The following is a 112,088-nucleotide window of genomic DNA, read 5'->3' as shown; positions in this document are numbered from 1 at the left end:
TCCGACGGCTTCCTCACCACCGCCCCGAAGACCACCACCGGCACGTCCACAGGACAGACGGTGCGCCTCAAGCTGTCGGCGACCGGCACGGGCGCGGGCGCGGTGCTCGTCGTCGGCGTGCAGGGCAACACCATCCCGAAGGCGTCGACGCTGCCGTGGGAGTGGCAGGGCACCGCGACGATCGGCGACCGGATGTCGCTGCTCGTCACCGGCACCGGCCCGGTGACCTGCACCATCGTCGTCAACGAGCAGGAGTTCACCCAGTCCGGGACGAACACCGTCGACTGCACGATCACCCGGGTCGCCGCGCCGTGACGGCGGTCGGCGCGCGCGGGGGCGCCGTGCCCGACACCGTCGGTACGATGCAAGCCGTGCCGACCGCCCCCGACCTCGCCGACTCCGGAGCCGCGACGGCACCGTCGTCCCTGCTCGACCGCACCCGCGACGTGTGGCTGCCGGTCGTCCTCTACCTCGCGATCCGCGGCATCGGCCTCGCGGTGCTCGCCCGGTTCGCGCAGCTCCGCAACCAGAACCTCGCCGATCTCCTGACGGCCTGGGACGGCAAGTGGATGATCGGCCTGGCCACCTACGGCTACAACGACATGCCGTGGCGGTTCGTGGACGCGCGGGGCGAGCACACCGCGGACACCGCCTACGCCTTCTTCCCCGGCTTCCCCATGCTGGTGCGGGCCGTGGCGCAGCTGCCCGGCTTCGACGCCTACCGCGCCGCCCTCACCGTCAACGTGATCCTGGGCTGCGTGGCCGCCGTCGCGGCCTACCGGCTGGGCCGGCTGTGCGTCGAGCACATGCCGAAGGTGCCCGTCCACCTCGCCGACCGGGCAGGACTCCTCACCACGGTGCTGTTCGCCGCGGCCCCGATGTCCATCGTGCTCACGATGGCGTACACGGAGGCGCTGTACTGCGCGCTGGCCGGCTGGGCCCTGGTGGGCGTGATGGAGCGCAAGTGGATCCTCGCCGGGATCTGCACGGCCCTGGCCGGCTTCTGCCGCCCCACGTCGGTGGTCCTGATCGGGGTGGTGGCGCTCGCGGCGCTCCTCGCGGTCCTCTCGTCCGGCGGTGCCGAACGCGTCAAGGCGGCGATCTGCGTGCTGCTCACGCCGCTGGGCTGGCTGACGTACCTGCTGGTCGTGGCGCACCACACCGGCAGCCTGACCGGCTGGTTCCGGATCCAGACGGAGGGCTGGGGCACCACCTTCGACCTGGGCGTGCAGACGTGGCAGTTCGTCAACTACACGCTGATCAACGGCTCGGACATCGCGGACCTGTCGGTCGTCGCGCTGCTCGCGGCGTCGATCGTGCTGATCGTGCTCGCGGTCCGCTCGAAGATGCCGTGGCCGATCACCCTGTACGGCGCCCTCGTCGTGATCTCGCTGCTCGGCTCGGGCGGCCTCATGATGTCGCGCCCGCGCCTGCTGCTGCCCGCCTTCGTGCTGCTGATCCCGATCGCCATCGCCCTGGCGAAGGCCTCGAAGCCGGCGCAGGTGTGGACCTGCGTCGGCGTCATCACCGTCACCTGCTGGTACGGCGCGCACATGGTGAGCGTGTACCCGCACGCCATGTAGGACGACGGGGCGGACGGCGCACCGTCGAACGCGACGGGGCCGGCCTCACGGCCGGGCGTACACCGCGGGCCGGCAGGGCCGAGCCCTGCCGGCGGCGGTGGAGGAAGAGGTCAGGCGCGCAGGCTGAGCGGACGGATGTCCGACCACGCCGACTCGATGTACTCGAGGCACTCCGCCCGGGAACGGCCGCCCTCGCCGAAGGCGACGGTCCAGCCGCGCGGGGCGTCGCGGAACGTGGGCCACAGCGAATGCTGGCCCTCGTCGTTCACCAGCACGAGGAACTCGCCGGACTCGTTGTCGAAGGGGTTGTTCATATTCGTTTCTCCTTGTTGGAGGGATGGTGGGTCGGTCGGTCTGTGGGCCGTCAGTGCTTCATGTACGCACGGGCGGCGAGGGGCACGATGATCACGATCATCGCGAGGGAGACGAGGGCCGAGTACGCGGTCGCGTGCTGCGCGGCCCAGTTGATGGGCTCGTCGACGACGGGCTTCGGGCTCAGGGGATTTCCGAAGGCCTCGCGCAGCGAGCGCGCCATCGAGGTCACGGGGTTCCAGGAGGCGATCGTGCGGAGCGGGCCCGGCAGGTCGCCGGAGGCGATGAACGCCGACGAGATGAAGGCCATCGGGAACATGACGATCATGCACAGCGCCTGCGCGGACTCCGGCGTCGAGACGGACAGGCCGATGAGGGCGCCCAGCCAGGACATCGCGAAACCGAAGAGGAACAGCACGGCCAGGGACACCACCGCGTCGACCCAGCTGCCCCGCATGCGCCAGCCGACCGCGAGGCCGACCAGCAGCATCACGGCCACGCTGATCACGTTGACCACGAGGTCGGACGTGGTGCGCCCCACCATGACCGCGAGGCGCGACATGGGCAGCGAGCTGAACCTGTCGATGATGCCGTTCTTCATGTCCGAGGCCACGCCGATCGCGGTGGGGCCCGAGCTGAACGCGACCGTCTGCACCAGGATGCCGGCGAGCAGGAACTCGCGGTACCGGTCGCCGCCCACCTCGCCGCCGAGCGCGGAGCCGAAGACGTAGCTGAACAGCAGCACGAACATGATCGGCTGCACCGTCGCGCCCAGCAGCAGCTGCGGGATCCGGACCAGCGTCGTCAGGTTGCGGCGGGTCATCACCGCGCAGTCGCTGAGGAATCCGCCCAGCGACGGCTCCCGCTCCCGCGGGAAGATGATCGCGGTCATGCGTTGTTCTCCTCGGTCTTGTTCGCGTCCTCGCCGGTGAGGGCGAAGAAGACGTCGTCCAGGGTGGCCTCGCGCAGCATCGCCGATTCGACGTAGACGCCGGCCTCCCGCAGGTCGTTGAGCACGGCGACGAGCTTGTGCTGGCCGTCGGCCACGCGGATCGCGCTGAGCCCGGAGGCCTCTCGGATCGCGGTGCCGTCGATGGCGTGCCGGGCCAGGATCGGCCAGGCGGTCACGCGGTCGCGCTCGCGCAGGCCGATCTGGATCAGGTCCGCCGCGGCGGCCGACTTCAGCTCCGGCACCGTGCCGGACCGGATGATCCGGCCCTGGTCGATGATCGTGACCAGGTCGGCCAGGATCTCGGCCTCGTCCAGGTACTGCGTGGTGAGCAGCACCGAGATGCCGTCCTCCTTGCTGAGCCGGGCGATCACGTCCCACACGTCCTTGCGGCTGCGCGGGTCGAGGCCGGTGGTCGGCTCGTCGAGCACCACCAGGCGCGGCCGGGCGATGATCGCCCCGGCCAGGTCGAGGCGCCGGCGCATGCCGCCCGAGTACGTGCCCGAGGCGCGATCGGCCGCGGCGGTGAGCCGGAACTGCTTGAGCAGCTCGTTCGCCCGGGCTTTCGCCGAGATCTTGTCGAAACCGTAGAGGCGGGCGAACATCTCGAGGTTCTCGCGACCGGTCAGGTTCTCGTCGACCGCCGAGTACTGACCCGAGAGGCCGATGATCGACCGGGCGCGGCGCGGATCGGCGAGGGCGTCGACACCGTCGATGGTCACGGAGCCCTCGGATGGCTTCATGAGCGTCGAGATGATCTTCACCGTGGTCGTCTTGCCGGCGCCGTTCGGGCCGAGCAGCGCGTGCACGCTGCCGGGCGCGATGTCGAGGTCGACGCCGTTGAGCGCGTACACCGCCTTCTTGCCGCGGCCGTACTTGCGGGCCAGGCCCCGGACGCTGACCAGCGGCTTCGTGTCGTCGAGGGTCTTGCTCTTCGACGTGACCACCGCGGTGTAGTTGCCGGTGAGGAAGACGTTCATGGTGCGGGCGACCTCGTCGATCGCCGGCGACGAGCCGAGCTGGTTGTGCGTCGCCTCGATGTCGTGCACCTGCACCAGGCCGGTCACGTACGGCCGCCACAGCTGCGGCACGAGGCCGCCCGTGGTCTGCTCCGTCGCGCGGAAGACCAGCATGTTGCCGTCGTACTCGCGGGGGCGGTGCGAGTAGCCCAGCGTCGTGTTGTGCCGGTAGTTCGCCAGCAACCGCTCCATCTGGCCGCGCGAGAGCTCGCGCGCCGGGCCGCCGGCCGACGCCAGCAGGTCCAGGGCGGCGTCGGTGCTCAGCTCCGCGTCGTCGTCCACGTCGAGGCCCACGAACTCGCGCAGCAGCGCCGCGATCGACATCTCTTCGCGCGGGCCGCGGTAGTCGCCCAGCGGGTAGGCGTCCATGAGGGCCAGGTTGACCTTCTCACCCAGTTCCCGCAGTTCGACGGCCATCTCGTGCGCGATGAGGCCGCCGAGGGACCAGCCGAGCAGGCTGTACGGCCCGTGCGGCCGGCTCGCGCGGATGTTGCGGACGTAGGTGCGCGCGAGCTCCCGGATCGAGTCGGCGGGCGGCATCGGGTACGAGATGCCGGGCGCCTGCAGGCCGATGATCGGGATGCTCGGGTCGAGCTCGCCCGACAGCCCGAGGTAGTTCCACGCGAGCCCGACGGCCGGGTGCACGCAGTACAGCGGCTCGACGCCCGGCGTGCCCGCGCGCAGCGGCAGGATCGGGTCGGTGATGGCGGTATCGGAATCCGCAGCCACGCCGGTGATCACGGCGGTGGTGGAGACCGGCGCCGGGGCGCCGGCGATCCGGGCCGCGATCGTGCCGACCTTGGCGTCCTCGAAGAACCAGCGGATGCTGGCGTCCTCGGCGTTGAACCGCTCGCGCAGCCGGTCGACGGCGATCGCGGCCTGCAGCGAGGTGCCGCCGACGGCGAAGAAGTCGTCGTCCATGCCGAGGGAGGCGACGCCGAGGACGTCGGAGAGGATCTCCGCGACGGCGCCCTCGAGGCTGGCCGCCGAGACCGCGCGCTGCTTGGCCGACGCGGGCCGCCCGACGGCCGCGAGCGGCGAGACCGGGGCCTCGTCGGCCTTCCCGCCGGACGCCGGGGCGCCGACGGGCGGCAGGGCCTTGACGTCGGTCTTCCCGTGCGCAGTGACCGGCACGCTGTCGATCTCCTGGAAGACCGCCGGGACCATGTGCCGCGGCAGGCGATCCCCGACCCACGATCGGAGGTCGCCCACGGTGACGGCACGCTCGGTCACGTAGTACGCGACCAGGCGGGCCGCGGCCTGCGCCTCGAGCGAGCCGTCGCCGCGGTCGACGACCACGACGGCCTGCCGCACGTCCGGGTGGCTCTCGATGGCCGTGGCCACCTCGCCCGGCTCCACTCGGAAGCCGCGGACCTTGAGCTGATCGTCGCTGCGGCCGACGAACTCGAGCACCGGCTCCCCGGAGTCGGAGGCGCGCCAACGCACCAGATCGCCCGTGCGGTACATGCGCTTGTAGCCCTGCGCGTCGTTGTACGGGTTCGCGACGAACCGCGACGCGGTGAGCTCCGGTCGGTCCAGGTAGCCGAGCGCCACACCGGGTCCCGCGACGTAGAGCTCGCCGACGGTGCCGGGCGCCACCAGGTTGAGGCGCTCGTCGCAGATCATCAGCTGGGCGTCGGTGACGGCGCTGCCGATGCCCACGTTGTCGGGGTCGACGGCGCCCATGGTCGCGGCGATCGTCACCTCGGTCGGGCCGTAGGCGTTGATCAGGATGCGGCCGTTGGACCAGCGGCGCGCCAGCTCGGTCTGCAGCACGTCGCCGCCCACGCTGAGCGCCTCGAGCAGCGGCAGGTCACGATCGGGGATCGTGGCGAGCGCCGCCGGGGTGATGAAGGCGTGGGTGACCTCGTTCTCCGCCAGGAAGTCGCCGAGCGGCGAACCGCCGTACAGCGTGACCGGCGCGATCACGAGCTCGGCGCGCGACCAGGTCGCGAGCAGCAGCTCGAGGATCGAGGCGTCGAAGCTGGGCGAGGCGAAGTGCAGCACCCGGGCGCCGGCGCCGACGGCGTGCTGGCGGACCAGGGTGTCGGCCATGGCGGCGAGGCCGCGGTGCGGCACGACGACGCCCTTGGGCCTGCCCGTGGAGCCGGAGGTGTAGATGACGTACGCGGGATCGTCGACGCCCACCGGCGCGACCTCGGCCGGCGGGTGCTGGACCCGCGAGGAGGCGAGATCCACCGTGACCCAGTCGACGGTCTTCGGCAGACCGTCCAGGACGTCGCGGACCGTCAGGCCCACAGCGGGTTTCGCGTCATCGAGGATGTAGCCGATCCGCTCCGTCGGATAGTTCGGGTCGACGGGCAGGTACACGGCGCCGAGGCGGGCGACGGCCCAGAACGCGACGACCGAGGCGGCGGACCGCGGGATCGACACCGCCACCCGGGTCGCGGTGCCCACGCCGAGCCCGGCGAGCCGGTTGGCGAGCGCCGAGACGGCGGAGTCCAGCTCCGAGTAGGTGTAGTGGAGCTCGCCGTCGCGCAGAGCGGGGGCACCCGGGCGCTGCCGCACGGCCCGCGCCAGGATCTCCGCCATCGTGTGCGGCTCGATCGTGGTGGAGGCGCGCTGGAACAGCTCCTGCTCCTCCGGCAGCAGCACCGGGAGGTCGGCCACCGGGGTGTCCGGCGACGCGACGCCGGCGGTCACCAGCCGGGCGAGGCGGCCGACGATGCCCTCGGCCGTCCCCGGCCGGTAGAGGTCGGTGCGGTAGCGCAGGTTGAACCGGAGTCCCTCCTCGACCTCCCGCACCTCGAAGGTGGCGTCGAAGGTCGTGGTGGCCGCGGCGAGGGGCAGCGGCTCCAGCTCGAACATGCCGCCGCCGTCGGAGGTGATGACGCTGAGCGGGTCGCCCAGGTTCTGGTGGCTCAGCACCACCTGGAAGACGGGGTGGCGGTCGCGGCTGCGCGGGGGCTGCAGCGCCTCGATGACCCGCTCGAACGGCGCGGTCGCGTGGACCAGGTCGTCGAGGTCGCCGCTGCGGATCCGGTCGACGAGGGCGTTGAAGCTCTCGGTGCCGGTCACGGTGGTGCGCAGCGCCACGGTGTTGACGAACATGCCGACCACGTCTCGCAGGCGGCGGTCGGTGCGGCCGATCACCGGCGTGCCCACGACCACGTCGTCGGCGCCGTTGACGCGGTGCAGCAGGGCCGCGAGGCCCGCGTGCAGCACCATGAACATGGAGACGCCGCGCTTGCCGGCGAAGTCCGCCAGGGCGTCCCGCTCGGCCTTCGGCAGCACGATGGCGACCTCGCCGGCGTCGGTCGAGCCGATCGTCGGGCGCGGGCCGTCGGCCGGGAAGGAGCTCTCCTCCGGCACGCCCGCGAGGCGCTCCGCGAAGTAGTCCACCGCGCCGGCGTCCTTCTCCGCCTGGCCACGCTGCCACACCGCGTAATCCGCGTACTGCAGCGGCAGCTCGGTCCATTGCGGCTCGGCGCCGGTGCTGCGGGCCAGGTACGCGGCCATGAGGTCGCGGGTCAGGGGCACCACGGAGGCGCCGTCGGCCGCGATGTGGTGCACCGCGATCGCGAGGATCGAGCCCTTGCCGGTGGGCGCCGTCATGACGCGCAGCGGCACGTCGCGGTTGAGCGCGAAGGGCCGCGCCACGAACTCGGCGATCGCCGACTCCTGGCCCGCGACGTTGGAGGTTGCGGTGCCGAACTCGGCGGCGAAGTCGCGGACCTCGGGCGCATCGGCGGGCAGGATCTCCTGGTACGGGCCCTCCGCGGAGGACGGGTACCGGGTGCGCAGGCTCTCGTGCCGCGCGAGCAGGTCGCGCAGGGCGGCGTCGAGGACGGCCTTGTCGACGGGGCGGCTCGCGAGGAAGGCCGCGCCGATGTTGTAGGTCGGGCCCGGATCGATCTTGTTCTGCAGCCACATCCGCTCCTGCGCGGACGACAGCGGCATGCGGTCGCCGCGCTGGACGCGCCGCAGACCCTGGTCCTCGAGCGCGGACTCGTTGGAGATCCGGTCGGGATCGCCGGTGAGGGCGGTCGCGATCGCGGCGGGGGTGCGCAGGTCGAAGACGGTCCGCGCTTCGATCCCGTTGCCCAGCAGGCCCACCAGCTCGTTCGCGGACAGCGAGTTGCCGCCGAGATCGAAGAAGTCGTCCTCAACGCCGATGGCATCGCTGCCGAGCACCTTGCGGAAGGCCTCGACGACGCGGCTCTCACCCGGGGTGGTGGGCTTGGCCGCGGCGTTGCCGGTGCCCCCGAAGTAGGGCTCCGGGAGGGCGGCGTTGTCGAGCTTGCCCGTGCTGCCCATCGGCACCGAGGCGATGATCATCACCGCGGCGGGAACCATGAAGCCGGGCAGGCGGGTCCGGACGTGGGCGCGGACCGCCGACGGGTCCACGTCGCCCTTGACGTACGCGACGAGAGCCGGCGCGCCGTCGGGGCCGGGGCGCACCTGGGTGGAGACGAAGTCGACGCCGGGCATCGTGTCGATGGTCGCGTCGATCTCGCCGAGCTCGATGCGGATGCCGCGGATCTTGACCTGGAAGTCGTTGCGGCCCACGAAGTCGACGATCAGCTGACCGCCGTCGCTGCGGGTCCAGCGCACCACGTCGCCGGTGCGGTACATGCGGGCGCCGGGCTCGCCGTACGGGTTCGCGACGAACCGGGACGCGGTGAGCTGCGGGCGACGGTGGTACCCGCGGGCCAACTGCGGACCGGCCACGTAGAGCTCACCGGGCATGCCGACGGGCACGGGGCGCAGCTCGTCGTCGAGCACCATGAGGCCCTGGCCGCGGACGGGCGGGCCGATCGGCACGCGGCCGTCGCCGGAGAGCGCGTCGGAGATCGCGGTCATGATGGTGGTCTCGGTGGGGCCGTAGCCGTTGTGCAGGCGGCGGCCGACGCTCCACTTCTTCGCCAGGCCGGGACCCAGCGCCTCGCCGCCGGCGAGGACGTGCGTCCACGACGGCACCGCGTCCTGGTTGACGGTGGCGAGCGTGGACGGCGTCAGGAAGCCGTGCGTCACGCCGTGATCGGCCACGATCTTCTCCAGCTCGCGTCCACCGGTGGTGCCCGGGGGCACCACGACGAGCGGCGCGCCCACGCGGATCGCCATGAGGTGCTCGAGCACCGTCGCATCGAAGGCGGTGGAGGCGAAGGCCAGCACCCGGGTGTCGGCACCGGTCTGCAGGCGCACGTGCAGCTCCTCGGCGAAGTTGCCGAGGCCGCGGTGGGTGACCACGGTGCCCTTGGGCTGGCCGGTGGAGCCGGAGGTGTAGATGACGTACGCCGCGTCGTCCAGGTTCGGGACGATCTGCGGGTCGTACCCGTCGCCGTCCAGGTTGTCCATCGCGACCCAGTTGACGCCCTCCACACCGAATCCGGAGGCGGTCACGCCCACGCGGGCACGCACGTCGTTCGCGATGTAGTCGCGGCGGTCCTGCGGATACTTCGGGTCCACGGGGGCGACCGCGGCGCCGGCCAGGGTGATGCCCCAGAAGGCGGTGATGGACTCCGCCGAGCGCGGCAGGTCGGTGAGCACGGCCTCGCCCGGCCGCGAGCCCGCGGCGAGGACGGCCGCGGCCACCTTGCGGGCGTCGGCGTAGAGCTCGCGGTAGGTGAGCGTGCGCGGCCCGTCGACCACGGCGGGACGGTTCGCGTAGGTGCGGGCGGCCTCGCGCATGAGCTGGCCGAGCGGGGTGTGGAAGTCGGCCTCCACGCCGCGCACCGGGGTCAGCTCGGCGAGCCGGTCCGCCGACATGATCGGGAGCTCGCCGATCGTGGTCTGCGGGTTCGGGCCCACCGCGGTGAGCACGGCGACGAGCGCGTCGAGGATCGACTCGGCCTGCTCGGCGCGGTACAGCTCCGAGGCGTAGCGCAGTTCGATGGTGCCGTCGGCGCCGAGGGTGAACTCGAGGTCGAAGCGGGCGATCGGCACGTCGACGGGGACGACCTCGACGTCGACGCCGGCCATCGGGAAGTGCTGGGTGTCGAAGGGCCGCTGGTTGAGCATCACCTGGAAGATCGGGTGCCGGCCGGCGGCGCGCGGCGGATCGACGAGCTCGAGCACCGACTCGAAGGGCAGGTCCGAGTGGTCCAGCGCGTCGAGGTCGCCGTGGCTGACGGCGGCCAGGTGCTGCGCGAAGGTGCGGTCGTTCGTGGTCCGGGTGCGCAGGGGGATCGAGTTCACGAACATGCCGACGAGGCCGTCGAGCTCGGCCTCACCGCGTCCGGCCACGGCGGTACCGACCACCAGGTCGCTCTGCCCGGACAGGCGCGAGATCGCCGCCGCCAGGGCCGCGTGCACCACGATGAACGGCGTGGTGGTGTGGGCCCGGGCGAGGCCGGCCACACCGGCCCACACCTCGGGCGCGACGCGGGTGTCGATCGAGCGGGCCGCGGAGACGACGCCGCCGGAGCGCGGCACCGCGGCGGGCGGCACCGACTCGGCCGGCGGGTCCGCCAGCACGTCGGACCAGAACCGGTCGAGCGCCTGGCGCGGCGCCCCGGTGAGGCGGTGCTTGTAGGAACGGGCGTGCTCGGTGTACGTGCGCGGCAGCGGCGGGAACTTCGGCGCCTTGCCGCTGGTCCGCGAGGCGTAGGCGGTGGCGAGATCGCCGGCCAGCGGCATCATCGACCAGCCGTCGGCGGCGATGTGGTGGATCACCAGCACGAGCACCTGGTGCCGGCCGTCGATGCGGTAGAGCCGCGCGCGGATCGGCACGTCGGCGGCCAGGTCGAAGGGCTCGCCGGCGTAGTCCGACGCGGCCGTCATCAGCTCGTCGAGCGCCACGGAGCGCTCGGTGAAGGGCACGAGGTTCGGGCCGGCGGGCAGCACCTGGACCTCGGGCTCGCCGGCGGTGGGGCCGTTGCGGTACACGGTGCGCAGCGGGGTGTGGCGCGCCACGACGTCGCCCAGGGCGACGCGCATGGCCGAGACGTCCACGTCGCCGCGCAGGTGCAGCGCGACCGGGATGTGGTACGAGCCATCGGGACTCACGCGGTTGCGGACCCACATCTGGTGCTGCGCGGGGAGCAGCTCGGCCGCCTCCTCGGGGTCCGACGGTGCCGCGAACTCGGGCTCCGGCTCGACGGTGGCGGCGGCCGCGCTCTCCGCTGCGGCGGCGATCGCCGCGGCGGGCACGGGGGCGCCGCCGATGGCGGCGGCGAGTCCCTCGACCGTGGGGTTGGCGAAGACCGTCGCCACGCTGACGCGGGTGCCGGTGGCGGAGCCGAGGCGCGCCGCGATGCGGGTGGCGGAGAGGGAGTTGCCGCCCAGGTCGAAGAGCGTGGTGGCGACGTTGAGGTCGATGCCCACACCCGGGATCACCTCGGCGAAGGCCGCCGCGACGAGCTTCTCGGCGTCCGTCTGCGGTCCGCGGCCGGCGAACGCGTCCACGGCGGCGCGCTCGGGCTGCGGCAGCTGCTTGTGGTCGACCTTGCCGTTGACGGTGAGCGGGAACTCACCGAGGGCGATGATGTGCGCCGGGACCATGTAGGCCGGCAGCTCCGCGGAGATGCTCGCGGTGATCGCGTCCACGTCGGCGGTGCCGGTGACGTAGGTGACCAGCTCCGCGGTGGCGGTGTCGTCGCCGTGGACGACGGTGACGGCGCGCTCGGCGCCCGGTACCCGCATGACGGCGGCGTCGATCTCGCCGAGCTCGATGCGGAAGCCGCGCAGCTTCACCTGCGAGTCGACTCGGCCGAGGAACTCGAGCTCACCGTCGGAGTCCCACCGGACGAGGTCGCCGGAGCGGTACATGCGCGCACCGTCGGCCTCGAAGGGGTTGGCCACGAACCGCTCCGCGGTCAGGAGCGGGTTGCCGTGGTAGCCCCGGGCGATGCCCGGACCGGAGATGTACAGCTCGCCGGGGATGCCCGCGGGCGCCGGGCGGAGGTACGGGTCGAGGACGTACAGCCGGGTGCCCGGGATGGGGCCGCCCAGGCGGACGGGCTCGTCGCCCTGGAGCGCGCCCAGGGTGACGGCGATGGTGGTTTCGGTCGGTCCGTAGACGTTGACCAGGGTGCGCCCCTTGGCGGCCCACTTCCCGACGAGGGCCTGCGGCACGGTGTCGCCGCCCACGCCGAGCGAGGACAGCGCGGGCAGCTTCGCCGGGTCGAGCGTGGCGACGGCTGCGGGGGTGATGAAGCCGCCGTTCACCTCGCCCTGCGCGAGAACGTCTTCCAGCTCCTCGCCGCCGTAGACGTCCGGCGGCACCACGACGAGCGCCGAGGCGCTCTCGACGGCCATGAGCAGCTCGAGGACCGAGGCGTCGAAGCCGGGAGAGACGAAGTGCATCACGCGCGAGCCGTCGGCGAGGCCGTGCGAGCGGACCAGCTCGGCGGCGAGGCTCGACAGGCCGGCGTGGGTCACGCTGACGCCCTTCGGCCGCCCCGTGGAGCCGGAGGTGAAGATCAGGTAGGCGGGGTTCGCGAGGTCGATCGCGGGCCAATCGGCCTCGCTGGCACCGGCGTTCGCTCCCGGTCCCCACACGCGTGCGAGGTCCGCGGGCGTGAGGGTGGCGACGGGGGCAGCGGCGGAGGCGATGTGCTCGGCGCGCTCGGCGGGCAGCTTGGGGTCGATCGGCACGAAGGCGGCGCCGGTCTTGGCGACGTCCCAGACGGCGATCACGGACTCGAGCGAGCGCGGGATGCGCAGCGCCACGCGCTCTTCGGGGGCGGCGCCGACGGTCATCAGGTAGCGCGCGAGGCGGTCGCTGTACTGGCCCAACTCGCCGTAGGTGATGCTGCGGTCACCGTCGACCACGGCGATCCGGTCGGGGTGCGCGGCGGCGGAGCGGCGTAGCAGCGCGGGCATCGGGACGGACGGCCCGGCGGCAGCGGGTGCGCCCGCGGCGGCGCCGGCGAAGCGGGTCCACTCGGCGGCCTCGGCATCGGTGACGACGTCGAACGCGGAGAGGGGCGTCCCGCCCGGCGCGGCGGCGAAGCGCTCGAGGTACTCCATGAAGCGCTCGAAGTGCGCGTCCAGGTCCGCCACGGTGTAGGCGGCCGGGTTGGCCTCCATGTCGATCCGCAGGGCGCCCTGCTCGGACTCGTAGACGGTGACGGCCACGTCCTCGGCCGGGCCGGAGGTGAGCAGGTTCAGGGTGCCGGCGGCCTCGCCCAGCGTGATCGCCGAGGAGAACATCATGATGTTGATCGTGTCGCCGAACGTGGAGCCGACCACGCCCTCGCGCAGCGTGGGCGCCTCCATCCGGGCCGCGGGGTAGAGCTGGTGCCGCAGGCCGTTGCGCAGGTCCAGGCCGGTGCCGTCGATGATGTCGGAGACGGTGGCGCCGACGCCCGCGCGGACCGGCACGGGCAGCACGTTGGCCGTCATGCCGGTCGAGCCCCGGAGCGCGGCGGTGGTGCGCGCGGCCACGGGCACCGAGACCGAGATCTCCTCGCGGCCCGAGACGGCGGCCACGTAGGCGCCGAAGGCGGCGATCACCAGGCCGGTGCGGTTGGTGCCCAGCCGCTCCGCCGCGGCCTCGAGGCGGGCGCCCGCCTCGGCGCTGGGAACGCCGTTGCGGCGTCGGTTCAGGCTCGACGGTGCCGCGACGACGCGGCTCAGGCCCGCCGCCTCGGGCAGGGTCGTGACGACGCCCGCCCAGTACTCCGCGTCGCCGTCCGCGCGCGCGGAGGCGAAGTACTTCTCCTCCGCGGTGACGAAGCCCTCGGGGGCGAGCGGGGCGGGCTTGAGGGGCGGGACCTCGGCGCCGGTGGCGCGGGCGGTGTACAGCTCGGCGACGCGGCGCTGGAGGATCGAGGCGCCGTAGCCGTCGATGACCGCGTGGTGCGCGCGGGCGTACCAGAGCCAGCGGCCCTCGGAGACGCTGATCAGGCGGTTGATGATCAGCTCGTCGGTCGCGAGGTCGATGGGGCGCGAGTACTCGGCGCGCATCCACGCGACGGCGGCGTCGATCCGCTGATCCTCGGGCAGGTCCGCCAGGCCGAGATCGATGACCTGCGCGGCGCTGTCGATGCTGCGATCGATCCACTGCACCGGGGCGCCGGACTCGTCGACCTCGATGCGGACGTACGGGGAGAGGAACTCGTCGCTGGCCTCGCGGGTCGCGGCCCGCATGGTCTCGACGTCGAACGGACCGCTGATGTCGACGTACTGCGCGACCGTGTAGGCGACGTCCGGAGACATCTGCTGGCCGAGCCACATTCCGTACTGGGCTCCGGTCAGGGAGTGCACCGCGTGGTCCACCAAGCTCTCCTCTACATCACGAGCGCAACGCAGAACGGTTGCAATCGCAGAATTGTAGGGACGCTGTGCTTGAAATTGCAACATCTTCAACCAGGATTCCCGTGAGCGAAGGTCACAGAAACACCGCAGGTGGCGATGGTCGTGCTCAACAAGATTCACCGACAGGCCGCCATCCAGCGGATTTGCGACCCGCAAGGCCGGGTTGCTCAGCTTCGACTTTGCTATATCGAATTCTGAGGGACACTTCTTCATCGGGACTTCATGGAAACGTGTTCTAGATCACAGCGAAATGCCCGATTCTCGGACGGGGTTTCCTGACACCGTTCCCGGACCGTCCCCCACGGCGGGTACCCGAGCCGCACGACGGTGCGCTACATTCGAGACGTGCAGTGGCGCGCTCTTCTCCTCGGTTGCCGCGGCGGGGTCTGATCCAGACCGGCTCCCCGTCGCGGGTTGAGCCGTGCAGTCGCGGCAGCGCCGGTCGAGTCCTCCCGGCCCCTCGCGGCCGAACCGTCCCTGCCCTTCGCAGGGGTGAACCCGAGAAAGTAACCTCGACCCATGAGTCCTGCAGCCGATTCCTACACCTCCGGCGTTTCGAAGATCACCGCTCCCGCCGGCCCCCGCAACCCGGGCCAGCCCGCGTGGAACCAGCAGCGCGGAAGCGCCATGCCCGCCCACCGCTACCGCTCCTTCGGCGACGAGGTCGAGCACGTCGAGCTCCCCGATCGCACCTGGCCCGACAAGGTCGCCACCACCGCCCCGCTGTGGTGCGCCGTGGACCTGCGCGACGGCAACCAGGCCCTCATCGATCCCATGAGCCCGGCCCGTAAGCGCCGCATGTTCGACCTGCTCGTCCGCATGGGCTACAAGGAGATCGAGGTCGGCTTCCCGTCCGCCAGCCAGACCGATTTCGACTTCGTCCGCGAGATCATCGAGGACGGCGCCATCCCGGACGACGTCACGATCCAGGTGCTGGTGCAGTGCCGTGACGAGCTGATCGAGCGCACCTTCGAGGCGTGCCAGGGTGCGAAGAACGTGATCGTGCACTTCTACAACTCGACCTCGGTGCTGCAGCGCCGCGTGGTCTTCCGCGCCGACAAGGCCGCGATCAAGAAGATCGCCACCGACGCCGCACACAAGGTGCTCGAGGAGGAGAAGAAGTACCCGGACACCGCCTGGCGCTACGAGTACTCCCCCGAGTCCTACACGGGCACCGAGCTCTCCTTCGCGAAGGAGGTGTGCGACGCGGTCACCGAGATCATCGCGCCCACGCCCGAGAAGCCGATCATCCTGAACCTGCCCGCCACCGTCGAGATGGCCACGCCGAACGTCTACGCCGACTCGATCGAGTGGATGAGCCGCAACCTGGCCCGTCGCGAGAGCGTCATCCTGTCGCTGCACCCGCACAACGACCGCGGTGAGGGCGTGGCCGCCGCCGAGCTGGGCTACCTGGCGGGCGCGGACCGGATCGAGGGCTGCCTGTTCGGCAACGGCGAGCGCACCGGCAACGTCTGCCTGGTCACGCTGGGCCTGAACCTGTACAGCCGCGGCATCGACCCGCAGATCACGTTCTCGGACATCGACGAGATCCGGCGCACCGTCGAGTACTGCAACCAGCTGCCGGTACCCGAGCGGCACCCCTACGGCGGCGACCTGGTGTACACCGCGTTCTCCGGCAGCCACCAGGACGCGATCAACAAGGGCCTCGATCAGATGAAGATCGACGCCGACGACGCCGACAAGGACGTCGACGACATCCTGTGGCAGGTGCCCTACCTGCCGATCGACCCCAAGGACGTGGGCCGCAACTACGAGGCCGTGATCCGCGTCAACAGCCAGTCGGGCAAGGGCGGCGTCGCGTACATCATGAAGGCCGACCACGGCCTGCAGCTGCCGCGGCGCCTGCAGATCGAGTTCAGCCAGTCGGTGCAGAAGATCACCGACGGCGAGGGCGGCGAGGTCACGCCCAAGGAGATGTGGGACGTCTTCGCCGGCGAGTACATCGATCCGATCCTGCCGCTGGAGCGCATGCGCCAGAAGGTGACCGCCTCCGAGGTCGACGGCGGCGTCGACCGCATCGACGCCGTGGTCAAGGTCGACGGCAAGGAGCAGGAGATCTCGGGCGAGGGCAACGGCCCGCTCGCGGCCTTCGTCGACGCGATCGGCACCGTCGGCTTCGAGGTCCGGGTCCTGGATTACAGCGAGCACGCGCTCTCCGCGGGCGACGACGCGCAGGCCGCCGCCTACGTCGAGGCGATCGTCCGCGTCGGCGACGAGGACCGCACCGTCTGGGGCGTGGGCATCGCGCCGTCGATCACCACCGCATCGCTGCGCGCCGTCGTCTCCGCGGTCAACCGCGCGAACGGCAGCCGCCGCACCGCACAGGAGGCCAGCGGCGAGGCCTCGACGCGGACCTGGGCGCCGTAACCTCCCGGTGCGGACCGTCCGCAAACGCCTGATCATCACGGCGGCCGTGCTCCTGTGCACGGCCGCCGTGCTGTACGGCCTACTGCAGGTGAGCAAGTCGCGTTCGTTCCAGTTCTTCGGCGACCTCGTCGACCGCGTGGACACCACGGAGCCCGTCGTGGCGCTGACCTTCGACGACGCGCCGACGAACGCCACCGCGGAGGTGCTCGAGACGCTCGGACGCTATGACGTGAAGGGAACGTTCTACGCGCTGGGGTCCGAGCTCGAGCGCCACCCGGACCTCGGACGCCGCATCGTGGCGGAGGGCCACGAGCTGGGCAACCACACTTTCAGTCACCGGCGGATGGTGGGGACCAACGAGACGCCCGGCTTCGTGCGGGCCGAACTCGACCGCACGGACGCGGCGATCCGGGCCACCGGGTACGACGGTCCGATCACGTTCCGCCCTCCGTACGGCAAGAAGCTGTTCGTCCTCCCGTGGGAGCTGTCCCGGCGCGGCGTAACGACGGTCACCTGGGACGTGGAGCCCGATACCCTCCATGCCGGGGACGCCGACGGCATCGAGCGCTACACCGTCGAGCGGACACGGCCCGGCTCGATCGTGCTGCTGCACCCCTTCTGCGCGGACGAATGCCGAGCCGACCGCGAGGCACTGCCCCGGATCATCGAGCGACTGCGCGCGGACGGCTTCCGCTTCGTCACCGTCCGCGAACTGCTCGCCCTGCGCTGATCACCGGGTTCGCGCGCGGGTGCGGACCGCCAGGGCCGCGGCGGCGATGACGGCCAGGCCGCCGAGCACCGTCGACCAGCCGATCGGCTCGCCGAGCAGGAGCGCCGCCCAGGCGATCCCGAAGACGGGCTGTACCAGCTGGACCTGGCTCACGGTGGCCATCGGGCCGATCGCGAGCCCGCGGTACCAGGCGAAGAAGCCGAGGAACATGCTGACCAGGCCGAGGTACGCGAAGGACCACCACGCGGCTGCCGTGCCGCTCACGCCGTCGCGGGCGCCGAAGGCGGTGAGCGCCAGCATGACCGGCGCGGCCACGACGAGGGCCCACGAGATCGTCTGCCACGCACCGAGTTCGCGGGCGAGCAGGCCGCCCTCCGCGTAGCCGATCGCGGCCGCGATCACCGCGCCGAACAGCAGCAGGTCGGACAGGCGCAGCGTGCCGATCCCGCCTCCCTGCACCACGGCGAAGGCAACGGCACACGCCGCCCCCACGGCCGCCGCCAGCCAGAAGGCCGACGGCGGCCGCTCCCCCGTACGCCACACGGCTGCGACCGCGGTCGCAGCCGGTAGCACGGCGATGACGACGGCGCCGTGCGACGCCGACGAGGTCGTGAGAGCGAACGAGGTGAGCACCGGGAAGCCGATCACCACGCCGAGCGCGACGACCCCCACGCGGACCCACTGCCGTCCGCGCGGGAGCGACTGCCGCGTCACGAGCAGCGCGATCGCGGCCAGCAACGCGGCGATCACGGCGCGGCCGGCGCCGACGAACAGGGGCGGGAGGCCACCGTCGGACACCGCGACGCGGGTGAACGGCACCGTGAAGGAGAAGGCCAGCACCCCGAGCAGGCCCCACAGCAGCCCGGACCGTGCCGGGCCCGACGGCGGTATCACTGCCGCGCGCTCGAGAGTAGCGCTATCATGGTCTTTCATGTCCAACGATAGCAGTGCCGTGCGGCTGACGACAGCGCTGCGGGCCTGGATCGCGGCCGCCCCGCCCGGGGCCAAGCTGCCGTCGACCCGCGCACTGGTCGCCGAGCACGGAATCAGCCCCGTCACCGTCCAGCAGGCGCTGCGCTCCCTCGCGGCCTCGGGAGCCATCGAAACACGTCCCGGCATAGGCACGTTCGCGCGGGTGGAGCGCGCCGCCCGCCCCGTCGACGTCGGCTGGCAGACGGCGGCGCTCGGCGCCGCGGGCCGCCGAACCCCCGCTGCGCCCACGGCCCTGCAACCCTCGGACGGCGACGCCATCGGCCTGCACTCGGGCTATCCCGCACGCGAACTGCTACCCGAGCGGCTCGTGCGCCCAGCCCTTGCCCGCGCCTCGCGGAGCGAGGCGCTGCTGGGGCGTCCGCCGGTCGCCGGGCTCCCCGAACTGCGATCCTGGTTCGCCGCGGAGCTCGCCGCGCTCACGCCCGCCGGAGTCGGCCCCGTCGGTGCGCGCGACGTGGTGGTGACCCCGGGGAGCCAGGGCGCGCTGCTCACCGCGTTCCGCGCCCTCGTGGGCGCGGGCCGCCCCCTCGTCATGGAATCGCCGACCTACTGGGGCGCGATCCTGGCGGCGGAGCAGGCCGGCATCGACGTCGTGCCGGTACCGAGCGGACCGTCGGGCCCGGATCCCGACGTCGTGCGGCGCGTCCTCGCCGAGACCGGGGCGCGGGCCTTCTACGCGCAGCCGCGATTCGCGAGCCCGACGGGGGCCGTCTGGGACTCCGAGCGGGCCACCGCGATCCTCGACGCCGTCCGCGACGCCGGCGCCTTCCTCATCGAGGACGACTACGCGCGGGACTTCGGGATCGATGTCGAGCCGGTCCCGATCGCGACCCGGGACGATGCCGGTCACGTGGTCTACATCCGCTCGCTGAGCAAGAGCGTGGCCCCCGCGGTGCGGGTCGCCGCCGTCATCGCGCGCGGTCCGGCGCGGGACCGGATCCTCGCCGACACGCAGGCGGACGCGATGTACGTGAGCGGAGTGCTGCAGGCCGTCGCGCTCGACGTGGTGACCGCTCCGGCCTGGCGCACCCACCTGCGCCGGCTCGGCCGCCAGCTGGGTGAGCGGCGCGATCTGCTCCTGCGCTCGCTGCACGAACACGCGCCCGCGGTGGCCGTGGACGCGGTCCCGCGCGGCGGCCTCGCCCTGTGGGCGCGGCTGCCCGGCGACGTGGATCTCGGCGCGGTGGTCGACCGCTGCCGACGGGGCGGCCTCGTCGTCGGGCCCGGCGACGAGTGGTTCCCCGCTGAACCGACGGGCAATCACCTGCGCCTCGCCTACGCCGGGCCGCAGCCGGAACGATTCCCGGAGGCGGCGCGGATCCTTCAGGCCGCGATCACACGGTAGGCGTGAAGGCCTCGAACCACACCCGCTCGCGTGGGACGCCGGCGCCCTCGAGTTGCGCGGCCGCGCCGGTCATGAACGGCAGCGGGCCGCAGAGGTAGGCATGGGCGTCGGGCGGGATGGGGAGGCCACTCAGATCGATCCGGCCGCGGGACTCCGCTTCGCCCAATGGGTACCCGTCGGGCAGCGCGTCGTACCAGGTGTGCAGCGCGGCGCCCGGAATGCGGCCGACGAGCTCGTTCAGCTCGGTCCGGTGCGCGTGGGTCGCCCGGGTGCGATCGGCATGTGCCACGATCACCCGGCGCGCGCCGCCCTCCTCCGCGAGGTGGTGGAGCATGCCGAGGACCGGGGTGATCCCGATGCCCGCCGAGGCGAGCACCAGCGGGGTGGCGGGGTCGCTGTCGAGCACGATGTCGCCGAAGGGCGGCGAGACCTGCAGGCGTGCCCCTTCGAACGCGTATTCGTGGAGGTACGACGAGACCGCGCCGTCGCGCCGCACGCCGATCCGCCACCGGCCTTCGCCCGCGCCGGACAGGCTGTACTGCCGGATCTGGCGCGCGCCGTCGGGCAGCCGGGTAGCGACCGAGATGTACTGCCCGGGAAGGAAGTCCGGCAGCGCATCGCCGGACGGGTCGGCGAGCACGAAGGCGACGGTGTGCGGGGTCTCCTGGCGACGCTCGTCCACCACCACCGTGCGCCACACCGTCTCGGGGCTCACCCCGGCCGCACCGTAGAGCCCCTTCTCGAGGGTGATCAGCTCGTCGGCGAGCTGCCAGTAGAGCGCGCTCCACGCCTCCGCCACCGCGGGCGTGACGGCGTCCCCGAGCACCTGCGCGATCGCCGCGAACAGGTGCTCGTGGACGACCGGGTACTGCGCCGGGGACACTCCCAGCGAGGCGTGCTTGTTCGCGACCCGCTCGAGCATCGACCGCGCGGAGAGCTCCTCGTCGACGACGGCGGTGGCGTACATCGCGATCGACGCGGCCAGCGAGCGTTGCTGGGCACCCACCGCCTGGTTGCCGCGGTTGAACAGGTCGCGCTCCAGGTCGGGGTGCGCCTCGAACAGGCGGCGGTAGAAGATCGGCGTGATCTCGTCGATCGCGGCGCCCACGGCGGGCAGGGAGTCGCGGACGACGGCGATCTGGGCTTCGGTGAGCATGGGCATCGATCCTCGGGCAGCAGGAGTGTTCTACTACGACGTTATGTAGTAGTTCCTTGTCGCCGCCAGGGACGGATGTCCCGAGGATCCGGGACGTCTACCGCTTGAGGCCGTGCCTGCGGGCGACGATGCTGGAGACCACCTCGACCGGGACCAGACGCTTGAGCAGGAAGACGAGGGGCGCGTTGCTGCCCACCGCGTAGAACTCGCGCGGCTTGTCGGACTCGATCGCCTTCACGATCACCTCCGCGACCTGCGCCGGCGTGATGCCCGCCCGCTCGTTGGCGTCGAGGTTCTCGATCATGGTGTCGAAGTCGGCGCGGTACACGGAGTCGTCGGCGACGTACTTGGTGCGCCGCTCGCCGATCCCCGTGGCGATGGAGCCCGGCTCCACGGTCGAGACCCGCACGCCGAAAGGCGAGAGCTCCTGCCGTGCCGCCGAGGCGAAGCCCTTGAGCGCGGCCTTGGCCGCGACGTAGGACCCGCGGTAGGCGAGCGGGAAGCTGGCGAGCATCGAGCCCACCATGATCACGCGGCCGTATCCGCGCTCGCGCATCGCGGGCAGCAGCCGCTGGGTGAGCTGCACGGCGCCGAAGACGTTCGTCTGGAAGAGCCGGTCGACCGCGTCCGCGGGGAGCTCCTCGAGCGGCCCGGACTGGCTCTCGCCCGCATTGTTCACGACGATGTCGACGGTGCCCGCGGCCGCGGCACACGCGGCCACCGAGTCGCGGTCGGCGAGGTCGAGAGCCAGGTACTCGACGCCGGGGATCCGCTTGTCGGCGGGAATCGCCTCCGGGTTGCGGCTGGTGCCGAGGACCCGGTAGCCCTTCTGCGCCAGCAGCTTCGCCGTCTCGTAGCCGATGCCGGAGGTGGCTCCGGTCACCAGTGCCGTACGTCCGCTCATGCCCGTGTACCTCCGGTTCGATCGCTCGTCGCGAGGGCCGCGGCGCGGCCCGCCGTCATGCCCGAGAAGATGCATCCGCCGAGGAATGTACCCTCCAGCGCGTTGTAGCCGTGCACACCGCCGCCGCCGAACCCGGCGACCTCACCGGCGGCGTACAGGCCGGGGACGGGCGCACCGTCGGACCCGAGGACGCGCGCGGAGAGGTCGGTCTCGAGCCCGCCGAGGGTCTTGCGGGACAGGATGTTCAGGCGGACGGCGATGATCGGCCCGTGCGCCGGGTCGAGGATCCGGTGCGGCTTGGCGACGCGCACCACCTTGTCGCCCAGGTAGTTCCGGGCGTTGTGCATCGCCTGGAGCTGGGCGTCCTTGCTGAAGGCGTTGGCCGTCTCGCGGTCGCGCGCCTCGATCTGGGTGCGCAGGTGCTCGATGTCGACGTGCCCGCCGCGGCCGATCCGGTTCATGCCCGCGACCAACTCCTCGAGGGTGTTCGCGACGATGAAGTCCTCGCCGTGCTGCTTGAAGGCCTCGACGGGGCCGGGGGCGCCCTTCGACTTCACCCGCCCCAGTGCGAGTTTGATGTCCTTCTCGGTGATGTCCGGGTTCTGCTCGGAGCCGGAGAGGGCGAACTCCTTCTCGATGATCGTCTGGGTGAGCACGAACCACGAGTAGTCGTAGCCGGTCCCGAGGATCGCCTTCATCGTCGAGTTGGTGTCGAAGCCGGGGAAGTCCGGGGCCCCGAAGCGGTTGCCGTTCGCGTCGAACCACAACGACGACGGTCCGGGGATGATGCGGATCGCGTGGTCGGGCCAGATCGGGTCCCAGTTGTGGATGCCCTCGGTGTAGGCCCACACGCGGTCCCGGTTGACGATGTTCCCGCCCGCCGCCTCGGAGATCGCGAGCATGCGGCCGTCGACGTGCGCGGGCACGCCGGCGATCATGTGCTGCGGGAACGGGCCGAGTCGCTCGGTGGGCCAGTACTTCTCCATGAGCTCGAAGTTGTGGCCGATCCCGCCGGAGGTCACGAGCACCGTCGGTGCGCGGAACTCGAACGCGCCGACGGTCTCCCGCCCGCTCGCGACGCCGCGGTCCAGGTCGGTCGGCTCGAGCACCGCGCCGCGGACGCCGACGACGGCACCATCGTCGGCGGTGAGGAGCTCGTCGACGCGGTGCCGGAAGGCGAAGCGCACCAGGCCCTGCGCCTCCGCGCGCTCGACGGGCTCGCGGAAGACGCGGACCACCTCGGGGCCCGTGCCCCACGTGAGGTGGAAGCGGGGGACCGAGTTGCCGTGGCCGTCGGCGGCGCCGCCGCCCCGCTCGGCCCAGCCGACGACGGGCGTGAAGCCGAGGCCGAGGCGTCGGAGGTAGTCGCGCTTGCGGTGCGTCGCGAACTCGACGTAGGCGCGGGCCCACTGCCGGGGCCAACGATCCTCGTCCTCGCGGTCGAAGCCCGCCGAACCCGTCCAGTCCTGCCACGCCAACTCGAAGGAGTCCTTGATGCCGAGGCGCCGCTGCTCGGGCGAATCCACCAGGAACAGGCCGCCCAGGCTCCAGAACGCCTGGCCGCCCAGGTTGTTGCGGTTCTCCTGGTCGAGCACCAGCACGCGGCGCCCGGCCCGGCTCAGCTCGTACGCGGCCACCAGGCCCGCAAGTCCGGCGCCGACGACGATCGCATCCGGCTCGAACCCTGCGACCTGCGATCGTTCCTCGCTCACGCCGCCTCCTCGTCCATAAATAGACTGATTGTTCTAGTTATCGCTATCCTTGCACGGAGCATCGGCGCGGTCAACGGATTCGAGGTGGAACATGGCGAAGGGCGAGCGCACGCGCGCGCGGACCGTCGAGAGGTTCCTCGACGCCGGGCTGGAGGTGTTCGCGGAGCGCGGGTTCCACGCCGCTTCGATGGACGAGATCTGCGCCCGCGCGGAGCTCTCCCGCGGCGCCTTCTACTCGAACTTCTCCGGCAAGGAAGCGTTGTTCTACGCCCTGTTCGACCGGCACGCCGAGGATCAGGTCGGCCGGATCACCGCAGTGATCGACGGAGCCGACTCGCTGGACGGAGCCATTTCCGGCGCCGCGCGCGCGGCCGCGCCCGACGAGCCCGACGAACGCCGTTGGGCCCTGCTCTCGACGGAGTTCACCATCTACGCGGCGCGCGACCCCGAGGCCGCGCGCCGGCTCACCGTCCGCGACGCCGTTCTCCGCGAGCGCCTGTCCGCCGCACTCGCCCGCTTCGTCGGGCCGGACGACGCCACGACGCTCGCCCGGTACGCGATCGCGCTCTACGAGGGCGTCCAGCTCACCCACCTCGTCGACCGCGACTCCTCCGCCGCCCGCGACCTGCTCCTACGGTTCCTGCCGGCCGGTCTGCACGCCGTCGAGAGCTGACGGCGCGACCGCCGCGGACGCGGAAACGTCAGCGGTCCCGCAGGACTCCCATCCACGCGGCGGCGATGGCGATCGCCGCGCGCTCAGGATCGAACTGCTCGCGCCGGAGGTGCCTCCGGAGCAGGTAGTACATCGGCGCGTGCATCACGGCGGCCCGCATCGCCGTGTCCTCCGCGTCGACGCCGATGCCGGCCGCGCCGAGCGCCTCCGCGAGGTTCGCACTACCGGGCAGGTCGTCCGGGAACAGGCGCCCGAACAGCTCCGGGTCGGCGTCCGCCGCCTCGTAGACGGGACGCATGTCGTCCTCGATCTCCGGCCACCGTCGGATCGACTCCCGCACCCATCCCTCGAGCGCCGCACGATCGGGCGGATCGATCAGGGGCCCCAGGTCGAGATACCTCCCCAGGAGCCGGTGCCCCGACCGCGCGACCAACTCCGGTAGCACATCCGCCTTCGTCCGGAAGTGCAGGTAGAACGTGGCCCGACTGGCGCCGGCCTCGGCGCTGATCGCGTTCACCGTCGCCCCCGCGTAACCGTCCCGGGCGAAGACACGGACCGCGGCCTCGATCAGCAGCGCCCGCGTGGTCTCGCGCTGCACGTCGCGCAGGTTGGACCGCGGCACTCCGGAGGATTCGGCTTCGGTCACGGTCCGTGACTCTACCGAGGTGATACCGCCCGCTTTCGAACGACGGTTGTGGCGCAGGACACATTCCTGCTACCTTCGATTTCGCTAGACACTGTGTCTAGTGACACGACTCGACGTCACCGAAGGCGTCCCGTCAGAGAGAGGACGACGATGTCTCACCCCTACGACCGCGAGGTCGCCCCGGTCATCCCCTATCTGCCCCGGGTGGACGTCGCCGACGTCGACGGGACCCGCGCCGGCCTCGCCGCCGCCGCGTCGGCCGCACCGTCGTTCGAGCCCGGCCCGGGCGTCCGCATCGAGGCGCGCACGGCCCCCGGGCTCGACGGTGCGCCGCCCGTCGACGTCTACGTCGTCACCCCCACGGCGCCGGCCGACGGTCCGCGCCCGGCCCTGGTGTGGCTGCACGGCGGCGGCTTCGTCATCGGCGACGCCGCCGAATCGCTGCCGTTCCTGTGCCGGGCGGCGCAGGAGGCGGGCACCGTCGGCGTCTCGGTGCAGTACCGGCTCGCCCCCGAGACCGCCTTCCCCGGCGCCTTCGACGACGCCCGCGCGGCGCTCGCCTGGGTCGCCACCGAAGCGGGCGAGCTCGGCGTCGACGCCGGCCGGATCGCCGTCGGCGGCCAGAGCGCGGGCGGTGCGCTCGCCGCCGGCCTCGCCCTGCACGACCGCGACACCGGTGCCCGGCGGGTCGCGTTCCAACTGCTCGACATCCCCGTCATCGACGACCGGATCGACACGGAGTCGATGCGCGACTACCCCGATGCCCTGCTGTGGCACCGGCGCAACGCGGAGCTGAGCTGGGCGGGCTACCTCGCCGGCGCCCCCGCCACGCCGTACGCCGCCCCCGGCCGCGCGACCGACCTGCGCGGCCTGCCCCCGGCGTTCATCACCGTGAACCAGTTCGATCCGCTGCGCGACGAGGGCCTCGAGTACGCCCGCCGGCTCGCCCACGCCGACGTCCCCACCGAGGTGCACATGTACGCCGGGACGTTCCACGGCTCGTCGGGGGTGGCCGTGTCCGCCGCCGTCTCGCAGCGCCAGAACTCCGACCTCTGCGCGGCACTCGCCCGCGCCGTCACCGCCATCGCCGAGGAGGCACACGCATGAACCGGGACGTCGACGTCGTCGTCATCGGGGCCGGGTTCGCCGGCCTCTACACCCTGCACGCCCTGCGGGAACAGGGTTTCACCGTCGCCACGTTCGAGGCCGGCACCAGCGTCGGCGGAACGTGGTTCTGGAACCGCTACCCCGGCGCCCGCTGCGACGTCGAGAGCCTCGACTACCAGTACTCGTTCAGCGAGGAGCTCGCCACCGAGTGGACCTGGACCGAGCGCTACGCGACCCAGCCGGAGATCCTCGCGTACGCGGAGTGGGTCGCCGACCGCCTGGACCTGCGGCGGCACATCACCTTCGAGACCAGGGTCGACGGTGCGCGGTTCGACGAGGAGTCGTCCACCTGGCGGGTCTCCACGTCCGACGGTGCCGTCACCACCGCCCGGTTCGTGGTGACCGCCGCCGGGTCGATCTCGGCGACCAGCGTCCCGCCGTTCGCGGGCGCGGAGTCCTTCCGGGGCGAGACCTACCACCCCGGCCGCTGGCCGGCGGAGGGCGTCGACTTCACGGGCAAGCGCGTTGCGGTCATCGGTGTCGGATCGTCCGGCGTGCAGCTGATTCCGCACCTGGCCGACGCGGCCGGGCACCTCACGGTCTTCCAGCGCACCCCGGCGTACACGGTCCCCGCGCGCAACCGCGCGCTGTGCGCCGACGAGATCACCCTCGCGAAGAAGAATCACGCGGTGCTCGCGGAGCAGAAGCGCCGGACCTTCTCCGGCATCAATCTCCCGATGGCCGGCGACGCCATCCTCGCGACGCCGGAGCCCAAGCGCACCACCGTCCTCGAGCAGGCGTGGAAGCTGGGCGGGAACCTGTTCCTCACCGCCTTCTCCGACGTCCAGCTGGACCTGGACGCGAACGAGCTGATGGCCGCGTTCGTCCGCGACAAGATCGCCGCCGTGGTCGACGATCCCGCGACCGCGCGCGCCCTGACGCCGACCGATTATCCGATCGGCGGCAAACGGATCGTGACCGATACCGACTTCTACGCCACGTTCAACCGCCCGAACACCGACGTCGTGAGCCTCCGCGAGGACCCGATCGTCGAGATCGTCCCGACCGGTGTGCGTACCGAGTCCGGCCTCCACGAGGTGGACGTGATCGTCTACGCCACCGGCTACGACAACCTGACCGGCGCCCTGACCCGGATCGACTTCCGGGGCCGGGACGGCGTCTCACTCAAGGACTCCTGGGCCGACGGCGCCCACACCTACCTCGGCCTGGCGACGTCCGGGTTCCCGAACCTGTTCACCATCACGGGGCCGCAGAGCCCGTCGGTCCTGGTCAACATGTTCGCCGCGATCGAGCAGCACGTCGAGTGGATCGTGCGCTGCCTGACCGACCTGCGCGAATCCAGTGTCGTCGAGATCGAGGCACTGCCCGAATCCGAGCGACAGTGGGGCGAGCAGGTCGAGGCCGCGATGGCGATGACGCTCTACAGCAAGACCAATTCCTGGTACCGCGGTGCCAATATCGCGGGCAAGGCACAGCAAGCACTCATGTACTCCGGCGGACTGGTCGACTACCGCGACCGGTGCGATGACGTGGCGGCCGACGGCTACCGCGGCTTCGTCCTCACCGACGCAGAGGCTCTCACGGAAGAGGAAGTGGCGTGACGGATCGTCTGGCCGGGAAGGTCGCCCTGATCACGGGCGGCGCAATGGGAATGGGTGCGGCTCACGTCCGCGCGTTCGTCGCGGAGGGCGCGAAGGTGGTCGTCGCGGACATCGCCGACGACACGGGTCGCGCGCTCGTCGCGGAGCTCGGAGACGCCGCGTCGTACGTCCACCTGGACGTCACCGATGCCGCCGGCTGGGAGGCCGCGGTGAACCACACCGTCGAGACCTACGGCCTGTTGAACGTCCTCGTGAACAATGCGGGCATCTACAGCATCGGCCCGCTCGAGGACTACAGGCCGGAGCAGTGGAACCGGACGATCGCGATCAACCTGACCGGGCCGTACCTGGGCATGCGGGCGGCCCTGGCCGCGCTGACCTTCGCGGCGCCCGCGTCGGTGATCAACGTGTCCTCCACGGCCGGAATCCAGGGCTACACGGGCTATCACGCCTACAGCGCCTCGAAGTGGGGCCTGCGCGGCCTCACCAGATCGACGGCGATCGAGTTGGCGGAGCGCGGGATCCGGGTCAACTCCGTGCACCCCGGCGCGATCAAGACGCCGCTCATCACGTCCATCATGGAGGTGAGCGACGAGGACACCACGGGCAACACGCTGCACCGCTTCGCCCAGCCCGAGGAGGTGTCGGGGCTCATCGTGTACCTCGCCTCCGACGAGGCGTCGTTCGTCAACGGCGGCGAGTACGTTATCGACGGCGGCCACAGCGCCGGCCGCGAGATCTGACCGCCCCTGACACGCCGTCGCCGGATCACGATCCGGCGGCGGCGCCGTCCTGTCACTCCGCGATCGGCCGTTCCCGTGCGCCGCAGCTGCGCGCGCGCTCGCAGTGGCTCCGCGATCAGTCGACATCCACGCCGAACGAGGTGGCCAAGTCGGCGAGACCCCACTCGTAACCCTGGCCGACAGACCTCAACCGCCACACGTCGTTGCGGAGATACACCTCGACCAGACGCAAAGATCGTTCCGTGGTGGCGGCGTCGAGAGTGCCTCTCATGACGGTCGCGCCGTCATCGCCCGAAGAGACTTCGACCTCAATGGCTCCTACGTCACCGAAGTGGACGTCGTCGCCGTCGACGACGGCGGCGATCACGACCCGCCGCGCCTGGTCGGGTAGTTCGGACAGGCACACGGCGACACCGTGATCGCTGGCACTGTTCACCTGGAGCCGCACACCCGGCGTAATCGGCTGGTTGAAGAAGACCATGTCCTCGTCGCCCGAGACCAGCTCCTCGTCGTCGAGGACGAACGCGACGACGTCGACTGCGTACCCAGTGGTCTCCGCCCAGGTGACTCGGAACGTCCACTCCGCCCCTCGATCTCCCACCGGCAGATCCACCACTTGTCCGCGGGAGAGCTCCCTTGGGACGACGAAATCGCCCACTGCGTGCGTATCGGGCACGGCTGCCATCTCAGGCGCAGTTGTCGTCGCTTCTCCTCGAACCAGTTCCGGTCCGTGAATCGGCAAACCGAGGACTACGATCTTCGCGAAGCGCGGGTCCCGATCGCCGTTGTCGAGAACGATCACGTCACTCACCGATCTCGACAGATTGACTGCGACAGAGCCTCCCCGCTCCGCCACGCGGGACCGGATGTCTCCGGCCGTGCGGTGATCGCCGCCCAGGACGAGGATCCGTCGGCCGGCGAGCGGCCCGGGCCCCGCTGCGGGCTTTCTCTCCTGCGTCCTTGCCGGCGTCGCTTCCCGCAGAGCCGGGCTCGACTTGGGAATGCCGGGCACGATGTTGGCGAGGAGCCTGAGGAAGTCCGCTTCGCGGACGATCGGCGTGCCGTGCGCAACGGCAGCCCTCACCTTCCGCGAATCACCATCGTGCCGGTGGGCGACGAGCAGGCTCGTGTGCCGACTCACTGAACCGACCATGTCCAGGCCCGCACGGTCGCCGGCCGCGGTCAGTTCGAGCCGAGACGATGCCGTTTCGCCCGTGATCGCTACCTTCATCCCCTGAACCAGGACGGTCTCCAGACGTCCCGGGTTCCGGAATGCACAGGGCGGCTTTGGCCCCAGTCGAGACGGCTCGAAAGGCGCTGCGCCGCTCGGCTTCGTCGCGGGTGCGCTCGGAACCACAGGGGGCTTCACCCCGAGCAGCGATGCATCCGCGAGGAGGCGAAGCAGGACTCCAGCGAGCACACGCGAGTCCTCAAGAGCGTCATGCGCGCGCCGCTGAGGCACGCCGTAGTGCACGGCCAGAGTGCCCAGACGACAGTCGACGGTCGGTGGGGCCACCCGACGAGCGAGGGCCAGGGTGCACATCCGGTCGACCACAGGCATCTCTCCACCGCAGCGTCGGAACTCAGCATCGAGGAACGCCATGTCGAACGCCGCGTTGTGCGCGACGACCGTGCGTTGCCGAATCATGCCGGCCACGCGGGGAAGAACTTCGGAGAATGCGGGCGCGCCGGCGAGCACCTGTCTCGTCAAACCATGGACGTGCACTGGTCCCGGATCGCAACCGGGGTCGATGAGGGTGTGGAACTCGGATTCGATCCGTCCGCTGGAATCGAGGAGGACGACCGCTATCGACAACACTCTGTGCCGCTCAGGCGGGAGGCCCGTCGTCTCGACGTCCACCAGGGCCAGGGACGCCAGATCCAGATCATGATTCAAGAGCGCGGGTTCAAGCACCCAAGATCAGTATCACGTCGGCCGGACAATTCCTGCGCTTCCAACGGTCCGATCGCCGCCCGCGACGATCCCGCACAGCAGAAGCGGGATCAGCAGCACCAGCAGGGTGATCAGCGGGAGGGTCCAGTCCCCGCGCACGCCGTGCAGGACGCCCATGAGCATCGGACCCCAGGCGGCGAAGAGGTAGCCCACGGTCTGCGACATCGCCGAGAGCGAGACCGCCTCGGACGTGGTGGCGGCGCGCAGGTTCATCATCGTGACCGCGAGCGAGATCATCGCGCCCAGGCCGAAGCCGACGAAGATGTTCGCGATCCACGCGCCGAGGCCGTTCCCGAAGGCGAGGACGCCGAGGACGCCGATCCCCTGCAGCGCGACTGCCGCGACCGCGACGATCCGCTGCTCGCGGCGCCGCGCCGCCCACTGCGGGAAGGTCAGCGCGGTCACCACGCTGAGCAGGCCGCCGATCGCGAGCATCGCGCCGCCGGCCTCCGCGGACATCCCGCGGTCGCGGTAGATCGTGGGGATCCACCCGATAAGGGCGTAGGCCTGCAGCGACTGCAGTCCCATGAACCCGGTGACCGCCCACGCGACCTGGCTGCGCAGCACCGTCCGGGCCGCGCCGCGGGCGTCGGCACCGTCGTCCTCGGGGACGGTCCGGCGGAACCTGAGGTACCGCACCGTGACCACGACCAGCAGCGTGGCGGCGACCAGCGACGGGATCGCCCAGAGGGCGAGCGAGCCGCGCCAGCTGCCGCCGAGGGCCGTCGCACCGGGAACCGTCAGCGCCGAGGCGAAGCCGGTGGAGAGGCAGACCATCGAGGTGAACAGGCCCGTCATCAGTCCGATGCGGTGGGGGAAGAAGATCCGCACGAGGACGGGCCCGAGCACGTTCCCCAACGCGATGCCGGCGCCCGCGAGCATCGTGCCGCCGAGCAGGACGGCCCAGCTCGGCGCGATCCGGAGGGCGCTGCCGATCGCGATCATGGTGACGGCCACCGTCGCCACCACGACCGCGGTGTAGCGGCGGGCCAGGCGCGGTGCGGCGGCCGAGAACAGGCCGAGGCAGATCACGGGGCCGGTGGTGAGCAGCGCGACCTCGGCGCCGCTGAGGCCGTAGGCGTCGCGAATCTCGTCGAGCACCGCGGACGAGCTGCCGAAGATCAGGCGCAGGCAGATGCCCATCGTGATCAGGGCGGCCGCGCAGGTCAGGACGCCGACGGCCCGGAGCGGGGCGGGGACGGGGTCGTGCGGGTGCGACGTCATCCCCGGAATCATGGGATGACTTTGACGTCCGCGTCAACTCACCGCCGCGACCTCCTCGTCGAGCGCGCGGAGCACAGCGGCCACCGCGGGCCGCCGCTCGGCGCCGGGCCGGGTCGCCACCTCGAGGATGCGGGCGGCGAGGACACCGACGATCTCCAGGCTGCGCACGCCGGGATGCGTCACGGCGTGGCGCGCGACCAGCGCTACGCCGAGACCGGCCGCGACCATCGCCTGGATCGTGTGGAAGTCGTTGATCCGCTGCACCACCCGTGGCTGCACTCCGGTGATGGTCGCGAGGGAACGGAGCACGTCGTCGACGGGGAAGCCGTCGCGCACACTGATCCAGTCCAGATCCGCGAGCTGCGCCGCGTCGACCCGGCCGGCCTCGGCGAGCGGGTGGTCGACCGGCACCACCAGGTCGATCGGCTCGCGCATGAGGACGCGGGAGGCGATTCGGGGTCCGCCGAGCGGCGCGGCCCGCTCGTCGCGGTGCGCGACCACCACGTCCGCGTCGGCGAGCATCGCCGGCAGCTCCGTGCCGGGCAGGTCGGCGTCCGCGGCGGCCACCTGGATGCCCGCGGCGGCGGTGCGGCGCAGCACGCCGGGCAGGAGGAGTTCGGCCGCCGACGGGAAGAGCGTCAGCCGGACCACGCCGATCGGCGTCGAGCGGTAGCGGTCCATCTCCGCGCGCGCCCGGTCCAGTTCGCCCAGAACGGATTCCGCGCGGACCACGAGTGCCAGCCCGGCGTCGGTGAGGCGCACGCGGCGACCGTGGGGCTCGAGCAGGTCGACGCCCGCCTCGCGCGCGAGCACCTTGAGTTGCTGGGACACCGCCGAAGGCGTCATATCCATCGCCCGGGCCGTCGCCGCGACCGTGCCGCGATCGGCGAGCTCACGCAGGATCCGCAAGCGATGCACGTCCATGCGCACCGAGAGTACGCGGGGCTCAGCGCAGGGCGTACCCGCCGTCGACGTACAGCGTCGAGCCCGTCGTGTAGGTGTTCGTGAACAGGTGGACCACCGCGGCGGCGATCTCCTCCTCGGTCCCCGGCCTCCCGAGCACGGCCTCGCGCTCGATGTGCGCGAAGGCCGCGTCGCGCACCTCCGGCGGCCTGCCCGCCCAGAGATTCCCGTCGACGGTGCCCGGCGCGATCGCGGTGACGCGCACGGGTGCCAGCTCGACGGCCAGGCCGCGCGCGAGGCCCTCGATCGCGGCGTTCGCGGCGACGTACGGCGCCGCCGGACCCGCGGGACGCACGCTGGCCGCACCCGAAGTGAGCACCACCGCGGCGTCGGCGGTGAGCTTCGGCAGCGCCGCCTTGACCACGCGGTACTGGCCCCAGAACTTCGATTCGAAGGGACTGCGCGCGTCCTCGACGGAAAGGTCCCGGAACGACCCGACGGTGTAGGTGGCCGCCGTGGTGAACAGCGCGTCGACCGCATCGATCCCGGCGAAGAAGGCCCCCACCGACTCCGGGTCGGCGGTGTCGACCGTCCTCGCGGTCGCGGCGGGACCGAGCTCGGCGACGGCACCGTCGAGCCGCTCCTGCGAGCGTCCCCCCAGCACGACCCGGGCCCCCTCCGCGACGACGAGACGGGCGACGGCCAGGCCGATTCCGCTGCCTCCCCCGATGAGGACGACGGTGCGGTCACGCAGAGCGAAGGTCATGCCGCGAAGCTAGCGACCCCACCCCGCGCGGGGCAGTGCTGCGCGCCGCGTGATTCCAGATCCGTGTAGCGCCGCTACATGGACACTCAAGAAGTATTCGATTGTTCTTCCTGTCCGGGGCCGGGACAGTGGAGTTCATGAGCCCCCGTCACCGCCTCGTCGCCCTCACCGTCGTCGTGCTGTGGGGCCTCAACTTCCTCGCCATCCGCTACAGCCTCGACTACTTCCCGCCGCTGTTCCTCGGCGCGCTGCGGTTCCTCGTGCTGGCCCTCCCCGTGCTGCTCTTCGTGCGGCCGCCGAAGGGCCCCGTGAAGTGGCTGCTGCTGTACGGCATCGGCTCGGGCACCTTCCAGTTCGGCCTGCTGTTCACCGCGATGCACATCGGCATGCCCACCGGCCTCGCCTCGCTGGTGCTGCAGTCGTCCGCCCCCTTCACCGTGCTGCTCGGTGCCGTGCTGCTGCACGAGAAGCTGACCGTCCGACAGATCGCGGGCATCGGGATCGCCGTCGTCGGCATGGGCCTGATCATCGCCGACCGCGCGGACGCCGCAGCCGGGGTCGGGGTGCTCGGCGTGATCCTCACCCTCCTCGGCGGGCTCAGCTGGGCGTTCGGCAACATCGGACAGCGGCTGGCGGCACCGTCGGAGCCCTTCCGCTTCACGCTCTGGATGTCGGTCATCCCGCCCCTGCCGATGCTGGCGCTCAGCGCCGCGGTCGAGGGCCCCACCACCGGCTGGAAGGCACTGGCGCACAGCCTCGACGGTGTCGACGGTCGCCTCGCGCTGCTGGGCGTCGCCTACATCGCGATCCTGAGCACCGTCGTCGGGTACGGGCTGTGGGGCGCGCTGATGGCCCGCTACCCCGCCTCGACGGTCGCGCCCGCGACGCTCCTCGTCCCCGTCGTCGGCATCGCGGCGAGCGCGGTGGTGCTCGGCGAGCACCCCACCGCTCTCGCGCTGGCGGGCGCCGGGATCGTCATCGCCGGCTGCCTGCTGGGGATGCTGCGCAGGCCCGCGCCACTACCGCTCGGCGATGAGGGCGATGGTGCCGGCGGCCAGCTCGACGTCGCCGTCGCCGATGACCTCGGCGAGCGCGGCTCGCAGGGCGACCCGGCGGTCGTCCGGCAGGGTTGAGTGGCCCGAGTAGGTGAAGACGAGGTCCAGCCACCGGTCCTTCTCCTGCGTCTCGGTCCACGAGTCCTCGCGCTCGGTGACGGTGAAGCCCGCGGCCTCGAACCGGCCGCGCAGCTCCGCCATCGCGAACATCTGGTCGTGGGCCGTGCCCGCGCCCGCCGCCTCGACGTTGACGTAGTCCTCGCTCGCTGCCCGCAGGTCGTCGTTCGACGGTGCCGTCGGCCGCAGCTTGTTCCACAGAAGGACGACGCGGCCGCCCGGGTTGAGCAGGCCTGCTAGCCGCGGGACCGCGGTCTCGGCGTCGACCCAGTGCCAGGACTGGCCGAAGGTCACCAGGTCGAAGGTGCGGCCCCGCGCGTCCCACTCCTCGAAGGTCGCGACCTCGGCGGGGACGCCCGACTCGCGCGCGACCGCTGCCATGGCACCGTCGGGCTCGACGGCGAGGACGTCCAGCCCGCGGTCCCGCAGCTGCCGGGCGAGGATCCCGGTCCCGGCGCCGACGTCGAGGGCGGTGCCACCGGTCGCGATCGCGTCCAGCGTGACGTCGCTGTAGCGCGGGCGGAGCCGGTCGTAGTCGTCGGCGATCGCCCCGAAGGAGAGGGCGCGGCGCCGATCTTCGTGCAGTTCAGCCATGAATCCAGCTTGCCCTATCCTGGAGCGCATGCCCGGACTCCCCCTCCGCGCCCGCGCGGCGCTGCTCGCCGCCCGATCCGCAGCCTGGGCGTCGCAGCGCGCCGGGCGCGGCAAGGGCTCGATGATCGGCGGCCTCGTCGCACTCAAGATCGAACCGAACCTCATGTCCCGGCTCGCCGCCGGCAAGCGCACCGTCGTCGTGACCGGCACCAACGGCAAGTCGACGACGACCCGGATGACCGCCGCCGCGCTCGGCACGCTGGGCCGCGAGGTCGCCACGCAGGCCGACGGGGCCAACATGGACGCCGGCATCGTCGCCACGCTCACCGCGCACCAGCGCGCGCCGCTCGCGGCCCTCGAGGTCGACGAGCTGCATGTGCCGCACGTCCTCGACGCCACCGCCGCCGAGGCGCTGGTCCTGCTGAACCTGTCCCGCGACCAGCTCGACCGGGTCGGCGAGATCAACGCCATCGAGCGCCGGCTGCGCGCGGGCGTCGACGCGCACCCCGAACTGACCGTGATCGCGAACTGCGACGACGTGCTCGTGACGTCGGTCGCGTACGACGCGAAGAACGTCGTCTGGGTCGCGGCCGGCGCCGGCTGGACCAGCGACTCCACCTCGTGCCCCCGCTCGGGCGAGCCCATCGTCCGCGACGGCGCGCACTGGTACTCGACGGGGACCGACTTCTCCCGTCCCGAGCCCGACTGGTGGGTGGACGACACCTCCATCCACGGGCCGGACGGCTTCGTCGCGCCGCTCACCCTGAGCCTGCCGGGCCGCGCCAACCGCGGCAACGCCGCGCAGGCCGTCGCCGCCGCGGTCGCCATGGGCGCCGACCCGCAGGCCGCGGTCGAGGCCGTCGGCACCGTCGGCGAGGTCGCCGGACGGTACGCGACGGTGACCGTCGGCGAGCACACCGTGCGGATGCTGCTCGCGAAGAACCCGGCCGGCTGGCAGGAGGCCATGTCGATGATCGACGGCACCGCCGAGGGCCTGGTCATCGCGGTGAACGGGCAGGTGCCCGACGGCGAAGACCTCTCCTGGCTGTGGGACGTGCAGTTCGAGCGGTTCGAGAACGGCAAGGTCGTCGCCTCGGGCGAGCGCGGCGCCGATCTCGCGGTACGGCTGACCTACGCCGGCGCCGAGCACTCGCTCGTCGCCGACCCGCTGGCGGCGATCGCCTCGTGCCCGCCCGGGCGCGTGGAGGTGCTCGCGAACTACACCGCGTTCCGCGACCTGAACACGGCTCTCGAAGGGCGGCGCGCGTGATCGACTTCTCCGGATCCGAGTCCCGGATCACCGAATCCACGCTAGTCATCGGCCTGGTGCTGCCCGACGTGATGGGCACCTACGGCGACGGCGGCAACGCCCTGGTCCTGCGCCAGCGCGCGCGACTGCGGGGCATCGACGCCGAGGTCCTGCCGATCACGCTCGCCGATCCCGTCCCCGCGACCTGCGATATCTACACCCTGGGCGGCGCCGAGGACTACGCGCAGCGGCTCGCCACGCGGCATCTCACGCAGTACCCGGGCATGCAGGAGGCCGCAGCGAAGGGCGCGCCGGTGCTGGCGATCTGCGCGGCGATCCAGGTGCTCGGCCACTGGTACGAGACGTCCGAGGGCGAACGCGTCGACGGCATCTCGCTGTTCGACCTCACCACCACGCCGCAGGCGGAGCGCTCGATCGGCGAGATCGAGGGTGTGCCGCTGATCGACGGGCTCACCCAGCCGCTCACCGGTTTCGAGAACCACCGTGGCGGTTCGGCTCTCGGCCCGGACGCCGCGCCGCTGCAGCGCGTGGTGCGGGGTACCGGGAACGGCGCGGGTGCCGCGGTCGACGGGGTGGTCCAGGGCAGCGTGCTCGGCACCTACATGCACGGCCCCGCGCTGGCCCGGAACCCGGAGCTGGCCGACCACCTGCTGTCCCGCGCGACCGGGCGTTCGCTCGAGCCGCTGGACCTGCCCGACGTGGACCTGCTGCGGCGCGAGCGCCTGCGGAAGTAGGACCGCCGGGGCCGTCCGGGGTTCACGCGCGGTCGGCCCGGGCCTGCGGGGCAGGGGGTCTCTCCGCGCGAAGCCATGCGTGCGACGCATGGCTGCGTTTGCCCAGTTCAGCGTGTGTTTCTGGGACGCCGTCCATGCGTACGACGCATGCCTGCGTCACCGCCGCGCCGGATCCAGGTGGTGCCCACGTCGCCGACGAAACATGTCGGTGCGGCGTCCTACCCTGTCTCATCATCGAGAGTTCGGGGGGACATCGTGAGTAGAACCAGCAAGCAGCGGCGCGACGCGCGGAAGAAGCGGAATCGCGGAGCTGAGAACGGCGCAGCATGAGTAGCACAACGGGTGCTACCGTTGGGCACATGGAGCAGATCGGGGTCCGTGAGCTGCGGCAACATGCGTCGAAATACCTCGCCCGCGTGGAGGCGGGCGAGGAGATCGAGGTGACCAATCACGGCAGGCTCGTCGCCCGGCTGGTCCCGGTCAGCGAGAAGGAACGTCAGTTCCGCGAATTGGTCGCGGCCGGAAAGATCAAGCCCGCCAAGCACCCGTTCGACCTCGAGAAGCTCGTCGCGATGCGGAGGCCGCTACGGCCCGGCGAGAAGTCGCTGACTCAGATCCTCCTGGAGATGCGGGAAGAATGATCTACATGGACACCTCCGCACTGACCAAGCTCATCATCGCGGAGCACGAATCGGACGCGCTCACCATGTGGGTCGCCGAACAAGCCGAAGCGCACGAGTCGTTGACCACCAGTGACGTCGGCCGCATCGAGCTGATGCGCACGGCAGCGCGCCTCGATGACGACGAGATCTTCGACCACGCCCGATACGTCGCGAACTGGATCAACGGCGCTTTAGTGACTGAGGAGATCGTTGCCGGAGCCGAGCGCATCGGACCACCGACTCTGCGATCGCTCGACGCGATTCACCTGGCGTCGGCCGTGAGCATTCGCGAGATGGTCAGTGCGTTCGTCAGCTACGACAAAAGACTTCTGGACGCCGCGCGAGCGGAGGGGCTCACCGTCGTCTCGCCCGGCGCGGAGTAGTCACCAGAGCCCCAGAACTGCCTGTTCGGTCGCGAGCAGGCGCATCTTGGTCTCCACGCCGCCGCCCGCGGAGAAGCCGCCGGTGCGGCCGTTCGCCGCGGTGACGCGATGGCACGGAACGACGGGCGGGTACGGGTTCTCGCCCAGGGCTCGGCCTACCGCGCGGGCCGAGCCGGGAAGGCCGATCTCCGTGGCGATCTCGCCGTAGGTGCGAGTCGAGCCGGGCGGGATCCGTCGTGCGACGTCGTAGACGGCGCGCTGGAAATCGGTGAGCCCCCGCATGTCCAGGGGGACCCAGGCCAGATCGTCGTCGAGGTTCGTGCCGGAGACCAGGTCGACGACGGCCGCGATCACCCGCGCGACGGACTCCGGCGGTTCGGACGGCTCCGCGCCGTCGCCGAGATACTCCGCAGTGATCTCGTCGGATTCCTCCGGCAACCGGACGGCGGTGACGGCATCGTCGGCGCCCCAGGCGATCCCGCACCGGCCGACGGCGGTGTCGAAGAGGGCGTACCCGGCGGCCACGTCAGCCCACCTCCCGCGCGAGCAGATCGAGGTTGGCCTCCATGTAGTCGTGCCAGAGGCCGAGGCGGAAGTCGATGATCTGCGCCTCCCGCTCCGGGTGCTGCGCGATGTACTCGCTCAGCGGCGAGGCGCCGGTCCCGGCGCGCGCCCACTGCCGCACCAGCGCGCCGCCCTCGGCGGGTTCGACCTCGAATCCCCAGGTGGCCAACGGATCACCGGCCGGGCCCACGCGCCAGACCCAGCGCCGGCCGTCCTCGACCTCGGCGACCTCGGGCTCGGTGAACCACTCGCCGATCTCCGGATCGGCGTTGTAGCCACGGAACCGCGCACCCACTGCGACGCCGACGGCACCGTCGAGCCATTCGGCGCGCTGCAGCTCCCCCTCCGCCCGCGTGGGCAGCGTGATGTCCGTGACGAGGCGCCACGCCTCCTCCGGCGAGCAGGGCAGCTTCCGGGAGACCTCGATGATCGGGTGGTCGCGCAGGCGCATGCCTCGATCCTATTCCGCGGCCCGCGCGGCGGCCTCGACCTTGGCGCGGTACGCGACCCAGTCGGCACCGTCGGGAAGATTGGTGTTGCCGGGCTGGAGGCCGGCGGCGCCGTCGATCATCTCGCGGACGACGTCGGCCTGACCGGCATGCCGGTCGAGGTCGAAGAACGTGTGCATCGCGAGCCGGTGCAACGTGACCGACCGGCCGCGCTCGCCCCACCACGGCACGGTGCCGGTGGCGCTGAGGGGGAGCTCGGCGAGGGTCGCGGTGGCGTGGGCGCGGGACCGCGTGAACAGGTCGACGATCGCCTCCGTCGGCTCGTCGGCGCGCACCCACAGGTCATCGTCCGCGACGTACTCGGGCGACTCCGGATCGGGGAGGTGGGGATGCGCGAAGGGACGGCCGAAGCAGCCGCCGAGGTAGCCGGAGTCCACCATCGCGCAGTGCTTGACCAGCCCGAGGAGGTTGGTGCCCGTGGGCGTGAGGGGGCGCCGCAGGTCGTAGTCGCCGAGTCCGTCGAGCTTCCAGAGCAGCGCGTCCCGCGCCTGATCCAGGTAGCGCTGGATATCGGCCTTGAGGGCCGCCTCGCTCGATTGGACGTCCATGCTTCGACGGTGCCACAGGGCACCGACAGGTTTCTACGCCCCGACCACCCGGGGTTCGACGACGACGCAGCGATCACGCGTCCCGTCGACCGCGAACCAGCCGCGCTCGAACTCCTGCCAGCGCACGAGCTCGGCGCGCGACTCCTCGCCGTCGCGCGCGACGGCCCGTTCGAGTCGCTGCTCCGCGGTGCCGCCGTCCAGCCAGAGGCCCAGCGAGAGGCGGTCGGCGAAGGAGCGGCGCGCGCTGGAGACGCCCTCGATCACGACGAGGGACGCCCGTGGCACGCGCAGCTCCTCCCCCGGTGTCGGCACGCCGTCGCGCCAGACCATGGGGCGGTAGAAGGCGTCCCGGCCGCGGACCAGGGGTTCGATCACCTCGTCGACGAGTTGCGGCCACCACGACACCGGGTCGTCCCAGGTGGCGTAGTGGTCCGTGCGGATCAGGGCGACCCGGGCACCGTCGGCCCGGAGATCGCCCACGAGGCGTTGCGCGTACGTCGACTTGCCGGCCCCGGAGGGACCGTCGATCGCGACGATGCCCTCGGCGCCGCCCAGCCGGGCCAGCAGTTCGGAGGCCTCCATGCCTCACCCGCCCGCGGGCGGGAACTCCTCGAGCACGCGCGGCGGCTCGGACAGGGCACGGCGGCCGCTCATGGCACGGCCGAGGGTCAGCTCGTCGGCGAACTCGAGCTCGGCGCCCATCGGCAGGCCCGCGGCGGGGCGCGTGACGGTGAGGCCCGGGAAGTCCTTGAGCATCCGCACGAGGAAGGCCGCGGTGGCCTCCCCCTCGGTGTTCGGATCGGTCGCGATGATCACCTCGTCGACGTCGACCCCATCGACCGATGTGCCGAGGCGGACGAGCAGCTCGCGGATCCGCAGCTTGTCCGGACCGATCGACTTGATCGGGTTCAGCGCGCCGCCGAGCACGTGATAGAGCCCGCGGTACTCGCGGGTCCGCTCCACGGCCTGGACGTCCTTGGCCTCCTCGACCACGCAGATCTTGGACGCGTCGCGGCGCGGGTCCGAGCAGATCCGGCACCGGGTCTCGGCCGAGACGTTGCCGCACACCTCGCAGTAGCGCACGTCGTTGCGCACGCGGGTGAGTGCGTTCGTGAGCCGGTCGATGTCGGTGGGCTGCACCCCCAAGAGGTGGAACGCGATGCGCTGGGCGCCGCGCGGTCCCACCCCCGGGAGCTTGGCCAACTCGTCGATCAGCTCCTGAACGGGTCCTTCGTACACGTGCCGACCGTCAGAAGGGCAGGCCGCCGGCCAGCGGCCCCATCTTCTGCTGCGCGACGGCGGCGGTGTTCTCCGCCAGGTTCGAGAGCGCTCCCAGGACCAGGTCCTGCAGGGTCTCGACGTCCTCCGGGTCGACCACCTTGGGGTCGATGGTCACGGACTGCACCTGGCCGTCGCCGGTGCCGGTGACCTTCACGAGGCCGCCGCCGGCCTGTCCCTCGACGGTGGTGACCGCGAGTTCCTGCTGGGCCGCCATGAGCTGCTGCTGCATCGCGCCGACCTGGGCCATCAGGTCTTCCATCGAGCCTCCGGGCTGCATGCTTGTCTCCCTAACGCCGGTCACGTGACCCGCTATGTCCGATTCGTGTTACATGTGTTACCACTGTGCCGGTTGGGGCGGTACAGTGCGATCCGTGACGAACCGCCGTTCCGCCCTCCTGGCCGCGACCGTGCTCCCCGCACTGGTCCTCTCCGGCTGCACCCTCGGTGACGCCGGACAGCAGCGGAACGCGGCCGCACCCACCAGCCTATCGCCCGACGGCCCCGCCCTCGTGAACAACGCGGCGCCGCTCGCCGCCGGCGCGCTGAGTGGGAAGAAGATCTTCGTCGACCCGGGACACAACGGCGCGAACGACGCCTCGATCAACAAGCAGGTCCCGACGGGGCGCGGCGGCACCAAGCCGTGCCAGACCACCGGAACGACCAGCGTGAACGGGGTGCCCGAGCACCGGTTCAACTACGCGGTGGCGTACAAGCTCTACCAGGCGCTCACCGCCGCCGGCGCGCAGGTGATGCTCTCCCGCACCGACGACACGTCCGTCGCGTCGTGCATCGACGCCCGCGCCGCGGCGGCGAACTCCTGGGGCGCCGACGCCGCCGTGAGCATCCACGCCGACGGTTCCACCCCCGGTAACCGAGGGTTTCACGTGAATCTCTCCTCGCCGCCGCTCAACCCCGTGCAGGAGACGGCGAGTCCCGCGTACGCGGCGAAGATGCGCGACGCGCTGGTCGCCGGCGGTTTCACCCCGGCGGCGTACATCGGCTCGGGCGGGCTCTACCCGCGCTCCGACCTCGCCGGGCTCAACCTCGCGACGGTGCCGTCGGTGCTGGTCGAGGCGGGCAACCTCCGCGACGCGACCGAGGCGAAGGTGCTCGAATCCGCCGACGGCCAGCAGCGGCTCGCCGACGCCATCGCCGCCGGGCTCGCCGCCTACCTGGGCACTCCTGCGAAGCGCTAGTCGTGAATCCGGCCGAATTCGGGGCTACGAAGCCTCATCCGGCTCGCTGATGCGCTGAGCCGCCGAATTCACGACCGCTAGGTCACGTTGACTCGTGTATTCGCGCTCGGTGCCGTCCACCGGATCGGCGAAGGCGAGCGTGCGCGCCAGCAGGCGCAGCGGGTCGGAGAAGTCGCCGTCCACGAACTCCCGCGGCTCCGGGTACAGCGGATCCCCCAGGATCGGCACCCCCAGGCCGGACATGTGCAGGCGGAGCTGGTGCGTCTTGCCCGTCTCCGGGCGCAGCCGGTACCGCCCGACGGTGCCGCCCCGCCCGTCCGGCACGTCGGCCTCCAGCGCGACGTGCGAACGCGCGTTCACCGGGCCGTCCACCTCGTAGGCCCGCATGATGCCGGGCGTCTTCTCGATCCGGGACTCCACGACCGTCGGCAGCGAAAGGCCGGCGCGTAGCGGCGCGAGGGCCGCGTACTCCTTGCGGGCCCGCCCGGTCGCGAACAGCTGCTGATAGGCGCCGCGCACCGCCGGGTCGCGGGTGAACAGCAGCACGCCGGCGGTGAGCCGATCCAGCCGGTGCGCGGGCGAGAGCAGCGGCTCGTCGAGCTCCCGGCGCAGGCGCACCAGGGCGCTCTGCACGACCCGCGCGCCGCGCGGCATCGTCGCCAGGAAGTGCGGCTTGTCCACGACGACGATCCGCTCGTCCTCGTACAGGATCGGCATCGGGAAGGGCACGTCGATCTCGTCCGGCAGCTCGCGGTACATCCACACCGCCTGCCGGGCGGCCACGATCGTCGCCGGGGCGAGCGGCGCACCGTCGGAGGACAGGACGCGTCCCGCCGCGCTCTCCCGCGCGACGTACTCCGCGGTGCCCGGGAAGCGGGCCTCGAGGACCTCGCCGAGCGTGCGCCCGGCCTCCTCCTCGGCGATGACGAGCCGCGTCGGGTCGACCCCGTCGCGCAGCGGCAGGGGCGCGACGGGGGTGCCCCGGTGCCGCCGCGGCCGTCTAGCCGTTGGACTCGACCTGCACCTTGAGGTTGGTGAGCAGCTCGTCGTAGATGCGCCCGAGGCCCTTGGGGGCGAAGGTCTTCTCGAAGAAGCCGCCGATGCCGCCCGCGCCCTGCCAGGTGGTGGTGATGGTGACGGTGGTGGCGTCGCCCGCGCTGTCGGCGGCGACCGCCCGGTAGGTGGTGACCATCGAGCTGTTCGCGTCGGTCTCGGTCACGGTGACGCCGTCCACGGCGACGGTGGCGCGCACGTTGCGCGAGCGCTTCTCGGTGGCCTGCAGCACCCACTCGGCGACAGTGCCGGAGCCCTGGCCGCCCTCGACGACGCGGTACTCGCGGTAGTTCGGGGGCAGGATCTCCGCGCGGCGGGTGTAGTCGGAGATGGCCGCCAGGACCTTCTCGGGCGCGGCGGCGATGGTGATGGACTTTGTGGCGGTTACCTGGGCCAACGTACTTCGATCCTCTGAGTATCGGTGCCCCCGAGCAGGTCGGAGGCGTGGATGTCGGCACCGCCGACGGGTTCGATGCCAGCCTAACCAATCGGTAACGACCCGCGCGCGTCGCGCCCGAGAGGTATAGCGTCGATGATTGTGAGTGCTCGCAACGCAACGCCGGCGCGAACCCCGACGACGGTCCCGATCGCAGGCGAAGCCGCCTACCAGGAGGGCCTCGCACGGCTCCGCGACAGCTATCGCGCCATCCCGCCGAACGCCCGGGTCCGCCTGGCCAAGAAGACCTCCAACCTGTTCCGGGCCCGCGCGGCCACGGACGCCCCCGGGCTCGACGTCTCCGGCCTCGCCTCGGTCATCTCCATCGACCCCGAGGCCCGGACCGCCGACGTGGGCGGCATGTGCACGTACGAGGACCTCGTCGCGGCGACGCTGCCCTTCGGCCTCGCCCCCACCGTCGTCCCGCAGTTGAAGACGATCACGCTCGGCGGTGCGGTGAGCGGCATGGGCATCGAGTCGAGCTCGTTCCGGGCGGGACTGCCGCACGAGGCGGTGCTGTCGATGGACATCCTCACCGGCAGCGGCGAGGTGATCACCGCGACGCCGGACGGGCCGGACGCGGAACTCTTCTTCGGCTTCCCGAATTCGTACGGCACGCTGGGATATTCGACGCGGCTCACGGTCACCCTGGAGCCCGTCGCGCGGTACGTGGAGCTGCGGCACGTGCGCTTCCACACGCTGGACGCCCTGCAGGAGGCGATGGCGGACATCGTCGACGCGCGGGAGTACGACGGCGAGCCCGTCGACTACCTCGACGGGGTGGTCTTCTCCGCGACGGAGTCGTACCTGGTCCTCGGCCGCAAGACCGACGAGCCCGGCCCGCTCAGCGACTACACGGGCCGGGAGATCTACTACCGTTCGATCCAGCACGCCGACGGGGTGAAGCGCGACCGGCTCACCACGCACGACTACCTGTGGCGCTGGGACACCGACTGGTTCTGGTGCTCCCGCGCCTTCGGAGCGCAGAATCCGAAGATCCGGCGCGCGTGGCCGAAGCACCTGCTGCGCAGCAGCTTCTACTGGAAGCTGGTGGCACTGGACCGCAAGTGGGACATCGGCGACCGGCTCGCCGCACGCAAGGGCGAGCCGCCCGGCGAGCGGGTGGTACAGGACATCGAGGTGCACATCGACGAGATCGTCGACTTCCTCGAATGGTTCTTGGACGAGATCCCCATCGAGCCGATATGGCTGTGCCCGTTGCGATTGCGGGAGCCGCTGCCGCCCGGCGCGGATCCGGACCGGCCGTGGCCGCTGTACCCGTTGGAACCCCGCGAGACCTACGTGAACGTCGGTTTCTGGTCCGCGGTCCCGAAGCAACCCGGCCAGATCGAGGGCCGGGCGAACCGCCTGATCGAGGAGAAGGTGTCGGAGTTGGGTGGACACAAGTCCCTCTACTCCGAGGCCTTCTACGAGCGCGCCGAGTTCGACGAGCTCTACGGCGGAATCCACTTGGAGAAGTGCAAGTCCCGCTACGACCCGGAGGATCGTCTGCTGGGGCTGTACGACAAGACAGTCAGGAGGCAGTGAATTGACGCGATCCACTGAGCATCTCCCCAAGCTCAGCCTCGCCGAGATCATCGAGAAGGTGGCGGGCGGGAAACTCGCCATCCGGGTGAAGGCCTACGACGGCTCGTCGGCCGGCCCGGACGACGCGGCCTACGGCCTCGACCTGCTCACCCCGCGTGGAACCACCTATCTCGCAACCGCACCCGGCGACATGGGCCTCGCCCGCGCCTACATCGCGGGCGACCTGGAACTGACCGGCGCGCCCCCCGGCGACCCGTACGAGGCACTGCGTGCGCTCTCGGACGACCTGAAGTTCGCCAAGCCGGGGCCGCGGCTGATCGCACAGATCGCACGCTCGGTGGGCGCGGAGCACATGATCCCCATCGCGCCGCCGCCGCAGGAGGCGATCCCGCGCTGGCGGCGGATCGCGGAGGGTCTGCGGCACAGCAAGTCCCGCGACGCCGACGCGATCCACCACCACTACGACGTCTCCAACCGGTTCTACGAGCTGGTGCTCGGACCGTCGATGACCTACACCTGCGCGTGCTACCCGGATGCCGAGGCGACGCTGGAGGAGGCGCAGGAGAACAAGTACCGCCTCGTCTTCGAGAAGCTGCGCCTCAAGCCCGGCGACCGGCTGCTGGACGTCGGCTGCGGCTGGGGCGGCATGGTGCGCTACGCGGCCCGGCGCGGCGTGCACGCCATCGGCGCGACGCTGTCCAAGGAGCAGGCGGAGTGGGCGCAGGCCGCGATCGAGGCCGAGGGCCTCGGCGAGTTCGCCGAGGTGCGCTACAGCGACTACCGCGACGTGCCCGAGGGCGACTTCGACGCGATCAGCTCCATCGGTCTCACCGAGCACATCGGCGTGCACAACTACCCGGCGTACTTCACGTCGCTGCGGGAGAAGCTGAAGACCGGTGGGCTGCTGCTGAACCACACGATCACGCGGCACGACAACAAGCTGTCGGGCAAGGGCGGCCAGTTCATCGACCGCTACGTCTTCCCTGACGGTGAGCTCACCGGTTCCGGCCGGGTGATCGCCGCGATCCAGGACATCGGCGGGATGGAGGTGCGGCACGAGGAGAACCTCCGCGAGCACTACGCCCTCACCCTCGCCGCGTGGTGCCGCAACCTCGTCGAGAACTGGGACGAGGCCGTCGCCGAGGTGGGCCTGGGTACCGCGCGCGTCTGGGGCCTGTACATGGCCGGCTCACGGCTGGGCTTCGAGCGCAACGTCGTCCAGCTGCACCAGGTACTGGCGGTGAAGCTGGACGCCAAGGGCGGTGCCGGCGATCTGCCGCTACGTCCCTGGTGGGACGCGTAGGTCTTCAGCCCCGGAAGTACTTCACCACGAGCACTCCGCGCTCCGGGTACAGGAAAGCCCGCACGGTGCCGGGCTCGACGGCCACGTAGGCGTCGAGCCCGGTGCTCGTGACCCCGGCACCCGGATCTCCCAGTGCCTCGGAGACGTCGGGCCGCCCGCCAGCGGGCGTATCGCCAGCCGCCGCGCGCAGTCCTCGCACCACGCCGGGGTCGTCCACGACGACCACGGCGTCGAGCCACGTAGCGTTCGGCCCGGGCACGCGCTCGTCCCCGCGGATCCCACCGACCCAACGGGCTGTGAACCGGTCGCCGATGTTCTTGACCCGCTTCTGAATCGGCGCGATATCCGTCCGGACCGTCGGTTCCGGCGCGGGGCTCGACGGAGCACATCCTGCCAACGCGGTCGCGGCCAATGCGGCCGCAAGTAGTCTCCGCGACCTCGCCATCAAATGGGACGGGCGCCGAGTTCGTTCTTGAGGAGCTCGAGGGCGATCTCGTCCGGGTCACGGCGCGGGGCGGCTGTGCCGCCCGAGGCGGCGTCCTCCCGGTGCGCCGCGTCGATCATCTCCTCCTCGGAGATCTCCTCGACCGGTGCCGGCTCGGGGTCCGGCTCGGGCGGAAGCGGGATGTCGTCGTGGTGCGACGGTGCGCGGTTCTCCCGGCCCGCCGGCCGTGAGTCCGGTCGTTGATCGCCCGCGCGGCTGCGCCGCTCGAAGGTGGGCGGCGCCTTACGCGGCTCGCCGGACGGACGCTGCTGCTGTGCCGGCGCCGCCGCGGCCGCACCCTGCGGGCGGGCGCTACCGTCGCCGACCTCGACGTTCCACTGCGTGCCGAAGACCTCGCGGACGGCGTCGCGCAGGTTGCCGACGTGCTGCTGATCGCTGAACCTGCTCAGCAGCGCGGGGATCGGCAGCGCGAGATGCAGGACGTCGCCGGCGAGGCCGAGCACCTGGACGTTCGGCATCAGCGCGAACGTCACCGTGCTGCGGTCCTTGACCGCCCGCAGCACCTTGGGCCACGCCGTGCGGACCTCGTCCACGGACGGGCCCGACGGCGCCTGCGCCTCAGCGGCGGCCGGCACGGGCTCCGGCGCCGCGGCGGGCTCGGGCTCCGGGGCCGGCGGCGTGAGCTCGTCGGCACGCGGCGGCGCGGGCTCGGCCGGAGCGACCTGCGGCTCGGGCTCCGCGGGACGCGGCGGTACAACGGGTTCCGGGTCCGGCTCGGGCCGGTGCAGCACGGGCTCGGATTCGACGGGCTTCGCGGGCTCGGCCGCAGCGGCGGGCTCCGGCTCGGCCGCGACAGCCGGCGGCGTGGGCTCCGCGGGCGGGGTGACGGCGACCGGCGCGGGCGGTGCCGCCGGAGCGGGTGCGGACGCAGCGGCCGGGGCCGATTCGGCCGGGGCCTCCGGCTGCCGCTGGCTGGGCCGGACGAAGCGGGACGGCGGACCGTCGGACGGCGGAGTGCTGCCGGCGGCGGGGCTCGGCGGGCCCGGTGCCGCGGCGGGCGCCGCAAAGGCGGGCGCGGCACCGTCGGCGGGAGCGCCCGCGGGGCGGCGCTCCAACGCCTCGATGCGCTGCAGCAGGGCGGCCTGCGAGTCGTCCGCGGCGGGGAGCAGCATGCGGGCGCACATGACCTCGAGCAGCAGGCGCGGCGACGTGGCGCCGCGCATCTCGGCGAGCGAGGCGTGCGTGACCTCGGCGCAGCGCGTGAGGGTGGCGAGGCCCAGCTTCGCCGCTTCCTCGCGCATGGTCTCGAGCACGTCCTCCGGCACGTCGATGAGGCCGCGGTCGGCGGCGTCGGGGACGGTGTGCAGGAGGATCAGGTCGCGGAGGCGCTCCAGCAGGTCGGTGGCGAAGCGGCGGGGATCGTGCCCGGCCTCCATCACCTTCTCGACGGCGCCGAAGAGGGCCGCGCCGTCGGCGGCGGCGAGCGCGTCGACGGCGGCGTCGATGAGCGCGGTGTCGGTGACGCCGAGCAGGCCGAGGGCGCGCTGGTAGGTGACGCCCTCCGGCCCGGCGCCGGCGAGCAACTGGTCCATGATCGACAGCGAGTCACGCGGCGAGCCGCCGCCGGCCCGGATGACCAGCGGATACACCTGCGGCTCGACCGTGACGTGCTCGGCGCCGGTGATCTTCTCCAGCAGCGGCCGCATCACATTGGGCGCGAGCAGCCGGAACGGGTAGTGGTGCGTACGGGAGCGGATGGTGGTGAGCACCTTCTCCGGCTCCGTGGTGGCGAAGATGAAGATGAGATGCTCCGGCGGCTCCTCCACGATCTTCAGCAGCGCGTTGAAGCCCTGCGGCGTGACCATGTGCGCCTCGTCGACGATGAAGACGCGATAGCGCGACTCCGCCGGGGCGTAGAAGGCGCGGTCGCGCAGCTCGCGCGCATCGTCCACGCCGCCGTGGCTGGCGGCGTCCATCTCGGTCACGTCGAGGTTGCCGGGCCCGCCGGGCGCGAGCGCGACGCACGAGTTGCAGACTCCGCAAGGCGTGCTGGTGGGGCCCTGCTCGCAGTTCAGCGAGCGGGCCAGGATGCGGGCCGACGAGGTCTTGCCGCAGCCGCGGGGGCCGGAGAACAGGTAGGCGTGGTTCACCCGGCCGGAATCGAGCGCGGTGCTCAGTGGCTCGGTGACGTGCTCCTGCCCCACGACCTCGGCGAACGTCGCTGGACGGTACTTGCGGTAGAGAGCCACGGTGCCAGGTTACCGGCAGGGTCCGACAGCGGCGCAGCTCGCTCCAGCACCGTCCGCGCGTCCGCCGGGCCGTGCCGTCAAGGTCGCTCGTCGGCCTGGGGCGGGACTGAGGGGAACCGACCCGACGGGGGCGGCGGATCCGCGGGGAACTGCCCGGTGTGGTGCGGCGGGACCGCGGGGACCTGCCCCGTCGGATACGGGGGCGGGGGCGCGAACTGCCCCGGTCCCGGGCCCGGGACCGGCGGCTGCGGCGGGCGGGCGCCGCCGAGGCGGTCGGCGAAGGACATCGCGAGCAGCATGCAGAGCGAGACGAACAGGACCAGGACGTACGCCGGGTGCACCTGCACCGCGACCAGCCCCAACAGCATGAGCACACCCCAGATGCAGCAGCTGGCGACGCGGGCCGGGAGCGACCCGCGCGCGACGAAGACGGAGAGGCCGATGAGCGGCACGAACAGGAGCGCGACCTGGATCAGCGTGGGCGCCAGCAGGATGAACATCATCCCACCGAAGCCGAGGTCGTCCTCGTAGTCGTCCCCCATCGACGAGTACGACGACATCCACCAGATCACGAGCCCCACCAGGGTGAGCGCGGCGATCATCGCCTGGATCAGCGCGAGCGCGCGATAGATGCGCGGAATCGGTACGGCGTTCGGATACATGCGGGCCCTCCCCCTCGACGTTTGCGTCTGCACCCACGGTAGCGGGCGGACCGTCGGCGGAGAAGGGCGAAAGCCGCGTGCGGCGACCCGAAAGGAATCCGGGCCGCCGCACAGTCGGTGGTGCTACTTCTTGTCGCGGTCCAGGCCCAGGACATCCGTGATGTAGAAGAACGGGTCAGTCTGGTCCGTCAGCCCCACGACGTTGGCGGCGCCGGGGCCGTACGCGGCGATGCGGACCTGGCCGCCGGTGTGCTGCTCCTCGCCCGGCTCGAGCGAGGTGCCGTAGTTGACGGTGAGCAGGCCGCCGTCCTTCGTGTTCAGCGTGCGGGTCAGGCCGGGCGTGACGGTGCCCGCCTCGATGATCTGGCTGGTGTGCGCGTGATCGCCGGTGACGATGACGAGGGTGTCCTTGTCCTGCTTGGCGAACTCGAGCGCCGCGGTGACCGCCTCGGAGAGCTGGACCGTCTCGCCGATCTGGCCGCAGGGGTCGGCGTCGTGGTTGGCCTTGTCGACGGATCCGGACTCCACCTGAAGGAAGAAGCCCTTGTCGCCCTTGAGCAGGTCGATGGCCTTCTTCGTCATCGACGCGAGCTTCGGGGTGGCGCCGAAGGCGGGGTTGGGCGCGCAGGTGACGGCGGGCTCCCGGCCGCCGTCCTTGGTGGCGGTGGCCTTGTCCCACAGGCGCGGGAGGTTGCCGTCGGCGAAGACGCCGAGCACCGGCTTGTCCTGGTTCGCGGTGCTGATCGCGTCGAGCTCGGAGCCCGACCGCACGATCTGGTAGCCGCGCTCCTTGGCCTGCGCCTCGAGCGTCTTGTCCCGGTACTCGCCGCCGGTCGCGGTCTCCTGGAAGGTCTTCCAGCCGCCGCCGAGGGTGACGTCGGCACGGGCCGCGATCAGCTGCTCCGTGATCGACCCGAGGCCGCCGTTCTCCAGCGCGTCCGAGCTGCACTTCTCCTTGGTGGCGACGGGGCCGTAGCACTTGCGCTGGGCCACGTGCGCGACCTGCACGGCGGGGGTGGCGTCCTGCAGCTCGGTGGTGGTGACGTTGCCGGTCTTGCGGCCGTTGGCCCGGGCGATCTCGAGGATCGAACGCTGCGGCTTGCCGTTCACGTCGACGCCGACCGCGCCGTTGTAGGTCTTGGTGCCGGTGGACCACGCGGTGCCGGACGCGGCGGAATCGGTGGTGTAGTCGGGCTTCTTCGTCGTCTTGTCCAGCGCGTACGTGGTGTAGTCGCCCGACAGCGGCAGCTCGTCGATGCCGGGGATCTTCCCGCCCGCGCCCCACTGGTAGTCCCGGGCGAGGGTCAGCTCCTGGTTGGCGGTGCCGTCGCCGATCACGAGGATCACGTTCTTGGCCTTGGAGCGCTGGATGGACTCGGCGATGGCCTGCGTCTGGTCGCCGGCGAGGCGCTTGGCGCCGCCGTGCGTGGTGATGTCGCCCGCGGCCTCGCGGTTGATCTCCACCTTCGACGCGGTGTCGCCGGACGTGCCGGGGCCACCGTCGTTGCTCCCGCACGCGCCGACCACGCCGAGAACCGCCACCGCGCTGACGGCGAGCGCCGTCCGGGCCTTGCCCCTACCGAGATTCGTCATTGCTGCAGCGAAACATGCGCATGTGAACATAACTCCATGCGCGGGTGAACTTCCCGTGATCGCGGCTAACGAACCCGCTCGGCGCGCCCGATCATCGCCTGCGCGAGCGCCGAGCCGAACAGCAGGCCGAGGGCGAGGGCGCAGATCACGGCCGCCACGTCCACGACGGTACGCGCGCCCTGTTCGGGATCGATCCCCACCGACGTGACGGACAGCAACCCGAGGCTGCCCGGCACCAGCACCCAGAACGCCGGCAGGAAGACCACCAGACGCGGCAACTGCGGCCGCACGTACGCGACCAGCGAGGCGCCGAGGCTGCCCGCGATCGCCCCGAGGAAGCCGCCGAGCACGGCGCCGGAGACGTGCTGCCCCGCGAGCTGCGCCCCGAACGCGGCCGCCACCACGAGGCCGATCGCCGGGAACAGCCGCATCGACGCGCCCTCGTTGAGGCACACGCCCACGCAGATCAGCGCGAGCCCGACGGGCGGGCCCCACCAGCCGAGCTGGTTCACCCGCTCGTTGACCATCAGCTCCGGCCCGACGCCCAGCGCGGTCGTCGCGGCGAGGATGCCCAGCGAGAACATCAGCAGCTGGACGGTCCCGAAGGTGAGGCGGGCGCTGCCCGCGACCATCGCGCCGGCCGCGAGCTCCGACATCCCCGTCACCATGAGCGCGCCCGGAAGCAGAACCGCGAGCGGCGCGAGGAGGGTGCGCAGCGGACCGTCGAGCCAGCCCGCCTGCGCGGCCGCGAAGACCCCCGCACCCACCGTGAAGGCAGCGATCGTGGGCAACAGCGTCGCGGCCAGCCGCACCCGGCCGGCCAGCTTGACCAACAGCATCACGACGACACCGCCGATCGCCGCGGCCGCGATGTTGGGCCAGCCGGGCTGCAGCAGCATCGCGATGCCGACGGCGATCACCGGCCACGAGACGTCCTGCACCCACTGGGGGTAGTGGTGCGGCAGCGAGCGCAGGGTCCCGAGTCGCGCGAAGGCCTCGTCGACGGAGAGCGTCCGGGCGACGAGGCCCCGGCGCACGTCGGCGACCACGGCCGACTGGTCGAGCCGCATCGGCCCGTCGACGGACTCGAAGGTCGCGGCGGCGCCCGGCTCGAGGCCCAGCGTGAGCCCGGTGGGGGTGGCGCCGATCTGCGCAAGCGGGTGCCCCATCGCGGTGGCGACACTCTTGAGCTCGTCCTCGACCTCGTGCACGGGCTGGCCGCCCGCGATCATCGCGGCGCCGAGGTAGGCGAGCAGGCGGCGGTCGTCCTCGACCCGGTCAGGCTGCACGGGCGGCCGGCTCCGCGCTCGCCGGCACGGACCCGTCCGTGCTCCGCAGGTACCAGGCCGAACCGATCAGGGTCGCGACGAAGATCCACACGTAGACCCCGCCCGCGAGGGCCTTGAGCACGGGGTTGTCCATCGGCCGCAGGAAGATGCCGATCGCGTAGGTGTCGTGGACGTCGTCGACCCCCGTCGGCTGCAGCGTCGGGAAGTAGGTGACCCAGATGAAGGTCGCGGCGACGAGACCGGCGGCGGCGACCAGCGCGAGCACCCGCCGGCGCGGGTCGTCGGTGAGCATCGCGAGGGCGAGGAGGAGTACCAGCAGCGGCACGATCCACACCCAGTGGTGGCCCCACGAGAAGGGCGAGACCGCGCACGCCGTGAGCCCGACGACGGTGACTGCGAGCAGCACCACCCCACGCCGGTACGCCCAGGCCGCGACCGCGAGGCCCGCGAGGGCAGCGGGCACGGCGACCGCCAGCCAGACGACCGTCGACGGCTTCTCCGCGTTGGTGAGGTAGGCGATGAGACCGTTGATGGACTGGTTGCCCACCTGGTTCGGCTCGCCCACGCGGTTCGCGTCGAGGAACGTGCCCGACCAGTACTGCCACGACTGCTGCGGGATCACGATGAAACCGATCACGACGGTGCCGGCCAGCGTGGCCAGGGCCGTGCGGGCCTCGCGCCACTGCCGGGTGACGACGAGGTAGGCGAGGAAGAACAGCGGCGTGAGCTTGATGCCGGCGGCGATGCCGATGCTGAAGCCCTTGAACCGCGCGCCCGGGGGCCGGCCGAGGTCCCACAGCAGGAGCAGCATGAGGAAGATGTTGATCTGGCCGAACCAGAGGGTCGTGCGGACGGGCTCGAGCACCGTCGCTACCAGCGTCAGGCAGATCGCCGCGAACCACACCCGCCCGTCGCGGACGAAGCCGACGAGCCGGAGCGCGATGAGGATGCAGGCGAGCAGCGCGAGCATCACCGCGATGGACCACACCCACCGCAGCACGTCGGTCGACATCCAGCTCAGCGGCACGAACAGGACGCCGGCGAACGGGGTGTAGGTGAAGGGCAGGATCTCGTTGAGCAGCGGACCGTCGTACAGCCCGTCGCCCCCGTGCGCGACGATCTCGCCGCCCTTGCGGTAGACCTCGGCGTCGATCTGGTTGTGGAACAGCCCGTACATCGGCGTGGAGAACGGGATCCGCACGAACTGCTGCCACACGGCCACGCCCGCGGCGACCGCGAAGAGGGCCAGCACCCACCACTGCCGGGGGAACCGCCGGCTGTTCTCGTCCGCCACCGGCGCGATCCTCCTGCTCAGGCGCGGCCCCTATTCGGGCTGCGACATCAGCTTTTCAGCAGAAGCCAAGAGTACACAGGTCGCCACGCCGTCCATTGCGGTCTCAAGCTCCGCGATGGACGGGAAGGTCGGCGCGAGCCGGATGTTGCGGTCGTGCGGGTCCTCGCCGTGCGGGAAGGTGGCGCCGGCGGCGGTCAGGGCGATGCCCGCCTCCTTCGCCAGCGCGATGGTCCGCTTCGCCGTCCCGTCGAGCACGTCGAGGCTGATGAAGTAGCCGCCCGTCGGCTCGCTCCAGGACGCGACCTTCGCCGCCCCGAGCCGGTCCTCGAGAATCTCCAGGACGCGCGCGAACTTGGGCGCGATGAGGTCGCGGTGCTTGCGCATGTGCGCCCGCACGCCCTCGGCGTCGCCGAAGAAGCGGGCGTGCCGCAGCTGGTTGACCTTGTCCGGGCCGATCGAGGTCAGGCCCGTGTACTTGCCGTACCAGGCCAGGTTCTCGGCGGAGGCGCCGAAGAAGCTGACGCCGGCGCCCGCGAAGGTGATCTTCGAGGTGCTGGCCAGCACGTACGGCCGGTTCGGGTGGCCGGCCTCGGCGGCCAGGCCCAGGATGTCGGGGTCCGACGGTGCGTCGCCCACCAGGGCGTGCACGGCGTAGGCGTTGTCCCAGAAGATCCGGAAATCGGGTGCGGCGGTCGGCATCGACGCCAGCTCGCGGGTGACCTCCTCGGAGAACACCGAGCCCGTCGGGTTGGAGAACTTCGGCACGGCCCAGATGCCCTTGATCGCGGGATCGTTCGCGACGAGCTCCTTGACGACCGCCATGTCGGGGCCGTCGGGGTTGAGCGGCACCACGATCATCTCGATGCCGAACTCGGCGGTGATCGCGAAGTGCCGGTCGTAGCCGGGCGCGGGGCAGAGGAACTTCACCGTCTCCTCGGCGCCCCAGGGACGCTCGCCGTCGACGGTGCCGTGGATCCACGCCAGGGTGATCAGGCGGTGCATGATCTCCAGGCTGGAGTTGTTCTGCGCGTAGAGGTTCGCGGCCGGAATACCCAGCAACTCGCCGAAGATCGCGCGCAGTTCGGGCAGGCCGGCGAGGCCGCCGTAGTTGCGGGTGTCGGTGCCGTCGGCGGCTCGGTAGTCGCCCTCGCCGGGCAGCGCCAGCAGCGCGTTCGACAGGTCCAGCTGGTCGGGGGCGGGCTTGCCGCGGGTGAGGTCCAGCTTCAGCCCCTGCGCCTTCAGCGTCTCGAACAGCCCCGTCAGCTTCGCGTGGACGTCGGCGAGTTCGGACTGACTCAGGGACACGTACGTGGACATCGGATGCGCCTCCGGCGGTCTTCGGGCCCGGACATAAAAGGGGACTCCGCGCACCCGCCAGAGCCCGTTGACCCTTGCTGCGTTCCCGCCCTGGGGGAGTTCACAGGATGGACGCCGCGCGGAGTCCGTGGACCACTATACGGGTCCGGGCTGGTTTGGGTCGACGGGGGCCTTCGTCTACAGTGGTCCACGGAGGATTCGCCTAGTGGCCTATGGCGCTCGCCTGGAACGCGGGTTGGGTTAATAGCCCTCAGGGGTTCAAATCCCCTATCCTCCGCAGATCAGGGGCGGTTTCCGAGCAATCGGAGGCCGCCCCTGAGTCATTCCCACCCCGATCGACCGGCGAAAACCACCGCTCTTACCTGCTGCCCCTGGTCATCGCCGGGACCACGGCTGCCACCGGCGGTCTGGGCGGGCATCGAGGAGCGCGGCGGCCGCACGTCGTTCGTCGGTCATCGCCACATAGGTCGTGCCGTCCTCGGACGCTCCCCTGGCAGGGTCTTCGATCCTGTATCCGACCGTGCACCTCTCGCCCGGCACGTCCCAGTCCGTGTCCGACTCGATCGCCTCGTTGAACCGTCCCGCTGCGACCGCGAGCACCAGGTGCTCGATGTCCTCAGCGCAGGTCTCCCACGTCTCATCGCACGCATCGCACGAACACACGGGGAAGTCGACGTGGTGAGCGAGCCCCGAATCCACCTCGACCGACGGATAGTCGGTGAGACGGAACCGCAGGGACGCCCGACCCTCGCCGGAGGGTGTCAGCCTCACTGCTCTGATCGTCGAGCAGTTCCATCCGGTGTCATCGAAATCGAAGGGCGTGCTCGTGACCTCGTACGTGCTCACCAGATGGTCGATGAGCGCTTCAGCGACGAGCAGCAGGGGCTCGAACCTGTCCAGGTTGCTCGTGCGGGTATAGCTGTCGTCGGGCGGGGACTCGACACCCCAGCGATTCCCGTAGTCGATCACCGCGCCCGACTCGTCGCGGTACACCTGCTCAGGCACCGACGGTCTCACGTAGCCGTTCACACTCGTAACCCTATGGCGCGACAGTGCGCCGTCGCGATGAGATTTCCTTCGGAGCAGCGACTTCGCAGAACGAGACCGCCTAGCTGTATCGCACTGCCGCCGGCGGGAGAGTGAGCACGCTCAGACCCTCGACCGTCTCGACCCCATGCCTCAGCGAAATCGTCACGCGCTCGTCCGCGGCTTGAATCAGATCCGCGTCGATCCACAGCTCGGTCGGCAAGTCCGAGGCGGGGGTGTCGGGATACAGATCGCGTGCGGTCAGAACGGGCACCTTCTCGCTGATCCGATGCGTCCGACCGTCCGCGTCCGTCACCTCCACCTCGACCCAGCCTGGGTATCCATCCCAGTGCCACCGCACAATGCTGACGCGCGTCGCCGAGATGCCTACGGTCGGAGAATCTGCTGGAACCACATCACCGCTGGCAACGGACACATATGCGAACCACGGGAACTCATCAGGGGTCACCGGGAACCGCTCGCCGCGCTCGATGCGCGCACCCTCCTCCCGCGCGTGAGGGCAGATCACATCGAGGACCGACTCTGCCACCTTCCGCGCATCCGCCTCCGTGACATCGGCAGCCAGGTGGCGCACTCGTCGATCGTTCAGGGGCTCGTTCGGATGCTCGACTTTCCACTGCTCGGCGAGGGCTTCATGCGAAGGTTAATCGGCGGCGGCGTCCACAAACTCGAACCGAGGTGCCGATTCACCCGAAGCGGCGGTTACCGCTTCGATCACACGGGTCTCATCACCCGGTCGGATAAGCACATCGAACAGAACACGGCTCTCGCTCATGACAGCGAACCTATCGAGACCGCGGGCGCGAACGCATCGGGATTTCCACCCACTTCGACCCGTCGTGGACGTCGCGATGATGCCCATCGCCACGGACGAGTTGGCCACTGGTTCGGTACTGCGATCAGCCGTCGAGGGCGAGGGCCGTATCGGCCAGCTTGGGGATCAGGGTGTTGCGGTAACCGCGCTCGGCGGCGTTGCGGGCGAACAACTGCTGTCGATCGTCGACGTCGAAGCCCGACATCGTCAGGACCACACGGGTGCCCTTCCCCTCCGGAACCAGCCGCCAGTCCACGATCCAGCGCGCGGGCCGGGCGGCGCGGAGGTCGGTGTAGCTGTGCGTGAAGCGCTCGCCGGCGAGGGCGGCGGTCACCTCGCAGGACACCTCCCCGCGCGGATCCGACGGAATCTCGAGAATGAACGTCGTGCCCTGCTCGGGCCGGAGCCCGACGGAGCGCACCAGCCACTGCTCCACGACCTCGGGCTCGGTGAGCGCCCGCCACACCACCGCGGGCGCGCACGGCACGAAGCGGTCCAGCTCCACGATCGCCGGGTCGCGCTCCATCTCGAACACGCGATCAGTACAGCACGGTCCTGTCCTGCGCCCGGGCGCTTCGGTGCTGCTGCCAGACTGGGGCGGACGAGGGGGATGCGATGACCGACGACCGATTCCGCAGCAACGAGGGCGCCCGCGCGGTGCGCGACGAGTACGACCGGCTGCTGTCGGCGTACCTGCCGGACGTGGAGCGCACCGTCGTCGACGGGACGCACGTCCTCAGCGCCGGGCCCGACGGTGCGCCGGCCGTCGTGCTCCTGCACGGCTCGGGCGGCACGTCGCTGAACTGGGCGACGGAGATCCCGCTGCTGGCGCATTCCCACCGCGTGCACGCCCTCGACCTCCCCGGCGAGCCGGGCGGCACCGTCGTCGAGCGGCTGCCGCTGGAGCCCGGGGCGCACGCCGCGTGGCTCGCGGGCGTGACCGACGCCCTGGGCGCTCCGTACGCCGCGGTGATCGGCGAGTCCCTGGGTGGCTGGGTGGCGCTGGACTACGCCACGGAGCACCCGTCGCGCGTGCGGTCGCTGGGCCTGCTGGTGCCGGGCGGGCTCGGGCCGCGCCGGACGGCTCCGCTCCTGGTCGCGGGCCTGCTGAGCCTGCTGGGCGCGCCCGGCCGGCGGGCCGCGATGCGCTACTTCACGGGCTGGACGCCGTCGGACGAGGTGGGCCTTGAGCGCGACCTCGCCGCCTTCAGCGACCTCACGTTCCGGGCCTTCCGGCCGCGCACCGACGGCCTGCCCGTCTTCGCCGACGAGGCCCTGGCGCGGATCACCGCGCCGGTCACCGCCGCGTTCGGCGGCCGGGACAAGATGCTCGACGGTCCGCGGGCCGCCGCGCACGCGCGGACGGTCTTCGGCGATGACGCGGTCTCCCTGCTACCTGGCGCGGGCCATCTACTCCCCGACCGGGCGCAGCGCGTGCTGACGGCCGCCGACCGGTAGCCGCCTGCGGGCGATTGAGTTCGCAAGCACAACGAGACGAGTCGTGCGAAACTGAGCGCAACCTGAACACGAGAGGTCGCCCCGTCATGCGCGATACCGCCCGCAAGCTCGGATACGCCCTGGTCGCAGTACTCGGTGCGATCGCCCTCACCTTCGTCTCCGCGGTCGCCTGGGCGGCCACGACGGTGCTCGTCGTCCCCGGGACGGGGACGAAGGACCCGTCGAAGGTGACGGGTTACCAGGAGAACGTCATCGGCTACTACGTGCAACCGACCGGCGCGTGCGGGGCGACCGCCTGCGTCGCGAAGCCGGTGCCCTACATCGCCGAGTTCTGGCCGATCCCGCTCGAGGGCTGGGGCGGGCTCGAGGGAGCGAAGTGGGACGACTCGGTCGCGAGCGGCGTGACGAGCCTGAACGAGCAGTACGCCGCCGCCGACAAGGACTCCCCGATCGTGATCTTCGGGTACTCCCAGGGCGGCACCGTGGTCACGGCGGTGAAGAAGCAGCTGGCCGAGAACGGCGGCATCCCCGACAACGTCTCCTTCGTGGTCATCGGCAACGCGAGCCGCCCCAACGGCGGCCTGTTCACCCGGCCGTCCTTCCTCGGGCACATCCCGATCCTCGACGTCACCTTCGGAACCGGCACCCCCACGAACACCGGCACCCCGACCCGTCCGATCAACACCACCGACGTGGGCTTCCAATACGACGGCGTCACCGACTTCCCCAAGTACCCGGCGAACCTTCTGGCGACCGCGAACGCGCTCGCCGGGTTCTGGTACGTGCACGGGAAGATGCTGGCTCCCAAGGGCTCCGACGCCCCGTCCGCCACGCCGATCGGCTACACCCCGGACGAGGTCCGCGCGGCCGTCGAGGCGGCCACCGCGAACTGCACCGCCGGAAACCACTGCCAGGTCAGCGGCGACACCCGCTACGTGACGCTGCCGGCGAAGATCCTGCCGCTCATGCTGCCGCTGCTGGATCTGGGTAAGGCCACGGGCACCACCGGACTGGTGACACCCTTCGTCGATCTGGTCTCACCGGTGGCCCGTGTGCTGATCGAGACCGGTTACGACCGTCGCGATTACGGCGCCGCGAGCCCCTTCGGGCTGTTCCCGGTGATCGATCCGCTGCGCCTCGGCGTGGACCTGATCGGCGCCGCCGTGCAGGGCATCGGCCAGGCCACGACCGGTACCGGCGACGCCTCGAAGTTCCTGGCGCCGAAGCCCACAGCCCCCGCAGCGACCGACGCCGCGGACACGGCCGCGTCGAAGACCACGGAGACCTCCGCGCCGCAGACGACGCAGGAGCAGTCGCCGGTGCTGCAGCTCGTGAAGGCCGCGGAGCCGAAGACCACGGAGCCGCAGTCCGATCCGTCCCCGACGACCGCTCCGACCGGCACCGTCGCGCCGACCGGCACCGTCGGGACGAGCGCGCCGAGCACGACGGCCGAGCAGACCACCGAGCCGGCTGCGAGCGCGACAGAGAAGACCGCGGCGCCGACGGCGACCGAGCCGAAGACCGAGACCGCCGAGCCCGCCGCGGACGAGCCGACGGTGGCGGCGTCCGCAGCCTGAGCGACTACTCGCCCAAGAAGAAGGCGGCGGTCCGCTCGCCCTGCGCGAGAGCCTGATCCGCGGGCACGCCGGCGGCGATCGTCGCCTCGGCCCACGCCTTCGCCGACGCCGCGACGAGGTTCTTGGCAGCGGGCGTCGCGAAGAACGCCTCGGCGTCCTCCGGGCGGTCCTGCCCGGTGGTGAGGAGTGCGTTCAGGCCCAGGAACGCGAGGTCCCAGCCGACGCCGGTGGCGCCGGGGCCGAACTGCTCGTAGAAGTCCCGCACGTTCTCGCCCGAGTGGGTGAGCGTCAGGCGCGCGCCGTCACCGTCGGGCTCGACGACGACCTCGACCTGCGAGACGCCGCCCATGATCTCCCACGAGACGAGGTAACGGTGCGGGGCATCACATTCGAGGACGGTGCCGGCGGCGTTGCCCTCCACCTGGAAGCGGCCGCCCAGGGCGAGCTCGCCGTGGACGGGCGCGAACCAGCGCGGCAGGCGCTCGGCGCTGGTCACCGCGTCCCAGAGGTCGGCGACGTCGGTGGGATAGGTCTGGCTGAGCGAGCCGGAGACGTAGACGTCCCGCTCGCCGCTGTCGCGCACCTCAGCGCGCCGGTTGACCGCTGCGGGCTGGGCCGCGGCGAGATCATCGATGTCGTAGGTCATGATTCGTCCTTCTCGGTAGCCGTTCGGCGCGCCTTCTTGCCGCGCGAGATCTCGGTCCCCAGGGCCCACAGCTTGGGCTCCCAGAAGTGCCGGAACGGGACCAGCCAGTCGTCGACCTCCCGCAGGGGTTCGGGCTGCACCGCGTACAGGCGGCGCGTCCCCTCCGGCCGGACGGTGACGAATCCCGCTTCCCGCAACACCTTCAGGTGCTGCGAGACCGCGGGCTGGCTGATGCCGAAACGTGCACGCACGTCGTCGCTCAGCTCGCCCGCCGAGAGCTCGCCCTGAGCGAGGAGCTCGATCAGGTGGCGGCGGACGGGATCACCGAGGACGTCGAAGGCGTGCACGAGATCGAGTATTTCATTTTGGACTTATATAAGTCAAGAATGAAATACCCGGAATCCGGGAAAGGGCTGGTCGCGCTACCCGACGGTGACCGTGATCGTGCGCTCGACGGTGGGCTCGTTCAGCTTGGTGGTGTCGACCTTGAGCACCTCGAGGCTGTCCTGCAGACCGTTGGCGAGGATCTTCGCCTTGAGCTGGAACGGCGTCTTCGGGCCCGCGATCCCGGCCAGGCCGAAGTCGCTGTCGTTGGCGATGAACAGCGTCTTGCCTCCGTCGGGCGAGGCGAGGCCCTCCACCTTGTCGTGGCCGAAGAACTTCCCGGCGGGGTTGAGCTTGTCGACCAGCCCGCTGAGGTCGAGGGCCACCGACTTGCGGACCGGGGTGATGCCCGCGCCCTTGAGCGCGGCCTCCGCCTCCGCGGTGCCGGTCACGCCGGCGATGGTCTCGGGGTTCTGCTCGCCGAGCACGGTCGCGCCGTCGAGACTGATCCGGTAGATCGTCTTGTTCGCCTTGGGCGAGGTCTTCCCGTCGCGCTCGTCGACGAGGAACTCCGTGTTCGAGATCGCGGTGATCTCGGAGACGGCCTTCTTGGTGTCCTTCGGGTTGTCCAGGAGGTAGGCGTACTGCTGGACGGCCTTGGTGGCGAGGTCGATCGCGACGATCCGCGTGACGGGCACCTCCTTGGCGTTGCCGCTCAGGCCGGGAACGTTCAAGGCGGACTGCATGATTCCCACGAGCCGCTTGCCGTCGGGGGTCACCGTCAGGCCCTCCATGCCCTGGTTGGGCGTGCGGCTGCGGAGGACCTCGGGCAGGCCCTTGCCGGGCAGGAGGCGCTCGAGCTCCTGGCCGTTGGCGTCGAAGTGGACGAGGAAGGGGCCGTACTCGTCCGAGACCCAGAACGAGCCGTCGGGCAGGGCGACGAGGCCCTCGGAGTCGATGCCGTGGTCGGTGGGCGGGAGCTCGGCGCCGTCGAGGTCGAGCATCTTCTCACCCGTGGGCGCGGCGGTGTCGTTACGTCCGTTGAGCGGTCGGCCGTCGCGGCCCTTGAGGGTGATGACGCTCTGCAGGACCGCGGCGCCGTCCTCGAGCTTGAACCGGCCGATCTGCGGGGTGAAGTCCGGCGTCGCGGCGATCTTCTCGTCCTTGCCCGGGCCGTCGACGTTGGGCCCGCGGTCGGTGAGGCCGTAGAACTCGCCGGGCGCGCCCGGGACCGGCGTCCACGACGAGCCGTAGCCGCTGCCGTCGATGGAGACGCCGCCGACGGTGGCGAGCGGCGGGATGTCCGACGAGTACAGCGCGACCGCCGGCGAGACGACGGCCTTCAGCTGCACCGAGCCGGTGAAGCCCGTCTTGGGCTTGAAGACGAGGGCGCCGCCCTTCGCCGCCTCGACGGTGCCGTCAGCCGTCGGCTTGACGTCCACGACCGCGCCGCCCTGCGCGAGGCCGGCGAGCTGCGCGGCGGTGATCGTCAGCGGCGAGTTCGTACCCGTCTTGAGGTCGAGCTTCGCGGCGTCGTCACCCCCACCCGAGGAGCAGGCGGCGAGCGAGCCGCCCGCAAGGACGGCGACGAGGGCAACGGCGAGGCGGCGGTTCGAGCGCATGCCCTGTGCTTACCAGACCCATATGAACCGTGCGTGGATCGCGCCGTCTGGGCGGGACCCGCCACGCATCAGTCGTCCGCAGCCACGATCAGGTGGAGCACTCGCGACCCGCGGTCGATGACGACGAACTCGTGGTAGCCGCTGCAGCCGACGATGCCGCCGAAATCATGGAAGGCCTCGTCCCCGGGCGGCCGGAGCTCGAACACGTCGCCCCCGGCGAACAGCGAGAGGACCTCGTCCCGCAGGGTGTCGCGGGTCTCGTCAGTGGGACCGGTGTAGCCGTCGCTCCACTCCTGGTCCACCGCCCAGGACGTCACTGTGTCCACTGCGTCATCGGCCGCGACTCGCGTGAACATGGACGGCGCGAGGCGGTCGAGCCACCAATTGGCATGGCGCGAGGCGCCGGGATAGTCCATGCGTGCCGGGTCGAAGGGCGAGCAGTAGTCGTCGCGATAGGCGGACGTCGCCATCAGGGCGGCCAACAGCTCGGCGTCGGTGGCGGCAGCCGTGATCACGAACGTCTTGAGGTCGACCCACATGTAGGTACCCCGGTCCATGTGGACGAGGGAGAAGTCTCGAAGAGTCAGCACCGACGGTTACAGCCTGTTGCCCTCGGCGTCCCAGTGCTCGGCGACCTTCTTGCTGGGCTGCACGCGCGGGGGCTCGCCGGGCATCTTGGGGTAGTCGGGCGGGTAGTTCAGCTCGACGGGGTGCTGCTCCCAGAGGTCCAGCAGGGGCGTGAGGTCGTGCGCGACCTCGTCCATGTCGGCCCACGGGTTGCCGTCGGCGAGGCGCTCGGGCACGGAGAACAGGTTGAGCTCGTGCGGGTCCTGCAGCTCGGCCAGCTGATCCCACGTGAGCGGGGTGGAGACGGTGGCGCCCTGCACGGCGCGCAGCGACCACGCGGAGGCGATGGTGCGGTCGCGGCTGTTCTGGTTGTAGTCCACGAAGATCCGCTCCCCCCGCTCCTCCTTCCACCACGCGGTGGTGACGCCGCTGTCGCGCTTCTCCAGCTCGCGGCCGAAGGCGATCGCGGCGTGGCGCACGTCCACGAAGTCCCAGCGCGGCGCGATGCGGATGAAGACGTGCACGCCGCGGTTGCCGGAGGTCTTGCAGTACGCCCGCAGGCCGAGGTCGTCGGCGAGCTCGCGGGCGACGCCCGCGACCCGCACGGCGTCGCGGAAGTCGGTGCCGGGCTGGGGATCGAGGTCGATCCGCAGCTCGTCGGGGTGGTCGACGTCGGCGCTGCGCACCGGCCACGGATGGAAGGTGATGGTGCCCATCTGCGCGCACCACACCGGGATCGCGATCTCGGAGGGGCACAGCTCGTCGGCAGGGCGGCCGGACGGGAAGGCGATCCGCACCGTCTGCGCGTACTCGGGGGCACCCTTCATCATCCGCTTCTGATAGAAGCCGTCGGCGTCCTTGTCCTGCGGGCCCTGCGCGAGCCGGCCGCCGGGGTGGACACCGCCGGGCCACCGCTCGAGCGCGGTGGGGCGGTCGCCGATGGCCGCGAGCAGCGGCTCGCCGACGGCCGCGAAGTACTGCGCCACCTGGAGTTTGGAGACCTCGGGGGTGAGGTCGGTGGCGGGGTAGATGATCCGATCCGGACTCGACACCCGGACGGGGCGGTCACCGTCGGGCCCGGGGACGATCACCTCGGCTGCCGGGGCCTTGGCCATCATTCACCCTCCTGCAGGACGTCGTCGAGGTCGTAGTTGACGGGGACCTCGAGCTGGTCGTAGCCGCAGCTCGACGGTTCGCGGTCGGGGCGCCAGCGCTTGAACTTGGCGGTGTGCCGCAGGCGCATGCCCTCCATCTGGTCGTAGTCGAACTCGACCACCAGCTCGGGGCGCACGGGCACCCACTCCCCCGTCTTCTCCGGGGTGGCCCAGCGGTTGGGCTCGCCCTGGACGGAGTCGGCGGTGCGCATGGGCTCGAGGAGCTGCAGGTACTCCTCCCGCTTGGCGGCGGTGAAGGCGCCGATGCCGCCGATCGGCAGCAGCTGCCCGCCCTGGTAGAGGCCCAGCAGCACCGAGCCGACGGCGTTCGGCTGCGACTTGTGCGGGCGGTAGCCGATGACCACGGCCTCGCCCGTGCGGGCGTGCTTGACCTTGATCATCTCGCGCTTGCCGGGCAGGTAGTGGCCGTCGATCCGCTTGGAGATCACCCCGTCGAGGCCCGCGCCCTCGAACCGCTCGAACCAGTCGGCGGCGGCTTCGGCGTCGGTGGTGACGCGGCTGATCTTGCAGGTCCCGGTGCCGGCGTACGCGGAGACGAGCACCTGGCGGCGGGCGCTGAAGGGCTTGCCGGTGAGGTCGACGTCGGCCATCGCGATCGCGTCGAAGCCGATGAAGATCGCCGGGGTCTCCTCCGAGAGCTTCGTGATGCGCGACTCGGCGGGGTGGATCCGCGCGGAGAGCGACTCCCAGTCGAGCCGCTTGCGGCCCTCGCGGTGCACGGCGACGGCGATCTCCCCGTCGAGCACGCAGCGCTCGGGGAGCTCCTCCCGTGCGGCGGCGACGACCTCGGGGAAGTAGCGGCCGAGGTCCTTGCCGCTGCGCGAGCCGATGAACACCTCGTCGCCGTCGCGGAAGATCAGGGCGCGGAAGCCGTCCCACTTGGGCTCGTGGGAGTAGCCCTCGCCGGGCACCGCCTTCGCGGCCTTGGCGAGCATCGGATCGAGCGGCGGGTTCACGGGGAGGTCCACGCCTCGATCCTAGGCGCGAGCACCGACGAAACGCCCGAAAGCGGGACCCCGCACCCGCGGGGTCCCGCTGCGAGGATCCGTCAGCCCATGCTCTTCTGGCCGTCGATGGCCTCGCGGATGATGTCGGCGTGACCCGAGTGGTGCGCGGTCTCGGCGGCGACGTGCAGGAACACGCGGCGCACGGTCCAGAACACCCCGGCGGGCTGCCAGGGCGCCTCGGGCAGCTCGTACGAGGCGTCGAGGTCGAGGGTGCGCACCAGCTCGTCGGTGCGGGCGGCCGCGGCGTCGAAATCGGCGAGGATGCCCGCGAGGGTCTCGCCCTCGGCGATCCGGAACTTGTCCGCCCACTGCGCGAGCACCTCGGGGCTGGGGTTCTCCCAGTCGACGTCCGCATAAGCGTTGTCGGGCTTGGCCTCCGCGAAATCGGCCCAGCTCTTCTCCACCTCTGCGCAATGCTTGATCAGTCCGCCCACGGTCAGCTCGCTGACGGTGCTGCGGGTGTTGGCCTGCTCGTCGGTGAGGCCCTCCGCCGTGTGGCGGAGGAACTGCCGGCGATCGGCGAGAAGGCTGAGGATGTCGGCGCGTTCGCCGGTGGCGGTCTGCTGTGTCTCGGTCATGAGATAAGACTATTGAGCCAAGTGCCAGTTTCTGTCCTCAATTGAAGGAATTCTGAAAGACATGGCGAACACGAGCTCCCGAACCCTGCGGCTGCTGTCCCTCCTGCAGACCCACCGCTACTGGCCGGGCTCCGAGCTGGCGGACCGGCTCGAGGTGTCGGTGCGCACCCTGCGGCGCGACATCGAGCGCCTGCGCGACCTCGGCTACCCCGTCTCCGCGTCCCGCGGCGTCGACGGTGGCTACCAGCTCGCCGCCGGCGCCGCGCTGCCGCCGCTGGTCCTCGACGACGAGGAGGCGGTGGCGATCGCCGTCGGGCTGCAGACCGCCGCGCAGGGCGGGATCGCCGGCATCGCCGAGACCTCGGTGCGCGCGCTGGGCAAGGTGGCCGCGGTGATGCCGCCGCGGCTGCGCAAACGCGTCGAGGCGCTGGGCGCCGTGACCCAGCCCGCCGTCCTCACCGGCGGGCCCGCCGTCGATCCGCGGATCCTCACCGGGCTCGCGGAAGCGTGCCGCGCGGAGGAGCGGATCGAGTTCGGCTACACCGCCGCCGACGGTGCGCGCACCGACCGTCTCGCCGAGCCGATGCGGCTCGTGCCGCTCGGGCGCCGCTGGTACCTCGTGGCCTACGACCTGTACCGCCACGACTGGCGCAGCTTCCGGCTCGACCGGATCAGCGGACCGTCGAGCACGGGCGTCCGCTTCCGGCCGCGCGAGCTCCCCGCCGAGGACGCCGCCGCCTACGTCCGCGCGTCCGTCGGCCAACGCACGCCCGCGCACCGGATCGAATTCCACGTGGCCGCGCCCGTCGAGCACGTGCGGCCGCTCATCGGCCGGTACGCGCGCCTCGAGGAGGTGCCCGACGGCACCGTCGTGCGGATGGAGGCCGACACGCTGGACTGGCCCGCGATGGCGATCGCCGTGCTCGACGCGGAGGTCACCGTCGTCGAGCCGGCGGAACTGACGGCGCACCTCGCGCGCTGGGCCGGGAACCTCGCGCGCGTGCGCTCGTAAGCTGGGGCGGTGACAGCTGGACGGTACGCGCCGAGCCCGTCGGGCGACCTGCACGTGGGCAACCTGCGCACGGCCCTGCTCGCCTGGCTCTTCGCCCGCTCGACGGGGCGGGACTTCCTGATGCGCGTCGAGGACCTGGACTCCGGGCGCACGGCAGACGGTGCCGAGGCGCGCCAGCTCGCCGACCTCGCCGCGCTGGGCCTGGACTGGGACGGCGACGTGGTGCGCCAGTCGTCGCGGACGGAGCTCTACGCGGCCGCGCTGGAGCGGCTCGACGTCTACGAGTGCTACTGCACCCGCCGGGAGATCCTCGCCGCCCCGTCGGCGCCGCACGCCCCGGAAGGCGCGTACCCGGGCACGTGCCGCGATCTCACCGAGGCCGAGCGGGACGTGCGGCGGCGGGAGCGGCCCGCGGCGGTGCGCCTGCGCGCGACCGTCGACCGGTTCACGGTGACCGACGTGCTGCACGGCGAGTTCACCGGCGCCGTCGACGATGTCGTGCTCCGCCGGGGCGAAGGGACGTACGCCTACAACCTCGCCGTCGTGGTCGACGACGCCGCGCAGGGCATCGACCAGGTGGTGCGCGGCGATGATCTGCTCTCCTCCGCGCCGCGGCAGGCCTACCTGACGAGCCTGCTGGGCGGTACGCCGCCGACTTACGCCCACGTGCCGATGGTGCTGGGGCCCACCGGCGTCCGGCTCGCCAAGCGCGACGGTGTCGTCACCCTCGCCGAGCGCGGCGGGCCGTCGGTCGTGCTGCCGGAGCTCGCTGCGAGCCTGGGGCTGCAGGGCCGCACGCCGCAGGAGATGCTCGACGGCTTCGACCCCGCGCGGCTACCGCGCGAGCCCTGGACGCTACCGCTCTGACGCGTGCCGCCCCGCGGGTGCCTGCCCCAGGCGGGGCCGCTCGCAGATCCGCGAGCCGTGCGCGCCGGGGACGCCGGCGCCGTGCCGAACGAGGTTGCCCGCCGCGACGCCGGAGGCGAACTCCCGCAGCCATCCCGGGGATCGGTTCGTCGTCGTCGGGGCCGCCCGGGTGCCGCCGAAGACCTTCCTCATCTGCTGAATCCTCATGTCCGAAACGCTATCCGGGGTGCGCCGCGCCGCCCAGGTCTGCGGTGCCGGAATTCCTCAAGATCCGGCCACGGGCCGGGCGGAGCTGCGGCCCACCTCGCTGCCGCGGAAGCGCTCGCGGTAGGCCGTCGGCGCGAGTCCGGTCTGCCGCTTGAAGTGGTAGCGCAGCGTCTCCTCGGCGTCGAAGCCCGCCCGGCCGGTGATCACGGTGACGGAATCGTTGGTGGTCTCCAGCAGCCGCATGGCCCGGTAGACCCGTTGCCTCATCAGCCATTCCAGCGGAGCGATGCCGGTGTACTGCCGGAACCGGCGGTGCAGGGTGCGGCGGGAGACGCCCGCGCGGGCCGCCATGTCGTCGAGGCCCTTGACGCCGCCGATGCCGTGCGCGAGGCCCTGGAGGAAGTCGGCGAAGCGCTTGTCCATGTCGGGCCGCAGGGTGTCGATGTTCACGAACTGCGACTGGTCGCCGTCGCGGTGCGGCGCGACCACCAGGCGGCGGGCGACCTCGTTCGCGGTGGCGGCGCCGTGGTCGGTGCGGATGAGGTGCAGGCACAGGTCGAGCCCCGCCGCGGAGCCCGCGCCGGTGAGCACCGGGCCGTCCTGGATGTACAGCTCCGACGGCGTGACGTGCACCCGCGGGAAGCGGTACTGCAGCAGCCCCGCGTGCCGCCAGTGCGTCGTGGCCCGCCGGCCGTCGAGCAGGCCCGCCGCGGCGAGCGCGAAGGCGCCGGTGCAGATGGAGACGATCCGCGCGCCGTTCGCCGCCGCCGCGCGCAGCGGCTCGTGCCACTCCGGGTTCGAATCGGTCCGCGGGTCCGAGACCGCCGTGATGATGACGGTGTCGGCGCCCGCGATCTCGTCGAGGCCGTACGCCGGCCGCAGCACGGCGCCGCCGAGCGTCCGTACCCCGTCGGCCGGGCCGCAGCCGCGCACGTCGTACCCGAGCGACGGGAGGTCGTTCCACTCGAAGCTCAGCGCCTCGAGCACGGTGCCGTACTCGAGCATCGTCATCCCGTCGCAGACGGGCAGCGCCACCACGTGGGACATGTCCGAATCCTACGGGGCGGCGGGCCCCCGCGGCCTAGTCGGACTTGGCGAGGTGCTGCTGGGTGCCCTTGTAGTAGCGACCCAGGAACTCCTCCTTGAAGTCCCAGTACGTGCCGTCGAGCATCGACTGCCGGATCTTCGCGACCAGGGAGACGATGAACTGCTCGTTGTGGATGGTGGCCAGCGTGGCCGCGAGGCCCTCCTTCGCCTTGAACAGGTGATGGATGTACGCGCGGGTGTACTGCGAGGTGTAGTTCTGCGTCTCCGGGTCCAGCGGGCGGAAGTCCGTCTTGAACCGCGAATTGGTCACGTTGTAGCGGCCGTCGAGCGAGTAGATCGCGCCGTTGCGGGCCACCCGCGACGGCGAGACGCAGTCGAAGGTGTCGATGCCCTGCTCGACCGCGGCGAAGATGTCGTCCGGCTCGGAGATGCCCAGCAGGTGCTTCGGCCGGTCCTCCTCGAGCTCCTGGTTCACCCAGCGCACGATGGTCGACAGGTTCGCCTTCTCCAGCGCGCCGCCGATGCCGTAGCCGCCGAAGCCGAGTCCGCCGGAGAGCCGGTCCTCCTCGCTCAGCGCGCGCAGGTCACGGGCCGCCTTGCGGCGCAGGTCCTCGTACTGCGCGCCCTGCACGACGCCCCACAACGAGATCGCGTCCCGCCGCTGCGCGGTGAGCCAGTTGTGCTCGGAGAGGCAGCGCCGCGCCCATAGGCGGGTGCGCTCCAGCGACTCCACCTGGTACGCGCGGCTGTTGTGCAGGGTGGTCAGCTCGTCGAAGGCGAAGATGACGTCGGCGCCCAGCTGATGCTGGATCTGCATCGACACCTCGGGCGTGAACCGGTGCTCGGTGCCGTCGAGGTGACTCAGGAAGGTCACGCCGTCGTCGTCGACGCGGGAGAGCCGGTCCTTGCCCTCGGCGATCGCGTCGTCACCCTGCAGCTCCTCGCCGCCGGTCATGTCGATGACCTTCTTGAACCCGGAGCCGAGCGACATCACCTGGAAGCCACCGGAATCGGTGAAGGTGGGGCCGTCCCAGTTCATGAACGCACCGAGGCCGCCGGCCTGCTCCACGATCTCCGGGCCGGGCTGCAGGTACAGGTGGTAGGCGTTCGCCAGCACCGCCTGCGCGCCCAGCTCCGAGACCGCCTCGGGCAGCACCGTCTTCACCGTGGCCTTGGTGCCGACGGGGATGAAGGCGGGGGTGAGCATCTCGCCGTGCGGCGTGAGCAGCCGGCCGGCGCGGCCGAGCGGACCGTCGGGGCCCTCGAGGCGCCCCTCGATCTCGAACCGCGTGGGGTCGCTGATGTGCTCGCTCTGCAGCCGCGTGCGGCTCGTCATCGAGCGGTAGTCGGAGCGCAGCGCGCTGAGCTCCGCCGCGATCGCCTTGTTCTGCTCGCGCAGCTGGGCGATCTCGTCGCGGGTGCGATCGCGCGCGACGATCGGGCCGGTCGCGGTCTGGTCCGGGCGCGGGACGCCGGGCCGTGCGACCGGGTACTCGCCGGTGTCCGGCGCGACCGTATCCGGTGCCGCGGTGGCCACCTGTTCCGTGTCGGCGTACACGGGCGCCTGCTCCGTGACGTGCTCGTCGTCCTTGCCGAGGGGCACCAGCGGCACGGGCACCGTCGGTGCGGCCGTGGGGAGCTCGGCGCCGTTGGCCGTGCCGTTGGCGTGGCCGTTCACGCCGGCCTGCGCGACCCGCGCCTTGCCGCGGGCGTGCACGTCGGTCGCGCCGGCGGCGACGAGCTGCTCGGTCGGGACCGGGATCTCGGCCGTGGTCTGCGCGGGGATCGCGGCGGTGTCGGCGTTCGCGTCGCCGCGGCCGAGCTGGGCGACGAGCGCCTCGCCCTCGATATCGACGTTGGGCAGGATCTTGTCGAGCCACTTCGGCAGCCACCAGGCCCACTTGCCGAGGAGCATCATCACCGACGGGATGATCACCAGGCGCACCACGAAGGCGTCCAGCAGCACGGCGGCGGCGAGGCCGAAGCCGATCTCCTTGATGAAGACCTGCTCGTTGAGGATGAACGAGGCGAAGACCGAGATCATGATGATCGCCGCGGCGGTCACCACGCGGGCGCCGTACTGCACGCCCGTCACCACGGACTGCGTGGCGTCGCCGGTGTGCACGAACTCCTCGCGCATCCGGGAGACGAGGAAGACCTGGTAGTCCATCGCGAGGCCGAAGACGATGCCGATCATGAAGATCGGCAGGAACGAGACCAGCGGCTGCGTGTTGTCGATGAGGCCGAGGGCACCGTCGGTGAAGATCGCGGAGGTCACGCCGAACGTCGCGACCACGGACAGCAGGAAGCCCAGCGCGGCCGTGAGCGGCACGAGGATCGAGCGGAAGGCGACGAGCAGCAGCAGGAACGCCAGCCCGACGACGATCGCCAGGTACTTGGGCAGCGCGTTCTTGTTGAGCTCCTCCGAGATGTCCATCTCGATGGCGGTGCTGCCCGCGACGCCGAGGTCCACGCCGAGCCGCGCCTTCGTACCGGCGTCGCCGTTGACCATGGTGCGGAGCTTGGTCACCAGGGTCTTGGTGTCGTCGTCGTTGGGGCCGGACTTGGGCGTCACGATGATCGTCGCGGCCTTGTTGTCCGCCGCGAGCTGCGCGATCTGCGCGTTCGCGATGAGCGGCGCGATGTTGGGGTTGCTGTTCAGCTGGTCGACGATCTGCTTGTAGGCGCCGAGCCGCTGGTTGGGCTGGGCCCCGGCACCGTCGACGGCGACGAGGAGGGTGCCGTTGGCGCCCTTGCCCCAGGCGTCGGAGATGAGGTCGTAGGCCTGGCGCTCCGACGTGCTCTTCTCGCTCATGCCCGAGCCGGGCAGGGCGGTCTTCATGTCCTTCATCGGGATGGCGAGGATGCCGAGGACGGCGACGCCCGCGACGAGGGTGACGACGGGGACCTTCTTGACCAGGTTGGCCCAGCGCAGGCCGTTGGCGACGCGGCCCTCGCCCTGGTCGGTGTCCTGCGGGTGCAGGCCCTTGACGCGGCCGGCGAAGACCTTGGAGCCGAACAGGCCGAGCAGGGCCGGGAGCAGGGTCAGCGCGACGATGACGGCGATGAACACGCCCCACGCGGCGGCGACGCCCATCTGGCCGAGGAAGTCCATGCCGATGAAGGCGAGCGCGGCGAGGGCGATGATCACCGTCAGGCCGGCGAAGATCACGGCCGTGCCGGCGGTGCCCACCGCGATGCCCGCGGCCTCCGCCCGCTGCTCCTTGGTGGTGGCGCCGAGGCGCCGCAGTTCGTGCCGGTATCGGGACACGATGAAGAGCGCGTAGTCGATGGTGACGGCCAGGCCGATCATCGACGTCAGGACCGTCGGGAAGGTGCCGAGCTCGACGAAGTGGGAGGCGATCATGACGCCGCCGATGGCCACCGGCACCGCGATGATCGCGTTGAGCAGCGGCAGGCCCCACGCGACGAGCGAGGCGAAGGTGATGATCAGGACGATCGCGGCGACGATCATGCCGATGATCTCGCTGGTCATGCCCATGTCCTCGGCGCCGCGGGCGGCGGAACCGTCGGCCTCGACCTGCAGCGTGCCGTTCGAGGCGGCCTCGCCGGCCTCGCGGGCCTTCTTGATGTCCTCGGAGAGGGTGTCCGGCAGCTCCGTGACCTTGCCGATGAAGTTGACGGTGATCTTGGCGGTCTTGCCGTCGGGGCTCACCGACGAGGTGGCCGCCGCGTCGGCGTCCTTCTGCGCCTGCGTCTTGGTCGACGCGATGTCCTTGCCCTGCGCCGTCATCGTCTCGAGCTTCGAGCGCTGGTCCGGGGTGAGGGCGTTCGTGTCCAACTTGCCCGTCGGGTTGTGCAGCAGCTCGGGGTCCTGCACCACGGAGACCTTCCGGCCGTCCTCGTCCTTGGTGAGGTTCTTGATGTCGGCGATGGTGCGGTCGATGCCCGCCGCGGCCGCCGGATCGGTGAGCTTGCCGTCCTTGGTGTGGAAGACGATGGTCGCCGAGGCGGTGGTGAACGGGTCGCCGCCGTTGTCGCCGAAGTTCGCGGAGACGATGTCCGTCGCCTTCGCCGAGGGCAGGCCCGGCAACGAGAAGTTGTCGACCGTGGGCTTGCTGAGCAGCGCGCCGCCCGCAAGCATGCCGACGAAGATCAGCAGCCAGGCCGCGATGACTTTGAAACGATTGAGGTAGGCGAACCTCCCCAGCCGGTACAGGAACAGTGCCATGCGAGTCACTCCGAGTCGTCGAGGCGCGACGGGCTGCGCGATGCGGGTCGTGTTCGAGTGTACCGATCGTTGCCGCCCGCAATAATGTCGCTGACCGGCACTTTTGTGAGGCTCATCACCGAAACGCGGGTAGCGTGCAGGGCATGACCGCATTTCAGCACTTCGCAACGCCTGTCACAGCCGTCGCAACTGCAACAGTGTGCGGCCTGCTCCTCGCGGGCTGCGGCAGTTCGTCCGACCCCGCACCCGCGCCGTCGGGCGCACCGTCGGCCACGGCGACGGTGGCCGAGACCCGCGCCGAGATGTGCGGGCAGACCCGCGGCCCCGACGGGGCCCTGTACGTCCACGCGCTCGGCACCGTGAAGGTGGACTGCGCCGAGGCGATGCGCGTCGCGAACGCCTTCGGCCCGCAGATCGCGATGGCGAAGCCCGTCACCGTGGACGGCTGGAACTGCACCTTCCCGCAGACCCCCGGGATGCTCGCGCGCTGCGACAGCGGCGACAAGGCGATCGGCTTCTTCAGCTCCCACTGACGGCCGCGAGCGCGGCGGCCTCGTCCTCGGGCAGGTCGATCGCGAAGGTCGCGGCGAGGATCGCCCGACGGTCCGCCGCCGCGTACGGCACGGACTCCTTGAACCCGTCGGGGCGGGTGGTGATCACCGCGTCGCGCGTGAGCACGTGCCGCTCGCCGGGCCGGTTGACCACCGCCATGAGCCGCCCGCGGAAGGGCGAGTGCGGCGAGGTCGCGACGTAGAAGTTGGTCATCCGCAGGTCCGACCACGTGCGGTCGGTGAGCGCGAACCGGTACTGCGGCCGCCACTGGGCCGAGCTCGGGTCGAGGAAGTCGAGCTGCCACTCCTCGCCGAAGCCGACGGTCGACGCAGTGAGCCGGTAGCGCCAGCCGTCGGCGTCCTGATCGAGGCCGCTCTCCAGCCGCAGCGGCGCGAGCGGGACGGCACCGAAGCCGACCTCGGCGAGGTGCGGCGCACCGTCAACCTCGACGAGCAGGAGGGCGTGCGTGCTCGCCGACGGGCGGCCGTCGACCAGCACGCGGCCCGACGCGGCGCCGAACCGGAAGCCCGTCCGCTGCAGGACCGCGGCCAGGAGCGGGACGTGGCCCGTGCAGCCGTAACCGCGGCGGCCGTCGATCATGCGGCGCTGCAGCGCGCCGACGGTGAGGTCGCCCGGGATGCCTCGGACGGCGTCGAAGTTCTCCCACGGCAAGGTGGTCGCGTGCGCCCGGACCAGCGCGGACAGGCCGTCGAGGTCGGGCGCGGGCGGGGCGCTGAGACCGATGCGCTCCAGGTACCGCGGCAGGTCGAGAGCGGGCGCGCCCCAGGCACCGTCGTCGTTCATCGTTTCCCCCTCGAAGGATCCCGCGACCATCGTGCCTCACCCGTGCGGACTACGCAGGTCCACCCGCGCGGGTGATCCGCCGCCGCGGGCTCCGTCCCTAGCGTTCCCCGTATGAAGAAACTGCTGGTGGGCGCCCTGCTGGTGCTCGTCTTCCTCGCCTACTCCCTTCCTCCCTACCTGACGGGCGGCAGCCGCGTCCCGCTCGACGACCAGCCGAACTGGTACTACGGGCTGCTGGTCGGGCACATCCTGCTCGGGTCCGTGGCCATGCTCGCCGGGCTGGTGCAGCTGGGGCGTCGCTGGTTCGCGAAGTACCACTGGATCGCCGGCCGGATCTACGTCGCGTGCGCGCTGCCCGTCGGGCTCGCGGCCATCGCGATCGGCACCGTGACGCCCTTCGGGCCGGTGAACGCCGCGTCCAACGTCACGCTGGGCTCGCTGATGCTGCTGTTCACGGCGCTCGGCGTCCGCGCGATCGTGGGCGGCGACGTGGCCTCCCACCGGCGCTGGATGCTGCGCAGCGCGGCGCTCATGTACTCGGTGATCATCAACCGGATCCTGGGGCCGATCTCGTTCCTCGTGCTCGACGCCGCGGGCGTGCCGGAGTCCTTCATGGACTCGTGGGGGCCGGCGATCGTGGCCTGGCCGAGCTGGCTGATCGCGATCGGCTTCTGCGAGTGGTGGCTGCGGCGCACCCCGCCGAAGCGGCGCCGTGTGGCGGGCACGCCGGCCCGGAACGGAGAAGACCCTCTCCGACCGGGGTCGGAGAGGGTCTCTCTCGGCGGTGGCGGAGGGATTTGAACCCTCGGTACGGGGTTACCGCACACAGCATTTCGAGTGCTGCACCTTCGGCCGCTCGGACACGCCACCGTCGGAGTACTTTACCGGAAGTCACCCCGGGAGATAAATCGGCTGGTCAGGACCGGTGCGGCTGGAAGAACCGGTGCAGCAGCGCCGCGCACTCCGCCTCCCGGACCCCGCCGCGCACCGTCACCCGATGGGTGACGCGGGGGTCGCGGACCACGTCCCACACGGAACCGACGGCCCCGGTCTTGGGCTCGAAGGCGCCGAAGACGAGGTGGCCGATGCGGGCCGAGACCAGCGCGCCGGCGCACATGGCGCAGGGCTCCAGGGTGACGGCCAGGGTGCAGCCCTCGAGCCGCCAGCCGTCGCCGAACCGCGTGGCGGCCTCGCGGATCGCGAGGATCTCCGCGTGGGCGGTCGGGTCGCCCAGCGCCTCCCGGCGGTTCCCCGCCAGCGCGAGCACGGCACCGTCGGGCGCGATGACGGCGGCGCCGACGGGGACGTCGTCGGGCCCCGCGAGGCCCGCGGCCTCCAGGGCGGCGCCCATGGCCGCGCGTTCGGCGTCGAGCAGTGCCACTAGCCCAGCGAGTCGAGGATCGCGCCCAGCTCTGCGTCGAACTGGAGCCGCTCGGCGATCACCTGGAGCTGCTCGTCGGGATAGAGGTCCGGGTCGGCCAGCAGCACGCTGAGCTCCTGCTCGCCCAGGCCGAGGTCGCCGAGGATGCCGAGATCGCCCTCGGGCCAGGGGTCGGTGTCCTCGATCTCCTCGGGGTCGATGTCCGGCACGTCGACGTTGAGCCGGTCGAGCGCCTGCACGGCCAGCTCGTCGAAGACGGCGGCCGTCGCGTCGGAGAGCAGGATCCGCGAGTCCGACGGCCCGGGGCGCACGATGACGAAGTACTCGTCGTCCACGTTGAGCAGGCCGATCACGGCGCCGGTCGCGCGCAGCGCCTTGAGCTCCTGTTCGGCCTTGGCGATGCTGCCCAACGCGCCGGGGTCGAGCAGGTGCACCGTCCAGGCGGTCTCCCCGCGGATCACGGCCACGGCGTAGCCGTCGGTGTCGTCGTAACGCTCCGGTGAGGTCTCTGCGGCCATGCAGAGAACCGTATCCGTAAACGCGCGTCCGCGACACGTCTCATACGGCTTCCTCACGCCGCTGTGGAACGCTAGCGGGGTGTCCACACCTCATTCCGGCGTCCCCGTGTGCGTCCTCGGCCTCGGCCTGATCGGCGGATCCATCCTCCGCGCCCTCGGCCGCGCGGGACGCCCCGCCTACGGCTGGAACCGCTCCGCCGCCGCCGTCGACGATGCCGGGGCCGCGGGCTTCGACGCCTCGTCGGACCTCGCGGCGACGCTCCGTCGCGCGGACGAGGGCGGGCACGTGGTCGTGGTCGCGGTGCCCGTCCCCGCGCTCGACGGGGTGCTCGCGGCCGTCGCCGAGCACGCCCCGAACGCCTGGCTGACCGACGCGGTGAGCGTCAAGGGCGACGTCGCGCGCCGGGTCGCCGACGCCGGCCTGACGGGGCGGTACGCGGGCGGTCACCCGATGGCCGGGACCGCCTTCTCCGGTTGGGAGGCCACCGACGCCGCGCTGTTCGACGGCGCGACCTGGGTGGTCACCGCCGACGACGAGACCCCGGCGGAGGCCTGGCGGCTCGCCGCCTCCGTGGGCCTGGACTGCGGCGCGGTGATCGTGCCCGCGGGCTCCACCGAGCACGACGCGGCCGTCGCGCGGATCTCGCACTCGGTGCACGTGGTGGCCGAGGCCGTCGCGATCACGGCGGAGCTCGACCCGGCCGCCAAGCAACTGGCCCTGTCGCTGGCCGCGAGCAGCTTCCGCGACGTCACGCGGGTGGCGGGCACGGCCCCGTCGCTGGTGAACGCGATGTGCGAGGCGAACGCGGAGGCCCTGCTGGACGCGCTGGACGACACCATCGCCGAGCTCATCGCCGCCCGCGCCGAGCTGGCCGAGCAGGGCACCGTCGGCGACATCACCGAGCGCGGCTACGCGGCGCGCAGGCGGTACGAGAACGCCCGCCGCACCCCCTTCACCCCCGTGCTCGACGGGGCGGGGTGGCAGCGGGCGCTGCGCGAGGCCGGTCACGCCGGGGGCGTGATCACGGCGCTCGACTGACTACTCGACTTATTCGACGCGGCTCGACAAGCCCGGGTAGTCGACGATGAAGCCGTCGGCGTCGACGGACACCTTCGAGCTGCTGATCGGGGAGATCACCGTGATGCCGTCGGCGGCACCGTCATAGTTGATGACCGTCTCCTTGACCGCGAGCGTCGGCAGGTCGACGTACACGACCGGCACGTCGATCTCCTCCGGGTGGCTCTGCAGGTCGAACCGGCGGATGGTGAGGGCGTTGAAGAACGCGGACTTGAGCACGTCGACGCTGAGCGCGCCGGAGAAGAAGCCGCGCTCCGAGCCCTGCGCGCCCTGGACCAGCCAGTGGTTCTCGCCGTCGCGCGCGATCGTCACCTGCGCCTCGCCGGCCTCGGTGAGGGCGTGCACGGAGAGCCGCTTGGTGACGCCCTCGTCGTCGGTGACCAGGTCGTACGAGGCGTTGAAGGCGGGGCCGTCGGCCGACGGGGCCGCGATGATCCGGCCGTAGGCCTTGATCCGGTCGCCCGTGAGCTGCACACGCACCGACTCCAGGAGGTTCCCGTCCTCGGAACGCCAGGTGAGGATCCTGGGCCAGCTCGCGCCGGTGATCACGGTGGCCACTGCGTCTGCGGATGTAGGGGTACTCACGCCCCTACGGTAACCCCTCGCATCCGGCGCGAACGAACCCCTGTGGCCGCCACTCGGTCAGCGCTCTCGCTGTGCCGGCGCTCACAGGGGTCCGCCCGTCACGCGCGCACGTCGGGCCCGCTCAGAGCGCCGCGACGGCCTCCAGCTCGACCACCTGATCGTCGTAGCGCAGGCGGCTGACGCCGATGATCGACACGGGCGGCAGGTCGACGAAGACCTCGGCCAGCGTCTCGGAGGCGACCTGCAGGTCCACCTGCAGGTGCTCGGCGACGAACACGGTCAGTCGCGCGACGTCGGACAGCTGCGCGCCGCGCTCGCCCAGGATCACCCGGAGGTTCGCCACGGCCGCGCGGACCTGGCCCTGCACGTCGCCGGGGGCGACGGTGGTGCCGCCCTGGTCGAGCGGCGCCACACCGGCGACGTGGAGCGTGGCGCCCGCGGGCACCGTCGCGCTGTAGGCGTGCTCGACCGCGGTGGTCAGCTGGTCCGAGCCGTGGAGCTGCACCCCACCCATGATCAGGCGGCGTTCTTCTGGACGGCCGCGCCGACGCGCGGGAGCGCCGCGACGACGTTCTCCTTGGCCTTGCCGCGCAGGCTCGAGTAGGCCTTGCGCAGCGCGGGCTGGCTGGTGGACTCCGCCTTCTTGTCGGTCACCGCGAGCAGCGCGTCGCCGACGGCGTCGCCGCGGGCGGCGAGGTACTGGCCGAAGTCGCCGGGGCCCTGGGCCTGGAAGTCGGTCCAGAACGGGTCGAGTGCGGCGGCGAAGTCGGGGAGCAACTTGGTCAGCGCCGACTCGATGACGTTCGGCGAGACCTTCTTGACCGCGGCGTACGCGGTCTTGATGACGGTGCCCGACAGCCCGCTCTTGTCGCCCACCTCGGATTCGACGACCGACGCGAAGTCGGCGACGACGGCCGGCTGGCGCGCGGGGTCGAGGAGCGTGGTGGTCAGCGACATGGGGGTACCTCCGAGTCTTCGCGGTCGATTGCGATGACGAGCTTATCGGGCCTTCCGGCGGCGTGCGGAGTGCTGAATCCACGCTGAGCCGGACCCGCCGGGAATGCAACCGTTCTGCATCGGATCTGCAACAACAGCCACCGCGGTTTGTGAGGTACGTCACCCGTGATCTAAGTTGACGATTGAAGGAAGGGGTTGCAATGGTGACCAGCCGATCCGGTAGAGCGAACGCACGACTGTCCGGTGTGCGCTTCCCGCTCTGGGACCGCAGCCCCGTGCTGCCGTCCCCGTCGGGCGGCGAGCACCACTCGCGCGTCGACCACACGCTCCCCCTCGGCGATCCCACCGGCGGCGCCGACGCCCTCGCCTGGCGCGAGGCCGTCGACGGCCGGCTCACCTACCCCCGGGTCCACATCGACCGCAACGTCGACATCCGCATGTCCGACGGTGTCGTCCTGCGCGCGACCGTCGTCCGGCCCGCGGAGCTCGACGGGGTGGCCGTCGAGCGCCCGTACCCCGCGATCCTCAACCTCAACCCGTACAACCGGATGATCGTCGACGCGATCGACGAGACCACGCACGCCGCGTTCGTCGGGCCGGCGCTGACCAACGCCTCGAAGGCGCTCACGGGCGGCACCGTCGACTTCTCCGGCGGCCTGCTGCAGGGCTTCGGCATCAACCGCCGCCTGGTGCGCAGCGGCTACGTGCAGGTGATCGTCGACGTCCGCGGCACCGGCACGTCGCACGGCGTGTGGCAGATCCTCGGCCCGCGCGAGCAGCAGGACTCCGTCGAGGTGCTGCGCTGGGCGCGCGGGCAGGACTGGTGCGACGGGAAGCTCGGGATGGGCGGCTGGTCGTACTCCGCGATCAACTCGCTGCAGGCCGCCGGGCACGCGCCGGAGGGCCTGGGCGCGGTCTTCGCGATCGAGGGCAGCGAGGACATCGTCCGCGACATCTACATCACAGGCGGCCTCCCGTCGGTGTTCATCCCGCTGTGGCTCGGCGCTGTGAACGCGCTCAAGTGGCTCTACAACCCCCGCACGCTGCTCCGCGACACCGTGAACGGCAACGTCTTCCGCTGGCTGCACAGCCGCATCGTCTCGCCCGCCACGGAGATCCCGTCGGTGGTGACCGGCGTACTCACCGGCCGCGACCCCCGCGTCAACGACAACCCGTACTTCACCGAGCGGAACGCGAAGATCGAGGGCATCACCGCCCCGACCTTCCTGTTCGGCGGCTGGCACGACCTCTTCGGCCGCAGCACGCCCCGCACCTTCGACCGCCTGAACCTGCCGGCGGGGCGCAAGCAGATGGTGATCACCGACGGCTTCCACGTCGACATGGGCGCCGGCTTCGGCGGCACCCAGGCGCCGCCGCGCATCGACGTCCTCGAGCGGGCCTGGTACGACCGCTGGCTCAAGGGCATCGACAACGGCGTCGACCGCTACGGCCCCGTCACCCTGCAGCAGCAGGGCGGCGGCTGGACCGCCGGCGAGTCCTTCCCGCGCCCCGGCGCCCGCACCCGGCGGCTCTACGCGACCCCGGCACCGTCGGGCACGGCGGAGCACGCGAAGTACGACGGTGGCCTCGCGACCTTCCCGGCGCGCCGGCACGCGTCCGCGTCCACGCGGATCGACCTGCGCGGCCTGGCCTCGCCCGACCTGACGCAGGTACTCGCGGGCCTGACCAAGGCCGTCCCCGCGCTGGGGCACGCCGGCGTCCAGGAGCGCGGCGCGATCTGTTTCACCTCCCCGCCGGCCGCGGTGCCGGTGCAGATCAGCGGCGCGATCAACGTGCACCTGGTGACGCAGTGCGAGGGCGAGGAGGCGATCTGGACCGTCACCGTCAACGACGTGGCGCCCGACGGCACGTCGACGGTGCTCTCGGGCGGCGCCGTCATGGCCTCGAACCGCGCCCTGGATCCGGCGCGCAGCACCTACGACCTCGACGGCGAGCTGCTCGGCGCCTTCCACCCGCTCACCTGGTCGGCGAAGCAGAAGGTCGTGCCGGGCGAGACGATCGAGATCGACGTCGACGTGGTGCCCACCGACGCCCTGCTCGAGGAGGGCCACCGCCTGCGGGTGGACGTCTACGCCGGCAGCGTGCCGCGCTACCTGGCGACGGTCCCCGATCTGGTGAAGACGCGGTTCGGCAAGCAGACCGTGCTGCTCAGCCCCGAGCAGCCGTCCTACGTGAGCCTGCAGATCGTGGGCGATCCGGGCTGGTGACGGCCTCTTCCGGGCTATCGTCGGAAGCACGATGGTGACCGGTTCCCGAGCCGTCGCGTCCGCGGGTGCGGCCGCGCGGCTGCACAGCATGTTCGTCGACGGTGCGGTCGACGAGTCCGCGCTGCGCGCGTCCCAGCTGCGGCACCTCATCGCCGAGAGCTGGCAGCGCAGCCGCGACCTGGGCGTGAACCCGGACGGGGAGGCACCGTCGGGCGACGGTGCGCTCGACGCGCTGCGCGCCCGCAACCCGCTGTCGGGCGTGATGCCTGTGATCCGCAGGCTGCTCGTCGACGATTCCGCCGGCGCGATGGTGGCCGTGGGCGACCGGGACGGGACGCTGCTGTGGGTGGAGGGCGACGGTGCCGCCGTCCGCCGGGCCGCCGCGATGAACTTCATCCCGGGCGCGAACTGGAGCGAGACCGCGGCCGGCACGAACGCGCCCGGCACGGCGCTGGCGCTGGACACCGAGGTGCAGATCGCCGGGTCGGAGCACTTCGCCCGGCGGGCCCACCGGTGGAACTGCACCGCCGTGCCCGTGCACGATCCGGTGACCCGCGCGCCGATCGGCGTGCTCGACGTGACCGGCGGCCCCGAGGTCGCGACGCCGCAGGCCCTGGCCCTGGTGCGGGCCGCGGCGCTGGCCGTCGAGGGGCAGCTGGCGATCCTCCGGCTGGCCCCGCCCGCCCCCGCGGCGGGCCCGCGGCTGCGACTGCTGGGCGGCCGCCCCGTGCTGGAGCGGGACGGCCGCGAGGTGCCGCTCACGGGACGGCACGCCGACATCCTCGCCCTGCTCGCACGGCACCCCGAAGGTCTCACCGCCGACCACCTGGCCCTGCTGCTCGACGAGCGCGACCTCGACGTGGTGACGGTCCGCGCGGAGGTCTCGCGGCTGCGCAAGACCGTCGGCGCCGACCTGCTGGGCTCGCGTCCCTACCGGCTGCTGGGCGCCCTGGCCTCCGACGCCGACGACGCCGCGCGCGCCATCCGCGCGGGCCGTGTCGCGGACGCCCTCGCCGTCTACCGCGGGCCCCTGCTCCCCAACTCCGCGGCACCCGGCGTCGCGCGGCTGCGCACCGAGCTGGCGGAGAGCCTCCGCTCGGCCGTGCTGGCGAGCCGGGACCTGGGCCTGCTCCGACGGTGGCTCGACCTCCCCGACGCGCGCGACGACGAGCACGGCTGGCGCGTCCTGCGCGCGCACGGCGATGCGCGGGCGCGCGCCGAGGCCGACGGCCGCATCGCGGCGATCGCCATCGACCTGGCCTGACCTGGGCGGATCGACGTTGCAACCGACTGCAACGTTGTTGCAACGGTCACTGCGTAGGGTGGAATGTGACTGACATCACGCCACTCTTCTGGAGGTCCTCCATGACCGTTTACGCACGCCCCGGGGCAGCCGGCTCGCTCATGAGCTACCAGTCCCGCTACGACAACTGGATCGGCGGCGAGTGGGTCGCGCCCGTCAAGGGGCAGTACTTCGAGAACGTCACCCCCGTCACCGGCCAGGGCTTCTGCGAGGTCGCGCGATCGACCGCCGAGGACATCGAGCTGGCGCTCGACGCCGCGCACGCCGCCGCCCCCGCCTGGGGCAAGACCGCGCCGGCCGTCCGCGCGGGGATCCTGCTCAAGATCGCCGACCGCATGGAGGCCAATCTCGAGTCGATCGCGCTCGCCGAGTCGTGGGACAACGGCAAGCCGATCCGCGAGACCCTCAACGCCGACATCCCCCTCGCGATCGACCACTTCCGGTACTTCGCGTCGTGCCTGCGCTCCCAGGAGGGCGGGATCTCGGAGATCGACGAGAACACCGTCGCGTACCACTTCCACGAGCCGCTCGGCGTGGTCGGCCAGATCATCCCGTGGAACTTCCCGATCCTCATGGCCGTGTGGAAGCTGGCGCCCGCGCTGGCCGCCGGCAACGCGATCGTGCTGAAGCCGGCCGAGCAGACGCCGGTGTCGGTGCTGTACCTGTGGTCGCTCATCGGCGACCTGCTGCCCGCGGGCGTGGTGAACATCGTCAACGGCTTCGGCCTGGAGGCCGGCAAGCCGCTGGCCTCGTCGAAGCGGATCCGCAAGATCGCCTTCACCGGCGAGACCACCACGGGCAAGCTGATCGCGGGCTACGCCGCCGACAACCTCATTCCCGTGACCCTGGAGCTGGGCGGCAAGAGCCCGAACGTCTTCTTCAAGGACGTCATGGCCGCGAACGACGACTACCAGGACAAGGCCCTCGAGGGCTTCACGATGTTCGCGCTGAACCAGGGCGAGGTGTGCACGTGCCCGTCGCGCGCGCTGCTGGAGAAGCCGATCTTCGATGAGTTCCTCGAGCTCGGCTCCATCCGCACCAAGTCGATCATCCAGGGCGACCCGCTGGACACCGACACCATGATCGGCGCGCAGGCGTCGAAGGAGCAGCACGAGAAGATCCTGTCGTACATCGAGATCGGCAAGAACGAGGGCGCGACGCTGGTGACGGGCGGCGAGGCGGCCGACCTGGGCGGCGATCTCTCCGGCGGCTACTACATCCAGCCGACCATCTTCTCCGGCACCAACGACATGCGGATCTTCCAGGAGGAGATCTTCGGCCCGGTGCTCGCGGTGACGTCCTTCGACGGCTACGACAACGCGATGGAGATCGCCAACGACACCCGCTACGGCCTCGGCGCCGGCGTGTGGTCACGCAACGGTGACGTCGCCTACCGCGCGGGCCGCGACATCCAGGCCGGCCGCGTCTGGACGAACACCTACCACCAGTACCCCGCGCACGCGGCGTTCGGCGGCTACAAGGACTCGGGCATCGGCCGTGAGAACCACAAGATGATGCTCGATCACTACCAGCAGACCAAGAACCTGCTGGTCTCGTACGCACCGGGCGCGCAGGGATTCTTCTGATCCCCTGCCCGGGCTACGCCTGAGGGTGTCAGCGGCGCCGTCTCCCATCCGGGGGCGGCGCCGCTCGCATGTCCGGGTGCTCTCGTCCGAAGGTGCGTTACCTCGCCTCGGCAGTCGCGTCGTCGACCGCCACCGAGTCCGTCGGGTGCCGCTTCGCCCGGTACATCACCGCGTCCGCCCGCCCGGACAGTTCCTCGAGCCGGTCCGACCACGTCTCCGCCGGGACGACGACGATTCCCATGCTGCCGCGGATCCCGGCGCCGTCGGGGTCCGGTCGTGGCGCCATCAGCGAGCACAACCGGTCCACGAGCAGCTCCCCTTGAGCATGTCCATCGCGGATCGCGAAAATTCCGAACTCGTCACCGCCCCAGCGCGCGGCGTGGCTATCCGGAAGGTTCGCGCGCAGCCGCGCTGCGACGGCCACGAGCAGCTCGTCGCCGCCGACGTGACCGTGCGTGTCGTTGAACGACTTGAACCCGTCGAGGTCGACGGCCGCCATGACCAGCACTGCACCGGTTCCCGGCCGGGTAGCCACGGCACGCCGCATCGCGAGCCGCATCCCGCGACGGTTCAGCAGCTTCGTCAGCGGATCGATGGACGATTCGTTGGCGAGCGTGACGAACCCTCGGCGACCGACCTCAATGGCGAACTGCGCCGCGACGGGCACCCCCACGACCGTCGCGATCACTGGAGACAACACGATGAAGAGCGCCGCCGGCGCGATGCCGTCGTGGACCACCGCGACCACCACCAGCGACACGATCAGCGCCAGCGAGTAGGCGCAGTGCAGCAGCAGGATCCGCCACCCCAGGAAGAAGGCCGCGAACAGCCCCATCATGGCGAGGTGGAGGGTCCCCGTGATCCGCACGTACGGGCCGCTCATCACGACGGCCGCAACGGTGAAGCACACGTCCGAGAGCACGAGGAACCAGAGCGCTTCAGTCGCCGTCGGCCACGGACCGAACCACCACCGCACCCCCAGCAACGCCCCTCCGATCGCGGCGGCGAAGTAGGACATCGACTTGAGCGCGGTATCGGGTCCGAAGGGCACCTTGTCGGCGACCAGGGCGAGAGGCAGAAAGGACACCCCCAACGCCCCGAAGATCTTCCGCAGCGTCGCCTGCGCACGCGCGGCCCGGAGCGCCTCGCTGATCCTCCGATACTCGCTGCGACCGGCGATACGCCACGCCCGTGCGTTGAGCAAAGCCCGCACCATGATCGCGGATACTACCTGCACACCACGCTGGTCAGGCCGATCCCGGAACACCGTCCGCCCGCCGGCTCTCCCCCCCGACGGTGCCGCCTCACACCGTCCGGTAGGTGGCCCCGACCGCCTCGTAGGTCCGTGGCGCCCGCAGGTCGGCGGTCAGGAGAGTCATTCCGTGGTGCGCCGCGGTTGCGCCCACCAGCGCGTCGCACGTCGCGCCGCCACCGATCCCACGCGCTCCTAGGGCCGCCACCACTCGCCTGTGCTCACTGGCGGGAAGATCGATCAACGGTGCGTCGACACCCGCGATGAGCGCGGCGGCCTGCTCCGGCGAGAGCCGATTCTCGGGGAGCCTGGTGAGCACGCTGAAGGTCTCCATCAGCACGTGCGCGGGCACCGCGAACTCCTGCTGCGCCAACGCGAAAGCGCACCTGGTGTGCGCATGGTGCCAGGACAGCAACGACGGAAGCAGAACGCTGGTGTCGCACGCTAGCGAGGCCACTGCCGGACCTCTTCGAGGGTCCGACGGACCATCTCGTCGGTCAGTGGCGGAACCGGCTCCCGCGGTACGGCCTTCGGAAACGGGTGGCCCGGCACGATGTCGATCTCAAAAGGTGCCACTTCGATCTCGATGCGCCCGTCTGCGAACGTCACGTCGACCGCCCTCCCCGCGCTCAACCCCATCGCGTCCCGGAACGCCTTCGGCACCACGATCCGGCCCGCTCCGTCGATGGTAGTTCTCATACCATTTTCCTACCATCTGTTCTGCCATATGTCAATGCGGTCGCACAATCACCCACGTAGCCTGGGCGGATGCCCAATTCTCCGCTCGTCCCGGACCGCGTCCTCCATGTGTGGCCCGACGTCGACCGGCCCCCGCTGGTCGGTGTCGACCAACTGCACCCGCTGAGCGGTGAGGACCTCGGCCTCTCGGGCGCACTCGCCGGCCGCGTCGACGCCTGGCAGGCGCTGTTGGAGACCGACCACCTGGGCGGCCGCGAAGGCTGGCGCACGGCGACAGCCGAAGCGGACTACGCGCGTGAGGCTCACGCGATCCTCGACGGCCTGGTCGCCGAGCTACCCGGCGTCGTCATCAAGTACAGCCTCTGGCCGATCGCCGAGCGCGGCTACGCCGGCGGCTGGGCGACGGGGTGGTCACCGTCGGGTGAGACGCCGCTCCCCGCAGGCACCGACGTGCGACAGTTCGACGAGGCGCCCGAGCGGTGGGTCCGGCTGATGAGCGACTACGGCAGCACCGCCCTTTGGGCCACCTACGGGAACATCGGGCCCGAGCACCTGAACCTGCCCGCGGAACTCGCCGCCGAACTCCAAGCCTGGCAAGACCTCTGGGAGCGCGAGCTGGACTGGGAGACGGGCTGGAGCTCGGACGCCGCGGCGCAGCGCTACCGGGACGAGGGCCTGCGACTGCTTCCCCTCGTCGCCGCGGACCTGCCCGGGCACGTCATCGAGCTGATCGCGGGCGGCGACCGGGTCTACGCGGGCGCGTGGGTCGACGGCTGGCTGCCCACCCTCCCGGAGGGGTACTACACCGCGTACCGGGACTGACTCAGTCCACCGGGATGGTGGTGGTGCCGAGCAGATCCCCGAGTTGCCACGGATCGAGGCCGTTGGCGGCGTTCATGTCGCACCGCACGCGGCCGTAGCCCTCGGGCAGTCCGCCGCCGTAACCGCTGCCGTCGGTGTACTGGTGGATCGCGAAGCGCCGCCCCAGCTCCGGCGCCCGGGCGAAGTCGGGCAGCGCGCCGTAGGAGGGCACCACGAAGGGCATGTCGGGCAGCGTCGGCCAGATGCTGATGTCGTTGGGGTTGAGGTAGCCGATGCACCGGGTGGGCCGCGGGTCCGCGCCGCCGCCGCGCCAGTCCGAGGCGCCCCAGGTGAAGCCGTTGAAGGCCTCCGAGTGGTCGCCGACGATCTGCCCGCCCCAGGACTCCGCGTCTGCCATCGTCACCACGTCGGGCCGGTCCTCGCCCTGCATCTCTTTGTGCACGGCGAGGGTCTCCTCCCAGTTGGGGCGGACCACGGCGTAGACGATCGCGCCGACCAGCCGGCCGTCGTCGAGCATGCGCCGCACCGTGTCCCAGTTGGCGGCGAACCTGCGGTCGCGGTAGGTGCCGTCGTTGGAGCGGATCGCCACCCATCGGTAGGGGTACTTCTCGGGCAGCTCCGGCTGCCATTCGGAGACGTCCGCGTACAGGGTGTCGCGCTGCAGCCGCGCCGCGCGCGCCCGCCTCAGTCGCTTCCGCATGGCCTCACGCTACCCGTACCACCCCCGGTCATGAGGCGTGCTTTACCCGGTCTTGGGTTGCGCGAACGACTTTCGCGCGGGCAATCTGGACTGATGCCCACTCTCGACCGGCTCGGCCGGTACTACCTGGCCGCCGCCGTCGCGCTCGTCGGCGCCGTCGTCGCCCTCGGCCTGCTCGTCGGGTGGCGGCCCGTCACCGAGGCCGACGGCGAGGTGCTGGAGGAGATGATCGAGCACCGCGACTCTGCCACCACGTCGGTGATGACCCTCATCACCGACGTCTTCTCGCCGGGCGGCACCATCGCACTCGGCGTGCTCGTCGCCGCGCTCCTGGCGTGGCGACGGTCCGCCGGCTCCGCTGTCTTCGTGCTCGGCAGCACCGCCGTCGCCTCCGCGGCGACCCTCGCGCTGAAGTACGCCTTCGCCCGCCAACGCCCGCCGCTCGTCGACCATCTCGCGAACGAGACGGACTACGGCTTCCCGTCGGGCCACGTCACGGGCACGACGGCCCTGCTCCTGGCCACGACGGTGGCCGTCACCGCCGGCTGGACCGCCCGCCGGCGGCTGCTCGCACTCCTCGCCCCCGCGGTGGTGATCGGCGCCGTCGCGGCGAGCCGCCTGTACCTGGGCGTGCACTGGTTCTCCGACACCGCGGCCGGGTTCGCGATCGGCCTCGCGGGCGTCGCCGTCGGGCTCGCGCTGCTCCCGCCCGCATCGTGGCCGCGCTGGGACCGCCGGCTGGCCGACACCGTCAGGCGCGGTCGCGCTCCGCGAACACGTCCCGCGCGACCAGCGTCGCGTTGATCGCGCGCGGGAAGCCCGTGTACACGGCGGCATGCAGGAGGACCTCGTTGATCTCCTCGCGGGTGATGCCCACGTTGAGCGAGGTGTTCACGTGCACCCGCAGCTGGTTCTCGGTCCCGCCGAGCGCGGTGAGAATGCCCAGCGTCACCAGCTGACGGTCGCGCGGGTTCAGGCCGGGCCGGGCGTAGACGTCGCCGAATCCCCACGCCGCGATGTGGTGCGCGAGCGCGGGGTTCACCTCCGCCAGCCCGTCGATCACCGTCCGGGCCGCGGACCCGTCGATGCCCTCCAGCACCTCCACGCCGGCCTCCCGGCGGGCGATCGACGCCTCGCTATCGATGTCGTACTGCTCGGGCACGGTCCCACCTCCGTCGACGACATGTCATTCGCATGTCTCACGATCGACGGTATCCCCGCGCCTCCGGTCACGCTCGTTCAGGCCTGCGGGACGGGGCAGGCGGCACCGTCGGCGCCGGCGATCCGGACCCGCGACACGAAGCGCTTGCCCGTGGAGCCCTCGAGCGAGAAGCCGGCGGCGCGGCCCGGCTCGAGGTCCAGGACGAGCACGCTGTTCTCCCAGACCCGCGCCTCGCCGTCGGACACCCAGACCGGCACGTCGCGCCCGTCCCCGAGTTCGACGGTGCCGAGCCGCACGTTGGCATCGCCCACGCGGAACTCGTCGACGGCGAACACCATGGGCGCCGAGCCGTCGCAGCAGCCGCCGCTCTGGTGGATCAGCAGCGGGCCGCTGCCGTCCCACAGCTCGCCCAGCATCGCCCGCGCCGCCTGCGTCGATTCCACCCGCTCGTCCATGCCCGCTCCCGTCGTCGCCTTCGACGGTAACGCAGCCGGAACGCAGAAACGCCGGGTCAGATGAACTGACCCGGCGTCTGCCTGTGCGCCCGAAGGGATTCGAACCCCTGACCTTCTGATCCGTAGTCAGATGCTCTATCCACTGAGCTACGGGCGCATACCCATATTCAATTCTCGCCGGTCCGAAGACCGACGTGGCGGAGGCGAGAGGATTTGAACCTCCGGTCCGGTGTTGGCCGGACAACTCATTAGCAGTGAGTCCCATTCGGCCGCTCTGGCACGCCTCCAAATCGGACGCGATGCGCGAGCGATCCTTACGGGTCACGCGCAACCGCCGAGCAGCTACATTACACAACCTCTCCGCAACCCACAAAACCGCTGGTCATCTTCCGTTCACGTGCGGGCCGCGCGGTGCGCTCAGATCGGCTCGGGCGTGAGCACGTCCTCCCAGGTGAGGTCGATGCGCACGTCGGCGGTGCCGACCATGCGCCGCACGACGTCGGCCGTCAGGGCGCGGAGTCGCTCGCCACCGTCGAACAGCGTGTGGGACCGGCCGTCGGCACCCACCGCGACGAGATGGACGTGCACGGCGGCGAGCGCACCTCCACCGAGATCGAGCGCGACATCGGCGACGGCTGCGGACTCGGCGGCCGCGGTGTCGGAGAGCGCCGCCGTGATCGCCTTCGAGAGGGCCAGCTCGGTCACCGAGACCCCCCGCCGCACCGTCGGGATCGGGCGGGAGCGCCGGGGCAGCGCGGAGACCTGCTGGGCGACGGCCTCGCGCAGCCGGTCGATCGCGTCCGCACCCCAGCGCGGATCGACTTCGGGCGCCTCGGCATCGGGTGCGGACAGCCCGGCGAGCCGACGCGTCGCGTCGGCAATCCAATCGGTGGCCTGCGCCGGTTCGGCGTCGCCACTCTCCACTCGCCTGAAACTCATCGCTCCCCCAGTGTGACCACGTCCTGTCGGATTGCACAACGGTCCGGCCTCCGTGGGCCGCGTCGGATCGCTCATGGCCAGTACTCCCCCAGCGTCTCCGCGAGCCGCTGCCGCGTCCGCTGGAGGTGGCCGCGCACCGACCCCTCCGTGGTCCGCAGGACGCCCGCGATCTCGGCGATGGACAGCCCGTCGACCTCGCGGAGCCACCACGCCGCGCGGGCCGGGTACGGCAGGCGCCCCAGCTCCCGGGCGAGCGCGTCGAGGAAGTCCCTATCGGTCGCCTTCTCGACGGGGCCGGGCTCCCGCGCGACGGCCTCGTCGACGGCCTCCGAATCGACCACGGGCGCGCGGCGACGCAGCACGTCAGCGGTCTTGCGGGCCGCGATCGAGAACAGCCACGTCCGCAGGGTCGAGCGGAAGGCGAAGCTCGGGAGCGCCTTCCACGCGGCGATGAGGGATTCCTGCACGATGTCGTCGCAGTCGCTGCGTTCGGGCATCGTCCGCGCGACGAAGCGATGCAGGGCGGGCGCGTGCCGCTGCACGAGCACGTCGAAGGCCGCGGCGTCGCCGCGCTGGGCGCGCCTCGTCAGGGTCTCGTCGGACAGCGACGGCAGCAGCTCCGAGTCGAACAACCACCCTCCAAATGTGAGATGGGTCACAATCGCGTGCCGATCTCCGCGAGACGGCGACTCACCCAGTGTGCCGGAACGGATCCCGGTACATCAGTCGACACAAGGGAGACCGAACATGACCTCGACCACCACCAAGCCCGCCGCGACCGCCGACGAGTCGAAGGCCGCGAAGCCCGGGACCGCGGTCGCGACGCAGGTCGGGCGCGGCAGCACCAACATCGCCGACGTGGTCGTGTCCAAGATCGCCGGTATCGCGGCCCGCGAGGTCGACGGTGTCTACGATCTCGGCGGCCAGGCCGCCCGCGTGGTCGGCCGCATCCGCGAGACCCTCCCCGGCGCACCGGACCTCACGCAGGGCGTCACCGTCGAGGTCGGAGAGCGGCAGGCCGCGGTCGACGTGACGATCGTCGCCGAGTACGGCGTCGCGATCCACGACCTGGCCGCCGGCATCCGCAGCAACGTCATCGACGCCGTCGAGTCCATGACCGGTCTCGAAGTGACCGAGGTCAACGTGACCGTCCACGACGTCCACTTCGCCGACGACGACGATGTCGCCACCGGCGAGGCGTCGGCGGAGTCGCGGGTCCAGTGAGCTCCGCACGCGCCGCCCGGGTCGACGGGGTCGTCGCCGCCGTGACGGCGATCGACGGCGTCGTGGGCGTCCACGCGGGCGGGCCCGGCTCCCCCGCCACGTACCTCCCGGGCCGGACGGTGCGCGGCGTCCGGCTCGACGACGACGGAGGACAGGTCTCCGTCGTGCTCGAGTTCCGGCGCGATCTCGACCTCGTCGACCTCGCGGACCGCGTCCGCGCGGCCGCCTCCGACGCCGCGGGGGTCCCCGTGGACGTCGTCGTATCCGACATCGCGGTGTCCGACCAGGGCACCGCAGCACCGAAGGAGTTCACCGCATGACGCCAGGACACTTCACCGTGTGGGGAGGCGTGATCGGCCTGCTCGTGGCGATCGCCATCGTGGTCGGCGGCCTGGTCGGCTTCCTCCTCGCGATCGTCCTCGGCACGGCCGGGGCGGCCGTGGGCGCACACTTCGACGGGCTCATCGACCTCACCGCCCTGCGGCGCCGCGACCGGAGCTGACCATGACCACCGAATCGGAGACCCCGGATGCCCCGGGCATCCCCGACGACACCGGCGCCGGGCGTGCCGCCGACACCGCGGGTCGCGGCCGCACCGTCATCGACGACCGCGTGCGGCGCCGACTGGTCGAGCACGCCGCGCTCTCGGTGCCCGGCACCGAGCGGGTCCGCGGGCTCACGACGCGGCAGCTGCCCGCGGTGCGCTTCGCCGACCGCGCCCGCAGTGACGTCGACGTGCAGATCGCCGCGCAGTGGCCGCTCGACTCCGCCCGGCTGGTTCCCGCGGTCCGCTCCGCGGTCGACGACGAGCTCGCCCGCAGCCTGGGCACGGCCCCGAAGGAGGTGCACGTGCACATCACCCGGATCAGCGACGAGCGCACCGGGTCTCGCGCCGCACTCGCGCACCACGCCGCCGTCGCCGCGACGGACGACGCGCCCACAGCCCGGGACCTGCGCCGTCACGCGCCGCGCCGCACCGCCGGCGCCAGCATCGCGACGGTGCCCCTGCTGCTCGCCGTCCTCGCGCTCGGCGTGATCGCGGTCCGCGACGCCCTCGTCTCGCTCGGCTGGGTCGCCGGGAGCCGCTGGATCGACGCGGTGCCCCGCATCGCCGACGACGTCCGCTGGTCGTGGTGGGCCTGGCCCGCGACGGTCGGCGCCATCGTGCTCGGCCTGCTGCTGCTGATCGCCGCGCTGAAGCCGCGCCGGCGCAGTCACACCCCCGTCTCCGACGAACTCTGGTTCCACCGGCGGATCGACCCCGACCGCCGCAGCGCCGAGGAGGTGGCCCGATGAAGGGCTCGACCCGCTTCATCGACCGGATCGTCGCCGGCCTCGTCGGGCTGGTGCTGCTCGGCGGCGGCCTGTGGGCGCTCGGCGACCGGCTCGGTCAGCGGACCGCGGCCGACGCCGCCGACCGCGTCTCGGTCCCGACGATCGTGCGCCTGCCCGACCAGCCGTGGTGGCCCGCCGTCACCGGCGCGGCCGGCGCGGTCCTGGTGCTGGTGGCGCTGTGGCTGCTGGTCCGGCACCTGCGCAGCTCCGCCTCGCGCACCGCGCACGTCCCGGGCGACGGCACCGTCGACCTCGGGCGGGTGGCCGACGCCGTCGCCGCTGACCTGGGGCGCAGCCCCCTGATCCGGCGCGCCCGCCCGTCGACCGTGATCGAGAAGGGCCGGCCCGTCATCCGGGTGGCGGTCGCGATCTCCCCCGGCGCACCCGTCGACGAGCTCACCGCCCTGGCGGCCGCCGCCCGCCACGACGTGGCCGCCGCGACCGGGCCCGACGTCGCGTTCCAGGTCCTCGTGAACGACCGGCGCGGCGACAGAAGACTGGGGGAACTCCCCCGAGATGAAGATCCAACGACCATCGAGAGGACGTGACCATGGGCATCGCAGACGACGCCAAGAACAAGGCTGAGGACCTCAAGGGGCGCGCCAAGGAGGCCGCGGGCGCGGCCACGGGCGACGACGATCTCAAGGCCGAGGGGCAGGCGGATCAGGGCCTCGCCGCAGCGAAGGAGAAGATCGCCGACGTCGCGGACAAGGTCAAGGAGGGCGTCGACGCCGTCAAGGACAAGCTCTCCGGAAACTGAAACCGCAGGTCCGTCGTGATCGCAATCGATAACCCTGCGCGGTTGTGCCGAACAGCGCACAATCAAAGCCTCGGGGATCCGCCTCGGGGGAACACATCGGGTGTATCGGAAGGATCACGCATGGGCATCGCAGACGACGCGAAGAACAAGGCCGAGGAGCTCAAGGGCCGCGCCCAGGAGGCCGCCGCGGCCGCCGGCGAGAAGGTCGACCAGGCCACCGCCGCCGCCAAGGAGAAGGCGGGCGAGTTCGGCGACAAGGTCAAGGGCGAGGCTGACTCCCTCAAGAACAAGCTCTCGGGCAACTGATCCGTTGCACCCACGGCCACCGGGGCCGGTCCGCGCGGACCGGCCTCGGTGGCCCCGGGGGCCGGGCCGTCGGTCTACCCTGGCCGAGTGGCCATTGAGAACTCCTCCCGTCCCGCGCCGCTGAGCATCCGCTCCGATCTCGACGCGCTCCCGGCGTACGTTCCGGGGAAGTCCGCGCCGGGCGCGATCAAGCTCGCCTCCAACGAGATCGTCGACGGTCCGCTGCCGTCCGTCGCCGCGGCCCTCGCCGGGGTGCTGCGCAGCGCCAACCGGTACCCCGACAACGGGGCGGTGGCCCTCAAGGCCGAGCTGGCGAAGCTCACCGGCGCCACGGAGGAGCAGCTGCACGCGGGCTGCGGCTCCGTCGCCCTCTGCCAGGACCTGGTCCAGGTCACCTGCCGCCCCGGCGACGAGGTGATCTTCGCGTGGCGCAGCTTCGAGGCCTACCCGATCGTGACCCGCGTCGTCGGCGCGACGCCGGTCCAGGTGCCCCTCACCACGGACCACGTGCACGACCTCGACGCCATGGCCGCCGCGATCACCGACCGCACGCGCCTGATCTTCGTCTGCAACCCGAACAACCCGACCGGCACGACGGTCTCCGAGGAGGCTCTCGAGGCGTTCCTGCAGAAGGTGCCGCCGCACGTGATCGTCGCCCTCGACGAGGCCTACTACGAGTACCACCGCGCCAACGAGCAGACCGGCGAGCGCATCGACGGCGCCGCCCTGATCGCCCGGCACCGCAACGTGATCGCCCTGCGCACCTTCTCCAAGGCCTACGGCCTCGCCGGCCTGCGGGTGGGCTACGCCATCGCCGATCCCGAGCTCATCGCCGCACTCACCAAGGTGCACCTGCCCTTCTCCGTCAGCGTGCCCGCGCAGGCCGCCGCCATCGCCTCGCTGCACGCGAACGACGAGCTGCTGGCCCGCACCGAGACCGTCGTCGCCGAGCGCGCCCGCGTCCGGGACGCGTTGCTGCAGGCCGGTTTCGAGGTCCCGCACACCCAGGCCAACTTCGTCTGGCTCCCGCTGGGCGCTGACTCGGTGCGGTTCACCACCGACGCCGCCGAGGCCGGCCTCCTGGTCCGGGGCTTCGACGGTGCCGGCGTCCGCGTCACCGTCACCGTGCCCGAGGAGAACGACGCCTTCCTCGCCTTCGCCACGAAGTGGCAGCGATGACCCTCGGCAAGTACGAGTTCGCCTTCACCGCACACGTTCCCGTCCGCTGGTCGGACATGGATGCGCTGGGCCACGTGAACCACGCGCGGATGGTCACGCTGCTGGAGGAGGCCCGCATCCAGTGGCTGCTCTCCGCCGGCGAGAAGTACGCGCCGCTGATCAAGAGCGCCTTCATCGCGGACGTCGCGATCAAGTACAAGGCGCAGCTGTACCACGAGGATTCGCCGGTGCAGGTGGGCATGTACATCGCGTCGAACCGCAGCGTCGACTTCACCATCGGCTACGAGGTCCGCGCGAAAGACGCCGCGCCGGAGTCGAAGCCGGCGATCCTCGCGACCACGCAGATGGCGGTCGTCGACATCGAGAAGCGCAGCCTGCGGCGTCTCACCGACGAGGAGAAGACCTACCTCGCGTCCTGGTCGCGCGGCTGAGCCGGCGCGGGCTTCCACGCCTTCGGCGCCTCCCCCGGAAGGGCCGAATCCGGTAGCGCCGCACCGGGCAGGGCGCGCCGCGTACCGTCGGGCAGCGCGGGCGGGAGGTCGCCCCGCGCGCCCATGATCTGCCCGGCGACGCGACGCGCACTCTGCGTGGAGATCTCGCGCTCGCCGGAGCGCTGCACCAGCTCGTGGATCTGCTGGTCGATCGACTCGATCGACAGGCGGCGCGGCCGTTTGGAATCGGCGACGTCCACGAGGTCACCCACGCGGGTGAGCGCAGTTACCCGATCGACGAGCTCCTCCCACACCGTGTCGAGCTCGCTCGACCGGGTGCCGTCGGCGAGGCCCGGCGCGTACCGCAGCTGGCCCCAGACGGACTTGAGCTGCACCACGTCGGCGGAGATCTGCACCAGGTCGGTCGGGAGGTCCAGTTGGCCGAGCTGTTCGTCGAACTCGCCGGAGCTCACCGACCGCGAGTAGCTGACCTTGTCGTAGACCAGGCCGGCGACGAAGAGCAGCACGTCGTACCGGTCCTCGAAGACGAGCAGGCCCTCGTCGGGCGCGCCGTGGCCGTCGACCCAGCCCGCGAGCTGCGGGGCGAGCCGCAGGGCCGGCCCGGCCACCCGCGCGACGGTCCGCGCCGCGACCGCGGCGGCCGACGGGGTGACCGGCAGCGGCGTCAGGCACAGTGCGTCGAACAGGGCGTCGCGCTCGTCGAGGTCGAGGTGCACCGCGTCCTTGCGGGCACGCCGCACGGCGCGGACGCCCGCGGCGAAGGAGATGCGGTTGAGGGTGAAGGCGTGCCGGAAGCCGGCGAGCTTGCGGCGGGCGTCGGCGCCGCGGACCGCGTCGGCGGCGGCCTTGGCCTGCTGCAACGGGTTCGGCGGGAGGCCGTCTGCCGAGGGCGGCGGCGCCTCGTGCTCGGCGATCCGGCTGAGCCGGCGCAGCTTGGCGTAGCCGCCGATGTCCGGGAAGGCGCGCTCGGTGTCGAACCGGTTGAGCACCACCTCGCGGGCCGCGGGCTGCAGGTGCCCCGCGGCGATGAGCAGTGCGGCCTCGTCGGAGAGCTCGCGCCGCGGCATGGGGATGGCGCGGGCGTCGCACCAGCGGCGCACCGGCGCCTCGATGTGCACTTCAGGCTCCTGCGCGGACATCCGTCACCCCCTTCTGCGTCGACGTGCGACCTTCATCATCCCCGAAGGGCAGGGCCGCGCGCAGCGCCCACGCGAGCACCACGCTCACGACGGAGGTCGCGAGGAAGGCCACGGCGATGTTCCCGGTGAACGGCCGCCAGCCGAAGACGTCGAGGAGCAGCACGTCCATGACGATGAGGTGCACCAGGAAGTACTCGTAGGAGATCCTGCCCAGCCACACCATCGGGCGGCTGCCGAGCAGCCGGTGGTACGGCGAGCGCGCACCCGGCGCCAGCCCGAGCGGGGCGATCAGCGCGGTCGCGATCAGCAGGTACAGCGCCGACTTCACGAGCGCCTCCACCTGGCTCGCCGGCACCATCGTCGGCGGGCCGCCGATCGCCGGCAGGGCGGAGACGACGAACGCCCCGAGGGCGACGGCGAGGCAGGCGGGCGTGGCCCACCGCGGCCACCGTCGGACCAGGGGGACCGCCACCGTCAGGGCCATCCCGCCGATGAACCACCACAGGTAGGCGGGCGGCCACATGCGCGCCGTGCGCTCGATGTCGGGCGCGATCATGATCCACACCGGGGTGATCGCGGCGACCGCGGCGAGGCCGGCCAGCATCCGCGCGGGCCGCCACCGGTAGCGGCACAGGACCGCGGTGAGCGCCCAGCCGATCAGCGGGAGCGCCAGGTAGAAGGCCACTTCCACGGCGAGGCTCCACGCCTGGGTGAGCCCGACCCGCAGGTGCCCGAAACCGTAGATCTGGGTGAAGGTGAGGTTGCGCAGGAGCCCGTCGATCCCGCCGCCCGACGGGTTCGGCTCGTGCCGGATCAGGCCCAGCGCGTAGACGACGACCACGACCGCCCAGTACGCCGGCACCACGCGCCGGAACCGGTGCCAGGCGTACCGTCGCAGGTCGGGCTGGTGGCCCGCACCCTCCTGCAGCAGCCGCACCCACGGCCGGAACAGCAGGAAGCCGGACAGTGCGAAGAAGATGGGGACGCCGATCTCGAACCGCGCCCAGAGGTGGCCGGCGAAGTCGTCGGTGTAGTGCCCCGTCGAGAAGGCGGCGTGCGTGAGGCACACCGTGGCCGCCGCGACGGCGCGCAGCCCGGTGAGCGGCGCTACCCGACTCTGCATCCCCTCATTTTGCCCGGTCCCGTCCGGGGTGCGTCCAGTGCCCGGGCTGCGTTCGCCCGGGCCCGACGGTGCGCCGCTCACGCCCCGGCTGCCTCCCGGAAGACGCGGCGGTAGCCGAGCGGCGTCATGCCGGTATCGCGCCGCAGGTGGGCCCGCAGGCTGGCGCCGGTACCCAGGCCGGAATCCCGGGCCACAGCGTCGACGGACAGCTCGCTGGTCTCCAGCAGCTCGCGGGCGCGGTCGAGACGGCGGCGCAGGATCCACGCGCCCGGCGTCTGCCCCGTCTCCTCGCGGAACCGCCGATTGAAGGTGCGCACCGACATTCCGGCGCGCCGCGCGAGCACCTCGACCGACAGGTTCTCGTGCAGGTTCCGGACGGCCCAGTCCCGCGGTTCGACGGTGCTGCCCGCCCCGCTGACCGGCACGGGGACGTCGATGAACTGCGCCTGCGTGCCCTCGCGGGCGGGCGGGACGACGCAGTGTCGCGCGACCTTGTTGGCGACGGCGGCGCCGTGGTCGCTGCGGATCAGGTGCAGGCACAGGTCGAGGCCGGCGGCGAGGCCGGCGGAGGTGAAGACGTCGCCGTCGTCGGTGAACAGGACGTGGTCGACGAGGCCGACGGCGGGGTAGAGCCTGCGGAGCTGGGCTCCGTACTTCCAGTGCGTGGTCACGCTCCGGCCGTCGAGCAGGCCCGCGGCGGCGAGCACGAAGGCGCCGGTGCAGATGGAGACGATGCGGGTGCCCGGGCGGATGGTGGCGAGGGCGGCGCGGATGTCGTCGGGGAGGGTGCCGTCGAACCGGGGGCCGTTGATCTTCGTGCCCGGCACGATCACCGTGTCGGCGAGGGCGAGGGCCTCGGGGCCCGCCTCGGGCGTGATCGTGTAGCCGCCCGTCGCGCGGACCGGATTCCGGTCGACGCCGCAGGTGATGACGCGGTAGAGGGGCCGGTCGGCCTCGTCGGTGGCCTCGGAGAAGCACAGCGGCGGGATCGCGGCGTCGAAGCCGACGATGGGTTCCAGCAGCAGGACGGCGACGGTGTGCATGGCATGATTCTTTCATATCTTGTCATTAATGCCACTGGTTCGCGGGCGCCGGATCCGGGAATCTAGTCCGGTGACTACACCGCTGAGGCGCCTGCGCGCGCCGCACTACGCCTGGATCGTGGCCGGCGTCGCCTTCGTGACGATGCTGGGTGCGGCCGGTTTCCGGTCCGTCCCCGGCGTGATGATGGACCCGCTGCACATGGAGTTCGGGTGGTCGCACGCGACGATCGGCGCGGCGATGTCGGTGAACATGGCGCTGTTCGGGCTCACCGCGCCGTTCTCCGCGGCGCTCATGGACAAGCTGGGCGTGCGCCCCGTAGTCATCGGCGCGCTGACGCTCGTCGCCGCCGGCACCGGGCTCGCGGTGTTCATGACCGACGCCTGGCAGCTGGTGCTGCTGTGGGGCGTGCTGGTGGGCCTGGGCACCGGCTCGTTGTCGACGGCCTTCGTCGCCACCATCGCGATGCGCTGGTTCGTCGCCCGACGGGGCCTGGTGACGGGCGTCCTCACCGCCGCCAGCGCCACCGGCCAGCTGATCTTCCTGCCCGTGGTCGCGGCGCTGTCCGAGGCGCACGGCTGGCGGACGGCCACGCTGGTGGTGACCGCCGTGGCGGTCGCGGTGATCCCCGTCGCCGGACTGTTCCTCCGGTCGTGGCCGGCGCAGTTGGGGCTCCCTCCCTTCGGCGCCGACGAGGTCGCACCCCCGCCGGAGCCGACGCGCGGTGCGGTGCGCGCGGCCTTCGCGGGGCTGGCGATGGGCGCACGGCGTCCCGCCTTCTGGCTGCTCGCCGCGAGTTTCGCCATCTGCGGCGCCACCACCAACGGCCTGCTGCAGACGCACTTCATCCCCGCCGCCGGCGACCACGGGATGCCCGCGACGACCGCCGCCTCACTGCTCGCGGTCATCGGCGTCTTCGACGTGGTCGGCACGATCGCGTCGGGCTGGCTCACGGACCGCGTCGACTCGCGGATCCTGCTGGTGGTCTACTACCTCGGCCGCGGACTCGCGCTCGCGCTGCTGCCCGCGCTGCTCTCCCCCGGCATCGCGCCCGGCCTGCTGGTCTTCATCCTGTTCTACGGCCTCGACTGGGTCGCGACGGTGCCGCCGACGATGGCGCTGGCCCGCGAGCACTTCGGCGAGTCGACGCCGGTGGTCTTCGGCTGGATCTTCGCCTCGCACCAGCTGGGCGCCGCGGTCGCGGCGTTCGGCGCCGGCTACATTCGCGACGCCTCGGGCGGCTACGACCCGGCCTTCTACACCGCGGGCGCGCTCTGCGTCGGCGCCGCCGCGATGTGCTGGGTGATCCCGCGCGCCCGCTCCCGCGCGGCCGAGCCGGAGCCCGTCGCCGTCTGATCTCCGGGTCGGGGCCGCGACGACGCGGCCCGCAACGACTCAGACCGCGGCGTCGGTGAACAGGCGCAGGCCCTCGGCCCGGACCTGCGCCGGATCCGCTGCCGGGACGACGCCCGCGAGCCGGACCCCGGCGACCACGCCCGCCGCCGCGGGCCCGCCCGCCTCGGGCCGGTCCTCCGGCCAGACCGTGGCCTCACGCACCTCGCGGTAGTCCACGGAGGCGGGGTCGATGTCGAGCTCGCCCGAACGCTCGCGCGCGTAGGTGCCGGTCTCCTCGAGCAGCACCTCGACGGTGCCGAGCATCGTCGGCGCCGGCCCGGCGTCGTGCCAGCCCAGGCTCACGATGAGGTCGGTGCGGTACGGGTCGGTCACGGAGAAGCCGAGCTGCGCGTACAGGTCGCCCACGCGGACCAGCCCCGTCTCGGGATCCCAGTCGAGCACCTCGGGCGCCGGATATCCGGGCCGCCGGCTGGGGTGCAGGGTGAGCGAACCGCGCACCGCGCCGCCGACGCGAGGTACCGCGCCGCAGCACTGGTACTCCCAGTTGGAGATGTGCACGTACAGCAGCGATACGTCCAGCGACAAAGGAGAATTCACGACTCTGCACCGGGCGTTCGGCGACCCGCAGGAGTGGTTCCGCGGGGTCCCGGCGTACCTCCGCGGCTATCGTAGCCACGCCGTCGTCGGACTGATGCGATTGCACTCGCCGTGGCGCTGAGATGCGCGCTCCAGCGGCGCGGGCCCGGCGTGTCGCCGGGGGTCGCGCCGCTCAGGCGCTCATCTCAGCGTCACGCGGATCGATGAGTAGCCGGACGAACAGTTCGGCGGGCGGATTCGCCGGATCGGGTCGGACGAACACCACACCGAAGAGCTGCCCGCCCATGTCGCTCATCGCGCTCGCCTGGAGCACCTCTCCACGGACCACGCCGATCATGTGCGCCAAGGAGCCGGTCTTGTCCAGCCGGTCGTCACCCAGGTCCACCTCGATCACGCTCCCCTCCTTCGGGAGCGCGGGCCCGAACAATTCCGTCGGGCCGGTGAGGTGCACCGTGCGACGGCCGCGTTCCTCGTCGGCGAGGCGCGCCTCGATCTCGTCCGGCGTCGGGACCCGCACTTCCGTGACCCGCAGCCCGACTACGACACCGATGGTCGCGGCACCGCCGCCCTCGAGCTGTTCCTCCGGCCAGCGCGTCGCTTCGTCGACGGCGGCAAACCCTCGCGACTCGGGATCCACCAGCAGCGTCCGATCGTCGCCGACAGGGAGGAACCGACCCGTCTCCTCGAGGACATGCTCGACGACGCCGGTCACAGCCGGACGTGCGTCGCGGTCGTGCCAACCGAGTCCGAGCCGCAGGTCCCCGACGGGCTCGTCGAGTCCGTACCCGAGCTGCGCGACGACGGCTCCGAGCTGCACCAGGCCACTGCGCTTGTCGAAGCCGGTGACCGGCGGGGCGAGGTAGCCGGGGATACCGCTCTCGTAGACGGTCAGGGTTCCGCTGAGCTCGGCACCGACGCGGGGCACCGTGCCGCAGCACTGGTACTCCCAGGTGTCGATGTGGACGTACACCAGCGGATCGTCAGAGGACGACGGAGTGTTCACAGAAGTCACCGGGCGATCGACGACCGCGGCGCGAAGGCCCCGGGGCCCGGTGTACCCGCGTTCAGATTAGCGAAGGCCGCACGCGGGATGCAAGATTCAGCAGAAGCCGCACTCGCCGTTGGCGGCGAGCTGGGTGAAGCAGTTGGGGCACAGTTTCGCCGGACGGGGCTCGGGCTTGGCAGGTGCGGCCTTAGCCGGCCGGGCCGACGGCGCCTTCGCCGCGCGCGGCGCCGCAGGCGTGCGGGCCTTGACGACGCGGCCGTTCGACGCGGCCTTCGCCGGCTTCACCTTCGCGACACGCGCCGCGGCGACCCGACGGGCCTCCTCCAGCTTGGGGGTGAGCTGCGGGGCCGCGCCGGCGGGCATCGTCGCCCCGAAGTGCAGGTAGCAGGCGAAACGCGCGGCGGCGGCGTGCTGGTCGAGGCTCTCGGGAACGGGCAGCCCGGCGGCGGCGACGGCGTAGGCGTAGCCCTCACCGACGGTCTGGTCGTGCGCGACCATCAGCGCGACGAGCGGCGGCTCCCCGGCGGCCTCGCAGCGGTCCGTCACGCGGCGCTGCAGCGCGGCGACCCACAGGCGCACGGGGGCGCGGGTAGCGATGCCGGCGTCGGCCTGCGCGCGGGCGGCGAGCTCGGCGAAGGAGATGAACGATCCGTACCGGCCGGCCAGCTCGACGAGGGCGGCATGCGCGGTGTCGGCCCAGAGGTCCAGCGCCTCGGAGAAGGGCACGGACAGTTCGTTGGCGGTGCGCCACGCTTCGAGGTCGGTCGGGTCTTCGGGGACTGCAGCACCGGCTTCGCTCACCGACTCATTTTACGGCGATCCATGGGGTGCAACGCAAACCGTCGACCTCGACGTGAACTCGGCCACACCCCCGCGCCCGCCGCGACCAAGGAGGCGCGGGGATTGTTGGAGGTTCGGACAAGTCATCCGCACGCGCGCGCCGATACCGTGGTCGGATGCCGAATGAAACCGCCACCGCCCCGCTGACCCCCGACGAGATCAGCGAGCGCACCGCGAGGGCCGTCGGCCACCACTACGTGTACGGCGACACCTACCTGGTGGGCCGCGAGAAGATTCGCGAGTACGCCCTCGCGTCTCAGTTCTCGGCCCCGGTGCACTTCGACGTCGAGGCGGCGCGCGCCGCCGGCTACTCCGACCTGGTCGCGCCGCCGATGCTCGTGAGCGTCGCGGGCATCGTCTCCAACCGCCCGCTCTTCGACGACTCCGTGATCGGGTACGGCGCCAGCCAGCTGATCCAGGCCGACGAGGCGATGACCTACCACCGACCCGTGGTCGCGGGTGACGAGTTGACCATCCATGTGTACGTCGACAAGCACCGCCGCGTCGGCGGGTACGACATGGTGACGCTCCGGAACGAGATGTACGCGCAGGACGGCGAACACCTGGTCACGCTCTCCACCACGCTCATCGGCGGCTCGCCCGACGGCGACGAGGCCGGGGACTTCAGCGAGGCCGCGAAGAGCGTGGTGATGCACGGCGTCGTCATCGCCTGACCGCGGCGACGCTGCCGGGCGGTCACAGCGCGAACTGCCGCACCACGTCGTAGCCGAGCTTGCAGATGAACGCCGAGACCACGACGAGGAAGACCACCTTGACGAAGCCGCTGCCCTTCGCGACGGCGGTCCGCGCGCCGAGGTAGCCGCCCGCGACGTTGGCGCACGCCATGGCGACGCCGAGCTTCCAGTAACCCGCGCCCTGGGGCAGGAAGACCACGAGCGAGGCGAGGTTGGTCGCGAAGTTGGCGACCTTCGCCTTCGCCGACGCCTCGAGGAAGGCGTAGCCCATGAGGCCGACCATCGCGAAGACCAGGAACGATCCGGTGCCCGGGCCGAGCGCACCGTCGTAGACGCCGATCGCGAACCCGGCCAGCCCTGCCGTCACGAGATGACGATGCCCGCGGTACCGCAGGTCGGTCTCGTCACCGAGGTCGGGCTGGCGCAGCGTGTAGACGAAGACCGCGATGAGCGCGGCCAGGATGATCGGGTTGAACGCCGACCGCGGGATGTGCGAGGCGATGAGCGAGCCCGCGATCGCGCCGGCGAACGCGGGTACCGCCAGCGCGACGGCGGTCCGCCAGTCCGGCCGCACGCGCCGCCAGTAGGTGATGCTGCTCGTCGTCGTGCCCGCGATCGAGGCCATCTTGTTCGTCGCGAGCAGATGGATCGGCGCGGCCGTCGGGAAGGCGATGAGCAGCGCGGGGAGTTGGATCAGCCCGCCCCCGCCCACGACGGAGTCCACCCAGCCCGCGGCGAGGGCCGCGAACAGGAGCAGGATCAGCGTCGTCGTGGTGATGTCGGGCACCGGTCGATCGTGCTGTAATGGCCTTGTGCACATCAACCCTTACGGCGAGGGCCCCGTTCTCCTCGCGGTCGACCTGGCAAACGCTCCGGCCGTCGACCTCGACGACCTGGTCCGACGGTGCGGTGCGCACGACATGCTCGTCGAGACCGTCGGCGCGGAGGACTTCGCCGGCTGTCGCGCCCTGATCGACGCGTGGCTCACCGTGGTGGACGCGGACGACGTCGCGACCCGCGTCGCGCGACTCAACGCGCTGCTCGCGGAGCACGCCTCCCACCCGCGCGTCACCGACCACGCCGGCACCGGCTGGCACATCCACTACCGCGAGTCCGGCGCGACGCTCACCGGCCAACTCGCCGTTCTGATCCTCACCGGGACGGCGCTGCACCTGACCACGCGCGGCATGAGCCGGCTGGGGCGGTGCGCCTCGTCGGACTGCGCAGCGGTGTTCGCGGACGTCTCCCGCAACGGCCGGCAGCGGTACTGCTCGCCGCGCTGCGGCAGCCGGGAGGCGGTGCGCCGCCACCGCGCGGCCTGACCCGGCGACGAATACTGTATTCCAAGTCACAGGATTTGATATTCCGAACGAGGGTTGTCGATACTTGCCCTCATGACCATCCCCACCGCCGGCCCGACGTGCCGGTTCTGCGGCGCCGCACCCGCCCTCGAGACGACGGTGCGCGGCCACCAGGGCTTCCTCATCGCGATGCGTTTCCTCAAGCAGAAGGGCCCGTTCTGCCGTACCTGCGGCATCGCGACGGTCCGGGACATGTCCGCGAAGAGCCTCTGGCAGGGCTGGCTGACGCTGGTCTCCGTCGTCGTCAACCCGCTCACCCTGCTGTGGAACCTGTCCGTGTGGGTGCGCCTGCGTCGCCTCCCCGAGCCGCAACCCGCCTCGGCGCCGCACCTGGATCCGGGCAAGCCGCTGTACCAGCGGCTCGCGATGCTGGGCCTGCTCATCCCGGTGGCGATGATCGGCACGATCGCCTACTTCGGCCAGCGCGACGTGGCGGGAGCAACGGTCGGCGACTGCGTCTCGATGTCGGGCACGGGGAGCAACGCCGATTCCGACAAGGTGGACTGCTCCGATGCGAGCGCCCGGTACCGGATCGTCGGCAAGCTGAAGAACACGACCGACGACACCGGCTGCGCGGAGTATCCGACCGCCACGGTGTCCTACACGATGAAGCGCAAGACCGGATCGATCGTCGTGTGCCTGGAGCCGCTCAAGGCCGAGTAGTCGACTCGTCCGCAAGCGGCCTGCGCGCCAGCCAGGCCGCGACAACCGCCCCGGAGATGTTGTGCCACAGCGAGAAGACCGCCGACGGCAGCGCCGCGAGGGGCGAGAAGTGGGCGGTGGCCAGCGTGGCTGCCAGGCCCGAGTTCTGCATGCCGACCTCGAACGCGAGGGCGCGGCGGGCGCGGTCGTCGAGGCGCCCCACCTTGCCGGCCAGGTAGCCCAGGCCCAGCCCGAAGCCGTTGTGCAGCACTACTGCGAGGAAGACGATGCCGCCCGCCGCGGCGAGCTTGCTCGCGCTGCCGGCCACAACGATCGCGACGATGAAGGCGATGACGAGCGCGGACGCCCACGGCAGCACGGGAAGCGCCCGCGCGACCAAGCTCTTCGCGAATCGCCGCGCCAGGACGCCGAGGATCACCGGCAGCAGAACGGTTTTGACGATGTCGAGCACCATGCCGCCGGCGTCGATGGGTAGGTAGGAGCCCGCGAGGAACAGCACCAGCAGCGGCGTCACGATCGGGGCGATGAGCGTGGAGACGCTCGCCACCGCGACCGACAGCGCGACGTCGCCCTTGGCCAGGAAGGCCATGACGTTCGACGCCGTGCCGGACGGCGCGCAGCCCACGAGGATCACGCCCACCGCCAGCTCGGGCTCGAGGTTCAGGCCGTGGGCGATGACCCAGCCCGCGCCCGGCATGATCACGTAGTGCGCGACGATGCCGAGCACGACCGCCCAGGGCCGCTTCGCCACGGAGGCCAGGTCGGGCGGGGTCAGGGTGAGGCCCATGCAGAACATGATCACGCCGAGCAGGTAGGGCACCGAGGGCGCGAGCGGCGTGAACGTGCTCGGCGTCAGGTAGCCCACGACGCCCGCCACCAGGACCAGGAGCGGGAAGACAGTGACCGCCGTCCGCGCGATCCGTGCCTCCGCCGCGAGGGCGGGGTTGTCGGGGGTTCCGGGCGGCGGGGACGCAGACATTCTTCGATAGTCTCACTTCAAGCGTCGAGCCCGGTCACGCGGCCCGACGGTGCCGCGGGGCCCGGTCTCAGACCACGGTCGGTCCGTCCGGAACCGCGCGCCCGATCGCGGCGACGGCGTCGCGAACGCGGGGATCGGCGACGATTCCCGCAGTGCTCCATGCGGCGTGCGTGGAGAGCGATCCGGCACCGTCGACCTCGAGGAAGACGACATCCTCGTCGCGGAGCAGTCGTGCGGCGGTCCCCGTGTCGCGGGTCGAGAGCGTGAAGGCCTGGCCGGCTGCCACGAGCTGCGCGACTCCGGCGAAGTTGGAGTCCGCGACGGTCGCGCGTCGATGCACTCCCGCAGCGCGGAGCGCCTCGTCCAGGCGCCCGTACAGCGCCGGCGCGGCTGTCATGTCGATCGACGCGAAGGCGAGGTCGGCGAGCTCCGACAACCGCACGGACGTCCGATCGCCGAGGGCGGTACCGCGGCCCACCACCGCGTAGCTGCGTCGCCGCTCGAGCAGGACGGAGTCGATGCCCGGCTCCTCGATCGGGCCGTGCGCGACCGCGAGTGCCAGGTCGCCGGCGCGCAGGCTCACGAGGAGCGGACCGGTGTGGGCCGGTGCGAGCGCGACCTCGACGCCGGGGCAGGCCTCGGCGACGGCGCCGAGCACGAGGTCCCGGGCCTCTGCCGAGACGTCGGGTGCGATACCGACGGTCATCCGGGCGGGGGCCGCCGACGCGGCGATCGCGTCGAACCGCGCCAGCACGTCCGCCGCGCGGGTCAGCAGGTCGGCGCCGTCCGGCGTGAGATCCACGCGATGGTGCGTCCGAACGAACAGCGTCGTACCCAGCTCGCGCTCCAGATCGCGGATCCGGCGACTCAGCGGCGACGCCGCCATGTGCAGGCGCTCGGCGGCGCGGGCGATCGTGCCCTCCTCCGCGACGGCCACGAAGTACCGCAGGTGCCGGATCTCCACCCCGACAGCGTAGGCATAACCGGACCGCCGCGGTCCGGCTCCGGCGTCGGAAACGGTCCTGGTCCGACGGTGCCCGACGGCCTACCGTCGGACGGGAACGACGTGAGAGACGGAGGCGGACATGGACCAGCGACCGGTGCGGATCGCGAACTTCTCGGGGTACCTCGGGGATCGCGCGACCGCGATCGACGAGGTGATGGCCGGCGACCCCGTGGACGTGCTGGTGGGCGACTACCTGGCCGAGATCACCCTCGCGGGGCTGGTCGCCGCGCACCGGGCGGATCCGAGCGCCGGCTACGTCCCCGTCTTCGTCGACCAGCTCCGTCCCCACCTCGGCGCCGTGGCCGAGCGCGGGCTCAAGGTCGTGACCAACGCGGGCGGCTTCAACCCCGCCGCGCTCGCCTCCGTCCTGCGCGAGGAGGCGCAGCGGGCCGGCGTCGAGCTGTCGGTCGCGCACGTCGAGGGCGACGCGGTCTTCGACCGCCTCGACGAGCTCGTCGCCGCCGGCCACCGGCTGGACAACCTGGACGACGGTGCGCCCATCGCCGGGTGGCGGGCCACGCCCGTGGCCGCGAACGCGTACCTCGGCGGCTGGGGCATCACCGCCGCGCTCGCGGCGGGCGCCGACATCGTGGTCTGCGGCCGGGTGACCGACGCTTCGCTGATCACGGGGCCCGCGGCGTGGTGGCACGGCTGGGGCCGTGAGGATTTCGACGCGCTCGCCGGCGCCGTGGTCGCGGGCCACGTCATCGAGTGCGGCCCGCAGGCGGTCGGCGGCAACTTCTCCGGCTTCACCGGCATCGGCGACCTGCGCCGCCCCGGCTTCCCCGTCGCCGAGATCGTCGCCGATGGCACCGCCGTCATCACGAAGCACGCCCGCGACGGCGGCACCGTCACCGTGGACACCGTCACCGCGCAGCTCGTCTACGAGATCCAGGGGCCGCAGTACCTCAACCCGGACGTCACCGTCGACCTGCAGCACGTCCGCCTCGACCAGGACGCCCCGGACCGGGTGCGCGTCTCCGGCGCCACGGGCGCCCCGCCACCTCCGACCACCAAGGTCGCCGCGTTCGGCGTGGTCGGCCACCGCGTGGTGGGCACCGTCTTCGCCACGGGCACCGAGGTTCCCGCGAAGGTCGAACTGCTGCGGTCCCAGCTGGACCTGGACCGGCCGGACGGCGTCACGGTCACGGTGACCCAGGTTGGCGTGCCGGCCGACGATCCCGAGACCCAATGGGAAGCCACCGTCGCGCTGCGCGTCCTGGCCACCGCGCCGGATGCCACAACCCTCGCCGACTACAACCTTGTTCGCCGTCTCGGCAGCCTCTACCTGCAGAGCTTCCCCGGCATCTTCCACGACGGCGCCTCCGTGCTGCAGGGCAGGCCCGTGCCGATCGTCGACTACTGGCCGGGCCTGCTGCCGACCGCGGCGCTCGCGCACCGCGCCGTCCTCGCCGACGGCACCGCACTCGAGATCGGGCCCCCGGAGCGGACGCAGTCACCGGCTCAACCCGTCCACCCGGAGCCCGATGCCGCCCCGGAATCGGTTCCGACGGTGTCGGTTCCACTCGGCGTCGTGGCCCACGCCCGCAGCGGCGACAAGGGCGGCAACAGCAACGTCGGCATCTGGGCAGCGGACGCCGCGGCCTGGCCCTGGCTGCGCCGCTTCCTCAGCACCGACGAGGTACGCCGACTCTTCCCGGACGCCAAGGGCCTGGACATCGTCCGGCACGAGTTCCCCGAACTCCGCGCGGTGCACTTCGTCTTCCGGGGCCTGCTCGGCACCGGGGGTTCCTCGAACGACCGGATCGACCAGGTGGGCAAGGCCGTCGGCGAGTATCTGCGCTCCCGCGTCGTCCCCGTACCCGAATCCGTTCTCTCCACCACCGCTACGGAGGCCCGACGATGACCGACCCTCTCGCCGAACGCATCCGGGCCACGGTCGCCGCCCCGGCCACCGACGACACCTACGACCTGAACGCCGCCCTCGACGAGGTGCTCGCCGGCCTCGGCATGTCGGCGGAGGACACCGGCGGCGCCATCCGGTTCCGCGGCGCGGACCCCGTGGTGCCCAGTACGTTGCGCATCGGCGGCGCCACCTCGATCGCCCTGGCCGCGAAGTCCGCGGCGGTCGCGAAGCTGTGGCGGCTGCGCGGCGGCGAGGGGCAGGACATCGACATCGACATCCGCCCGACGCCGCATCGCCTGTGCCCCTTCTACGACCGGCGCTGGGAGCTGGTGAACGGGTACCCGGCGGCATCGTCGGCCAATGCCACCAACGCCTTCGGCTTCCGCTTCTACCGCACACGCGACGAGCGGTGGGTGATGCCGCTCAACCCGTATCCGAAGATCAAGGTCGCGGCGCAGAACCTGCTCGGCGTCCCCGAGGACGAGGACGCGGTGGCCGCCGCGGTCGCGCGGTGGGACGGCCTCGAGCTCGAGGAGGCGGCCGCCCGGGCGGGTGTCGTGCTCCCGATGCTGCGCACCGCCGAGGAGTTCCTCGCGCACCAGCAGTACCTCGAGGGTGTGGCCGGAGCACCGCTGGTGGAGATCACGAAGATCGGTGACTCGGAACCGGAGCCACTGCCGCCGGGCGAGCAGCCGCTGTCCGGGATCCGTGCGCTCGGGATGGGGCACGTCATCGCCGGCGCGGGCGCGGGGCGCTCCCTCGCGCTGCACGGCGCGGACGTGCTCAACGTCTGGCGGCCGGGCGAGCACGAGCACGACACGACGTACGTCACCGCCAACGTCGGGGTCCGTTCGTGCGTCCTGAGCCCGTACCGCGAGGAGGGCGCCGCCCGCCTGCGCGAGTTGGCCGACGGCGCCGACGTCTTCTACGCGAACCGGCGGCCGGGCTACCTGGCCTCGATCGGGATGTCCGCGGAGCAGATGGCCGAGCGCCGGCCCGGCATCGTCCACGCGACCGCGTCGCTGTTCGGCACCGGCGGCCCGTGGACCGACCGCGTGGGCTTCGACCAGACGGCCGGCAGCCTCGTCGGGATGATGAACCTGGAAGGCGGCGAGGGCGATCCGGCGCTCCCTCCGATCCTCGTGGTGAACGACTACATCGTCTCCTGGCTCATGGCAGCGGGCATCACGGAGGCGCTCGCGCGGCGTGCCGTCGACGGCGGCAGCTACCGCGTGCACGTCTCGCTGGTGCGGGCCGCGCTCTGGGTCCTCTCGCTCGGCGTCTTCGACCGCGAGTACGCGCACGCTATCGCCGGCACTTCCGGCGATCACGAGTACCTGCCGCCCGAGATCTTCACCGCCGCCACGCCACTGGGGCAGTTCCAGGGCGTCACCGATCAGGTACGCATGTCGGCGACTCCGGGCGCGTACCGCACCGTGCTGGTGCCGCGCGGGTCGAGTGCCGCGGAGTGGCTACCGGCCTGAGCCCGTCGGCGGACCGTCGGACCGGCGGCGGTTCCGGCGACGCTCGGCCGGCGTGCGCCCCTGCTCGCCCAGCGGCGCGTCGAGGATCTTCTCGGGCCCGAGGATCGACCCGCGCAGGCGCAGCCTCAGGCGGAGGTCGAGAAGCAGGACCTGGGAGTACGTGCGGATCGCGTGCGGGTTCACGACGTCGGCGACGCGCAGTAGCCGGAGCAGCCGGTCGAACCACAGTTGCTCGGCCTCGGACCACTCCCACCCGAGCATGTCCCGGAACTCGGGCGGGAGGTTGCCGCGGGTGAGGAAGTGATTGAGCGGGCCGAAGACCTTCGCCAGCACCCATCCCGGGGCGCCGAGTGCCTCGTTGAGGAACATGAAGTCCGAGAGGGACTTCAGGTCGTCGCGCACCTCCGGGGCGATCGCGAGGCGGGGCAGCATCGAGTCCCAGTAGTCCTCGAACTCCTGCCAGCTCTGCGGCCACTCGGCCTCCCTGACGTTGACGCCGGTAGCGAGAGGGGCGGCGACGGGGGTGAGGACGTCGAGGGTGGCGCGGTCGAGCGGGCCGTAGAGGAACTCGTACTGATCGATGTAGAAGCGGTACAGGCACGCCGCCACCCAGAGCTGAAGATCGCGTGCGTTGCCGCTGTACTTGACCGGGCTGCTCGCGGTCGAGTGGACGTGCGCGTGCACCTTCCGCATCTCCTCCCGGAAGGCCGAGCGGTCGGACTCGTTCCCGACCACCGAGACCACGAGATGCTGCCCCGTCGTCCGCAGACGCTTGAAGGGCCTGCGGCGGGGGCTCCCGGAGACCACCCGGCTCTCGTGCACGCCGTGTCCGACCGGAGGCAGCGCGAGCTGCATGATGATGTTCGCGACTCCGCTCGTGAATCCCACGAACGTCATCAGATCCGCCAGCGTCTCCGGCTGCCGTGCGCGCCGGGAGCGGGTCAGAGCCTGATCGATGACAGCCATATCCCTATCATGCAGTCGCAATCCTGGATGCGGAAGGAAATCGAGAACATTCGATAACTTCGCAGGAGCGGCCGGGGCGGTAGCCGAGGCGACTACCTGGTCGGGCCGCCTATCGGTGGTCGGCCGGCGCATCGACCAGGAATGGGACGCAGCGGCTGTACAGTCGACACAGCACACCGACGTCTCGCAGGTAGTTCCATCACTTCGTCAGACGCCCGATGTCGGTGCCCGACTTCTCGGTGGAGTTCCCACGCTGAGGATCCTCAGAGTGCCGGACCGGCACGACATCGATTGGAGCCAGCGATGGCACCCAGTTCCACTCCGTACGGCTCCGGCGCGAGCCTCGTCTCGACCCGCCCGATGACCCAGCTGGAGCTCCTTAAGGAGCTCTCCGGTGTCGCCGAGGACAACGTCAACCGCCATCTCTCGATGACGAAGGACTGGAGCCCCCACGACTACATCCCGTGGTCGGACGGCAAGAACTTCGCCGCCC

At 71.5% G+C, this 112,088-nt stretch carries 111 protein-coding genes, 4 tRNA genes, 1 other RNA gene and 1 pseudogene (1 of these 117 running past the window's edge); 46 read left to right on the top strand and 71 right to left on the bottom strand.

Going from position 1 to position 112,088, the window contains the following annotated elements; all coding sequences use genetic code 11:
* Positions 1–315: the end of a hypothetical protein gene (locus WFK95_RS11590; RefSeq protein ID WP_336670798.1), read on the top strand. 504 nt of this gene lie to the left of the window's left edge; only the last 315 of its 819 coding nucleotides appear in the window; the start codon falls outside the window, past its left edge; the stop codon is at positions 313–315.
* A gap of 47 nt (positions 316–362) precedes the next feature.
* Positions 363–1,583, top strand: a complete 1,221-nt coding sequence (locus WFK95_RS11585) for a mannosyltransferase family protein (RefSeq protein WP_336670797.1) — start codon at positions 363–365, stop codon at positions 1,581–1,583.
* A 110-nt stretch (positions 1,584–1,693) separates the two neighbouring features.
* Here the strand turns inward: WFK95_RS11585 and WFK95_RS11580 are convergent, their stop codons facing one another.
* From WFK95_RS11580 to WFK95_RS11570, 3 genes are read right to left on the bottom strand one after another with little or no spacing between them, the layout of a single operon-like run.
* Complete coding sequence (locus WFK95_RS11580; RefSeq protein WP_224648152.1) at positions 1,694–1,897, bottom strand: MbtH family protein; 204 nt, start codon at positions 1,895–1,897, stop codon at positions 1,694–1,696.
* 50 nt (positions 1,898–1,947) lie between these two features.
* A complete protein-coding gene (locus WFK95_RS11575; RefSeq protein WP_336670796.1) occupies positions 1,948–2,787 on the bottom strand; it encodes an ABC transporter permease in 840 nt (279 codons plus the stop codon).
* Complete coding sequence (locus tag WFK95_RS11570; RefSeq protein ID WP_336670795.1) at positions 2,784–14,048, bottom strand: amino acid adenylation domain-containing protein; 11,265 nt, start codon at positions 14,046–14,048, stop codon at positions 2,784–2,786. Before WFK95_RS11570 ends, WFK95_RS11575 begins: the two co-directional genes overlap by 4 nt.
* 558 nt (positions 14,049–14,606) lie before the next feature.
* On the opposite strand from WFK95_RS11570, the gene leuA reads away from it, so the two are divergent.
* Together leuA and WFK95_RS11560 are read left to right on the top strand one after the other, a co-directional pair.
* Positions 14,607–16,475, top strand: a complete 1,869-nt coding sequence (gene leuA, locus WFK95_RS11565) for a 2-isopropylmalate synthase (protein WP_224650693.1) — start codon at positions 14,607–14,609, stop codon at positions 16,473–16,475.
* A gap of 7 nt (positions 16,476–16,482) precedes the next feature.
* On the top strand, positions 16,483–17,205 hold the full coding sequence (locus tag WFK95_RS11560; protein WP_224650695.1) for a polysaccharide deacetylase family protein: 723 nt from the start codon (positions 16,483–16,485) through the stop codon (positions 17,203–17,205).
* Here WFK95_RS11560 and WFK95_RS11555 read toward each other — a convergent pair whose 3' ends face one another.
* Entirely contained in the window at positions 17,206–18,138 is a 933-nt protein-coding gene (locus WFK95_RS11555; protein ID WP_336670794.1) for a DMT family transporter, read from the bottom strand.
* Here WFK95_RS11555 and WFK95_RS11550 point away from each other — a divergent pair.
* Positions 18,137–19,543, top strand: coding sequence for an aminotransferase-like domain-containing protein (locus WFK95_RS11550; protein WP_336670793.1), 1,407 nt, complete (start codon positions 18,137–18,139; stop codon positions 19,541–19,543). The two genes, WFK95_RS11555 and WFK95_RS11550, sit on opposite strands and share 2 nt — an antisense overlap.
* Here the strand turns inward: WFK95_RS11550 and WFK95_RS11545 are convergent.
* The 3 genes from WFK95_RS11545 to WFK95_RS11535 all read right to left on the bottom strand — a co-directional run bounded on the left by WFK95_RS11545 (position 19,533) and on the right by WFK95_RS11535 (position 23,315).
* The gene (locus WFK95_RS11545) at positions 19,533–20,699 is read right to left on the bottom strand and encodes a globin domain-containing protein (protein ID WP_336670792.1); all 1,167 of its coding nucleotides are present in this window, start codon (positions 20,697–20,699) and stop codon (positions 19,533–19,535) included. The two genes, WFK95_RS11550 and WFK95_RS11545, sit on opposite strands and share 11 nt — an antisense overlap.
* 97 nt (positions 20,700–20,796) lie before the next feature.
* Complete coding sequence (locus WFK95_RS11540) at positions 20,797–21,603, bottom strand: SDR family oxidoreductase (protein ID WP_224650704.1); 807 nt, start codon at positions 21,601–21,603, stop codon at positions 20,797–20,799.
* On the bottom strand, positions 21,600–23,315 hold the full coding sequence (locus WFK95_RS11535; RefSeq protein ID WP_336670791.1) for an FAD-binding dehydrogenase: 1,716 nt from the start codon (positions 23,313–23,315) through the stop codon (positions 21,600–21,602). The genes WFK95_RS11540 and WFK95_RS11535 overlap by 4 nt, the downstream gene beginning before the upstream one ends.
* A gap of 91 nt (positions 23,316–23,406) precedes the next feature.
* Here WFK95_RS11535 and WFK95_RS11530 point away from each other — a divergent pair, with 91 nt between their 5' ends.
* Positions 23,407–23,988 carry a TetR/AcrR family transcriptional regulator gene (locus WFK95_RS11530; RefSeq protein ID WP_336670790.1) on the top strand — a complete coding sequence of 194 codons (582 nt, stop codon included), beginning with the start codon at positions 23,407–23,409 and terminating at the stop codon, positions 23,986–23,988.
* A 28-nt stretch (positions 23,989–24,016) separates the two neighbouring features.
* Here WFK95_RS11530 and WFK95_RS11525 read toward each other — a convergent pair whose 3' ends face one another.
* The gene (locus WFK95_RS11525; protein WP_336670789.1) at positions 24,017–24,634 is read right to left on the bottom strand and encodes a TetR/AcrR family transcriptional regulator; all 618 of its coding nucleotides are present in this window, start codon (positions 24,632–24,634) and stop codon (positions 24,017–24,019) included.
* 150 nt (positions 24,635–24,784) lie between these two features.
* Here WFK95_RS11525 and WFK95_RS11520 point away from each other — a divergent pair, with 150 nt between their 5' ends.
* The 3 genes from WFK95_RS11520 to WFK95_RS11510 are packed head-to-tail and all read left to right on the top strand — an operon-like array spanning position 24,785 to position 28,106.
* A complete protein-coding gene (locus WFK95_RS11520) occupies positions 24,785–25,741 on the top strand; it encodes an alpha/beta hydrolase (RefSeq protein ID WP_336670788.1) in 957 nt (318 codons plus the stop codon).
* A complete protein-coding gene (locus WFK95_RS11515) occupies positions 25,738–27,363 on the top strand; it encodes a flavin-containing monooxygenase (protein ID WP_336670787.1) in 1,626 nt (541 codons plus the stop codon). The genes WFK95_RS11520 and WFK95_RS11515 overlap by 4 nt, the downstream gene beginning before the upstream one ends.
* Positions 27,360–28,106 carry a glucose 1-dehydrogenase gene (locus WFK95_RS11510; protein WP_336670786.1) on the top strand — a complete coding sequence of 249 codons (747 nt, stop codon included), beginning with the start codon at positions 27,360–27,362 and terminating at the stop codon, positions 28,104–28,106. The genes WFK95_RS11515 and WFK95_RS11510 overlap by 4 nt, the downstream gene beginning before the upstream one ends.
* Positions 28,107–28,221: 115 nt before the next feature.
* Here the strand turns inward: WFK95_RS11510 and WFK95_RS11505 are convergent, their stop codons facing one another.
* The 4 genes from WFK95_RS11505 to WFK95_RS11490 are packed head-to-tail and all read right to left on the bottom strand — an operon-like array spanning position 28,222 to position 32,953.
* On the bottom strand, positions 28,222–30,021 hold the full coding sequence (locus tag WFK95_RS11505; RefSeq protein WP_336670785.1) for a TerD family protein: 1,800 nt from the start codon (positions 30,019–30,021) through the stop codon (positions 28,222–28,224).
* A gap of 12 nt (positions 30,022–30,033) precedes the next feature.
* Positions 30,034–31,284, bottom strand: coding sequence for an MFS transporter (locus WFK95_RS11500; protein ID WP_336670784.1), 1,251 nt, complete (start codon positions 31,282–31,284; stop codon positions 30,034–30,036).
* Positions 31,285–31,317: 33 nt separating this feature from the next.
* Positions 31,318–32,208 carry a LysR family transcriptional regulator gene (locus WFK95_RS11495; RefSeq protein ID WP_224650734.1) on the bottom strand — a complete coding sequence of 297 codons (891 nt, stop codon included), beginning with the start codon at positions 32,206–32,208 and terminating at the stop codon, positions 31,318–31,320.
* 22 nt (positions 32,209–32,230) lie between these two features.
* The gene (locus WFK95_RS11490) at positions 32,231–32,953 is read right to left on the bottom strand and encodes an SDR family oxidoreductase (protein WP_336670783.1); all 723 of its coding nucleotides are present in this window, start codon (positions 32,951–32,953) and stop codon (positions 32,231–32,233) included.
* A gap of 137 nt (positions 32,954–33,090) precedes the next feature.
* Here WFK95_RS11490 and WFK95_RS11485 point away from each other — a divergent pair, with 137 nt between their 5' ends.
* Positions 33,091–34,086, top strand: a complete 996-nt coding sequence (locus WFK95_RS11485; RefSeq protein WP_336670782.1) for an EamA family transporter — start codon at positions 33,091–33,093, stop codon at positions 34,084–34,086.
* On the opposite strand, the gene WFK95_RS11480 is transcribed toward WFK95_RS11485, so the two are convergent.
* Positions 33,973–34,719, bottom strand: coding sequence for a class I SAM-dependent methyltransferase (locus WFK95_RS11480; protein WP_224650741.1), 747 nt, complete (start codon positions 34,717–34,719; stop codon positions 33,973–33,975). The genes WFK95_RS11485 and WFK95_RS11480 overlap by 114 nt on opposite strands.
* A gap of 28 nt (positions 34,720–34,747) precedes the next feature.
* Between WFK95_RS11480 and WFK95_RS11475 the strand changes: the two genes are divergently transcribed.
* The 4 genes from WFK95_RS11475 to WFK95_RS11460 all read left to right on the top strand — a co-directional run bounded on the left by WFK95_RS11475 (position 34,748) and on the right by WFK95_RS11460 (position 37,768).
* Complete coding sequence (locus tag WFK95_RS11475; RefSeq protein ID WP_224650743.1) at positions 34,748–35,989, top strand: Mur ligase family protein; 1,242 nt, start codon at positions 34,748–34,750, stop codon at positions 35,987–35,989.
* Between the two features lie 26 nt (positions 35,990–36,015).
* Positions 36,016–36,723 (top strand): type 1 glutamine amidotransferase, encoded by a 708-nt coding sequence (locus WFK95_RS11470; RefSeq protein ID WP_336671054.1) that lies wholly within the window; start codon positions 36,016–36,018, stop codon positions 36,721–36,723.
* Between the two features lie 359 nt (positions 36,724–37,082).
* Positions 37,083–37,364: a type II toxin-antitoxin system Phd/YefM family antitoxin gene (locus WFK95_RS11465; RefSeq protein WP_224650745.1), complete on the top strand. Its 282-nt coding sequence runs from the start codon at positions 37,083–37,085 to the stop codon at positions 37,362–37,364.
* Positions 37,365–37,369: 5 nt separating this feature from the next.
* Complete coding sequence (locus WFK95_RS11460) at positions 37,370–37,768, top strand: type II toxin-antitoxin system VapC family toxin (RefSeq protein WP_336670781.1); 399 nt, start codon at positions 37,370–37,372, stop codon at positions 37,766–37,768.
* On the opposite strand, the gene WFK95_RS11455 is transcribed toward WFK95_RS11460, so the two are convergent.
* From WFK95_RS11455 to WFK95_RS11430, 6 genes are read right to left on the bottom strand one after another with little or no spacing between them, the layout of a single operon-like run.
* Positions 37,769–38,293: a methylated-DNA--[protein]-cysteine S-methyltransferase gene (locus WFK95_RS11455; protein WP_224650749.1), complete on the bottom strand. Its 525-nt coding sequence runs from the start codon at positions 38,291–38,293 to the stop codon at positions 37,769–37,771. It lies immediately after the preceding gene.
* A gap of 1 nt (position 38,294) precedes the next feature.
* On the bottom strand, positions 38,295–38,783 hold the full coding sequence (locus WFK95_RS11450; protein ID WP_224650751.1) for an SRPBCC family protein: 489 nt from the start codon (positions 38,781–38,783) through the stop codon (positions 38,295–38,297).
* 9 nt (positions 38,784–38,792) lie between these two features.
* Positions 38,793–39,389: a DinB family protein gene (locus WFK95_RS11445; RefSeq protein WP_224650753.1), complete on the bottom strand. Its 597-nt coding sequence runs from the start codon at positions 39,387–39,389 to the stop codon at positions 38,793–38,795.
* 33 nt (positions 39,390–39,422) lie between these two features.
* Positions 39,423–39,971: a uridine kinase family protein gene (locus WFK95_RS11440; protein WP_224650756.1), complete on the bottom strand. Its 549-nt coding sequence runs from the start codon at positions 39,969–39,971 to the stop codon at positions 39,423–39,425.
* A 3-nt stretch (positions 39,972–39,974) separates the two neighbouring features.
* Positions 39,975–40,628 (bottom strand): recombination mediator RecR, encoded by a 654-nt coding sequence (recR, locus tag WFK95_RS11435; protein ID WP_224650758.1) that lies wholly within the window; start codon positions 40,626–40,628, stop codon positions 39,975–39,977.
* Positions 40,629–40,638: 10 nt separating this feature from the next.
* Entirely contained in the window at positions 40,639–40,929 is a 291-nt protein-coding gene (locus tag WFK95_RS11430) for a YbaB/EbfC family nucleoid-associated protein (protein WP_224650774.1), read from the bottom strand.
* A 112-nt stretch (positions 40,930–41,041) separates the two neighbouring features.
* Between WFK95_RS11430 and WFK95_RS11425 the strand changes: the two genes are divergently transcribed.
* The gene (locus tag WFK95_RS11425; protein ID WP_336670780.1) at positions 41,042–41,866 is read left to right on the top strand and encodes an Rv3717 family N-acetylmuramoyl-L-alanine amidase; all 825 of its coding nucleotides are present in this window, start codon (positions 41,042–41,044) and stop codon (positions 41,864–41,866) included.
* Between the two features lie 24 nt (positions 41,867–41,890).
* Here WFK95_RS11425 and WFK95_RS11420 read toward each other — a convergent pair whose 3' ends face one another.
* Both WFK95_RS11420 and WFK95_RS11415 read right to left on the bottom strand, forming a co-directional pair.
* Positions 41,891–42,649, bottom strand: a complete 759-nt coding sequence (locus WFK95_RS11420) for a pseudouridine synthase (protein ID WP_336670778.1) — start codon at positions 42,647–42,649, stop codon at positions 41,891–41,893.
* Positions 42,650–42,866: 217 nt separating this feature from the next.
* Positions 42,867–43,316: an SRPBCC family protein gene (locus tag WFK95_RS11415; RefSeq protein WP_224650762.1), complete on the bottom strand. Its 450-nt coding sequence runs from the start codon at positions 43,314–43,316 to the stop codon at positions 42,867–42,869.
* A gap of 189 nt (positions 43,317–43,505) precedes the next feature.
* Here WFK95_RS11415 and WFK95_RS11410 point away from each other — a divergent pair, with 189 nt between their 5' ends.
* On the top strand, positions 43,506–44,903 hold the full coding sequence (locus WFK95_RS11410; RefSeq protein ID WP_336671053.1) for an FAD-binding oxidoreductase: 1,398 nt from the start codon (positions 43,506–43,508) through the stop codon (positions 44,901–44,903).
* Between the two features lies 1 nt (position 44,904).
* A complete protein-coding gene (locus tag WFK95_RS11405) occupies positions 44,905–46,206 on the top strand; it encodes a class I SAM-dependent methyltransferase (protein WP_336670777.1) in 1,302 nt (433 codons plus the stop codon).
* 4 nt (positions 46,207–46,210) lie between these two features.
* On the opposite strand, the gene WFK95_RS11400 is transcribed toward WFK95_RS11405, so the two are convergent.
* The 8 genes from WFK95_RS11400 to ffs form a co-directional block, all read right to left on the bottom strand.
* Entirely contained in the window at positions 46,211–46,465 is a 255-nt protein-coding gene (locus WFK95_RS11400; protein ID WP_336670776.1) for a hypothetical protein, read from the bottom strand.
* Positions 46,466–46,650: 185 nt separating this feature from the next.
* Positions 46,651–48,900: a DNA polymerase III subunit gamma and tau gene (locus WFK95_RS11395; protein ID WP_336670775.1), complete on the bottom strand. Its 2,250-nt coding sequence runs from the start codon at positions 48,898–48,900 to the stop codon at positions 46,651–46,653.
* A 77-nt stretch (positions 48,901–48,977) separates the two neighbouring features.
* Entirely contained in the window at positions 48,978–49,562 is a 585-nt protein-coding gene (locus tag WFK95_RS11390) for a hypothetical protein (protein ID WP_336670774.1), read from the bottom strand.
* 123 nt (positions 49,563–49,685) lie between these two features.
* Complete coding sequence (gene phoA, locus WFK95_RS11385; protein ID WP_336670773.1) at positions 49,686–51,155, bottom strand: alkaline phosphatase; 1,470 nt, start codon at positions 51,153–51,155, stop codon at positions 49,686–49,688.
* A gap of 65 nt (positions 51,156–51,220) precedes the next feature.
* Entirely contained in the window at positions 51,221–52,444 is a 1,224-nt protein-coding gene (locus WFK95_RS11380) for a threonine/serine ThrE exporter family protein (RefSeq protein ID WP_224647732.1), read from the bottom strand.
* The gene (locus WFK95_RS11375; protein ID WP_336670772.1) at positions 52,434–53,738 is read right to left on the bottom strand and encodes a glycosyltransferase 87 family protein; all 1,305 of its coding nucleotides are present in this window, start codon (positions 53,736–53,738) and stop codon (positions 52,434–52,436) included. Before WFK95_RS11375 ends, WFK95_RS11380 begins: the two co-directional genes overlap by 11 nt.
* Positions 53,739–53,768: 30 nt before the next feature.
* Positions 53,769–55,055, bottom strand: a complete 1,287-nt coding sequence (locus WFK95_RS11370; RefSeq protein WP_336670771.1) for an aminotransferase class I/II-fold pyridoxal phosphate-dependent enzyme — start codon at positions 55,053–55,055, stop codon at positions 53,769–53,771.
* A gap of 35 nt (positions 55,056–55,090) precedes the next feature.
* An RNA gene (ffs, locus tag WFK95_RS11365) (signal recognition particle sRNA small type) lies at positions 55,091–55,185 on the bottom strand.
* A gap of 61 nt (positions 55,186–55,246) precedes the next feature.
* Here ffs and WFK95_RS11360 point away from each other — a divergent pair.
* Positions 55,247–55,332, top strand: a tRNA-Ser gene (locus tag WFK95_RS11360).
* A gap of 98 nt (positions 55,333–55,430) precedes the next feature.
* Here WFK95_RS11360 and WFK95_RS11355 read toward each other — a convergent pair.
* The 4 genes from WFK95_RS11355 to WFK95_RS11340 all read right to left on the bottom strand — a co-directional run bounded on the left by WFK95_RS11355 (position 55,431) and on the right by WFK95_RS11340 (position 57,442).
* Positions 55,431–56,084, bottom strand: coding sequence for a DUF6226 family protein (locus WFK95_RS11355; protein WP_336670770.1), 654 nt, complete (start codon positions 56,082–56,084; stop codon positions 55,431–55,433).
* Positions 56,085–56,163: 79 nt separating this feature from the next.
* Entirely contained in the window at positions 56,164–56,676 is a 513-nt protein-coding gene (locus WFK95_RS11350; RefSeq protein ID WP_336670769.1) for a hypothetical protein, read from the bottom strand.
* A gap of 69 nt (positions 56,677–56,745) precedes the next feature.
* Entirely contained in the window at positions 56,746–56,877 is a 132-nt protein-coding gene (locus tag WFK95_RS11345; protein WP_336670768.1) for a hypothetical protein, read from the bottom strand.
* A gap of 124 nt (positions 56,878–57,001) precedes the next feature.
* Positions 57,002–57,442 carry an SRPBCC family protein gene (locus WFK95_RS11340; protein WP_336671052.1) on the bottom strand — a complete coding sequence of 147 codons (441 nt, stop codon included), beginning with the start codon at positions 57,440–57,442 and terminating at the stop codon, positions 57,002–57,004.
* A gap of 89 nt (positions 57,443–57,531) precedes the next feature.
* Here WFK95_RS11340 and WFK95_RS11335 point away from each other — a divergent pair, with 89 nt between their 5' ends.
* Positions 57,532–58,374, top strand: coding sequence for an alpha/beta fold hydrolase (locus WFK95_RS11335; RefSeq protein WP_336670767.1), 843 nt, complete (start codon positions 57,532–57,534; stop codon positions 58,372–58,374).
* A gap of 86 nt (positions 58,375–58,460) precedes the next feature.
* Positions 58,461–59,951, top strand: coding sequence for a PE-PPE domain-containing protein (locus tag WFK95_RS11330; RefSeq protein ID WP_336670766.1), 1,491 nt, complete (start codon positions 58,461–58,463; stop codon positions 59,949–59,951).
* Between the two features lie 4 nt (positions 59,952–59,955).
* Here the strand turns inward: WFK95_RS11330 and WFK95_RS11325 are convergent, their stop codons facing one another.
* From WFK95_RS11325 to WFK95_RS11295, 7 genes are all read right to left on the bottom strand, one after another.
* The gene (locus WFK95_RS11325; RefSeq protein WP_336670765.1) at positions 59,956–60,597 is read right to left on the bottom strand and encodes an SRPBCC family protein; all 642 of its coding nucleotides are present in this window, start codon (positions 60,595–60,597) and stop codon (positions 59,956–59,958) included.
* The gene (locus WFK95_RS11320) at positions 60,594–60,944 is read right to left on the bottom strand and encodes an ArsR/SmtB family transcription factor (protein ID WP_224647790.1); all 351 of its coding nucleotides are present in this window, start codon (positions 60,942–60,944) and stop codon (positions 60,594–60,596) included. Before WFK95_RS11320 ends, WFK95_RS11325 begins: the two co-directional genes overlap by 4 nt.
* 75 nt (positions 60,945–61,019) lie before the next feature.
* Complete coding sequence (locus tag WFK95_RS11315; RefSeq protein WP_336670764.1) at positions 61,020–62,543, bottom strand: esterase-like activity of phytase family protein; 1,524 nt, start codon at positions 62,541–62,543, stop codon at positions 61,020–61,022.
* 68 nt (positions 62,544–62,611) lie between these two features.
* Positions 62,612–63,100, bottom strand: a complete 489-nt coding sequence (locus WFK95_RS11310) for a hypothetical protein (protein ID WP_336670763.1) — start codon at positions 63,098–63,100, stop codon at positions 62,612–62,614.
* 39 nt (positions 63,101–63,139) lie between these two features.
* Entirely contained in the window at positions 63,140–64,228 is a 1,089-nt protein-coding gene (locus WFK95_RS11305) for a DNA polymerase domain-containing protein (RefSeq protein WP_443081548.1), read from the bottom strand.
* Positions 64,225–65,253 (bottom strand): ATP-dependent DNA ligase, encoded by a 1,029-nt coding sequence (locus tag WFK95_RS11300; RefSeq protein ID WP_336670761.1) that lies wholly within the window; start codon positions 65,251–65,253, stop codon positions 64,225–64,227. The genes WFK95_RS11305 and WFK95_RS11300 overlap by 4 nt, the downstream gene beginning before the upstream one ends.
* Positions 65,254–65,333: 80 nt before the next feature.
* Entirely contained in the window at positions 65,334–65,870 is a 537-nt protein-coding gene (locus tag WFK95_RS11295; RefSeq protein WP_336670760.1) for a DinB family protein, read from the bottom strand.
* A gap of 61 nt (positions 65,871–65,931) precedes the next feature.
* Here WFK95_RS11295 and WFK95_RS11290 point away from each other — a divergent pair, with 61 nt between their 5' ends.
* A complete protein-coding gene (locus WFK95_RS11290; protein ID WP_224647745.1) occupies positions 65,932–66,882 on the top strand; it encodes a helix-turn-helix transcriptional regulator in 951 nt (316 codons plus the stop codon).
* 9 nt (positions 66,883–66,891) lie between these two features.
* Positions 66,892–67,749 (top strand): tRNA glutamyl-Q(34) synthetase GluQRS, encoded by an 858-nt coding sequence (gene gluQRS, locus WFK95_RS11285; RefSeq protein ID WP_336670759.1) that lies wholly within the window; start codon positions 66,892–66,894, stop codon positions 67,747–67,749.
* Here gluQRS and WFK95_RS11280 read toward each other — a convergent pair.
* The 4 genes and pseudogenes from WFK95_RS11280 to WFK95_RS11265 form a co-directional block, all read right to left on the bottom strand.
* Positions 67,738–67,941, bottom strand: a complete 204-nt coding sequence (locus WFK95_RS11280) for a hypothetical protein (protein ID WP_336670758.1) — start codon at positions 67,939–67,941, stop codon at positions 67,738–67,740. The two genes, gluQRS and WFK95_RS11280, sit on opposite strands and share 12 nt — an antisense overlap.
* Positions 67,942–68,013: 72 nt before the next feature.
* Positions 68,014–69,003, bottom strand: coding sequence for a GlxA family transcriptional regulator (locus WFK95_RS11275; RefSeq protein WP_336670757.1), 990 nt, complete (start codon positions 69,001–69,003; stop codon positions 68,014–68,016).
* 34 nt (positions 69,004–69,037) lie between these two features.
* Positions 69,038–70,339, bottom strand: coding sequence for a tRNA guanosine(34) transglycosylase Tgt (gene tgt / locus WFK95_RS11270; protein WP_374201326.1), 1,302 nt, complete (start codon positions 70,337–70,339; stop codon positions 69,038–69,040).
* Between the two features lie 558 nt (positions 70,340–70,897).
* A pseudogene (locus WFK95_RS11265) lies at positions 70,898–73,108 on the bottom strand (MMPL family transporter); the annotation flags it as partial.
* Positions 73,109–73,338: 230 nt separating this feature from the next.
* Between WFK95_RS11265 and WFK95_RS11260 the strand changes: the two are divergent.
* The gene (locus WFK95_RS11260; protein WP_224647749.1) at positions 73,339–73,728 is read left to right on the top strand and encodes a hypothetical protein; all 390 of its coding nucleotides are present in this window, start codon (positions 73,339–73,341) and stop codon (positions 73,726–73,728) included.
* On the opposite strand, the gene WFK95_RS11255 is transcribed toward WFK95_RS11260, so the two are convergent.
* Positions 73,715–74,551, bottom strand: a complete 837-nt coding sequence (locus WFK95_RS11255; protein WP_336670756.1) for an arylamine N-acetyltransferase family protein — start codon at positions 74,549–74,551, stop codon at positions 73,715–73,717. The genes WFK95_RS11260 and WFK95_RS11255 overlap by 14 nt on opposite strands.
* Before the next feature lie 111 nt (positions 74,552–74,662).
* Between WFK95_RS11255 and WFK95_RS11250 the strand changes: the two genes are divergently transcribed.
* Positions 74,663–75,352, top strand: coding sequence for a DUF2306 domain-containing protein (locus WFK95_RS11250; protein ID WP_336670755.1), 690 nt, complete (start codon positions 74,663–74,665; stop codon positions 75,350–75,352).
* Here WFK95_RS11250 and WFK95_RS11245 read toward each other — a convergent pair.
* The 3 genes from WFK95_RS11245 to WFK95_RS11235 form a co-directional block, all read right to left on the bottom strand.
* A tRNA-Ser gene (locus tag WFK95_RS11245) sits at positions 75,334–75,421 on the bottom strand. The genes WFK95_RS11250 and WFK95_RS11245 overlap by 19 nt on opposite strands.
* A gap of 46 nt (positions 75,422–75,467) precedes the next feature.
* Positions 75,468–75,902 (bottom strand): nucleoside deaminase, encoded by a 435-nt coding sequence (locus WFK95_RS11240; protein ID WP_224647792.1) that lies wholly within the window; start codon positions 75,900–75,902, stop codon positions 75,468–75,470.
* 29 nt (positions 75,903–75,931) lie between these two features.
* Positions 75,932–76,450 (bottom strand): tRNA adenosine deaminase-associated protein, encoded by a 519-nt coding sequence (locus tag WFK95_RS11235; RefSeq protein WP_224647752.1) that lies wholly within the window; start codon positions 76,448–76,450, stop codon positions 75,932–75,934.
* 79 nt (positions 76,451–76,529) lie between these two features.
* Here WFK95_RS11235 and WFK95_RS11230 point away from each other — a divergent pair, with 79 nt between their 5' ends.
* Positions 76,530–77,489, top strand: coding sequence for a prephenate dehydrogenase (locus WFK95_RS11230; RefSeq protein ID WP_224647753.1), 960 nt, complete (start codon positions 76,530–76,532; stop codon positions 77,487–77,489).
* Between the two features lie 9 nt (positions 77,490–77,498).
* On the opposite strand, the gene WFK95_RS11225 is transcribed toward WFK95_RS11230, so the two are convergent.
* The 3 genes from WFK95_RS11225 to WFK95_RS11215 form a co-directional block, all read right to left on the bottom strand.
* Entirely contained in the window at positions 77,499–78,113 is a 615-nt protein-coding gene (locus tag WFK95_RS11225; RefSeq protein ID WP_336670754.1) for a putative glycolipid-binding domain-containing protein, read from the bottom strand.
* Positions 78,114–78,234: 121 nt separating this feature from the next.
* Positions 78,235–78,627, bottom strand: coding sequence for a RidA family protein (locus WFK95_RS11220; RefSeq protein WP_443081547.1), 393 nt, complete (start codon positions 78,625–78,627; stop codon positions 78,235–78,237).
* Positions 78,628–78,629: 2 nt separating this feature from the next.
* Positions 78,630–79,070, bottom strand: a complete 441-nt coding sequence (locus WFK95_RS11215; RefSeq protein ID WP_224647756.1) for a DUF6918 family protein — start codon at positions 79,068–79,070, stop codon at positions 78,630–78,632.
* Between the two features lie 203 nt (positions 79,071–79,273).
* Here WFK95_RS11215 and WFK95_RS11210 point away from each other — a divergent pair, with 203 nt between their 5' ends.
* From WFK95_RS11210 to exaC, 3 genes are all read left to right on the top strand, one after another.
* Positions 79,274–81,298, top strand: a complete 2,025-nt coding sequence (locus WFK95_RS11210) for a CocE/NonD family hydrolase (RefSeq protein WP_443081546.1) — start codon at positions 79,274–79,276, stop codon at positions 81,296–81,298.
* Between the two features lie 31 nt (positions 81,299–81,329).
* A complete protein-coding gene (locus WFK95_RS11205; RefSeq protein WP_336670752.1) occupies positions 81,330–82,562 on the top strand; it encodes a GAF domain-containing protein in 1,233 nt (410 codons plus the stop codon).
* Between the two features lie 101 nt (positions 82,563–82,663).
* The gene (exaC, locus tag WFK95_RS11200) at positions 82,664–84,187 is read left to right on the top strand and encodes an acetaldehyde dehydrogenase ExaC (protein ID WP_068526037.1); all 1,524 of its coding nucleotides are present in this window, start codon (positions 82,664–82,666) and stop codon (positions 84,185–84,187) included.
* A gap of 97 nt (positions 84,188–84,284) precedes the next feature.
* Here the strand turns inward: exaC and WFK95_RS11195 are convergent, their stop codons facing one another.
* From WFK95_RS11195 to WFK95_RS11185, 3 genes are all read right to left on the bottom strand, one after another.
* Positions 84,285–85,403 carry a GGDEF domain-containing protein gene (locus WFK95_RS11195; protein ID WP_336670751.1) on the bottom strand — a complete coding sequence of 373 codons (1,119 nt, stop codon included), beginning with the start codon at positions 85,401–85,403 and terminating at the stop codon, positions 84,285–84,287.
* A gap of 88 nt (positions 85,404–85,491) precedes the next feature.
* On the bottom strand, positions 85,492–85,896 hold the full coding sequence (locus WFK95_RS11190; protein WP_336670750.1) for a PIN domain-containing protein: 405 nt from the start codon (positions 85,894–85,896) through the stop codon (positions 85,492–85,494).
* Entirely contained in the window at positions 85,884–86,138 is a 255-nt protein-coding gene (locus tag WFK95_RS11185) for an AbrB/MazE/SpoVT family DNA-binding domain-containing protein (protein WP_336670749.1), read from the bottom strand. Before WFK95_RS11185 ends, WFK95_RS11190 begins: the two co-directional genes overlap by 13 nt.
* A gap of 69 nt (positions 86,139–86,207) precedes the next feature.
* Between WFK95_RS11185 and WFK95_RS11180 the strand changes: the two genes are divergently transcribed.
* Positions 86,208–86,960 carry a hypothetical protein gene (locus tag WFK95_RS11180; RefSeq protein ID WP_336670748.1) on the top strand — a complete coding sequence of 251 codons (753 nt, stop codon included), beginning with the start codon at positions 86,208–86,210 and terminating at the stop codon, positions 86,958–86,960.
* Position 86,961: 1 nt separating this feature from the next.
* On the opposite strand, the gene WFK95_RS11175 is transcribed toward WFK95_RS11180, so the two are convergent.
* Positions 86,962–87,660, bottom strand: a complete 699-nt coding sequence (locus WFK95_RS11175) for a hypothetical protein (protein WP_224647761.1) — start codon at positions 87,658–87,660, stop codon at positions 86,962–86,964.
* Positions 87,661–87,753: 93 nt separating this feature from the next.
* Between WFK95_RS11175 and WFK95_RS11170 the strand changes: the two genes are divergently transcribed.
* Positions 87,754–88,464 carry a phosphatase PAP2 family protein gene (locus WFK95_RS11170; RefSeq protein WP_336670747.1) on the top strand — a complete coding sequence of 237 codons (711 nt, stop codon included), beginning with the start codon at positions 87,754–87,756 and terminating at the stop codon, positions 88,462–88,464.
* On the opposite strand, the gene WFK95_RS11165 is transcribed toward WFK95_RS11170, so the two are convergent.
* The 6 genes from WFK95_RS11165 to WFK95_RS11140 all read right to left on the bottom strand — a co-directional run bounded on the left by WFK95_RS11165 (position 88,412) and on the right by WFK95_RS11140 (position 90,848).
* Entirely contained in the window at positions 88,412–88,822 is a 411-nt protein-coding gene (locus WFK95_RS11165; protein WP_224647763.1) for a carboxymuconolactone decarboxylase family protein, read from the bottom strand. The two genes, WFK95_RS11170 and WFK95_RS11165, sit on opposite strands and share 53 nt — an antisense overlap.
* Positions 88,823–88,899: 77 nt before the next feature.
* Positions 88,900–89,277, bottom strand: a complete 378-nt coding sequence (locus WFK95_RS11160) for a DUF779 domain-containing protein (protein WP_224647764.1) — start codon at positions 89,275–89,277, stop codon at positions 88,900–88,902.
* A gap of 84 nt (positions 89,278–89,361) precedes the next feature.
* Positions 89,362–89,434: transfer RNA gene (locus WFK95_RS11155), tRNA-Arg, on the bottom strand.
* A gap of 38 nt (positions 89,435–89,472) precedes the next feature.
* Positions 89,473–89,564: transfer RNA gene (locus tag WFK95_RS11150), tRNA-Ser, on the bottom strand.
* A gap of 130 nt (positions 89,565–89,694) precedes the next feature.
* A complete protein-coding gene (locus tag WFK95_RS11145; protein WP_224647765.1) occupies positions 89,695–90,216 on the bottom strand; it encodes a hypothetical protein in 522 nt (173 codons plus the stop codon).
* 71 nt (positions 90,217–90,287) lie between these two features.
* A complete protein-coding gene (locus WFK95_RS11140) occupies positions 90,288–90,848 on the bottom strand; it encodes an RNA polymerase sigma factor (protein WP_224647766.1) in 561 nt (186 codons plus the stop codon).
* A 115-nt stretch (positions 90,849–90,963) separates the two neighbouring features.
* Here WFK95_RS11140 and WFK95_RS11135 point away from each other — a divergent pair, with 115 nt between their 5' ends.
* The 9 genes from WFK95_RS11135 (at position 90,964) to WFK95_RS11095 (ending at position 95,451) form a co-directional block, all read left to right on the top strand.
* A complete protein-coding gene (locus tag WFK95_RS11135; RefSeq protein ID WP_224647767.1) occupies positions 90,964–91,440 on the top strand; it encodes an Asp23/Gls24 family envelope stress response protein in 477 nt (158 codons plus the stop codon).
* Entirely contained in the window at positions 91,437–91,760 is a 324-nt protein-coding gene (locus tag WFK95_RS11130; protein ID WP_224647768.1) for a hypothetical protein, read from the top strand. Before WFK95_RS11135 ends, WFK95_RS11130 begins: the two co-directional genes overlap by 4 nt.
* Complete coding sequence (locus WFK95_RS11125) at positions 91,757–91,942, top strand: DUF2273 domain-containing protein (protein WP_224647769.1); 186 nt, start codon at positions 91,757–91,759, stop codon at positions 91,940–91,942. The genes WFK95_RS11130 and WFK95_RS11125 overlap by 4 nt, the downstream gene beginning before the upstream one ends.
* Positions 91,943–91,944: 2 nt before the next feature.
* Entirely contained in the window at positions 91,945–92,736 is a 792-nt protein-coding gene (locus tag WFK95_RS11120; RefSeq protein WP_224647770.1) for a hypothetical protein, read from the top strand.
* The gene (locus tag WFK95_RS11115) at positions 92,733–93,323 is read left to right on the top strand and encodes an alkaline shock response membrane anchor protein AmaP (RefSeq protein ID WP_224647771.1); all 591 of its coding nucleotides are present in this window, start codon (positions 92,733–92,735) and stop codon (positions 93,321–93,323) included. Before WFK95_RS11120 ends, WFK95_RS11115 begins: the two co-directional genes overlap by 4 nt.
* A gap of 2 nt (positions 93,324–93,325) precedes the next feature.
* On the top strand, positions 93,326–93,535 hold the full coding sequence (locus WFK95_RS11110) for a CsbD family protein (protein WP_224647772.1): 210 nt from the start codon (positions 93,326–93,328) through the stop codon (positions 93,533–93,535).
* 120 nt (positions 93,536–93,655) lie between these two features.
* On the top strand, positions 93,656–93,841 hold the full coding sequence (locus WFK95_RS11105; protein ID WP_224647773.1) for a CsbD family protein: 186 nt from the start codon (positions 93,656–93,658) through the stop codon (positions 93,839–93,841).
* Between the two features lie 120 nt (positions 93,842–93,961).
* On the top strand, positions 93,962–95,020 hold the full coding sequence (hisC, locus tag WFK95_RS11100; RefSeq protein ID WP_224647794.1) for a histidinol-phosphate transaminase: 1,059 nt from the start codon (positions 93,962–93,964) through the stop codon (positions 95,018–95,020).
* Positions 95,017–95,451 carry an acyl-CoA thioesterase gene (locus WFK95_RS11095; RefSeq protein ID WP_082809595.1) on the top strand — a complete coding sequence of 145 codons (435 nt, stop codon included), beginning with the start codon at positions 95,017–95,019 and terminating at the stop codon, positions 95,449–95,451. The genes hisC and WFK95_RS11095 overlap by 4 nt, the downstream gene beginning before the upstream one ends.
* Here the strand turns inward: WFK95_RS11095 and WFK95_RS11090 are convergent.
* The 3 genes from WFK95_RS11090 to WFK95_RS11080 form a co-directional block, all read right to left on the bottom strand.
* Positions 95,424–96,611, bottom strand: coding sequence for a hypothetical protein (locus WFK95_RS11090; protein WP_224647774.1), 1,188 nt, complete (start codon positions 96,609–96,611; stop codon positions 95,424–95,426). The two genes, WFK95_RS11095 and WFK95_RS11090, sit on opposite strands and share 28 nt — an antisense overlap.
* A complete protein-coding gene (locus WFK95_RS11085) occupies positions 96,592–97,734 on the bottom strand; it encodes an acyltransferase family protein (RefSeq protein WP_336670746.1) in 1,143 nt (380 codons plus the stop codon). Before WFK95_RS11085 ends, WFK95_RS11090 begins: the two co-directional genes overlap by 20 nt.
* 77 nt (positions 97,735–97,811) lie before the next feature.
* Entirely contained in the window at positions 97,812–98,777 is a 966-nt protein-coding gene (locus WFK95_RS11080; RefSeq protein ID WP_336670745.1) for a GlxA family transcriptional regulator, read from the bottom strand.
* Between the two features lie 28 nt (positions 98,778–98,805).
* Between WFK95_RS11080 and WFK95_RS11075 the strand changes: the two genes are divergently transcribed.
* Positions 98,806–100,131 carry an MFS transporter gene (locus WFK95_RS11075; protein WP_374201325.1) on the top strand — a complete coding sequence of 442 codons (1,326 nt, stop codon included), beginning with the start codon at positions 98,806–98,808 and terminating at the stop codon, positions 100,129–100,131.
* Between the two features lie 39 nt (positions 100,132–100,170).
* On the opposite strand, the gene WFK95_RS11070 is transcribed toward WFK95_RS11075, so the two are convergent.
* From WFK95_RS11070 to WFK95_RS11060, 3 genes are all read right to left on the bottom strand, one after another.
* Positions 100,171–100,728: a DUF6578 domain-containing protein gene (locus WFK95_RS11070; protein WP_336670744.1), complete on the bottom strand. Its 558-nt coding sequence runs from the start codon at positions 100,726–100,728 to the stop codon at positions 100,171–100,173.
* A gap of 172 nt (positions 100,729–100,900) precedes the next feature.
* Positions 100,901–101,698 (bottom strand): DUF6578 domain-containing protein, encoded by a 798-nt coding sequence (locus WFK95_RS11065; RefSeq protein ID WP_224647778.1) that lies wholly within the window; start codon positions 101,696–101,698, stop codon positions 100,901–100,903.
* 129 nt (positions 101,699–101,827) lie between these two features.
* Positions 101,828–102,535: a hypothetical protein gene (locus tag WFK95_RS11060; RefSeq protein ID WP_224647779.1), complete on the bottom strand. Its 708-nt coding sequence runs from the start codon at positions 102,533–102,535 to the stop codon at positions 101,828–101,830.
* Positions 102,536–102,690: 155 nt separating this feature from the next.
* Between WFK95_RS11060 and WFK95_RS11055 the strand changes: the two genes are divergently transcribed.
* Positions 102,691–103,248 (top strand): FAS1-like dehydratase domain-containing protein, encoded by a 558-nt coding sequence (locus WFK95_RS11055; protein WP_224647780.1) that lies wholly within the window; start codon positions 102,691–102,693, stop codon positions 103,246–103,248.
* A gap of 22 nt (positions 103,249–103,270) precedes the next feature.
* On the opposite strand, the gene WFK95_RS11050 is transcribed toward WFK95_RS11055, so the two are convergent.
* On the bottom strand, positions 103,271–104,056 hold the full coding sequence (locus WFK95_RS11050; protein WP_224647781.1) for a sulfite exporter TauE/SafE family protein: 786 nt from the start codon (positions 104,054–104,056) through the stop codon (positions 103,271–103,273).
* Between the two features lie 25 nt (positions 104,057–104,081).
* On the opposite strand from WFK95_RS11050, the gene WFK95_RS11045 reads away from it, so the two are divergent.
* Together WFK95_RS11045 and WFK95_RS11040 are read left to right on the top strand one after the other, a co-directional pair.
* Entirely contained in the window at positions 104,082–104,591 is a 510-nt protein-coding gene (locus tag WFK95_RS11045) for a CGNR zinc finger domain-containing protein (protein ID WP_224647782.1), read from the top strand.
* A 72-nt stretch (positions 104,592–104,663) separates the two neighbouring features.
* Positions 104,664–105,293 carry an LppU/SCO3897 family protein gene (locus WFK95_RS11040; protein ID WP_224647783.1) on the top strand — a complete coding sequence of 210 codons (630 nt, stop codon included), beginning with the start codon at positions 104,664–104,666 and terminating at the stop codon, positions 105,291–105,293.
* Here WFK95_RS11040 and WFK95_RS11035 read toward each other — a convergent pair.
* On the bottom strand, positions 105,280–106,272 hold the full coding sequence (locus WFK95_RS11035) for a bile acid:sodium symporter family protein (RefSeq protein WP_336670743.1): 993 nt from the start codon (positions 106,270–106,272) through the stop codon (positions 105,280–105,282). The two genes, WFK95_RS11040 and WFK95_RS11035, sit on opposite strands and share 14 nt — an antisense overlap.
* Before the next feature lie 67 nt (positions 106,273–106,339).
* Positions 106,340–107,236: a LysR family transcriptional regulator gene (locus WFK95_RS11030; RefSeq protein WP_224647785.1), complete on the bottom strand. Its 897-nt coding sequence runs from the start codon at positions 107,234–107,236 to the stop codon at positions 106,340–106,342.
* Between the two features lie 121 nt (positions 107,237–107,357).
* On the opposite strand from WFK95_RS11030, the gene WFK95_RS11025 reads away from it, so the two are divergent.
* Entirely contained in the window at positions 107,358–109,145 is a 1,788-nt protein-coding gene (locus WFK95_RS11025) for an acyclic terpene utilization AtuA family protein (RefSeq protein ID WP_224647786.1), read from the top strand.
* A complete protein-coding gene (locus tag WFK95_RS11020; RefSeq protein ID WP_224647787.1) occupies positions 109,142–110,629 on the top strand; it encodes a CoA transferase in 1,488 nt (495 codons plus the stop codon). The genes WFK95_RS11025 and WFK95_RS11020 overlap by 4 nt, the downstream gene beginning before the upstream one ends.
* On the opposite strand, the gene WFK95_RS11015 is transcribed toward WFK95_RS11020, so the two are convergent.
* Positions 110,618–111,595 (bottom strand): oxygenase MpaB family protein, encoded by a 978-nt coding sequence (locus tag WFK95_RS11015; protein ID WP_224647788.1) that lies wholly within the window; start codon positions 111,593–111,595, stop codon positions 110,618–110,620. The genes WFK95_RS11020 and WFK95_RS11015 overlap by 12 nt on opposite strands.
* 303 nt (positions 111,596–111,898) lie before the next feature.
* Here WFK95_RS11015 and WFK95_RS11010 point away from each other — a divergent pair.
* Positions 111,899–112,088, top strand: a 190-nt coding sequence (locus tag WFK95_RS11010; protein WP_336670742.1) for an acyl-ACP desaturase, incomplete at its 3' end; no start/stop codon positions are given.

Source organism: Tsukamurella sp. USMM236 (assembly GCF_037148755.1).
Taxonomy (GTDB): Bacteria; Actinomycetota; Actinomycetes; order Mycobacteriales; family Mycobacteriaceae; genus Tsukamurella.
This window is presented reverse-complemented; position numbering and strand designations above follow the sequence as displayed.

Excerpts from the sequence above, each read along its gene's own strand:
- WFK95_RS11585 (WP_336670797.1), top strand. The coding sequence starts at position 363 with ATGCAAGCCGTGCCGACCGCCCCCGACCTCGCCGACTCCGGAGCCGCG.
- WFK95_RS11580 (WP_224648152.1), bottom strand. The coding sequence starts at position 1,897 with ATGAACAACCCCTTCGACAACGAGTCCGGCGAGTTCCTCGTGCTGGTG.
- WFK95_RS11575 (WP_336670796.1), bottom strand. The coding sequence starts at position 2,787 with ATGACCGCGATCATCTTCCCGCGGGAGCGGGAGCCGTCGCTGGGCGGA.
- leuA (WP_224650693.1), top strand. The coding sequence starts at position 14,607 with ATGAGTCCTGCAGCCGATTCCTACACCTCCGGCGTTTCGAAGATCACC.
- WFK95_RS11550 (WP_336670793.1), top strand. The coding sequence starts at position 18,137 with ATGTCCAACGATAGCAGTGCCGTGCGGCTGACGACAGCGCTGCGGGCC.
- WFK95_RS11555 (WP_336670794.1), bottom strand. The coding sequence starts at position 18,138 with ATGAAAGACCATGATAGCGCTACTCTCGAGCGCGCGGCAGTGATACCG.
- WFK95_RS11545 (WP_336670792.1), bottom strand. The coding sequence starts at position 20,699 with ATGCTCACCGAAGCCCAGATCGCCGTCGTCCGCGACTCCCTGCCCGCC.
- WFK95_RS11540 (WP_224650704.1), bottom strand. The coding sequence starts at position 21,603 with ATGAGCGGACGTACGGCACTGGTGACCGGAGCCACCTCCGGCATCGGC.
- WFK95_RS11530 (WP_336670790.1), top strand. The coding sequence starts at position 23,407 with ATGGCGAAGGGCGAGCGCACGCGCGCGCGGACCGTCGAGAGGTTCCTC.
- WFK95_RS11520 (WP_336670788.1), top strand. The coding sequence starts at position 24,785 with ATGTCTCACCCCTACGACCGCGAGGTCGCCCCGGTCATCCCCTATCTG.
- WFK95_RS11515 (WP_336670787.1), top strand. The coding sequence starts at position 25,738 with ATGAACCGGGACGTCGACGTCGTCGTCATCGGGGCCGGGTTCGCCGGC.
- WFK95_RS11500 (WP_336670784.1), bottom strand. The coding sequence starts at position 31,284 with ATGACGTCGCACCCGCACGACCCCGTCCCCGCCCCGCTCCGGGCCGTC.
- WFK95_RS11495 (WP_224650734.1), bottom strand. The coding sequence starts at position 32,208 with ATGGACGTGCATCGCTTGCGGATCCTGCGTGAGCTCGCCGATCGCGGC.
- WFK95_RS11490 (WP_336670783.1), bottom strand. The coding sequence starts at position 32,953 with ATGACCTTCGCTCTGCGTGACCGCACCGTCGTCCTCATCGGGGGAGGC.
- WFK95_RS11485 (WP_336670782.1), top strand. The coding sequence starts at position 33,091 with ATGAGCCCCCGTCACCGCCTCGTCGCCCTCACCGTCGTCGTGCTGTGG.
- WFK95_RS11480 (WP_224650741.1), bottom strand. The coding sequence starts at position 34,719 with ATGGCTGAACTGCACGAAGATCGGCGCCGCGCCCTCTCCTTCGGGGCG.
- WFK95_RS11475 (WP_224650743.1), top strand. The coding sequence starts at position 34,748 with ATGCCCGGACTCCCCCTCCGCGCCCGCGCGGCGCTGCTCGCCGCCCGA.
- WFK95_RS11465 (WP_224650745.1), top strand. The coding sequence starts at position 37,083 with ATGGAGCAGATCGGGGTCCGTGAGCTGCGGCAACATGCGTCGAAATAC.
- WFK95_RS11460 (WP_336670781.1), top strand. The coding sequence starts at position 37,370 with ATGGACACCTCCGCACTGACCAAGCTCATCATCGCGGAGCACGAATCG.
- WFK95_RS11450 (WP_224650751.1), bottom strand. The coding sequence starts at position 38,783 with ATGCGCCTGCGCGACCACCCGATCATCGAGGTCTCCCGGAAGCTGCCC.
- WFK95_RS11445 (WP_224650753.1), bottom strand. The coding sequence starts at position 39,389 with ATGGACGTCCAATCGAGCGAGGCGGCCCTCAAGGCCGATATCCAGCGC.
- WFK95_RS11440 (WP_224650756.1), bottom strand. The coding sequence starts at position 39,971 with ATGGAGGCCTCCGAACTGCTGGCCCGGCTGGGCGGCGCCGAGGGCATC.
- WFK95_RS11430 (WP_224650774.1), bottom strand. The coding sequence starts at position 40,929 with ATGGAAGACCTGATGGCCCAGGTCGGCGCGATGCAGCAGCAGCTCATG.
- WFK95_RS11390 (WP_336670774.1), bottom strand. The coding sequence starts at position 49,562 with ATGTATCCGAACGCCGTACCGATTCCGCGCATCTATCGCGCGCTCGCG.
- phoA (WP_336670773.1), bottom strand. The coding sequence starts at position 51,155 with ATGACGAATCTCGGTAGGGGCAAGGCCCGGACGGCGCTCGCCGTCAGC.
- WFK95_RS11370 (WP_336670771.1), bottom strand. The coding sequence starts at position 55,055 with ATGTCCACGTACGTGTCCCTGAGTCAGTCCGAACTCGCCGACGTCCAC.
- WFK95_RS11345 (WP_336670768.1), bottom strand. The coding sequence starts at position 56,877 with ATGAGCGAGAGCCGTGTTCTGTTCGATGTGCTTATCCGACCGGGTGAT.
- WFK95_RS11340 (WP_336671052.1), bottom strand. The coding sequence starts at position 57,442 with ATGGAGCGCGACCCGGCGATCGTGGAGCTGGACCGCTTCGTGCCGTGC.
- WFK95_RS11335 (WP_336670767.1), top strand. The coding sequence starts at position 57,532 with ATGACCGACGACCGATTCCGCAGCAACGAGGGCGCCCGCGCGGTGCGC.
- WFK95_RS11330 (WP_336670766.1), top strand. The coding sequence starts at position 58,461 with ATGCGCGATACCGCCCGCAAGCTCGGATACGCCCTGGTCGCAGTACTC.
- WFK95_RS11325 (WP_336670765.1), bottom strand. The coding sequence starts at position 60,597 with ATGACCTACGACATCGATGATCTCGCCGCGGCCCAGCCCGCAGCGGTC.
- WFK95_RS11315 (WP_336670764.1), bottom strand. The coding sequence starts at position 62,543 with ATGCGCTCGAACCGCCGCCTCGCCGTTGCCCTCGTCGCCGTCCTTGCG.
- WFK95_RS11310 (WP_336670763.1), bottom strand. The coding sequence starts at position 63,100 with ATGGACCGGGGTACCTACATGTGGGTCGACCTCAAGACGTTCGTGATC.
- WFK95_RS11305 (WP_443081548.1), bottom strand. The coding sequence starts at position 64,228 with ATGATGGCCAAGGCCCCGGCAGCCGAGGTGATCGTCCCCGGGCCCGAC.
- WFK95_RS11295 (WP_336670760.1), bottom strand. The coding sequence starts at position 65,870 with ATGACCGAGACACAGCAGACCGCCACCGGCGAACGCGCCGACATCCTC.
- WFK95_RS11290 (WP_224647745.1), top strand. The coding sequence starts at position 65,932 with ATGGCGAACACGAGCTCCCGAACCCTGCGGCTGCTGTCCCTCCTGCAG.
- WFK95_RS11280 (WP_336670758.1), bottom strand. The coding sequence starts at position 67,941 with ATGAGGAAGGTCTTCGGCGGCACCCGGGCGGCCCCGACGACGACGAAC.
- WFK95_RS11275 (WP_336670757.1), bottom strand. The coding sequence starts at position 69,003 with ATGTCCCACGTGGTGGCGCTGCCCGTCTGCGACGGGATGACGATGCTC.
- tgt (WP_374201326.1), bottom strand. The coding sequence starts at position 70,339 with ATGACGAGCCGCACGCGGCTGCAGAGCGAGCACATCAGCGACCCCACG.
- WFK95_RS11260 (WP_224647749.1), top strand. The coding sequence starts at position 73,339 with ATGACCGCATTTCAGCACTTCGCAACGCCTGTCACAGCCGTCGCAACT.
- WFK95_RS11255 (WP_336670756.1), bottom strand. The coding sequence starts at position 74,551 with ATGAACGACGACGGTGCCTGGGGCGCGCCCGCTCTCGACCTGCCGCGG.
- WFK95_RS11250 (WP_336670755.1), top strand. The coding sequence starts at position 74,663 with ATGAAGAAACTGCTGGTGGGCGCCCTGCTGGTGCTCGTCTTCCTCGCC.
- WFK95_RS11240 (WP_224647792.1), bottom strand. The coding sequence starts at position 75,902 with ATGGGCGCCGCCCTGGAGGCCGCGGGCCTCGCGGGGCCCGACGACGTC.
- WFK95_RS11235 (WP_224647752.1), bottom strand. The coding sequence starts at position 76,450 with ATGGCCGCAGAGACCTCACCGGAGCGTTACGACGACACCGACGGCTAC.
- WFK95_RS11220 (WP_443081547.1), bottom strand. The coding sequence starts at position 78,627 with ATGGGTGGGGTGCAGCTCCACGGCTCGGACCAGCTGACCACCGCGGTC.
- WFK95_RS11215 (WP_224647756.1), bottom strand. The coding sequence starts at position 79,070 with ATGTCGCTGACCACCACGCTCCTCGACCCCGCGCGCCAGCCGGCCGTC.
- WFK95_RS11205 (WP_336670752.1), top strand. The coding sequence starts at position 81,330 with ATGGTGACCGGTTCCCGAGCCGTCGCGTCCGCGGGTGCGGCCGCGCGG.
- exaC (WP_068526037.1), top strand. The coding sequence starts at position 82,664 with ATGACCGTTTACGCACGCCCCGGGGCAGCCGGCTCGCTCATGAGCTAC.
- WFK95_RS11195 (WP_336670751.1), bottom strand. The coding sequence starts at position 85,403 with ATGGTGCGGGCTTTGCTCAACGCACGGGCGTGGCGTATCGCCGGTCGC.
- WFK95_RS11185 (WP_336670749.1), bottom strand. The coding sequence starts at position 86,138 with ATGAGAACTACCATCGACGGAGCGGGCCGGATCGTGGTGCCGAAGGCG.
- WFK95_RS11180 (WP_336670748.1), top strand. The coding sequence starts at position 86,208 with ATGCCCAATTCTCCGCTCGTCCCGGACCGCGTCCTCCATGTGTGGCCC.
- WFK95_RS11175 (WP_224647761.1), bottom strand. The coding sequence starts at position 87,660 with ATGCGGAAGCGACTGAGGCGGGCGCGCGCGGCGCGGCTGCAGCGCGAC.
- WFK95_RS11170 (WP_336670747.1), top strand. The coding sequence starts at position 87,754 with ATGCCCACTCTCGACCGGCTCGGCCGGTACTACCTGGCCGCCGCCGTC.
- WFK95_RS11160 (WP_224647764.1), bottom strand. The coding sequence starts at position 89,277 with ATGGACGAGCGGGTGGAATCGACGCAGGCGGCGCGGGCGATGCTGGGC.
- WFK95_RS11145 (WP_224647765.1), bottom strand. The coding sequence starts at position 90,216 with ATGAGTTTCAGGCGAGTGGAGAGTGGCGACGCCGAACCGGCGCAGGCC.
- WFK95_RS11135 (WP_224647767.1), top strand. The coding sequence starts at position 90,964 with ATGACCTCGACCACCACCAAGCCCGCCGCGACCGCCGACGAGTCGAAG.
- WFK95_RS11125 (WP_224647769.1), top strand. The coding sequence starts at position 91,757 with ATGACGCCAGGACACTTCACCGTGTGGGGAGGCGTGATCGGCCTGCTC.
- WFK95_RS11120 (WP_224647770.1), top strand. The coding sequence starts at position 91,945 with ATGACCACCGAATCGGAGACCCCGGATGCCCCGGGCATCCCCGACGAC.
- WFK95_RS11115 (WP_224647771.1), top strand. The coding sequence starts at position 92,733 with ATGAAGGGCTCGACCCGCTTCATCGACCGGATCGTCGCCGGCCTCGTC.
- WFK95_RS11110 (WP_224647772.1), top strand. The coding sequence starts at position 93,326 with ATGGGCATCGCAGACGACGCCAAGAACAAGGCTGAGGACCTCAAGGGG.
- WFK95_RS11105 (WP_224647773.1), top strand. The coding sequence starts at position 93,656 with ATGGGCATCGCAGACGACGCGAAGAACAAGGCCGAGGAGCTCAAGGGC.
- WFK95_RS11095 (WP_082809595.1), top strand. The coding sequence starts at position 95,017 with ATGACCCTCGGCAAGTACGAGTTCGCCTTCACCGCACACGTTCCCGTC.
- WFK95_RS11090 (WP_224647774.1), bottom strand. The coding sequence starts at position 96,611 with ATGTCCGCGCAGGAGCCTGAAGTGCACATCGAGGCGCCGGTGCGCCGC.
- WFK95_RS11085 (WP_336670746.1), bottom strand. The coding sequence starts at position 97,734 with ATGCAGAGTCGGGTAGCGCCGCTCACCGGGCTGCGCGCCGTCGCGGCG.
- WFK95_RS11080 (WP_336670745.1), bottom strand. The coding sequence starts at position 98,777 with ATGCACACCGTCGCCGTCCTGCTGCTGGAACCCATCGTCGGCTTCGAC.
- WFK95_RS11075 (WP_374201325.1), top strand. The coding sequence starts at position 98,806 with ATGCCACTGGTTCGCGGGCGCCGGATCCGGGAATCTAGTCCGGTGACT.
- WFK95_RS11055 (WP_224647780.1), top strand. The coding sequence starts at position 102,691 with ATGCCGAATGAAACCGCCACCGCCCCGCTGACCCCCGACGAGATCAGC.
- WFK95_RS11040 (WP_224647783.1), top strand. The coding sequence starts at position 104,664 with ATGACCATCCCCACCGCCGGCCCGACGTGCCGGTTCTGCGGCGCCGCA.
- WFK95_RS11035 (WP_336670743.1), bottom strand. The coding sequence starts at position 106,272 with ATGTCTGCGTCCCCGCCGCCCGGAACCCCCGACAACCCCGCCCTCGCG.
- WFK95_RS11025 (WP_224647786.1), top strand. The coding sequence starts at position 107,358 with ATGGACCAGCGACCGGTGCGGATCGCGAACTTCTCGGGGTACCTCGGG.
- WFK95_RS11020 (WP_224647787.1), top strand. The coding sequence starts at position 109,142 with ATGACCGACCCTCTCGCCGAACGCATCCGGGCCACGGTCGCCGCCCCG.
- WFK95_RS11015 (WP_224647788.1), bottom strand. The coding sequence starts at position 111,595 with ATGGCTGTCATCGATCAGGCTCTGACCCGCTCCCGGCGCGCACGGCAG.